The following is a 115,343-nucleotide window of genomic DNA, read 5'->3' as shown; positions in this document are numbered from 1 at the left end:
TCCTGGTTTCTCTTCAATAGCAATTCTAAATGCCTCTCTTACTTGAGAAGCGATATTGTTGCTATTCACAATCTGCTTGGTGTATTTGGTTACAGGTCTCATCATGTCCACTACATCGATGATTTGAAATCTAGCCTGTTTACTTTTTTTGATTGGTTTTTGTCCTGTAATCATCATCATGGGCATTCCTCCAAGATGCGCGTAGGCAGCTGGAGTTACCAGATTTGTAGCTCCAGGGCCTAGAGTGGCCATACAGACGCCGGGTTTGCCGGTCAATCTACCATAGGTAGCTGCCATGAAGCCCGCTCCTTGCTCATGCCTGGTAAGGATAAGTTTGATTTTAGAATTCTTGAGAGATTGAAGGAGGTCTAAGTTTTCCTCGCCTGGTACGGCGAAAATGTATTCCACTCCTTCGTTTTCCAATGCTTTGACAAAAAGATCTGATGCTTTCATCTGTTTGTGGTTTGTTTTAAGGGTTCAGATGGAATGCTCAAAATAATTACTATTCGGATAGAAACTTGTTTTTGATGAGCATTTCATAAAGTATAAATAAGGTAAGATTAAAAACAAGATACACCTATATAACTCCTTTATCCCCGAAATGATTTCGTTGATTTCGATTTTCTCTAAATGCAGAAAGTCCCAAAAGGGACTTTCTGAAATATTTTTAATTTAAAATATTAGAACCTTAATCCCACTGAGAGTTGTACCACTCTATTGGTAACCTCGGCGTCAGGCTTTACATCGGTAAGACCCAGATTATACCTTCCTTGTACGAAAAGTGGCCCTAATAAATGTAGTGTAGCACCACCTGCTAATGCAAAGTCAAAAGTATTTGAATCAGAGACATCCACATTTTGAGACTCACTCATCAAGAAGGATACTTGCGGTCCTAAATCCAAGCTTAGCCTGTTAGGGATCAAGTAGATTCTTGCCAATACAGGGATTGATAGGTAACCCAATTCATTTTTGAAATCTTCCTGTGCTCCTGCAAAAGTTAGATTCGACCCAACTGTCGAATACAGTATTTCTGGTTGAATGGAGAATTTAGAACTTAAACCAAGCTCTACAAATGCACCTGCATGATAGGAAGTAATGCTTTCTTGGTTGAAATCCTCAACATTCCCAGCAAAATTGGCGAAGTTAGCGCCACCTTTGATTCCAAAGTTCAAGCCCTGAGCGAAAGATTCTGTAAAACCTATCAGAGCTATCAAGAGTGTTAGATAAAGTGATTTTTTCATAGTGTACGATGTTTAGTAAAAGAATAAATATGCAACTTTGAGTAAATACGATAAGCATATACTTAAGATCGATAATTTTAATCAATTCAACATTTTTCTTGCCAAAACCGCCTAAAAAAGAAAAGTTTGGCATTTTTAGCCAAACTTTAGTGAAATCTATTTTAATGTTACCTCCTCGTGATTTGATTGAGCGTGAGTTCAGGACTAGAGACCACGTTACTTTTGTTCAATTGCCTATCTTGAATTTGCACATCAATTCTCAAGGTGTCATTTCGGAAAATTGACTCCCAACCAAAGGAAAGCATATTGTAGCGGATACTTCCTTCTACAGCTTGTGTTCTATTGTCTGGGAGAATTCTCGGAAAACGACCATTGAAAGTTGTGAAAAATGGAGGGTCTTCCCATCTGAATTCTTGGAATACACCATTTCGTTTGATAAAGAATTTGACAAAAATATTATTGTGATCAGGGTTTTGTTCTACCCAGACAGTATCTCTAAATACTTGATTGTTGATAGTTGGGTTGATTGCCCAGTCTAGTCGGTTGTAATTAGGTGCACCTGGAGGTCTTTGGCTGTAAGTGATCACACTTCCTCCCGCGTCTCTGATAAAATTAATGGCGTTGAAGGGAGGATTGATATCGGTCGGATTGAGTCCAATATCACCTTCTGCATCTCTGAATCCAATGGTCACCATCAATGAATCTGCACCTGAAGTATTGACAAATTCTAATTTTTCAAAGACTATTTCTGGAACAGATGGAAAGTTGTCCGGTGGAGTGATACATGCCACCGTCATGACTGTAAAAAGTAAGGTGTAAATCAGGTGTTTGATGCTGTCCATGCCTAGGATTTATTGATTAGGATTCTACTCTTGTAAAATTGCTTAATTTTGACAAGACAAATTATAAAACGATGAATTATTTCAAAAGTTTTTCTGAAGATATCCTTTATTCAAGGATAAAAAATTTTGAAAAAATGGCTTTAGAGCTTTTTAAATTCCAAGCGGTGGAAAATAAAATTTATAAAAGGTACTTAGAAGCGAGAAAAATTGATGTTAACCAAATCAATAGAATAGAAAAAATACCATTTTTACCACTTAGATTTTTTAAAGATCATCAAGTTGTAACGGGTGGATCTGCAGTATTTAAAGATTATTATTCAAGTAGTGGCACAAGCGGAGCAATTACTAGCAAACATTATATTTGGTCAAAAGAATTTTATTTAAGACATACGCTGAATCAGTTTGAAAAAGTATATGGGGATATTTCAAATTTCCATATTTTGGCACTTTTGCCTGCTTATATGGAACGTCCAGGAAGTTCTTTAGTCAGCATGGCGGAATATTTTATCCAACAATCCAAGTCAATTTACTCGGGCACATATCTTTACAATCATGATGAATTGATAGAAAGACTTCAGGTTTTAAAAAATGACGATAAAAAAGTGCTCCTTCTTGGGGTCACTTTTGCGCTATTAGACCTTGCTGAAAGTAGTTTTGATTTTCCCAAAATGGATAATTTAATCGTGATGGAAACTGGAGGGATGAAAGGTAGAAGGAAGGAAATGATTCGCGAAGAGGTTCATGAAATTTTAAAAATTGCTTTTCATCAGAAAGAAATTCACTCTGAATATGGTATGACAGAATTGATGTCGCAAGCTTATTCTGTTGGGAATGGTAAATATACTTTGCCTGATACAATGCACGTTATGCTTAGAGATGTCAATGATCCATATACTTGGGCTGAAAGAAGTCAAGGTGGAATAAATATTATTGATTTAGCTAATTTTCACTCTTGTGCTTTTCTAGAAACACAGGATTTGGGGAGATTTGATAAAGCAGGCGAACTAGAAATATTAGGTCGATTTGACAATAGTGATGTCAGAGGATGTAACTTAATGGTCATTTAATTTTGTATTGCTCAAAAAATAAAACATATTTGATTTCTATTAAAAAATAAATCTATGAAAAGGTTAATCGTTGCTATCATGGCGGTGGGAATTTTGGCATTAAGTTCTTGTGCTTCAAGTAGACCATGCCCAGCTTATGCCAAAGCTCTTGACGCAAAAGAAATTAGAGGTTAAAAAATATGCTGACTATTGAAAGTCAGCATATTTTTTTATGTCTTCGAGACAAATCGTTTTTTCTCCCAAAATCACCAATCTTTCCACAACATTTCTCAATTCTCTAATATTTCCAGTCCAGGGATATTCTTTGAGTTTTGAGAGTGCATTTTTATCAATTTCCTTCTTGGCTGTTCCATATTCTTTTGAAATGTCCTCCAAGAATCTATCTACTAATAAAGGAATGTCTTCTTGCCTGTCTTTCAAAGGGGGAACTTGAATTAGGATGACGCTCAACCTGTGATAAAGATCTTCTCTAAATTTCCCCTCTTCAATTTCCTTCTTCAAATCTTTATTTGTAGCAGCCAATACTCTAACATCAACCTTAATATCTTTATCGCCTCCTACACGAGATACTTTATGCTCTTGCAGTGCTCTCAATACTTTCGCTTGTGCAGATAAACTCATATCTCCGATTTCATCTAAAAACAAAGTACCACCGTCTGCTTGCTCAAATTTACCTTGTCTTTGCTTGACAGCAGATGTAAAAGCACCTTTTTCATGACCAAACAATTCACTTTCTATTAATTCAGCTGGTATTGCTGCGCAGTTTACCGCAATGAAAGGTGCTGTTGACCTATTGCTTTTTTGATGCAACCAATGTGCAACAAGTTCCTTTCCTGTACCATTTGGCCCTGTAATCAGGACTCTTGCATCAGTCGGAGCTACTTTTTCAATGGTATCTTTTACTCGCTTGATTGGTTCAGACTCACCCACCATATCTAGCTTTTTAGATAGCTTTTTCTTAAGTGTTTTGGTTTCAGTTACAAGCTCCTTTTTATCCAAAGCATTTCTTACTGTAAGCAAAAGTCTATTGAGGTCAGGTGGTTTTGGAACAAAATCAAAAGCTCCTTTTTTAGTAGCTTCTACGGCTGTCTCAATGGACCCATGGGCAGAAATCATAATGAACTGCGGTTGCTTTTCTAAAGTGGAGGCTTTTTCTAATACTTCCATTCCATCCATTTTAGGCATTTTGATGTCACATAGGACGAGATCAAAATCTTCTTCTTGGATTTTTCTCCATCCTTCTTCTCCGTCCTGAGCTTCGGAGATTTCATATTTTTCGTATTCTAAAATTTCTTTCAAAGTGGCCCGGATGACCTTTTCATCGTCAATAATTAGAATTTTTGCCATATCGTAGATTTAAGATTTGATGTAAAAAGAGTGCAAGCCTATAAGCCGGGTTCTGTGTTCTTTTTGCTTTGCAATAAGAATGCTTGTCATTTATCTAGATCTGCCCTCGCGAACAGACTCAATCAACCTACCCATCCCGCAGAAAGACGAGCAGCCTTTTCCAGAATTGAATCTGGTGCGGGACCTATTTGGTCTTTCAACCCATAAGGTTTGCCCTGCTCCCAATGTCGCCATTGGGACGGTGGGCTCTTACCCCACCATTTCACCCTTACTCCGATCAAGATCGGGGCGGTATATTTTCTGTGGCACTATCTGTAGCCAAGTCGTCACCAACTTGACCCCTTCCCGTTAGGAAGTATGGCGCTCTATGTTGCCCGGACTTTCCTCTCTTTCGTCAGACGAAACAGCGACAAGCCAGCTTGCACTTCGCAAATAAAAGAATTTTATTTCACTCTTTGCTTATTATAATTAGATGTATATGTCCTTTAAAATTGATTACTGCAAAGAAAATTTATTTCCTGTATGCCCATAAGAAGTTTTTTGCTCTACCTAAAGCGATGTTAATTATGTAAAACCTCTTTAATTTATTTAGACTACCACATAGAGTTATAGGAAATCAAACATCAAGAAGAAGTAGTGTTTATTATAAATTTTGATTAAATCTGATTTCATTTTGGGTTCGTATTTTAAAATTCACGTCTAATTGATTTTTTCTATTTCTTGAAAAGACAGATAGGTAAAAAGTATGAAAAATTATTAAAGCTTATTTGGATCAAGTTTAAATAGAGAATACTTTTGCATCATTAATTATACTAAATCTAAATAAGAATAGTCAAAAATTATCTATGAAATTAAAATTAATTGCTTTGACATGCTTGATTGGAATGTTTTTAGGAACAGCAGATTTACAAGCAGCAGTAAATAATGGTGATGAAAAATCTTTGGTAATAACAGGGAAAATAAAATCTTTAGATGGAGAGATAATTCCTTTTGCAAATATTTTGGTCATGGGTACTGTAAAAGGAGCCTATTCAAATCTGGATGGAACTTTTGCAATATACGATCTAGAAGATGGAGAATATACCATAAAAGTTTCGGCTGTAGGTTTTAAAACATTTACAAAAGAGGTGAATGTAAAAGAAGGTCAAATCAATCAATTGGATTTGGTTTTTATGGAAACCGGCGTGGAGATGCCGCAAATAACAGTTATAGCAGACAAGGATCGGGTTTTTAGTAAAGTGCCTGGTTCTGTTACTTATATTGATCAAAGAGAATTGAATACAATTTCTCCAATCAGTGGAAATGAAGTGTTAAGAAGATCTCCTGGTGTACATGTGGTAGATGAAGAAGGTATTGGTATGCGTGTCAATATTGGGATTAGAGGATTAGATCCAGATAGAAGTAGATCAGTTTTGGTTCTTGAAGATGGTGTTCCAGTAGCGCTTGCACCTTATGGAGAGCCTGAAATGTATTATACTCCAGCTATAGATAGAATGGCTGGTGTTGAGATTTTGAAAGGATCAGGTCAGATTCTGTATGGTCCTCAGACCATTGGAGGAGTAGTGAATTATATTTCTCCAAATCCCCCACAAGAGCAAGAAGGCTCTATAAGAATTCAAGGAGGTCAAGGTGGGTATTTTTCTGGTTTGGTTAATTATGGCAATACCTTCGGGAATACAGGTATGCAAGTCAATCTTTTGAAAAAGAGAGCGGATAATGTTGGCCCAACAAGTTTTGATATTACTGATTTCAATACCAAATTTTTATTCAATATCAATGACAAATCTGAGCTAGGTTTGAAATTAGGATTGTACAATGAAGTTTCGAATTCCACATATATTGGTTTGAATCAAGTCATGTATGATCAAGGTGGACAGGATTTTACGAGACTTGCTCCCGATGATCAGCTTGATGTTTCTAGATATTCTATCAGTTTCAGCCATAAATATAGATTTAGTGAAAAGGTGAGATTGAATACCATTGCATATGCTTACACAACAACAAGAAATTGGAATAGACAAGATTTTACAATTAACAGTACAAATACGCCTCCTTCAAATTGGACTGGAGTAGTTTGGGGAGACAGAGATATCCCTGGAGGAGCTATTTTTATGAGGGATGGTACTGGAAATAGAAATAGACAATTTGCAGTTGGAGGGATTGAGCCAAGGTTAGAAGTTGATCATAACTTATTCAATCTGAAAAATGAACTTACTGTTGGAACCAGATTGCTTTGGGAGCAAGCCAATGAACAAAGAGTAAACGGGACAAAAGCGGGTGTAAAAAGTGGGGATCTTGTAGAAGATGAAGTGAGAACAGGGAATGCTTTTTCAGCCTATGCTCAAAATAAATTTTCACTTTCAGAAAAAATTGATTTCAATATTGGTGTCAGATATGAAAACTTCAACTATGAAAGAGATATTAGAAGGAGAAGTTTTGCAGGGATAGGAGTGAGAGATACAGCCTTGGTTGCTGGAAATGTGATCCATGAAATCATCCCTGGAATGGGATTCAATTATAGACCGATTCAGAAGCTTAATTTCTTTGGAGGCATTCACAAAGGATATGCTCCTCCAAGAACGAAAGATGCTATCACTTCCACAGGTGATGTTTTAGATTTAAATGCAGAAGAAAGCTGGAATTATGAATTAGGTTTCAGATCAGAATTGTCTAGTTGGGCATTTATGGAAATGACTGGATTTTTTATGGATTTTAGCAATCAAATTATACCTGTATCAGAATCTGCAGGAGGACTTGGTTTTGGTGTAGTCAATGCAGGTGCTACGAGACACAGAGGGGTGGAATCTGCACTCATTTTTGATTTTAGCAATCTACTTGGATTTTCAAAAACTAAATTAACTTACGATGTGAATGCAACATATGCATTGTCAACATATGCTGCAGATAGATTTGTAGATGATGTCAATATTAATGGAAATAGAACTCCCTATGCGCCAAACTGGTTTGTGAATTCAGCTTTGACTTTGGAAACTGAATCTGGTTTCGGTGCAAGATTATCCATGAATTATGTAGGAGAGCAGTTTGGAGATGAATTAAATACTGTTGTTCCGTCCTTAGATGGTAGAATTGGTAAAATTGATGCTTACACGATATTTGATGCAATGCTGAGTTATGATGTAGAAAGATGGAATTCTAGATTTAATTTAAGTATTAAAAACCTATCAGATGAACGCTATATCGCTACACGAAGGCCTCAAGGCATAAAAGTAGGTATTCCTAGATTTATCACTGCGGGCTATGAGTTTAAATTTTAAGAAAAAAAGTTAAATATTTTTCCAGAGTTTAAAACATTCTTATCACATCCATGTTTCATTGTCAGTAAGGCTTTAAATAGCTTTTCTTCATAGTGCTGGGTTGAGCCGTTCCGAGAAATCGGGACGGTTCTTTTTTTGATCCAATCGTCATATTTTTGTCGTATCTGTCTGTATAAATCAAATTTTATGAAACAGACAATCAAAGTATTTATCACAGGATTATTTCTATTCACGATTACCCTAGGCTGCTCAAAAGAAGATGAAATTCCTGACCCTAACGCAATTTCTGCAACGATCACTGCAAATAATGTTGGAACATCGGCTTATATCTTTACATCAATTGAGGGTAGCGGTGCAACTTCTACTTTAAATATGGATAATGCTGCATTAACGCTCAAAATCGGATCACGCTATCAGATTATAAACTTGGCTGGACTTCCCCATCCATTTACGATCAGAGGAATAGGAAATACGACGCTATTGGCACAAAATGATGTGGTCGGAACTTTCGAAAGTAATTCAGCTGTAAATTTCATAGCAACGGATACTGGCATCACATTTACTTTGACTGCCGAAATGGCCGCCCAAATTGCTCCTTACCAATGTGGTAGGCATGCGGCAATGACTGGAAATATCAGTGCTATTAACTAATAAAAAAAACCGGGTTTGCAGCCCGGTTTTTTTGTTATTGCTTTTTCTAAGTAAATGAACATCTTTGAAAAAGTGTAGGAATAATTATCCAAACCTTTTATCGAGGTAAAGAGAAGCTTTTTTGTAGCTTTGCGATCAAAGAAATTATAAAGCATGATATTAGTTGGCAACGCTGTAATAAGCGATGATATAAAAGAGCAATTTTTTGTTTGTGATTTGGAAAAATGCAAAGGAGCATGCTGCGTAGAAGGAGACGCCGGAGCCCCACTTGAAGATGAGGAGACCCAAATTATTGAAGAAATCTATCCAATAGTTAAAGATTACATTACCCAAGAAGGAAGAGATGCTGTTGAAAGACAAGGAACTTGGGTCATCGATAAAGATGGAGACAAAGGAACACCTACCATTGGAGACAATAGAGAATGTGCCTACGCGCTTTATGATGAAAAAGGAATTTTAAAATGTGGTATTGAACAAGCTTACCTTGATGGTAAGATCGCTTACAAAAAGCCGATTTCCTGTCATCTCTATCCCATTAGAGTAAAAAAGTATGATGATTTCGAAGCATTAAATTATGATCGCTGGGATATTTGCAGTGCGGCTTGCGTTTTGGGTTCTAAACTTGGAGTGCCGATTTACAAATTCCTCAAAGATGCTTTAATCAGAAAATTTGGAGAAGATTGGTACGCTGAATTAGTAGAAGAAATCGAAGGTGGAGAATCAAAAGAAGAGATAAAAATTGGATGAGTAAGTTTAATTTAAAGATATCCAACTATCTTATACATCATAATTCCGATCCATTCTTTGAAAAGTTTTTGCCAAATAAAGATCGAATTTGGATCGGGATACAACAAATTTGAAAGGTCAAATTTATTATCATATCCATAGTAGTCAACTGGATATGTATCAGTAATTAATTCGGCTTTATCAAAACAACCTTTTGATCGGTACATGTGAAATGCAGAGGTAATCAAAAGATGTTTTTGAGTTTCAGAATAGCCCAAGTTATCCAATATTTCTTTTGTGAAAACAGCATTTTGAAATGTGTTTTTAGCCTGATCTTCTAAAATAATATCTCCTTCATCGACGCCAGCAATAAGCATAAAGTCTCTCAAAAGTGCAGCTTCCGTATTGGAATTGGTAGGATTGAGCCCCTGACCACCTGTGATGAGGATTTTCTTGATTTTGCCTAGTTTATAAAGCTGCATTGCATGCGTCGCTCGGTCTGCTCCTTTGTTGAAAAACGTTCTGTCGTTGGTGTTTTTGTCCAAATTGGTCACACCTGTAAGTACTATTCCGATTTCATAAATAGGCAAGGAAGAAATTGCTTTAAAATCAGGTTCCCAAGCGTTCATTACTCTATTGCTGATGAATTTGTTACTGAAGAAAACTAAAAGAATGATACCAGCAATTAAAATGCGATTTCCTTTTTTATTCTTCATTCGAAAAAATCCATAAATGATCAGAATCAAGCAAATGCTCAATGGCATTACTAAAATACTTAAGAATTGGGAGAGGTAGAAAAACATTATTAATCCAAAATTTTCAGAAAGATAAACATGGAATTTAAAAAATTGGAGTGTATTGAAGTGAATTAATTAAGCTACCATCAAATAATAAAAAAAGATTCCCATCAGAAGGCTTAATACAACAAAAATGATGACTGAACATTGATTTCTTTGATCTCTTCGATCAAATCTTTCATTAATCATTTCTGAATAATTTTTAGGATCTCTGGAAGCAGGATTTTCTTTGCCTTGATTATAAGGATTATCAGAAATCTTAGTTCTTCCACTTCGGAGGTTTCTATTATTCTTCGTGGAATTAATCATATCAAATCCTGTCATTCCTGCCATAATTTCTCGGGTTTATCAACCTCAATATACCCAATGTAATTGGGATTCTCAAATTGAACAAATTATCTGTGACAGTTTTAGTGGGAAAATGCTTCTTTCGATTTTTTACTCTCTTGCATAATATGTTTTGATTAAAGAAGATTTTAGAAAATATTCCCGATAAAAAATAGAGTTTGGAAACCTTCGATTAGTTATTTTTGGAACATGCCTATATCTAAACCTAACCTATTGCCTTTTTTGCAGAGTTTATCTTCTCAATTAGATGGGGAGTTGAAATATGATACACTCACAAAGACACTTTATGCCACTGATGCTTCTGTTTACAGGGAGATTCCATTAGCTGTCGCTTTTCCAAAAAATGATACAGACATCAAAAAGTTGATTGCTTTTGCAAAAAAACATCAAACATCATTGATTCCACGTACAGCGGGCACTTCCTTAGCTGGACAGTGCGTAGGGAATGGAATTGTGGTCGATGTTTCCAAGTCTTTTACCAAGATTCTTGAATTTAATAAAGAAGAAAAGTGGGTTAGCGTACAGCCAGGTGTGGTTAGAGACGAGCTCAATAGGTTCTTAAAACCACATGGGTTATTTTTTAGTCCGATTACCTCTACAGCCAATCGAGCCATGATCGGTGGAATGGTTGGCAATAATTCATCTGGGACAACTTCCATTGTGTATGGCACTACAAGAGAAAAAGTGATTTCTCTTAATACCATTTTGAGTGATGGAAATTCCGTTACTTTTGGACAAGTGAGTAAAGCTGAGTTTCAGCAAAAATGTCAATTAGACTCTCTGGAAGGAAAAATATATCAGCAGATTAAGGAAGAACTTTCGAAAAGAGAAACACAGAAAGAGATTAATGATAATTTCCCTAAAAAGTCAATTCATAGACGAAACACAGGTTATGCAGTCGATTATTTACTGGATTCTGAAATATTTTCAGAAAATGGAGACCCATTTAATTTTTGTAAACTACTCGCAGGTTCAGAAGGAACGTTAGCATTTACCACAGAAATAAAAATTTCTTTAGATCCACTTCCTGATCCCATAGAAGTCGTTGTTGCGGCACATTTTAACTCTATCCATGAAAGTATGAAAGCAGCTCAGGTTGCAATGAAGCACCCTGCTACAGCTGTGGAGTTGATGGACAAGATTATTTTGGACTGCACCAAAGAAAGTATAGAGTATAGCAAAAATAGATACTTTGTGGAAGGCGATCCCTTGGCTTTGTTGATGGTGGAGTTTACCGGAAAAACAGAAGAAGAAGCTAGACTTAAAGCAGAAAAGTTAATTTTAGATCTTCAAAAAGCGGCTTTAGGTTACGCTTTTCCTGTGATAGAACCTAGTATGACAAAATCAGCATGGGCTTTGAGAAGTGCAGGTTTGGGTCTTTTGGCCAATATTCCAGGTGATGCAAAAGCAGTGGCATGTATAGAAGATACGGCAGTTGATATCGAGGATTTAGCAAATTATATAGATGAATTTGATAAAATGATGGAGTCTTATGGGCAGCAGCCTGTTCATTATGCACATGCAGGAGCAGGAGAGATTCATTTAAGACCCATTTTGGATTTAAAGAAAAAATCCGATCAAGAAGAGTTTTACAAAATTTCTCTGGATGTCGCCAAGTTAGTAAAAAAGTACAATGGCTCTTTGAGTGGTGAACATGGGGATGGAAGGGTAAGAGCACCATTTATTCCATTGATGGTGGGGGAGGAGAACTACCAGCTTTTTAGACGAATTAAATACACTTGGGATCCAGATAATATTTTCAATCCAGGAAAAATTGTAGATACTGCTCCTATGAATACTTCGCTTCGCTATGAAGCAGATGTAGAAACTCCCATTCTAAAGACATTACTCAATTTCGATCAGACTGGAGGGATTTTGAGATTGGCTGAAAAATGTAATGGTTCGGGAGACTGTCGTAAGCTTCCTGAATCAGGCGGTACAATGTGTCCAAGTTATCAAGCAACACGTAATGAAAAAGATACGACAAGAGGTCGAGCAAATGTGTTAAGAGAATTTCTGACCCTTGACAAAAAAGAAAATGCCTTTGATCATTCAGAAATCAAAGAAGCCCTCGATTTATGTTTATCATGCAAAGGCTGTACAGCAGAGTGTCCTTCTAATGTAGATATGTCATCTATGAAGGCCGAATTTCAGTATCAATACCATAAAACACATGGCACTCCGCTTCGATCAAAGGCTTTTGCTCATATCAATGAACTCAATGAATTAGGATCGAAAGTTTCTGGATTAGCCAATTTCGGTCTTACGAATTCATGGACAAGTGGTCTGATGAAAACTATATTGGGTGTTGCGCCTAAGCGTCAACTTCCGAAAATTTCAAATCAAAGTCTAAGAAATTGGTATAATAAGAATTATGAAAACTTACCAAAGCCAAAAAAAGTAATCAAGTCACTTTATTTATTTATTGATGAATTTACCAATCATAATGATACAGAGATAGGCATAGTAGCGATTAAGCTTTTAAATAAACTAGGTTATGATGTGAAAGTGGTAGATCATGATGAAAGTGGTCGATCGGCATTGTCTAAAGGATTGCTTGAAAAAGCCAGGAAACATGCTGATAGAAATGTCGATGTTTTTCAAAATATTATAGATGGTAATTCACTTTTGGTTGGGATTGAACCTTCAGCAATATTGAGTTTTAGAGATGAGTATCCAAAGTTAGTTTCCGAGGAATTTGTGGAAGGAGCAAAGAAATTGAAATTCCATACCTTATTAATTGACGAATTTATAGGAAGAGAAATAGCTTCTGGAAATATCAAATCAGAATCTTTTACCAAAGAATCCAAAAAAATCAAACTTCATGGACATTGTCATCAAAAAGCAATGTCTTCCCTTTCATGGACGCAAAAATTATTATCCTTACCAGAAAACTACCAAGTGGAGGTAATCCCTTCTGGATGTTGTGGCATGGCAGGTTCTTTTGGCTACGAGTCAGAGCACTATGATTTGAGTATGCAGATAGGAGAGATGGTACTCTTTCCAGCGGTGAGAGAGGCTTCCTTAGAAACACAAATAGTAGCACCCGGAACATCCTGCAGGCACCAAATTGCAGACGGAACTTCAAGAAGAGCAAAGCATCCTGTAGAAGTTCTTTGGGAAGCTTTAATTTGATTTAGCAAAATCTCTAGTCAATTTGGAATTAAGAGTAACTAAAAATAAATTAATTTTTATAGAAATATTCATATAATTATAAAATATATTTCATCCCTGTTTTTTAACCGTTCATCCCTTTGATGAAAAAAAAATTCTTGTATTTTAAATATAAAAAATTGCTTTTTATTACATATTAAATGTATATTGCGAAGGATTTAAGCTAGTAAATCAATTCTTCAGTTTAATTTAGGACAGAGTTGTAGAAGTTGATTTAATAAATAAGCTCTCCAAAGTTCATGTTTTGGAGAGCTTATTTATTTCAGACATCTACTGTCATTCATTTTTTTCTTTAGCTTAATTAAGTTTGTTTTGCTTATCTTAATTTTTGATTATGGCAGATAGACCTTTTATCATTTACAAATCTTCAGCAGGCTCGGGTAAGACATATACGCTTACCATGGAGTATCTTAAACTTGCCCTCAAAAACCCAGAGAATTTCAGGTCAATATTGGCGGTAACTTTTACCAATAAGGCTACGCAAGAAATGAAAGAGCGGATCATCAAAGAACTGAAACGCCTAAAAATCGATGTCAAGCCAAATGAGAAAATGGATAGTGAAATCATGGCTGCGCTTGGTCTCTCTGTTGAAGAGCTTCAACTTCGTGCTTCGCAAACATTGACTGCTATCCTGCATGATTTTTCGCGATTTTCTGTCAATACTATTGATAGTTTTTTTCAAAAAGTAGTGCGTGCATTTGCTAGAGAGATGGATCTCAATGCCAAATTTGAAGTGGAATTAGATCAAGATGCTGTTCTAGAAAAAGTAGTCGATCGTGTAGTGATGCAGGTGATGGATGATGAGTTTCTGCACAAATGGCTCGTAGATTATGCTGTAGAACAGATCCAAAATGGGAAATCTTGGGATATAAGAAAAAACATTAAAGAACTCGGAAGACAGATATTCCAGGAGGATTTCAAGAAATATGCTCCTGAAATCAGAGAGTTTTTGAAGGATAAAAATAACATCACCGAACTTCAAAGTTACATAAAGGAAAGAAAGACTAATATTCTCAAAATTGCCTTAGAACTTAAAAACCAAGCTACTCAAATTCGAATTGCAAATGGTCTAGATTGGACAGATTTTGCAGGTTCTTCGAGATCTTTTGCACTTAAATTTGATCAGTTAGGGGATAGAAAATATCCAATTCCCAGTTTATCTGATTTGCAACAAGACTTAGCATTTGGAGAAGATGGTTGGTTTTCTAAAACGAGTAAAAGCAAAGATGCAATCATCGCATCTTATCATCAAGGTTTAGGTCAGATTCTCGGACAATTCCGACCATTAGAAATCAAGTGGAATACCTTGGAAGTGATAGGGAAAAATATTTATGTTTTTGGAATTTTTAGAAATATGCTCGAGGAGCTTATTACTTTAAAAGATGAAGAAAATATGCTTCTGATCTCTGATGCAAATGAATTTCTCAAAGAGATAACTAAAGAGAATGATGCTCCTTTCATCTATGAAAAGGTAGGTAATCAATATAAAAACTATCTAATTGATGAGTTTCAGGATACATCAGGATTCCAATGGGCAAGTTTCAAACCACTTTTGGAAAATTCACTTGCGCAAGGTCACACCAACTTGCTTGTAGGTGATGTGAAGCAATCGATTTATAGATGGAGAGGTGGAGAAATGAAATTGCTTTTAGAGCGAGTGGAAGAGGAGATGGGTAAAGGTAATGTTCAAAATAACAATTTAGATACAAATTTCAGAAGCCTCCCAAATATTATCAATTTTAACAATTCTATTTTTAAATCACTTTCAAAATCCTTTGAAGAGACTTTAAGCTCAAGCTATGGAGCAGATGATCGGGGAATCATTTCCAAAGCATATCAAGATGTCAAACAGAGAATTTCTGAAAGAAAAGCAACTTCTGAATTTAAAGGGAAAGTTCAAATTTCATTCTTAGAAGAAGATAAAGAACTTGAGGATGACGGGAAATTTGATGCGCTGGCTTTATCCAAATTGCCTCAAATGGTCACGGAACTTCAAGATAAGGGCTACGAATTAAAAGATATAGCATTCTTGGTTAGGAGAAAATCAGAAGGCGAAGCGATTGCGGATACTTTGATGACTTATGGTGCTGAAAATGTAGATACACGATACAGCTTTGATGTGCTCTCTGATGAAAGCATGTTCCTTTTCAAAGCAGCTTCTGTGAAAGCACTTGTTGCGGGTTTGAAATACTTGAATAATCCCGAAGATCAAGTTCAATTCAAAACCATGTGGTATTACCGCTCAGTTTTGGCAAGTAAGGAGGTAAATCATGAACTTTTTGCTTTGGACAAAATTCCAGAGCACATGAAGCAAAAAGTCAATAAGTTTGTCAAAAATGAAATGCTTTTACTTCAATTGCCATTGATAGAAGCTGTAGAGGAATTGATCGAAATTCTTGACTTACAAAGTTTTGGTTTGGAAAGGGCCTATATCTCAGGATTTAAAGAAGCTATTTATGATTTCACTACGAACAATAGGGCGGATCTATCTGGATTTCTAGCCTGGTGGGATGAAAATCAAAGTAAAAGGACGGTCAAGATCCCTGATGGACATAATGCAATGAGGATTTTGACTATTCATAAGTCCAAAGGCCTTCAATTTAAGGTTGTCATCATGCCGTTTTTAAAATGGGATATTTTTGATACTCGAAAATCAAACGTAGTTTGGGCACCTTTTGAGGACAGAGAAAAGCAGTTAGAAGCAATTATTCCTTTAACTATGAATTCTACTCTTGCTAAATCAGATTTTGCGGATATTTATGCTGAGGAGGCTGTAATGGCATATTTGGATAGTCTAAATATGATCTATGTAGCTTTGACTAGGGCAGAAGATGTGTTTTTAGGAATAGCTCCATTTAAGGAAAAAATTACAAGCCAAAATTATCTTCAAGCGCAACTCCAACAAGTTTTGACACAAAGTAAAGATGATGAAGGAGGACTTTGCTTATCGGATTTTTATGATTCTGAAACCAAAGTTTTTGAATTTGGAGATTGGCCGAAGGGAATAGAAAGAGAGATTTTAGAAAAAAAACTGAGCGATTTAAGATGGTCTTATCAGAATTGGACACAGCTCTTGAAAGTAAAAAAGTATGCCGTTGATTTTTCTGCGGAAGGATTGGACCAGCGGAAGACGCAAAACTTTGGTTTGATGGTACATGAAATTCTTGAAATTTCAAAAAGTAAAGAGGATACCAAGCTTAACTTAGCCTCATTTTATTATGAAGGGAGATTGACACTTGAAGAAAAGGATGAAGTTGAAAAACAGCTTGATGTATTATTTTCGAACAGCCTTTTTGCATCTTGGTTTGAGGTAGATGGTGTATTGTTGGCTGAACAAGGAATTCTCCTTCCGGGAGGAAAAATGAAAAGACCTGATCGGATAATTCTCAAACAAGATCATGCTATGGTTGTAGACTTCAAAACTGGAGAACCTTACGAAAAGCATAAAGAGCAAGTGAGTGAGTATATGGATTTGGTTGCTCAACTGACTGGAAAGCCTGCATCGGGTTATTTATGTTATTTAGAAAATGGGGAGATAATCTCTGTTATCAATGATTGATTCTTTTTTCCCAGTCTCTAGGATTTTGACTTGGATGAAAAATACCTTCTATTTTTAATTGAAGTTTTTCTTGATCAATCCAAAAGTGTAAAAGATGCTGGAATGGTTTGACCTTGATCAATCTTATATTGGAGTATCTTATTTGGTAGTGAAAGGGATTTGATTTTATGTTTGAAATCGTTTTTTCAATCGATTTTAAGAATTTTTCTTTTATTTTTTCATTTTTCACAATGTTTAAAAAGTACTCAGTATTTTTATTAATATCTTGAGCTACTGAGGGATTAAATAAAACAGTATAATCTGGTTTCATTTTACTTCCTTAACAAGGTCTTCCCAAGAAACATATTCATCTTTTTTCATGGAAGCTATTCTTTTAAGAACTTCCTCTTTCTGCCATGCAGGAACTTCTTGATCACTATCATTGGTAGGGATTTCCTTTTCTTGAATTTTCTCTATTCCCATATTTTTCACTATATCCATGAAAAAGGAATAAAGATTTTCGGGAATATTAAGTGTTACCTGTTTCATAATTATCTCAATATATTAAAATTTGATCAAAAATAATGTGGATTGGTCGGTTGAAATCTAAATTTTTTTGATGTTTTTTTATTCTAATTTTTTAAAGTATTGGGTAAATCATCAATCTGAATCTTAAGTTTATTGAATTTCAAGTCAAGTAATGTCAATTACTTTTATTCCTTAAGTTTTTAACGTTTTTTTGTTTATTAACATCTCTTCCATGAACAGTTTTTTAAAAAATACAGCGCAAAGCATTTTGTCCAATCATCAGAATCTACAAGATCTCTGCATCATTCTTCCGAACAGACGAGCAGGACTTTTCTTTACGCAGCATCTTGGGACATTAATTAGTGATCCTATATGGCTTCCCGAAATCAAGACGATTGAAGATATATTTTATCAATATGCAGCACAAAGACCTGCTGATGATTTGACTTTAATTTTTGAATTATACAAAGTCTATCAAGGCATTCATCCCGAGCCAGAGCCATTTGATAAATTCTTTTTTTGGGGTGAGATGATCCTGAAAGATTTCAATGATTTGGATCAGTTTATAGCTAATGCCTCAAAGCTGTATCATCACCTCTCTGAAATCAAAGATTTAGAATCTGATCTGAGTTTCTTGAGTGAAAGTCAAATTGATTTGATCAAGCAGTTTTGGAGTTCTTTCCAACATCAAGACAAAAGCCATCAAGAGAAATTTTTGAAATTCTGGAAAATGCTCGGTCCATTGTATGCATCTTTCAGAGCTTCTTTGGAAGTTTCAGGATTGGCATATTCGGGAATGCTGTATCGAAAAGTAGTGGAAAATTTAAACACAATACAAAAACCTGAAAAGCAATTTATTTTTATCGGGTTCAATGCCTTTACTGCCACAGAAGAGAAATTAATCAAATTTTTCATTACAGAATTTGAGGCTAAGATTTATTGGGATATTGATGCTTATTATCTGAATGACAAAAACCAAGAAGCAGGTCTGTTTTTTAGAGAATATCAGAGAGATAAAGTATTTGGACCGACTTTTCCAGAGATTGTTCCAGAATATATCCAAACTAGAAAAGCAAAAATTCAAACCTATGCTACACCCCTAAAAACCAATCAAGCCAATTTGGTTGGATCGATACTAGGAGATATAGAAGATGATAAAGCTTGGGAAGAAACCGTTATCATTCTTCCTGATGAGCAGATGCTATTCCCGATTTTACATACGCTACCTTCCCATATTGACAAGGTCAATGTGACAATGGGTTACCCTGTCAAAAATGCTCCTGTCTATGCTTTTTTGGAGGCAGTATTGGAGATGCAACGCTATGTCAAGGTAGAAGAGGGAAAAGTCTTATTCTACCACAAAGCGGTCAAAGATCTGCTTTCATCCATCTATTTGAAATCTGCCAATCAAGCGCATACGAAGTATCTTTTTATAGAAATGCAGGAAAAAAATCAGATTTATATTTCCCAAGAAGAACTTCATCAAGGAGGGGACTTCTTTAAAATAATCTTTCAGAAACTCAGTTCTGAAAAGCTTTTTGGATATGTCTCTACATTAATGGAAGAATTGGCAAACAGATTGGAGGAAGAACCGCTTCAAAAATCCTATCTCTATCAATGTTTCAAACAGTTGAATAGATTGCAGGCGATATTCGAGCAAGAACAAGCTACAAAGGTTGATATCGAGTTTTTTATCCGACTATTCAGACAGATTTTTAGAGAAGTGAAGTTGCCATTTGAAGGTGAACCACTACAAGGTTTACAAATCATGGGGGTTTTGGAATCTAGGAATTTGGATTTTAAGCGGGTCATTATTTGCAATATGAATGAAGACAGTTTTCCACCTTCAGCGGGCTTAAATTCCATGATTCCCTTCAATATTAGAAGAGCTTTTGGGCTGCCAGTTCAAGAGCAAAATGATGCGATTTATGCCTATACCTTTTACCGTCTGCTACATAGTGCTGAGGAAGTCCACATGATCTATACGACAGCTTCAGACCAGGGAAAAGCGGGTGAAAAGAGTCGCTATATTCAGCAAATGATGGTGGAAATGGGTTTGTCACACGAGGAAGAAGTGATCTATGTTCCTATTGATTTAAAAAATACTGGAGAAATTAATATTGAAAAAGAGCCAGAAATAACACAAATCTTAGAGCGATATGTAGTTCAAGAAAACGGTAAATCGATCACGGCTTTTTCACCTTCAGCGCTGAGCGTTTATTTGGATTGTAGGTTAAAGTTTTATCTGCAGTATATTGCAAATATACAGGAGGAAGATGAAGTCAAAGAGGAAATTGATGCCGCTGTTTTTGGAAATCTTGCCCATTACAGCATGGAATTTCTTTATAAAGGTTTTCAAGAAAGAAGTGGAAGAGATACACTGGAGAAGGATGATTTCAAATCATTGAAAGAAAAGTGGGTTTTTCCAGCCATCGAACTGGGAATTAGAAAATTCTACCATCTTGAAGAAAATGCCGAGACCAAGTTGAGTGGTCAGATGGCTATCGTGAAAGATGTTTTGCAGAAGTATATTTTTAGACTTTTGGAAATTGATGAAGATTCTGCTCCAATTAAAATTCTCTCTATGGAAAAGGCCCATCAAGCCCAATTTAAAATCAATACTGTCCAAGGGCCTCGTTCAATTTCTTTGAGAGGATTGATAGATAGGGTAGATGAACAAAATGGGTCGATCCGATTGATTGATTATAAATCAGGAGCGGATAAAAAGGATTTTCCTAGTACAGCAAGTTTATTTGATAGGGAAGATTCTAAAAGAAATAAAGCTGCCATGCAAACGATGTATTATGGCTTGCTTTTTCAGGCCATGCATCCGGAAAATTCACTTCCACTAAAACCTGCGATTTTCAATTTCAAGGAAATTTTTAAAGACGATTTCAATCCTTACCTACAGGAAAAAGAGTCTCGGAAAGCAGGCGTTGAGGTCAACGATTACAAAGATTATCAACAGGAATATGAAGCAGGTTTGCGAGGTTTGTTAGAAGAACTTTATGATCCTGAAGTTGCATTCAATCAGACCGATGACCTAAAGAAATGTGCTTATTGCCCCTATATTGGGATTTGTGGAAGGTAATGGATTGATCAAATATAATTTTGATTAATCCTTGGCGATCTTTTCATAAGAAGCTAAGACGCCTCTCACCATGGCAGAAGAGAAGCCTTGATGTTCCATTTCATTGAGTCCGACAATGGTACATCCTTTTGGTGTCGTAACCTTGTCAATTGCTTCTTCTGGATGCATGTTTTTTTGGATCATCAATTCTGCGGCTCCTTTGACGGTTTGGTTTACAATCTGGGAAGCTGTCTTTGCATCAAACCCAATCTGAATGCCTCCCTGAATCATCGCTCGCATAAACCTCAAAACATATGCGATTCCGCATGCACCAAGCACAGTAGCTGCTTCCATCAAGGACTCATCAATAGTAATAGAAAAACCAATATGATTGAAAAGTTGCTTCACCAATTCATCTGATTCAAGGATATTATTTCTCCCACATATACAAGTGATAGATTCTTGGATGTCAGCTGCAATGTTAGGCATAGCGCGGTACACCACCATATCTGAAGAAACCACTTCATACATTTCGTCCAAAGTCACTCCAGTTGCCAAGGAGATAATTGTATGTTTTTTGGGGTCTAAAGCAGGTTTGATTTCTTTTAAAATAGCAGCAACATTATAAGGTTTTACTCCAAGGATGATGATGTCAGACTCTTTTGTTGCCAACACATTATCTGAGTGAACACGAACACCTTTATCTTGAAGATATAAGAGATTAGCTGGGTTTCTCTTCGTCAGGTGTAAGTTTTGAGCTGAAAAATCTGCTTGCTCAAGTAATCCATTTGCAATGGATGTTCCCAAGTTGCCGCAGCCAATGATTGCTATTTTAAGTGATGAATTCATGGTTTAAACTAGGTTTGATTCGAAGTTAAGAAATTTGGTGTTTTTGTTGATGATTAATCAAAAAAACGTTTGATTGATCTTAGAATTATAAAATTTATAGTCGAATAATTAGTGATTATATAAGTAATATTTTGAGCTATTGGCTTTGGGTAGTTTTTCATAAAAGAAAAATATAGCAAGTCTATTTGATATTATGTAAAGTTTGTTTTACATTTGGTAAAATAAATTTGACTTGTGATCCCCAACTATTTATTACCTAGCTATTTCAAATCTATTGGATTTTCTATATTTCTTTTCTCGGTCTTTGGTCATTTGATATTTGGCTATTACTATTTCCTGCTGCTGATGAGTTTAGCATTTTTTGGCTTATTCATCATCGCATCAGCAAAAGAAAAAATTGAAGATGAAATGATTCAATCTGTTCGGTTGAAGTCTCTTCAAACTGCCGTGTTTATACAAGTTCTATTCATCTTAGGATTTTCTTTATTTGATGAATGGAGAGCTGAGGGTCTTGTGAATTTGCCCATACCGGCTGTTTTGGTCGGGATTATCTTTATTGGGATTTACCTTTTTGTTTTCTACTATCAACTTTATTTCAAAAACAATGAAGAATAGTCTCAAGGTAGAGCGCGCCAAAAAGGATATGACTCAGCAAGATTTGGCTGATCGGATTGGGGTGAGTAGGCAAACGATCAATTCGATTGAAGCAGGAAAATATGTTCCATCAACGGTACTTGCTTTAAAAATTGCTCAAAACTTTGAAGTATCTGTAGAAGATATCTTTACACTGGAAGAAAATGACTGATTTCAAAAAATAAACAAAAAATAGCATGAAAAAGATAAAAGTAGTATTACTCGGAGTTTTAATGTTGCTTTCGATAGCATCATTTGTAATCAAATATGAAACGCTAAAAACAGAAGGACCAAGACAAGAAGCGGTTATTCTTGAGAAGAATGACAGATTTGAGTTAGAATTGCATAGAGAAAAGTTTCTAACTGCTTTCGAAACAAAAGGCTCTGCTTGGGGTCCACAATTAATTCAAAAATCAGGATCTTTTGAAGAGGTGATGGCTGTTCTATTGGATACTCCATACCTGGAGTTTGAAGAAGGGGATAAACGGAAATATAGATTGGATTTGAAAAGTTCAGTTCCTTTGGATGAAGTGAGAGAAGAAGTAGCTGCTTTAATTTTCAAAGAATTGAAATTGAAATCAACCAAAAGTACCTATGATTTAGAACTTTATGAAATAAGCATCTCAGATGAATCTATCATGAAGACTAAGATAGAAAGCATGGATGCTGGAGTGATGTCTTATTCTGATATCAAAAATGGAAAAGGAAAATATATCGGATTTACTTTGGATCAGTTGGCGAAAACATTAAATGAAAATCTAGAGAATAATATTTTCGTGGCGGCCTCTGAAGATCAATCAAAGAGAATTGGGATTGAAATCTCTAATATAAACAGTCTAGATAAAAATCTATCTGATATGAAGAGTCAAGGGTTTGCTGTCAAAACTGTCACCCAAAGTAAGGAGTTCTTGGTAATTTCTGCTGAATGAATTAAAAAGTGAGTGAAATGCCGTTTGGTATTTCACTCACTAATGAAATTTTTTGAGTTGCTCAGGATCAGCGGTGGTTGAAAAGTCTTTTGTTAATCTCTCAGCATAATTATCTAGCAGTTCTCTCACCTTTGCATGTTTTTTTGATCGGATGATCAAGCCAGCATGATAGTCTAAGGGAACCCTAAAACACACTTCAGCATCATCAAATGATGATAAATCTGGCTTTTCAAACTTGGAAAGTGTCAAAACAATTCCAGCATATTCTTTTCGTTTTTTTGGAAGTTGATATTCCTGTCCACGAGCAAGCGCATTTTCTATTTTCGCCCATTCTGCCCATAAATTAATCCCCGTAGCTCCTTCCACCATTTCAGCTAGATGTGCACCGCCAACTCTACTGGATGTTTCTAAAAAATAGATTTCCCCATCTTCTCTGTTTTTTATGAATTCTGTATGAGTAGCTCCACTTTTCATTCCAAAAGCCTTCATGACTTGTACGTTGGCTTTTTGGATGGCTTTGTCATCATCAGAATTGTACTCGATGTTGGCACTTCTGAAAATTCCTCCTCCTTGGGAAATTTCCATTGGGGTGGCCAAATATTTTGAAACTGTGCAAGAAAGTGTTTTTCCCTCCAGGTTTAATCCATCAGCATGATAAACGTCTCCAGGTTTGAATTGCTCCACAAGGTATCGAATTCTATTTTCACCCAATTCATGGACATGTTTCCAAAGATTTTCCTTGTCATGAACTTTGATGATACCATTTGCTGAGGCTTCGGATCTTGGTTTTAAAACCCAAGGTGCAGCAACTGTATCTGCAAAGTGATTGATTTCTTCGTCATTGAAAAGTGCTGAGAACGCTGGAACAAGAACGCCAGCATCTTTTGCTCTCATTCTCATGGCGAGCTTATCTCTAAAATATCGACCGGTTGTTTGACCCATACCTGGAATTCTTAGGTTTTCCCTGAGAAAGGTTGCTTTCTCCACATCATAATCATCCAAGGCAATGATGGATTCAATTTTGTTAGCTTTCATCAAATCAGCAACCCCGAGGAGCAAATGCTCTAGATTCCAATCCAAATCCTGTCCTGACATATAAAAAACTTCCTCCAAATGCTCGTGTGGCCAAGGTTTTTCTTTGAGTTTTTCAGAAGTAATCAAATAGACTTTGTTTCCTAAAATGTTCAGTTGCTTCATAAAATCTCCACCTTTGAAAAAGTTAGAAATGCAGATAAAAGTTTTGGTATCGGTGTTCATAGGTTATAAGTTTTGCAACAATTTAACAATTAAATGGACACCATAAGCAGTAGCATGTTTGGTTTTTGCAAATTCAGAATCTCCAAAAGCAGTACCAGCGATGTCAAGATGTGCCCAAGAAGGATGGTTTTCTGTAAAAGCTTCCAAAAATTTAGCAGCGGTAATCGCACCTGCTACAGGTTTGCCATTGTAATTTTTGATGTCTGCAATTTCACTATCCATCTCAGATTTGTAACTGTCCCAAAGGGGGAGTGGCCACATTCTTTCACTGATTTGATCTCCTGCATTTTGTAGATTCTCTGAAAGTACTTTGTCATTTGTAAATAAAGCTGCACAATTATAACCAAATGTTCCCACGGCACTTCCTGTCAAGGTAGCAAAGTCAAGAACGTGATCATTTTTGTAGTTTTTGACTAAATAGGAGAGTCCATCTGCGAGGATTAGTCTACCTTCTGCATCTGTATCGATGATTTCTATGGTTTTGCCACTATAGCTTCCGATCACGTCAGAAGGGAGAAATGAAAGGCTATCAACAGCATTTTCCACGCAAGGCACAATCGCAGTCACATCATAAGGCAACTTCAAATCTGCGATAGCTTGCAGAGCTCCCAGAACTGTTGCAGCTCCTCCCATATCGCATTTCATGTGTACCATTCCTGCAGTTTTGATATTCAATCCACCGGTATCAAATGTGACTCCTTTGCCAACTAATCCAAGGTGTTTTTTGGGATTTTCAACTCTGTATTCCGCAATGATAAATTGAGGAGCTCTGTCAATATCACTTCCTTGACTCACTGCCAAAAAAGCTTTCAATCCTATTTTTGCGGCAGCTTCTCTACCTAAGACTTCTAATCCAAAACCATATTTTTCAGATGCTTCCTTTGTCCAATCACTCAAATAGGATGGAGTAGCAGTATTGGGAGGTAAATCAACCAGTTTCATGCACTCCAATTGGGCTTCAGAGATTTTAATAATATCCTCAGAAAGCTTTTCAATAGTCTTTTCATTGGATAGAATTCCTAATTGGATAGAATCCCAGTCCTTTGATGATGTCTCTGATTTTTTAAAATGACTCAATCGATAGGAGCCTAACATCAAACCATTCAATGCAGCTTGTTGCTGTGTTGCAGTAAAATCAGCTGTAAAATATAAATCAATTTCATTCTCAATCAAATCCGCATGTTTTGCAGTGATTCTTCTAAAAGCAGTTAGAATTGAATTGTAGGTTGGTTCAGAACCTACACCTAAAAGAATATAGATTGTATTTGATTTTTCAAGTATAAACAGGCTGTCTTTTTTTCCAGAAAATACATTTTTGGATATCGTTGTTTCTAGAGAGTTAAGTGGCAATACTATACCAGAACTCTTCTCAAAAAATGGGATAATGACTAGCTTTCCAAGTTCAGAAGAAGCTGATTTGATTTTGATTTTCATATTATTGATGTCGAATTGCTAAAATTGAATTTCTTTAAAATTATTAAAGCATGCAGGCTAACTAACAATCTTAACTTGAATTAATAAAATTAGTTGAAATGTTTTGCTCTAATTCTATACTGATATTTTTTGATAATCTACTTATCCTCTTCTTTATTGCTAAAAAACAACCATTCTATTGCTTTTGGGAATTCATCACTCCAATAGCTTTCATTGTGCTTGCCTTCTTCATTGATAGAAAGTTTAATTTTCATTTTTTCTCTGAGAGCTTCATTTTTGAGAAGTTTTTTCTTAAACTTCTTCACATGCTTGATCATGGTTTCACTTTCATCTCCACCAGCATATAAATATATTTTTGTGTCAGCTGGGTCAAATAAATCTAAAAAGGCTAACTTAATTTTCGGTAAGACCCATAATGAAGGGGAGAAAATCATTAATTTCCCATAAACTTCCGGGTACATCATTCCGCTGAAAATACTTACCAATCCCCCCATAGAACTTCCACCGATTCCGGTAAATTCTCGTAGTGGTTTAGTTCTGAAGTTCTTATCGACAAATGGTTTTAAGGTATCTGTGATAAATCTGATGTACTTTTTTCCTTGACCTTTTCCGAGCAAAGTATTACCAACGTTGTATTCAATAATTCGCTCTTTTTCTGCATGTTCGACAGCGATGACAATAATTTTCCCAATACCATAATATGACATGACAGCGAGCTTTTTGTCAATTTGCCAGTTATCGTATGCTGCATTTTCATTGAAAAGATTTTGTGCATCTTGAAGGTAGAGTACAGGGTAGTTTTCGTTGGAAGTTTCGTAGTCGTGGGGGAGGAGAGCCCAGATTTTTCTAGTTTTGTTCAGTTGGGGAATTTCAAACTCCTCTGAGATCAAATGAATTTTTGGTAAATGTTCTTTTTGAAATGGAAGCCAATTTTTCCTCCATCTTGGTACATATTCCTCTCGAAAAACTTTAGATTCTGTAAGGACTCGATTTGGTGTTTTATTCCCATATCGGTCAATCTCTACCTCTGACCAATCACCTTTTGTAAATTTGTATTCTAAAGGAATCGGAAATTTAAAATTTTCGGGAAACTGAAAGCTGTATTTGCCAACTTCCAGTTTTGTCATTTGAAATTGCTTATCTTGAGTAAGCCAATGATTAAAATTGCCTGCGATAAAAACAGGCCTCTCGTCATCTTCATCCGTCTTTAGAATGAAAGTTAAGCCTTTTTTAGTGTTAGCTATCCTGTTTTCCTTGGGCAAAACCATTTTTTTTAAAATAATTTGTCGTGGGTTAAAACCTTACTGGAGATGTTCTGATTTCTGGCTCCGCTATCATGATATAGGATTCTCCTTCTTTGGCATGACAGGCATTACAGCCAGATGTGAGTGCCCTAAAACCCTTAAGAAATTCTTCTTTATCTTCTTTTTTGATGAGTGCTTCAATTGCTGGAATAGATTCTTTCATAAAACTCTCTGCAGACTCAGCTCTTTCAGGTCTTCTTTTTAATCCATCCTCCATTGCTTCAATGATGTGCTCTACTTGATGCTCAGCATATCCCCAATTCTCGTCCATCCCAGACCAATATAGTTCTGAATATCTGTATGAAACCTCCACCATAGTTCTACTAAAACCACCTAATTGATGTGCTACTTCTTCGAACTTTTCTTCGGAAGTCCCTTCTAACCAGCCTTCATGACCAACGGCTGTGCTTTTTTCTTCCGTCTGAGAGTTTGTTTGGCAAGCAAAAAATGTCACTAGTGCAAATAAATATAGAATTGTCTTTTTCATAGTTCTTTTAAATTATTTTTAAGTTGAATGGTATGTACTGCTGCTACACCTGCTGTTTCAGATCTTAGTCTGCTTTTTCCTAAAGAACAAGGTAAGAAATGATTGCCAAAAGCTAACTGAAGTTCCTGTTGAGAAAAGTCTCCTTCAGGCCCTATTAAAATCAGGTATGCATTATCAGGCTTGACTTTATCGAATAAATGACGATCATTTTCTTTGTCAACATAGGCGATGAATCTCTGATAGGTATTGAATTTGCTGTCTTGAACGAGCTCATTCATTGGTCTTACAGGGTTCAGTTTAGGAACACGTGTCTTTAGACTTTGTTTACAAGCAGCAATTATCTTTTTTTCTAGTCTTTCTAGTTTGAGGTGACTTCTTTCTGAATATTTAGATTCCATGAAGGTGATTTCATGAACACCAATTTCTGTCAATTTTTCCACCATCCATTCCATTCTTTCAGAATTTTTAGTTGGAGAAATCGCAAGGTGTATGTAATAGTCATCTTCTGGAAGAAATTCTCTTTCTTCAATTTTAATTTTAGCACTTTTAGGGTTGCTATCGAGGATGACACAATGAAAAAGACATCCTTTTCCATTGGTGAATTTAACACGATCTCCCTGAGTTTTTCTCAGGACTTTAATCAGGTGTTTTGATTCTTCTGAATCGAGTGTGAATTGATCATCACTTGTATGTTCATGGAAAAATAGTTGCATGGGCTTGAAATTTTTAACTGTTAGCTAAAATAAGTAATGCTTTTGATATGAACACATTTGGAAATAAATATCTATTATGATTTTACTCATAAGAACAAAAAAAAGCGTATCCCGAAGAGGATACGCTTTTGTTTATTTTTGATTGTAGCTATTAACCTTTTGAAATTTCAATATTTACAACTTTACCTTTTATCGTGTTGTCTCTCATCACGTTGATTACATGATCAGCATCTTTTTGAGGGACATCCACAAAAGAGAAGTTGTCAAATATATCAATTCCTCCAATGCTTTTTCCTGGTACGCCAGTTTCACCAGCGATAGCTCCAACGATATCATTTGGACGAATTCTATCTTTTGCACCAACATTAATAAAAAGGCGAGCCATTCCTGGTTCTCTTACGCCCTTTTCTCTTGAAGAAGTTCTTTCTCTCCTTGGTGCTCTTTCAGAACGATCGAATCTATCTCCACCTCTTTCAGAACGGTCTCTGCCAGAGAATCTGTCTCCTCTTTCGCTTCTTCCTCTTCCTCCAAAGTCTCTTTCTCCTCTTCTAGAACCTCTATCTCCACGGTCTCTATCTCTTCCTCCACCTAAATCTAGGCCGAAGTTTTGATCTTCCATTTCCTTGACAGTCTCTCCCATTTGCATTTTGATCAAACCTAATGCAACTTGCTCTATTGTCAAACCTTCAGCAAGCATCATTCCGATAGTTTCTTCAAAAAGCTGATTGTCTTCTACTTTGTTGATAGATGCATTTACATCCTTCACCAATGAAGCTTTTTTCAACTCCACCAAATCAGTTACTGAAGGGGGATCCATTTTATGGATTGTAGTCTTGATAAATTTCTCAAGATCTCTCAATCTATAAGTATCTTTTCTTCCAGTTACAAAACTCAAAGCCATACCTGATTTACCAGCTCTACCTGTTCTACCGATTCTGTGAACGTAGTTTTCTTCGTCTAATGGCAAATCATAATTGAATACTGCTTCCACATCATCCACATCTATACCTCTAGCTGCCACATCTGTAGCTACCAATACTGAGCAAGTTCCTTTTCTGAACTTATTCATTACTTTGGTTCTTTGCGCTTGAGAAAGATCACCATGCAAGGCCTCCGCCATAATTCCTTTAGAAATCAAGGACTCGGTTACTTCATCTGTAGATCTTTTTGTATTACAAAATACAACACTCAGCTTAAATTGATTCAGTTCCATCAGTCTAACCATCAACTCAATTCTTAAGCTTGGTCTTACTTCATAATAAGCTTGGGAAATATTCTCTACAGTTAATTCCTTTCTCAATACTTTCACAATCTCAGGATTGTTTTGGTATTTCCTTGTCAAGTCTAGAATTGGTTTTGGCATGGTTGCTGAGAAAAATACCGTTTGCCTCTCTTCTGGCATTGAGCTCAAAATGGTCTCAATATCATCTCTGAATCCCATATCCAACATCTCGTCAGCCTCATCCAAAACAATGATGCTAATTTGACTTAGATTAAGAGTTCTCCTTTGCATGTGGTCCATAATACGACCTGGTGTGCCCACTACAATCTGTACGCCTCTTTTTAAACTTTTGATTTGTCTATCAATAGACTCACCACCATAGATACATGTGCTGCTGATTCCTCTTTTATACTTAGATAGTTTGACGATTTCGCCTTCTACCTGTACAGCAAGTTCTCTTGTAGGGCATAGGATCAAAGCTTGTGGCTTGTTGATCGTTGGATCAACTTGATCGATGATTGGAATACCAAAAGACGCAGTCTTACCAGTTCCGGTTTGAGCTTGTCCGATGACATCTCTGCCATCAAGCAAAAGAGGTATAGATTGTGATTGAATTGTAGAAGGTTGGGTATAGCCCATATCTTCTACAGCCTTTAGGATTTCTGATGAAATCCCAAGGTCAGAGAATGTTAATTCTTGTTCCATGAAATGTTTCCTTACTCTTCTGAACCATGATTTCCTAGAAGCATCCCAAAGTAAGCGACAGTAAGGAAACCCACGGTTAGAAAAATGTTATAATTTTAATTCGGTTGCAAATGTAAAATTAATTATTTGGATTACCAATATATTCCTCAAAGTTTTTAGAATATTCTTAAAGAATTATCTTTTTTACTAAAGAAATATTTTGTTGACTAATCAAATGTATTTTGAAGAAATGCTATTAACAAAAGAAATGTATTGTTCTTGCGCTTCTTCTTTACTTTTTCCTATGTTATTAAGCCAGGCATTATGTTTTGCTGCAGCGATGAAATCAAATCCACCAGGAGTATCCCCCTTGTTATCACCTTCTGTGGCTTGTTTGTATAGGCCATAAAGTTTCAAAAGTTCTTCATTTGATGGCTTACTTGTAAATTTCTTCGTGAGAGCCAAAGCTTCATCTAAATTTGATGCAATCATATTAATTGAAATTTAAAAAAGACCTGAGGTTGAATAATCCTCAGGTCTTTTAATTTATTTTATAGGTTACTATTTCTTAACCTCTTTTATTCATAGAAACATAAGATCTGTCAGTTGCCCCTGTATAGACTTGACGAGGTCTTCCAATTGGTTCATTGTTTTCTCTCATTTCTTTCCATTGAGCAATCCAGCCTGGAAGTCTTCCGATAGCAAACATTACGGTAAACATATCAGTTGGAATTCCTAAGGCTCTGTAAATGATTCCAGAATAAAAATCCACATTTGGGTAGAGATTTCTTTCAATGAAATACTGATCATTCAAAGCAGCTTCTTCAAGTTCTTTTGCAATGCCTAAAATTGGATCATTAACTCCTAACTTAGCCAAAACATCATCAGCAGCTTTCTTGATTATTTTTGCTCTTGGATCGAAGTTTTTGTAAACTCTATGTCCAAAGCCCATTAATCTGAAAGAATCATTTTTATCTTTTGCTTTGTCAATAAATTTTTTAGTGTCGCCACCATCAGTTTTGATTGCTTCTAACATCTCGATTACAGCTTGGTTTGCACCTCCATGAAGTGGGCCCCAAAGTGCATTGATACCAGCAGAGATGGATGCGTAGATGCTTGCTTGAGACGAGCCAACCATTCTTACGGTAGAAGTAGAGCAGTTTTGCTCGTGATCTGCATGAAGAATTAACAATTGATCTAATGCTTTAGCTACAACAGGATCTACATCATATTTCTCAGCTGGTAGCGCAAACATCATTTTTAAGAAATTTGAGCAGTAATCAAGACTGTTGTCAGGATAGTTGACTGGATGACCTACTTTGTTTTTGAAAGCCCAAGCAGCAAATGTTGGGATTTTAGCCAAAAGTCTCACTATACTAAGATTTACGTCTTTTTCATTTCTTGTAGGATCTAATGATTCTGGGTAGAAAGCAGTAAGAGAGCAAATCAGGGATGATAAGACCCCCATTGGATGAGAATTAGATGGGAATCCATCAAGGATTTTTTTGATATCTTCATGAACCAATGTGTGGGTAGTGATTTCTCTTGTGAAAAACTCGTATTCCTTTTGGCTAGGCAAGTCACCATAAATCAATAAATAGGCAACCTCTAAAAATGAAGATTTTTCAGCAAGCTCCTCAATACCATATCCTCTGTATTTCAAAATACCATTTTCACCATCTAGATAAGTAATTGCACTTGAAGTGGAACCTGTATTTTTAAACCCTGGATCTATAGTGATCAAGCCAGTTTGAGCTCTTAATTTTGCAACATCAATAGCTTTTTCATTCTCTGTACCTTCAATTACTGGGAGTTCGTATTCTTTTCCTCCGTATGATAACTTGGCTGTATCTGACATATTTAGTTATTATTATTTATTGTTTTTATATTTCTTGATCATTTAACTCTTTTCAAAGCCTTAAGTTAAGAAAAACGGATGTTATTTACATGAAAATTCGTATCAGTGGTAAAATATCAATAATTCATTTAATATGAATCAAATATGGAAGATTCATTCAAATTGAATTTTATTTAACTTAAAATTCTTAGAGCTGGAAGTAATAGTGAAGTTGAATTTGGAATAAAACAAAATAATATTTTGTTTAATCTTTGCAAAGGTGCTATATTTTTTTAGCAAAAAAAAAGCCCCGAAGGGCAATTTTTTATTTGCAGAAGTGCTCAAAAACTTCAACAAGATGATCACCGATCATCTGAGCATTTCTACCTTCGATGTGATGTCTTTCGATAAAGTGAACTAATTCTCCATCTTTGAACAATGCCATAGCAGGAGAAGATGGAGGGTAGGGCAGCACTGCTTCTCTGATTTTATTGACCGCCGATACGTCATTTCCAGCAAAAACAGTAGCTAGATTTGTTGGCTTTACGCTACTTTTATCTAGTGCATATCTTACGCCTGGTCTAGCAGCGCCTGCTGCACATCCACAAACTGAGTTTACTACGACGAAAGTGGTTCCTTTATGATCTTTAAGATGGTTTGTAACATCTTCATCTGTTCTAAATTCCTGAAAACCTACATCAGTCAATTCTGCACGCATTGGTGCTATTAAATCCTCTGGATACATATTATTAGTTTTTAAATTTTAAAGAAATCCTAATTCAAGTTTTGCTGCATCAGACATCATATCTTGCGAATAAGGTGGGTCAAATGTCAACTCCAATTCAACATGATTGATTCCCTGGATTTGTTGAATTTTATCTTTTATTTCACTTGGGATAAATTCTGCTGATGGACAGTTTGGTGAAGTGAGCGTCATTAATACATATACATTATTGACTGGATAAACGCTTATTTCATAAATCAATCCTAGCTCATATACGTCCACTGGGATTTCAGGATCATACACTTGTTTAATGGCTGTGATTACTTTTTCTTTTAATTCCTGACTAGGAATTTCCACCATGTTATTTGTAGTCTCTGACATAATAATTATGCGTTAAGTTTAGCCTGATAGGCTATTGCGTACATTTTCATTTGTTTAATCATCGCAGCAAGTCCATTTGATCTTTGTGATCCAATGATATTCCCCATTCCGATTTTTCCTATAAAATCTAGGTCTGCTTTGATGATTTCTTCTGGTGATCTGCCTGAAAGCACTCTGATTAACAAACTGATCAAACCCTTAGTAATATCCGTATTAGAATCAGCCAAATAGTTGATTTTGTTATTTTCTTCACTAGCTGTTAACCAAACTTTTGATTGACATCCTTTGATGATATTCTCCTCACTCTTATGAGAATCTGGCATTTCAGGGAGTTTATTACCTAATTCCATAATGTAATAAATGGTCGACTCTCTGTCATCACCAAGAATGCTGAATTCGTTGATTATCTCATTTTGAATGTCTTGAATGCTCATTTATTTTTGATTTTTGCAATTTTAGTGACTGAAGCAACAAGGCTGTCAATTTCTGATTTGGTATTGTAAACAGAGAAGGATGCTCTCACAGTTCCTTCAATTCCGAATCTTTGCATCAAAGGTTGTGTACAATGATGTCCAGTTCTTACCGCAATTCCATTTGCGTCAAGCATCATTCCTACATCAAAAGGATGCATACCATTAATATTAAAAGAAATAACGCTGACTTTATTTTTTGCAGTTCCTACTGGAACAAATCCTTTTATTTTATTCAATTCTTCTGTTGCGTAACTCAATAGCTCATCTTCATGCGTTTTGATTGACTTTTTACCATGTTCGTTGATGAACTCTAGAGCTTTACCAAAAGCAATCACATCACCTATGTTGGGAGTACCTGCTTCAAATTTGAAAGGAAGTTCGTTATATGTTGTCTTTGCAAAAGACACTTCTTTAATCATTTCACCGCCTCCTTGATAGGGTGGCATGCTGTCCAGAATTTCTCTTTTCCCATACATTACCCCAAGACCAGTCGGTCCATAAAGTTTGTGGGCAGAGAAAACAAGAAAATCACAGTCAAGGTCTTGCACATCTACTTCCAAGTGGCTGGTAGATTGTGCGCCATCGAGAAGCACTTTTGCTCCAACAGCATGAGCTTTTTCAATGATTTGTTCTACAGGATTGATTGTACCAAGTGCATTGGAAACATGAACGATACTGACTAGCTTGGTTTTTGAAGAAAGCATTTTGTCAAAAGCATCCATATCCAATTCACCTTCCTCGCTAACTGGTATGATTTTCAGAGTTGCACCATTTTCCTCGCACAGCATCTGCCAAGGAACAATATTGGAATGATGCTCCATCGTAGAAATGATTATCTCATCACCTTCTTTGATATACTTTCTTCCAAATGTAGAAGCGATCAAATTGATTCCTTCTGTTGTACCTTTTGTGAAGATAATTTCCTCGACTTCCTTAGCGTTGATAAATGATTGTAAAACTACCCTTGTATTTTCATAATAACGCGTAGCTCTATCAGCTAAAGTATGCGCTCCTCTATGAATATTAGAATTGTCTGTTTTGTAATAATCGGACAAAGCTTCTATAACAGCCAAGGGCTTTTGTGTCGTCGCAGCATTGTCAAAATAAATCAAAGGTTTGCCATTTACTTCTTGATGAAGTACTGGAAATAAACTTCTGATGTGATCGATATTTAATGACATAGGTAATCTTTAAAAATTGCTACCCAATCTCTCTTCTATAAGTTGGATACAATATGATCTAAATGGTTCGTAAGCAATGTGTTCTAAGACTTCACCAGCTACTGCGTATAACAGTAAGCCTCTAGCTTGCTCTTTTCCTATTCCCCTTGCTTGCAAGTAAAACAAAGCTTCCTCATCGAGCTGACCAGTTGTACAACCATGTGAACATTTTACATCATCTGCCCAGATTTCTAGTTGTGGTTTGGTATTGATTATAGCATTTTCAGAAAGCAGAATATTGTTGTTTTGCTGAAAGGCATTGGTTTTTTGTGCGTCTTGTCTGACAAATATTTTACCATTGAACACACCTCTTGAAGAGTCTGTCAAAATACCTTTATATAATTCATTAGAATCTGAATTTGGCTTTGTATGATCAACATTGGTGTGGTTATCTACATGGGTTTTTCCATTGAGCAGATAAAGGCCATACATGTTTCCTACACAGCCTTTGTCTAATAAATTTAAGGTTAGGTTATTTCTTAACATGTCAGCTTGCAGCTGTAGAGCCACAGAGGTGAAAGTAGCATCTCTGTGAATATCAGTTGCGAAATTAGTTACAGAAATAGCTTTTCTATTTTCATTTTGCAATCTATAGTAATAAGCATGCGAATTTTGAGCAACTTTCACTTCAACTACTGCATTAGAAAAATAGGCTTCTTCATCAGCTGAGATCGTATTTTCGATAAAGGTAACATCACTATTTTCTGCTACTTCAATCAAGATTCTTGGCTGAATTATCTGTCCTTCATTTGCTTGATTGAAAAGTAGAAATGCAATTGGCTTTTCTACTTTTTTACCCTTAGCTGTTTGAATATGAAGTCCGTCTTCAAATCCTATATTATTGAGCGCAGTGAAAGGGTCACTTTCGAAAGTGGCTATGTTTCCCAATAATTCAGATTTTGAATCAGATAATTTTGAAAAGCTATAATTTTTTGAAGAAATAGAAGATAATTGAGTGTCTAATAGACCATTATTGAAAACAATAACATCTCCATCAAAACCCTCGAAAAGGTTGGATTTTACATCCGATGAAGAAATTGAAATGTTTTTTGAAGGAGTAAAAGCTGTGATATTTTGCTCAAGCTTTTTACTGATTTGCGTAAATTTATATTCTTCCTCTTTTAAATGGGGTAACCCATTCTTTTTCAAAAACTCAAGACTTGAGTTTCTCAAGTCTTCAAAGCTTGAATATTGCGGAATATTTGTCAGAAATAAATCTGTTAACTTATTTTTAGTAATAGTTGTCATGTTATGGATTCTTTGAATAGTGAAAGGATATTAAACAGAAGCCGCGTCTGCTTCCTCTTTGATCCAGTCGTATCCTTTTTCTTCCAACTCAAGCGCCAGCTCTTTTGTGCCAGATTTTACAATTCTTCCATTGTAAAGAACATGAACAAAGTCTGGAACGATATAATCCAATAATCTTTGATAATGTGTCACTACAATTGTTGCATTTTCAGACGTTTTTAGCTGATTTACGCCGTTTGAAACAATTCTCAATGCATCTATATCTAAACCAGAATCCGTTTCATCCAAAATAGACAAAGTTGGTTCTAGCATAGCCATTTGAAAGATTTCATTTCTTTTCTTTTCACCACCTGAGAAACCTTCATTCAAAGATCTACTTAATAGTTTTTGATCTATTTCAACTACTTTCATTTTTTCTTTCATAATTGAAAGAAATTTTACCGCATCCAATGGATCTAATCCTCTATATTCTCTAACTTGATTTACAGCGGTTCTTAAAAAATTTGTAGAACTTACACCTGGAATTTCCACCGGGTATTGGAATGCTAAGAAAACACCTTCCCTAGCTCGATCCTCTGGGGAAAGGTCTAAAAGATTTTTTCCTTTGAAAGTTACCTCACCCTGAGTTATTTCATATTCTTCTCTACCAGCCAAAACTGAAGCTAATGTAGATTTTCCTGATCCATTTGGCCCCATGATCGCATGAACTTCTCCAGCATTGATTTTTAGATTAATTCCATTAAGTATTGGAGTCCCCTCTATTGAGGCATGTAAATTTTTTATCGTTAACATTTTGTTTCTATTCAATATAAATTATTCAATTAAGATATTATCCTACTGATCCTTCCAAAGTAAGTGCGAGGAGTTTTTGTGCTTCAACTGCGAATTCCATTGGTAATTGATTCAAAACTTCCTTGGCATATCCATTGACGATTAATGCTACTGCATCTTCTGTAGCTATTCCTCTTTGATTACAGTAAAAAAGCTGATCTTCACCAATTTTTGAAGTAGTTGCTTCGTGTTCTACTTTAGCGGTTGGGTTTTGAATATCTATGTATGGGAAGGTATGTGCACCACATTTATCTCCCATAAGTAAAGAATCACATTGAGAGAAATTTCTCGCATTGGAAGCACGTTTCATTACTTGAACTTGGCCTCTGTAAGAATTTTGAGACTTTCCAGCAGAAATACCTTTAGAAACAATTCTTGATTTGGTGTTTTTTCCAATGTGGATCATCTTAGTACCAGTATCAGCTTGCTGATAATTGTTAGTGACAGCTACTGAATAGAATTCACCAATGGAATGATCTCCTTTCAAAATGCATGAAGGGTATTTCCAAGTAACTGCAGAACCTGTTTCAACTTGTGTCCAAGAGATTTTAGAATAGTCTCCTGCACAAATTCCTCTTTTGGTCACGAAATTATAAATTCCACCTTTTCCATTTTTATCTCCTGGAAACCAGTTCTGAACAGTTGAATATTTGACTTCAGCATTTTTAGCAGCATAAATTTCAACAACTGCAGCATGAAGCTGATTTTCATCCCTTTGTGGGGCAGTACATCCTTCTAGATAAGATGCATAAGAACCTTCTTCTGCTATAATTAAAGTACGTTCAAACTGACCTGTATTTGCAGCGTTGATCCTAAAGTAGGTAGATAATTCCATCGGGCATCTGACGGCTGAAGGGATGTAACAAAATGAACCATCAGAAAATACTGCGGAATTTAATGCAGCATAATAATTATCCGTAATGGGTACGACTGAACCTAAATACTTTTTTACTAGATCAGGATGCTCTTTAACTGCTTCGCTAAATGAACAAAAAATGATTCCTAATTTAGAAAGCGTTTCTTTAAAAGTTGTACCGACAGACACTGAGTCCAAGACTGCATCTACAGCAATACCTTGGAGTTTTTTCTGTTCATTTAATGAAATACCTAATCGTTCGTAAATCTGTAAAAGCTCAGGATCTATTTCATCCAAACTCTTTGGTTTGTTTGATTTTTTGGGAGCAGAATAATATTTCAATGATTGTAAATCAATTTTAGGGTAGGTGACATTGGCCCAAGTGGGCTCTTTCATCTCTAACCAAGTTTTGAAGGCTTTCAATCTCCATTCAAGCAACCACTGTGGCTCTTCTTTTTTTGCAGAAATCCATTTGATTATATCTTCATTCAGACCTGTAGCAGCCTCATCCACTTCCATATCCACGGACCAGCCATGTTCATAATCTTTGGATGTAAGTTCTTCTAGAATTTGATTGTCTTTGCTCATGTTTGTGAGTTATTTAGACTAATTATATTTTGTCATGCGAAGATACAACATTTATCTAAATTACTTTGTTCAATGGGATTCAAATTATCTATCTTTAATAGATAAAAAAAATAATAATGTGCTGATATGTTGTGGTTTATATAAAAAATTAGGCTAGTGTTTTAAGAACTAGCCTAATTTTAAAAGTTATAAAAAATCTATGTTTATTTATAATAAATTTTTATTTAGATTTAATCTAAAGTAATTCTGTTTTACAGAGATTTACTGTTCTTCTCAAAAAACTGAATTGGTCTATTGATGCTTTCTTCTAAAACAATTAAAGTTTCAGTCCGATCAATGCCATCTACTTTTTGAATGTTATCGAGAACAGTTCTTAAATGATTGGTGTCTTTACAAATGATTTTTGCAAAAATACTGTAGTTCCCTGTAGTGTAATATGCATTGATAACTTCTGGAATTTGTTTTAGATTATCAATCACCGTATCGTAAAGAGAGCTTTTTTCAAGATAAATTCCCAAGAATGCAGAAATATCATAGCCAAGTTTTGAAAAATCAATATTTAAAGTTGCACTTTTAACAATTCCCATGTCTTCAAGCTTGCGCATTCGAACGTGTACTGTTCCTGAAGAAACAAATACTTTTTTTGCGATTTCGGTATATGGAGTTTTTGCATCATCATTCAGTAATGAAATGATTTTCAAATCTACATTGTCAATATCTAAAATTTTGTCCATTATTTTGAGGTTATATTAGAGGTATGTTAATAAATCAGCCGTCAAATTATGAAATACTTAAAAAAATGCAAAATATTTTTTTCAATTTGTAAAAGTGATTAAAATGCATTTATTTTGGCATCTAAGAATTAAGAGTAAATTATATTTGGTAGAATACGCTTCATGTCAAATATTAAATTGAATAATATAGTTTTATCTTTTTATTCGATTTTAAATTAAAGTAAACTTTTAATCTCTAAAGTTATATTTGGGTTTATATTCTGATAAAGGGTCTTGCTAATGGCAAGACTTTTTTGTTTTCTATTTAAATTTTAAACTGCAAAAATTTGGGTTTGAAAATATTTATTTTGTATTTTTGAATCATTAAAGAAATCAAAGCAGATGAAAAATCTTAAATTCTTCGTTTCACTCCTCGTTACTTTCATTTTGAGTTATGGACAAGTGACAATTGCCAGTGGGTTACAACTATCTAATGGTGATGAAAATGAAGTAGTTACTGCAAATGCTGTTGATTTCAAAAGTGTTACTTTAAAGAAATTAAATTCAACCGATACATATACTCTTGAAATTAATAAAATAGAAAGTGAAAATGAACCTACAGATTTTGGTTCTCCTTGGGCTTGGCCAGAGTTTACATTAGAAATGGTTGATAGTTATACGCCATTCATTTTTAGAACAAAAAATAGTGCAGCTTTAGATGAAGTTAGGTTAGTGTTAAATGTAAATGACAAAGGTAAACTTGTAGGATATGAATTTCTTACGGAAGCTGATAGGGGTCTTGAGCAAAGAATTGCACACGTTTTAAGAAAACTTCCTAAATGTCTTCCAGTTCCAGGGTATGATACCTATGGAGCAACAGATTTTGAGTTAATAATTAAAAGGTAAATGATAAGAGTGTTTAATAATTAGTCCCTGCTGAGAAATCGGTAGGGATTTTTTTTTGAATGGTTAGGATTGATTTTATCCATACCCTATTTTTAGATTAACCAATCTTATTATTCATGAAACACTTTATACTCTCAATTACATGTTCAATAGCCCTTCTGAATATTGGACATGCACAAAATAATAGCTTTCAATCAGAAAAGTTATGGCCTGAGCAAGATGAAAAGGCCACAAATTATACAGTCAAAGGAGAGAGGCATGGCCAGTCGTTTTTCAAAAAACATCAATTTCCTGAAGTTCAATACGAAGCTGGAGATAATCTGGCTTTTGATATTTACCACACTCCCGATGTCATGTATCATTGGTACAAGAAGTGGGCAGAGCAATATCCTGAAATCACAGAATTATATGAAGTTGCTAAATCTTTTGAAGGTAGACCGATTCTTCAAATGACCATTACTAATAAGAAAACTGGAAAACATACAGACAAGCCAGCAGCTTATTTTGAGGGTGGAAGACATGGTGGAGAAGTTACGAGTAGTGAATCAGTTCTATGGTTGACCCAGCATTTGTTGGAGAATTATGGAAAAGATCCCGCTATCACCAAATTAATAGATACAAAGACGATTTATGTTAGACCTCAGAACAATCCTGATGGCTCAACCATGTATTTATTTACAGAGCAAAGAAATAGAAGTACTGTAAGACCTTATGATGTAGATAGAGATGGGCTGATGGATGAAGATCCAGAAGAAGATCTTAATGGCGATGGCATCATCCATTCGATGCGTAAGAAAGCAGTTACTGAAGAGGAAAAGGAAAAGGCGAATTATATCATTGATCCTAGAGATCCAAAAGGGAGGCTAATGAAACGCGTCTTTGAAGGTCAAGGAGATTGGCTGATGTACAGCGAAGGAATCGATAATGATGGTGATGGAAAGTACAATGAAGATGGGATTGGAGGGTTGGATTTACATCGAAATTATCCCGAAAACTGGAGACCTGATTCTGGCGGAGATATGACAGGAAGAGGGTATACCCAATGGGGTGCAGGAGAATATCCACTGAGTGAGATCGAAACCAGATCTACGGTTCTTTGGCTACTATCTCATCCTAATATTTCAGTTGTAAACTCGCTTGATACAAGAGTGCCTATGCATTTGAGACCCCCATCCACTTCCTCAAGTGAAGAGAGTATGTTTCCTTCGGATTTAGAATTGTATAAAAAATTTGATGCAATGGGAGTCTCTATCACTGGCTACCCTTGGGCAGGAGATGTTTATGAAACTTACAGCACGAGATATAAAGTCAATAGACTAACAGGTGATCCGTTAAAGCCAAATCCACTTTTTGGTCATGGACCTGATTTTGGTTATTTCTATTATGGTGCCATGTGGTATGGTGATGAACTTTGGAATAACGGCGCGATGAAAGATTATGATGGGAATGGAATATATGATGATTATGATGCGCTGAGATGGGATGATGAAGAAAATGGATCAAATGGATTCAAGGAATGGGAGAAGTTTGAGCATCCGCAACTTGGGGAGGTAGAAATTGGTGGATTCCATCCCAAATTCTTTTCTCAAAATGGCCCTGCTTGGCAGTTAGAAGGCTGGATTAAAAAACAATCTTTATTCAATTTGGCTATGGCAATGGAACTTCCCCAGATTGAATTGGAAGATATCAAAGTCAAGACAATAGCTGAAGGACAATACGAGGTGTCGGTTTCTTGGATAAATTCCGGTGGACTTCCCGTTGCGCTTGAGCAAGCCAAACGCGTAAAGATCGTTCAAGAAGATAGGATTATGCTTGATTTTGAAAAAGAACTCACTAAAGGATATGAAAATGCGATAGTTCAGATAACCTCACCCGCTCTTTATGATAAAACAATTTATACAGGTTATACGAATGCTGGCGAAAAGAAATCCGCTTCATTCATTGTGAAAGTTAATCAAAAAGAACCTGTGAAAGCTAAATTGAAATTGCTTTCTACCAGAGGAGGTTACGTAGAAAAAGAAATTACAATTGGGAGTAATTAAAATTTAAAGATGAAAGAATTAACGCTTTAGAAGGATTTATCTACAAATTTTTCCTTTAATATAAAACTAAGCGTTTTTCTATGCATTGTTTATTTACTTGCCTTCACTCAAACAAAATGAATTATGATAATTAGAACAAAATACCTCTTAGGGTTAATTTTCTTCTTTGCAGTTCTAAGCACCCAAGGACAGCAAAAAAGAGCACTAACTCATGCCGACTATGATGGATGGGAGTCCGTCTCTTCAGATAGAATCTCTGCAAATGGTCAGTGGGTTGGGTTTGAAGTCAATCCACAAGACGGAGACGGAAGACTTGAAATTGTAAGCCACAGTAATGCACAAAAAAGATTTGTAATTCCTAGAGCTAATAGGCTATCATTTTCTCATGACAACAATTTTGCTGTAGGTAGAATTGTGGCTGAAAAAGATGCTATTAAATTACTGAAACTTAAAAAGACAAAGGCAGATGATATGCCAAAAGATAGTCTTTTTATTATTAACCTTGCTTCAGGTACGGTTGAAAAACTATCTAGAGTAAAATCTTTTGCCACTCCAGATAAAGTAGGCAATTGGCTGGCAGTTCATTTTGAAAAAGAATTGCCTAAGAAAGCAGTGAAAAAAGAGGAAGGCGATACTACAAAAGTAGCAGCACCTGAGAAGCCAAAGAAAACTGATGGAACAACACTTCTAGTAAGATCATTTGATGGAAAGACTACCTACGAATATGACCGTGTAAAGTCTTATGGGTTTTCTGAAAATGGTGGATATTTATACTATGTAAAGGCGACTGAAGATACTTTGAAAAATGCAGGTATTTTTCTTTTAGATTTGAAATCTGGAATTTCGCAAACTATAGATATTGGAAAGACTGATTATATGTCACCTCAAATCTCAGATTCTAATAAATATTTAGCATTCATTACTACTGAGGATTCTTTAAAAGCTGAAAAACCTTATTATGATCTTTATCTTTATGACATTGCTAAGGCTTCAAATCAGAAAATAGCAGATAAAAATACCGCTGGTATTCTTGCTGGTGGAATGGTAAGTAAATCAGGAAGGATAAATTTCTCAGCTGATGATAGTCAGGTTTATTTTGGTACTACTACAGATTATAAGGAGTATGAATACGAATCGGACACCACGATTTTGGATGAAGAAAGAGTAAAGTTGGATATTTGGGGTTGGCAAGATGCTGAAATTCAGCCGATGCAACTGAGAAATAAAAATCGAGAGGAAAACAGAAGTTATCTTGCTGCATATAATATCAAGGATAAAAAAGTTATACAAATAGGTGATGAGCAAGTTTACAACATCAACTATGATCCAAAATCTAAACTAAAAATTGCTTTAGCTACGGATGATTCTCCATATAGAAGAGAATACAGCTGGAACACACAAATTGGAAGGGATACTTATTTGGTGAATTTGGAAACAGGTTCTAAGACACTAATACAAAAAGCTTTGTCTGGTTATGCCCAGCTATCTCCTGCAGGTAAATATGCATATTGGTATGATAACAGTGATAGTTCATGGGTAGCTTATGATATAGCTGCCAAGACTTTTAAAAATCTAAGTGAAAACCTTGATGTTAATGTCTATAATGAGTTGCACGATTCTCCTTCACTTCCTGGAAGCTATGGTGCTGCGGGTTGGTTGAAAGACGATAAAGGATTCTTAATCTATGATAAATATGATATTTGGAAAATAGATCCTACAGGAAAAGTAGCCCCTCAAAATATTACTTTAGGAGCTGGTAGAGAGCAAAATATTGAATTTAGAAGACAAAGAATCGAGACAGAAGAAAGAGAAGGTATAGATCCTGCATCACCTTTTATTCTGACTGCTTTCCATGAATTCAATAAGAAAAATGGATTTTTCACAGGAGATATCAATGGAAAGAAAGCTCCTTCAGAAATCATTTTTACTGACAATAGATACCTTGGCTTGAATAAGGCTGAAAATGCAGATCTTTTAACGATAAGAAGGTCAACGGTTCAAGAATATGCGAATGTGTATGCTACCGATTTGAAAATGTCTCAGTTGACTCAATTGTCTTTTGCAAACCCGCAACAGGATGAAGTTAACTGGATGACTGTTGAGTTAGTTGATTATCTAGCAAATGACAATACCCCACTTCAAGGGTTATTGTTCAAGCCAGAGAATTTTGATCCGAAAAAGAAATATCCGATGATGGTTTATTTCTACGAGAGAAATTCCGATGGATTACACAATTATAGAGCTCCAGCACCAAGTGCTTCGACGATCAATATTCCATATTTTGTGAGTAATGAATATTTAGTGTTTGTTCCAGATATCAAATATGATTTAGGTCTTCCAGGACCAAGTGCTTACAATTGTATTATTCCTGGTGTTCAATCTATTGTAGCAAAAGGGTTTGTAGATGCGGATAATATGGCCATACAAGGGCAAAGCTGGGGAGGTTATCAAGTAGCTCACTTGATCACAAGAACCAATATGTTTAAAGCTGCTGGAGCAGGTGCGCCAGTAGTAAATATGACATCTGCTTATGGAGGGATTCGATGGGGAACAGGCATGAGCAGAATGTTCCAATATGAACAAACACAAAGTAGAATTGGTGGTACTCTTTGGGAAAAACCAATGTATTACTTACAAAACTCTCCCTTATTTTATATGGATAGAGTTCAAACACCAGTGTTAATCATGCATAATGATGCAGATGGAGCAGTTCCGTGGTATCAAGGTATTGAAATGTTTATGGCTTTAAAACGTTTGAATCAACCAGCTTGGTTGTTGCAATATAATGGAGAAGACCATAACTTGGTACAAAGAAAAAACAGAAAAGACCTTTCTATAAGATTATCTCAATTCTTTGATCACTATCTAAAAGGAGCTCCGGCACCACTTTGGATGACAGAAGGACTTCCTGCAGTAGAAAAAGGAAGAACGTTGAAATATGAATTAGAAGACGAGAATTAATAATTCTGTAAAAAATTAAAAAAGAGGCTGTCTTAAAAGTAAATTTGAATAAATTTAAATTTTAAAAACAGCCTAATTTAGCAATAGAGGCCGATTTTCAACAAATCGGCTTCTTATTTTTTGAACTCTAGTCAAAAAGCATGGTTTATTACTCTATCTGATTTGGTGATGTTTCTCTTATATTTTTGATTTAAATCTTCCCGAAAATGATAATTATGCTGCTTTTGCTGCCTTTCTGGAAAGGTTGTGGGCGATTGCATGAAGACCTGTTTCAATTTCCACCTTTTCCAGTCCCCTGAGCACATACCTCTTCATCCCCTTGTTTTGCTTAAGGTGTCCGAATACAGGTTCGACGTCTGTGGCCCGCTGCTTTCTTTTTTGGATTCCCTCGGGAGAGGTCAGCTTTTGTTTTGCTTCTGATTTATACCGTTCCAATGCCCTGTTGACTTCAATGGTTTTGTTTCCCTTTCCCGGCCTGCAGGAAGCAGCCAAAGGACATCCCACACATTTTGATGCTGTATATCTTGCGTATTCTTGTTTGTATCCTGTCGCTGTTGTCCTGGTTCTGGTACCGTTCCTTTCCATTGGCTGTCCCATCGGGCAGATACACCTGTCCTTTTGGCTGTCGTAATACAGGTTTTCAAGTAGTCTGTATTCCCTGTTTTTCTTGTTTTCTTCTCTGAGTTCCTTATGGAAGTAATTATACTTTACATACGCTGATGTACCGTTCTGCTCGAGGGCAGCATAGTTTTCCTCGCTTCCGTACCCCGCATCGGCAGTCAGCGTTTCGGGATAAGCTCCGTACATCTGCCGGTAGGCATCGATATGCGGGATAAGTGTGGTGGTATCGTTGGGTTTTTGGTGCAGGGTATAGTTGACCACAAAGTGTCCGTGGGTACTGAGCTGGAGGTTATAGCCGGGTTTAAGCTGCCCGTTTTTCATGTGATCTTCCTTCATCCGCATGAAAGTGGCATCTTCATCGGTTTTTGAATAGCTGTTGCGTTCCAGTAAGGTCTTCTCCTTCTGTTCATATTCGGCAAGCTTTCCTGGCCAGTTTTTCTCTGCATACCTGAGCTTCTGTCTCACTTTGGGATCAACTTCTTTGCCCTGTAGTGCCGTGTTGATCTTCTCAACGGTTTCAAGTACTTTTTGGGGACTGGGATTCTCAAACTTCTCTTCGGGCTGTCCGAGTTCTTCCTTTGCCGTATCGGCAGCGTAATCCCAGAGCTCCTGAAGCTGCTTTGCAATCCTCTCCCTGCTCTTCTTGACAGCCTTTCCCCAGACAAAGGTGTACCTGTTGGCGTTGGCCTCTATTTTAGTCCCGTCTGTATAAACGTCTTTTATGTCCAGAAGCCCTTCGTCGTAAAGCATGAGCACTACCTGTGAAAAAATCTCCCGGATCACTTCACGGAGCTTTTCCCCCCGGAAACGATTGATGGTATTATGGTCGGGTCGCTGCATGCCCGAGAGCCACATGAAACCGATATTTTCACGGACAGCTTTCTCAAGCTTACGGGAGGAATAGCAGTTTTCCAGATAACCGTATATTAGTACCTTCAACAGCATACGGGGATGGTAACTGCTCGCTCCCATATTGCTGTACTGCGAAAAGATCGGCTGGATGTTTATCTTGTCTACGACCGTGCTGACTACACGGACGGGATGCTCTGATGGAAGAAGGTCACCCAAATTGTGGGGAAGGAGCATCAACTGGTTGTGATCATAGTCTTTAAAGACTATATTTGAGTCTTGTTTTTGCACACCTCAAAATAACAATTTTGAGTTAAACAAGAAAAAGGCTACCCGAGAAATTTGGTAACCTTTCATTTTTTTTAAAAAGAGACTTATGAGACAGCCTCTTTTTTTTATTAAAATAATCCAGTAATGTTTCCCTCTGCATCAATGTCAATATTCTCGGCAGCTGGTTTGGATGGTAGACCAGGCATTCTCATGATATTACCAGCGATAGGAATGATAAATCCAGCTCCAGCAGCTATGTCAAATTCCCGAATTTTTATAGTAAAACCAATTGGTTTATTTATCAACTTTGGGTCATCCGAAAGTGAGTATTGAGTTTTTGCAATACAAATTGGTAATTTGTCTAGACCAATTTTATTAAAAAGTTTGATTTGTTGCTTGGCCTTCAAGCTGTACTCTACATCTGATGCTCCATAAATTTTTCTAGCTACAGTTTCTATTTTTTGTTCTATTGGCCATTCAAAATTGTAAAGAGGAGTAAAATTGCTTCTTCCAGATTCCGCAACTTCCTGTACTACTTTTGCTAGGCCAATACACCCTTCGCCTCCCTTTTCCCAACCTTCTGAAAGTGCTACTTTTACCCCAAGTTCTTGACACCTTTGCATTACAGCTTTGATTTCTTCCTCAGAGTCAGTTGCAAACTTATTGATCGCAACTACAGGACAAAGCATAAAATGTTTGATATTTTCAATATGTTTCTCAAGATTTTCTAAACCACTTTTTACTGCCTCAACATTTTCTTCTTTAAGCTTTTCAAACGGAATTCCAGCATGACTTTTTAATGCGCGAATTGTTGCCACTATTACTGCCAAATCAGGCTTTAAACTTCCGTATTGACATTTTAGATCCAAAAATTTTTCTCCACCTAAATCTGATGCGAAGCCTGCTTCAGTCACGACATAATCTGCTAATGACAAACCCATTTTTGTAGCTATAATTGAATTGGAACCTTGTGCAATATTTGCAAAAGGCCCACCATGGATGATAGCCGCATTTCCTTCTATCGTTTGTACCAGGTTTGGCATGATCGTGTGTTTGAGTAAAGCAGTCATAGCTCCTTGGGCTTTCAGTTCACGCGCATAGACAGGTTGGTTGTCATAGGTGTAAGCAACGATAATATTACCTAGTTTTTCTTTTAAATCTACCAGGTCATTAGCCAAGCAAAGTGCAGCCATGACTTCTGATGCAGCTGTAATATCAAAACCGGATTCTCTTGGCACGCCTTGGGCATGACCACCAAGACCAATTACAATATCTCTAAGGGCTCTTTCATTCATATCCATTACCCGCTTCCAAACTATTTTTCTCGGGTCTATATTTAAGCTATTGCCTTGATGAATATGATTATCTAGAAGTGCCGCAAGCAAATTGTGTGATTTTTCTACTGCTGCAAAGTCCCCAGTAAAATGGAGGTTGATTGATTCCATAGGAAGTACTTGAGAGTATCCGCCTCCTGCAGCCCCACCTTTCATTCCAAATACTGGCCCCAAAGAGGGTTCTCTCAAGACGGCGGCAGTCTTTACACCAATTTTATTTAGGCCTTCACAAAGCCCGATACTTGCTGTGGTTTTTCCTTCTCCAGCAACTGTTGGTGTGATTGCAGTAACTAAAATAAGCTTTTTACCCTTTATTTTCTCTGAATCAATAAGTCGGAGAGGGAGTTTTGCAATATATTTTCCATATGGTCGTAAATCCTCTTCATTAATTTGAAGTTTTCTAGCGATCTCCATAATTGGTAGCATGGTAGAAGCTCTTGCTATTTCTTGGTCAGATAGAGTCATTTTATTTTTTTTAATGCCTCAATGTAAATATTTTATTAAGATTAAAAAGTGACTTTTGACAGTTCTTAAGTCAATCCTTAATCTAATTTTTCGAGTTGATGGGTTTTTGATGAGATTTCTCTAATGATACTATCAAGCTCAAGTGAAGAGTTTAAGATTTCTTTTCGGACTTCTAACACGGGTATATCAAATTGATCATCTTCTTCAAGCAACATTACCAAACCCATTAACCTTGCTAAAGGAGCCCTAACTTTATGAGATTGCATCCACGCAATTTCCTTCAAAGTCTTATTTTGTTTTTCGATAGTTTTGATGTGTAAAGTGGTCTCTGTTACATCTTTACTAAACACTGCAATTCCAATAATTTTATTGTTTACAAAGACAGGTTGTATCGAGGATTCAAAAAGGAAATTTTCATTTTCAATTTCTATTTCCTCTGTAAATACAATGGACTCTCCATTTAAAGCTTTTTTATATCTAACTTCCCAAAGTTCTTTGAATTTTTCTGGGATCATTTCTAACATAGACATTCCCTCTCCCAGTTTTTTTCCAAAGGCCCGATTAAACTGATCTGCCACTTTTTGATTACAAAATATTACTTTCAAATTGGTATCTAATGACCAGATACTTTCCTTAGAGCTTTCTATAATTGCTTGTAGTGTTGCTTTACTCTCTAAAATTTCATTTTGAATCTGTCGTTCAGCCGTAATGTCTTTAAAGGTTGCTAAGACTCTGTATGGTTTGGTATTTCCGTCTTCAAATTCAGGGATGGTGTCGATTGAGATCCATAAATGTTTGTTTTTTAGAGGGTGAAATACCCCCCATAACTTTGTTTTTGATTGGTTCTCCAGTTCTCAAAGTTATCATTGCAGGGTGTTGATCCCCTGGGAAACTAGTTCCATCTTCGTGAATTGAATGCCACCTAGGGTCGACTGAAGTCCTTCCAATCATTTGATCAAATGTCAAGCCTAGAATTTTTTCAGCAGCCGAATTCGCCCTTATAATCGTGCCATCAGATTTTTGATAGACCACGCCTTGAGCCATATTTTCGAAAAGTTTTTTATAATCTTCTTCACTTTCTTTTATGGACTTTTCTTGTAAATATCTTTCCGTAATATCTTGAAAAGTTCCGTAGATATAAGTGCACTTCCCATTCTCAAATATAGGTTGGCCTTGTGTTCTTACCCATTTCGTATTACCCAAAGCAGTTAAAATCTCAAGTTCCAGATCATATGCTCTATTTTGCTCAACAGCTTCTTTGAAAGCACTAATGATTTTTTCTTTACTTCCTTGTTTATAAAAAGAAATTCCATTTTCTAGAGAAGGAATATAATCCTCGTCGATTTCCATAATCTGACGAGCCATTTGGGACCATATAACTTCATTGGTAACGAAATCAATTTCCCATCCTCCAGTTTTGGATATTTTCCCTGCTATTTCTAAAAGGTTTTTAGTTCTTATGAGTTGATCTTGAATTTGTTTTTCAAGTGAAATATTTCTAATTATTACAATTACTTTATCTGACTCAAAGGGAGAAAATCTAGCCTCAAAATTTTGAAATTTACCTTTTAAGAATAAGTCATATTTCATTGACTTAGATTCATTTTTAGAAATAGTTTCATGAATGGTTTTGATAAATTCTAATCCAAGTTCAGAAGGAAGAATATCTTTGGCATTTTTACCGATGAATTCTTCAGGTTTGAGTAATAGATCGTCAACATTATTAGAAGTAAAATTTAAATAGATTCCATTTTTGTCGACTATAAATAATAAATCAGGTAGCGCAGCTAAAATGGATTCTGTATATAATTTTTGAGCTTCTATCTTTTTGCTTATCTCAATTTTTTCGGTGATGTCCCGTGCAGATGAGTAGATCAAGCTGTCTTCTAAGTAGGACCTCCATTCGAGTGTTTTATAGGTTCCATCGCTACATAAGTATCTGTTGGTGAAATTAAGAATCGGAAGATTTTGTGATAGCGTATCAGCTTTTTCTAAGCTTCTTTTTAAATCCTCTGGATGAATGAAAAACTTTAATCCCCTTCGTTTGATTTCTTTGCTTGAAAAACCTAATGTGTGCTCCCAAGATTGGTTGAGTGAAATTACTTCGAGCTCTTGATTACTTATACAGAAGAGATCAACATTAGCTTCAAAAAATTTTTTAAGTTGCCTTGATTTTTCTTTTAATCGATTGGAAGTGGATTTAAGTTTTTCATTAGAAGAGCTTAATGTTAAGAGATTTTTAACTTGAAGAGCAAGAATTCTCAAAGATTCTATTTGTTGATTTGATAATTTTAATGGTTTAAAATCAAGTACGCAAATAGTACCTAATGCAAATCCTTCTTTTGATAAAATTGGATGACCTGCATAAAATCTTAAATGAGGTTCATTGGCGACAAATGAGTTTTCTCTGAACTGATCATCATTAGTAAGGTCTTCAATTATCAATGGTCTATCTTGATTTTTGATCGTTTGATTACAAAATGACTGATTTCTATCGATAATTTGCTTTTTGATACCGACCGCTGATTTTGTCCATTGAACTTTTTCATCTATAAAATTGATCATAGCCACATTTGTACCACATATTTGAGAGGCCAAAGTAGTAATTTGATCATAATCCAAATTTGCTTTGGTATTAAGAATTTTGTAAGAGTAAAGATTTTGCAGTCTTTTTTCTTCTATTTTCTTATTTACAACGCGATTTTCCACAATCTAAATTGGGTGAAATTTGGACTTTTCTTTCATCTTTATGAAGTGCGTGCGTGGGTGGGGCTTGGTGATTAAACAGCTGAAATATAAGAATTATTAATTTCTGATAATATGATCTTGAGCTTGATGAAAAAAAATATTTTTTTTCATCAAATATGAATGTAAAAATGGTTTTCAAAGCTGTAGTAATGAAAATTAGTTGACCAACTGATAATTAATGGACAAATAGGCAAATATGATTAAACAGTATTAATGAAATTAAATTAGACTAATTGTGAATTTATAATGGTTCTTGTAAATGATTCTAAAAATCAGAATAGAGAAAATTTGAGGAGTAATTTGAATGAATTCTTTGCTTTAAAATAATTTCGTGCTACAAAATCTAATAAAATATTCATTCCTAAATTGAAAAACTTATATTTGAAACTCACAAACCAAATTTAAACCCCATATAATCAACCTCAACCTATGTTATTAGAACCTTTAGATCTCATTGTATTCATTGGCTATTGTTGCCTCATCATTGGAATGGGTCTTTTTGTCTCTCGTGAGAAAAAAGGCCATGTCAAAAATTCTCAAGATTATTTTCTAGCATCCAAAGCCTTACCATGGTGGGCCGTAGGTGCTTCTTTGATTGCATCCAATATTTCTGCAGAGCAGTTTATAGGAATGTCTGGTTCAGGATTTGCCTTAGGACTAGCCATTTCTACATATGAATGGATGGCTGCAATTACACTTTTGGTAGTTGCGATTTTTTTCTTGCCTGTTTATATCAAAAAAGGTATCTACACCATGCCGGGATTCTTACTTGACCGATATGATACTAGAGTAAGAACTACAATGGCTATTTTCTGGCTCGCTTTATATGTATTTGTCAATCTGACATCAGTGCTCTATTTGGGCGCATTGAGTTTGAATACCATTCTTGATGTTCCTATGACCTATGCCATCATAGGTTTGGCTTTATTTGCGATGATTTATTCCATTTACGGTGGTCTTAAAGCAGTAGCTTGGACTGATGTTGTTCAAGTATTTTTCCTAATTGCAGGCGGCTTGGCTACAACGTACATCGCCTTGACGATGGTAGGAAGTGGAAGTGCATGGGATGGTTTGGGCTTGTTGAGACAAGAAGTTCCAGGACATTTTTCTATGATTCTTTCAAAAGGAGAAATGATGATTCCTGATGGTAAGGGTGGCGTCAGAGATGCTTATTTAGATCTACCAGGTATAAGTGTTTTGGTAGGAGGGATGTGGATTACCAATTTGAGTTATTGGGGATTCAACCAATATATAACGCAAAGAGCGCTAGCTGCAAAAAGTTTAGATGAAGCCCAAAAAGGGATGATTTTCGCAGGCTTCTTGAAGCTTTTGATGCCTTTAATTGTTGTAATTCCAGGAATTGCAGCTTTGGTTATTGTAAATAATGGTATCGATACAAGTTTTGTTGAATCTATGAAAGATCCTGTAACAGGAATAATCAAATCTGATAGAGCTTATCCTACTTTATTGCAATTGCTTCCTACGGGGTTGAAAGGTTTGGCTTTTGCTGCCCTGACTGCTGCGATTGTTTCTTCTTTGGCATCAATGGCAAATAGTACATCTACCATCTTCACCATGGATATTTATAAGAAATATTTTGGTAGAGATGCTTCTGAAGCTAAGCAAGTAAGAGTTGGTAGGATCACAGCAGCAGTTGCGTTTATTATCGCTGCGATTGTAGCTCCTGCATTGGGGCAATTGGATCAAGCATTCCAGTTTATTCAGGAATATACTGGTTTCATTAGCCCAGGTGTATTTGCGATTTTCTTCTTTGGTGTCTTCTGGAAAAAAACAACTTCCAATGCAGCACTAACCGGCGCAGCTTTAAGTATTCCACTTTCTATTGTTTTAAAAGTAGTTTGGCCAAATCTACCTTTCCTAGATAGAATGGGTGTGGTTTTCTTGGTGTTAGCTACTTTGATGGTGATCATCAGTTTGGTAGAAGGAAAAGGAAAAGATCATCCAAACAGCATTGATATCAGCGGTGATATTTTCAAAACTAGTTCAGGCTTCAAGATTGGAGCGTTTATCATTACTTTGATTACGGCAGCACTTTATATTGTATTCTGGTAGAATCAAAATTAAATTCATCGAGTATTTCTATGTCAGAAAAAGCTCAACAATTCTAGAAAAAGTGGAGTTGTTGAGCTTTTTTTCTTGTGTGGCAAGGATATTGTTCCTTTTCATATATTAAGAAATCCTTCTGGTCTTACATTTTTAAAGGTGAACTTGCTTTCTGGAAGGGACTTTTTTAATACATTTTCAAGAACACTTAAATCGAACAAAATGGCTATTATAGGAGAGATTATTAAAAAATCAGTAGAGACATTAGATAAAATTTTTTCTAATACCAATCCTCAAGAAGCACAAGAAAAAGTTTTGGAAGAATTGCTTTCAAGGGCAAAAGACACAGCTTTTGGAAAATATTATCAATTTGAGCAAATCCGTAAATCAAAGAATATAAGAGAAGGTTTCGCCAATGAAGTTCCATTTCATGATTATGATCAATTGAAAGAAAAGTGGTGGCAGAAAGTCATCGATGGCGGTCAAGATATTACTTGGCCTGGAAAAGTGAAGTTTTTTGCAGTTTCCAGCGGAACTACAAGCACCAAAAAGCATATTCCAGTTACAGAAGATATGATGCAGTCTATTCGCCGGGGAGGGATGCAGCAGATTAAAGGGATAGCAGATTTTGATCTTCCTGCTGAATTTTTTGAGAAAGAAATTCTAATGTTTGGAAGTAGTACTAACCTCAAAGAAGTAAACGGACACTTTGAGGGAGAAATTAGTGGAATCAGCGCAAGTCAAATTCCTTTTTGGTTTGAGGGGTTTTACAGGCCCGGTAAAGAGATTTCATCAATTGATGATTGGGATCTAAGAGTAGAAGAGCTGGCTAAAGAATCCGTAAATTGGGATATTGGTGCTATTTCGGGAATTCCATCATGGATTGAGCTCATGCTCAAAAAGGTTATTGAGTTTCATGATGTAGAAACTATTCATGATATCTGGCCAAATTTTCAAGTATACACTTCAGGTGGTGTAGCTTTTGAACCATATAGGAAATCATTTGAAAAATTATGTGGAAGAGAAATCGTCATTATTGATACTTATTTAGCTTCTGAAGGTTATATAGCTACGCAAATCAGAAAAGAAACTGACGCTATGGCATTGATGACAAATAATGGTATCTATTTCGAGTTTATTCCCTTCATACCAGAAAACATGGAAGAGGATGGAAGTATCAATCAGAATGCAAAATCAATTAAAATTGAAGATGTAGAAGAAGGTATAGATTATGTTTTGGTGATTAGCACTGTGTCTGGAGCTTGGCGATACATGATTGGGGACACTATTGCTTTTACCAATAAAGAAAAAGCTGAAATTAAGATTACTGGAAGAACAAAGCATTTTCTTAATGTGGTCGGTTCTCAGTTGTCGGTCAATCAAATGAATAAAGTTATGGAAAGGTTAAGTGAGGAGTTTGATTGCCAAATCAAAGAATTTACGGTGTCAGCAGTATTAGAGGAAAATGATTACTCACACAAATGGTATTTAGGTTTAGATGCTAAGAAAAAGCTCGATGAAAAGGAAATTGCAGAGCGCTTGGATAAAATTTTGAAGGAAAATAACAAAAACTATAAAGTTGCTAGGAATAAAGCATTGAAGCGGGTAGAGGTGAAGCTTATTACAGATGAATTATTCAGAAAATGGACCGAGGAAACAAAACAAAAAGGTGGGCAAGTTAAAATCCCAAGGGTCATGAAGGGAAAAGATTTTAAAGATTGGGAAAATTATGTTTCAAAAAATGGATAAGTCAGAATTTTAAAATCTATAAATATTTTTTACTTATCACCAATCATTTAAGCCTTTTGAATGGAAGGGAACTAATAAGATCTTAATTTTCAATTGGAATGTTTTCCATTAAATGCATGATTTCTTCTGGTGGTAGATAGAGTTTGTTGATTTTCTCAATATAGGCATCCGACATTCCTGCTTCATGAAGGATAAACTGTTTTGTTTTCAAAATATATTTACCAAGACCATGATTGACAGCGTAGGTGTCAGCGGATCGCTCTGCTGAGATAATGAAACTTCGCGAGGTTAAATATCCAATTCCAAAAACTAACATCGACCAGTTACTTCTTTGAAGATAGTCCATGACATGTCCGAGTTCATGACCAATCCAACCGACTAAAACATCTTCTGGCAACTCGTGAATAGGAGTGACTTTTCCTTTGAGAGAAAAAAATCTACTGATTTTTATAATGTAAGCTCTTTTTTTTCTGGAGCCCAACATAGTTTTGAACTTCGGTTGCGCTTGCATCACTGATTTTCGGATGTTTTCGCTGAGTTTGAATTCTATACTCACATCTACTAAATCAGGGTAAAAGTCAAGTGCTTTGATAATTACATTTTTTAATTCATTTGGAATACTGTTTTGTATATATTTTTTGTCATTTAACTTCATAATCCATTATATAACAATTTTTAGGTATAGTCAAATTCAATTTGCACCTTATTCTGATATACCGATGAAATTTTTTAAGAGAGCAAAACCTACTAGATAGATTGATTATCTATAAAAATGTTAATCAAGCTCTTCAAGACTTACTTTTCTCAAGGGTTTTTCCCAAGAAAATGTAGCAGAAACTGGATAATGATCTGAATAATCCACTTCTCTGTGAGTTTTGAACCGCTCTATTTGCAATACTTCGTCATAAAAAATATTATCAATCCTTAAAAAAAATAGAACCTTATTATAAGTGAATCCAAAACCTCTACCTGCTGTTTCGAAAGCATTTTTCATGATTTTTCTCAAAGAAAAATAAGTGTAGCTATAGGGTACATCATTGAAATCTCCTACCAATACATTGGCGTATGGGCTATTTTTCATGTGTTCTATCAATACACCTAGCTGGGTCGCACGAATGACTTGACCTCTTTTTAGTTTGCCAAGAGTTTCTCGATAATTTTCCTTGATACCATCCAAATCACTCAAGCCTTCGGAAGGAATACTCATAGATTCTAAATGTGCATTATAGATTCTAATAGTGTCTTTGTCCACTTTGATGTCTGCGAAAATCACTCCATTATTCCTCTTTGTATCGAATACGCGACCTTCATTGATAATTGGGTATCTACTGAAAATTACCATCCCATAAGATCGTTTTCTCGGATTCCCTTCTATAATTTGATAAGAATATTCATATCCAGAATCAGTTGCTAATGCTTTGATAGCATTTCTTGAGGGTGTAGTGAAGTCTTGATAAAATTCCTGAAAGCATTTGATATCAGATGGATTGTCTTGAAGCCATTTTGTGATATTTTGAGTGACTGTTTTGTTATCCCCTCCAGGTTTTGCATAGCGCAAGAGATGTACGTTGTAACTTAAAACGGATAAACCTTTTGGATTATCTTTGATCGGATTGAGCTGAAATGTAACACCCATGAATTTCCACCCTATCACAATAGCCAAGAGCGGAAGGAAGGCTAAGCGTCTTTTTGCCAATAACAATAAAATGAAAATGATACCATTTATTATTAAAAGTAGAGGGATTAGTAGTGTCAAAAGTCCTGCATATGGAAAATATTCTGGAGAAACATACACACTGAAAAACAGTACAAGCGAAATAAAAAAGATGGTACCCGTAAGAAATCGCAGCATGAATTCTAAGTTTTAAAATCGAAATTATACCTTTAACTCCTTCTTTGCAAGTTTTTAATTTTCTTTGGCTAAGTTTAAGCATTGTACACAATTCAAACCATTTTAAATTAAATCTATTATGACAAAACGATTATTTATTTTCACGCTTGCGCTAGCATCCATTATATGGTCTTGTGGTCAATCTACAAACTCTAACGAAGAAGAGGTTTTAGAAGTAAAAGATTTTGGAAGCGATTGGATTCAGCTCTTTAACGGTGAAGATTTGAATGACTGGATTATAAAAATTTCAAAGCACAAGTTGAATGAAAATTTTGGAAATACTTTTCGTGTTGAAGATGGGTTATTGAAAGTTAGGTATGATCAATATGAAAAATTTGACAATCAGTTTGGACATATTTTTTATAAAAATCCTTACTCATATTATTTATTGAAGGTCGAATATAGATTTGTCGGAGAGCAGGCAGGAGGTGGAGAATCTTGGGCGACAAGAAATAGTGGAGCTATGCTTCATTCTCAAGATCCAGCAACCATGTTGGTAGATCAAGATTTTCCTATTTCTATAGAGGGACAAATGCTTGGGGGAGATGGAGAAAATCCAAGACCTACGAGCAATCTTTGTACTCCAGGAACAAATGTAGTTATGGATGATGAATTATTTACTCCTCATTGTGTCACTTCAACTGCCAAAACCTACCACGGGGAAGAATGGGTGATAGCTGAATTTTTAGTTTTAGGAGACTCCGTAGTCCATCATATTATGGAAGGAGAAAAAGTATTGACATATTATAAGCCTCAAATTGGAGGTGGAAATGTTAATCCATTTGATCCTGCAGTAAAAGTTGATGGTCAACTTTTGAAATCAGGATATATCTCTCTCCAAAGTGAAAGTCATCCAATTGATTTTAGGAAAGTAGAGTTGTTTGATTTAGATCCTTATTCAGAAAGTAAAGAAAAACTACAAGAAGTAATCGATATCATCACAAAAGAATAATCTAAATGATGCAGGGTGGGAAATTACTCTGCATCATGTCTTTTTGGAATATCTGGATTGATAAAAGTAAAACCTCTGGCATCATTTCCTTCATAAAAGTCTATTTCCATCCCCATTAGGAACATCACGTGTTTTTTTTCTATCAATACTGGGATATCTTCTAAAATGAATTGCTGATCACCTTCTTTAAGTTTATCAAAGCCAAGTGCATAAGACATTCCTCCACATCCACCACCTTTGACCCCAATCCTCAAAGAATAATCTTTTGGGATATTCTTATTGGTAATGATGTTTTTGATTTCTTCTTGTGCCTTGGAAGTGATGCTAACTGGTATAATCATATTCTGTAAATTCAATTTTATACAATTCGGTTCAAATCGTACTGCAAAATTAGCGCTTCTCTTTGATCATTCATTTTTCCAAAGATTTTATTTGAGCTAGATCTTTCAAGCAAACTTTTGGTAGGAGATATAAAAATTCTAATCAGTGGTTAAATTTCAAACCAATTTTTAACGGTTCATATGATTTTTAAATAAAATAGGTTTTTTATAAGTCACTTTTTTATTAAAAAATTATAAAAAATACAAACAATGGTTTTTTAATAAACCAATTATTACTAGATTAACATCAGAATTGGAAAGTTGGGGTGAAAATTCAACCAACATGTTCTTTTTCCTAACCCAAATAACCTTTTTGAGATCTGTGTTAAAGCTTTTTTTGACACTCTTTGTATTTATAATTCCACTAATAACAATTCATATGAACAAGTCGATCAATAGAAGAAATTGGATTAAATCCTCTCTTTTGGGTTTAGGTGCGCTCACAGTTAGTCCAGCTATGGCATTGAGCAAAAGAGAGGTCTTACACGCTTACCAACCAGAAAGTACCCTCAAAGAATATATACCCAACTTTAATTATGATGAAGCCAGAATTACAGCTCGGCTTTCTGCCAATGAAAATCCATACGGCCCGGCACCAAAAGTAATTCAAGCTATTTCGGAAGCTGTAAGTTCAGGAAACAGATATGGTCATAGAGATGCAGCTACTTTGATGGAAATGATTGCTGAAAAAGAAGGTGTTTCTCCTGAGCATATCATGCTTGGCCCAGGCTCTTCTGATTTATTGGAAAAAACTGCTTTTGATTCCTTCTTTAGCTCCGGGATTGACTTGTTTTCCTTTTGTGGTGGAATACCTTGGAGACGATATTCTTGCTTGGGCTGCATTGTCTGATATTGGCAATAAGGTTTTCGTTTTATTGATTGCTTATATGCTGGCTATGTCATGGTTTTACAAAAGTCACCGATTGACATCTAGGTCAAATACTGAGAAAATTAAGCAGCTCCTTCTTTCTATGGTGAAGGAACCTATTAATTTGGTGATTATCTCCGCAATTTTGCTTCTAAGTTTTGGTGTAAATTTAGAAAGTATGCCCATTTTTCTGAGTGATGCAATATTGATGATGAAAAATATGATGACACCGCTTGTTTTATTGTTTATAGGAATAGCAGTGGTTTTCAAGTGGGCTCAATTGAGAATGATCGCATCTTTATTGACATTTAGAGCGGGATTTGTATTTCTTTTGAGTGGGGTGTTCGTGTTGCTTGTGCCGATGCCAAATGAAGCAGCAATTCTATTGGCTGTAGTTTTTCCTCAAAGCGCAGTAAGTTTTTGGCCTTTTGCACACATGTCTGCCGTCCGATCAATGGAGATAGGAAATAAAGATTTGGAATCGAACCCGACTTTTGATCTCGAACTTGGAATTAATGTGCTTGCGATTTCTATGCCTTTCAGTACATTGCTTATACTTGGTGTATTTACATCTGGATCATATTTTACTAATCCCCATCATATATTGTTATTTGGAGGATTAATGCTATGTGTTTCAGTAATTCCAAAAATATTTCAATACATCAAAGGTACTGATTTTGGAATAGTAGCTTTCCCAGATAAAAAATTAAAGGACAGTCCAACAGACTAAAAATAGTGGTTTACAAGGTTTGATAGCAAATAAGCCTCCGCATTTTGTGGAGGCTTATTTTATTTCTTAATTATATCTACCAAATCCCCAACTCAGGCCTACATGAAAATCAGCTTGTTTGGTGTCCGCTGTCAAACCCGTCAAAATAGAATTGCTTCCCACAAAGAATCCGCCAAATCTTAGACCTAACCCTCCTGCATACCCAGACACCTCTGTTTTTGTCCATGGGGAGTAAACTTCGAATTTTCCTAATACAAGTCGAGGCGTAATTACAAATAAGTTTTGTGCTGTAATGGTTTCGTTTGCAAAATCATCACCAGTTCTGACTTGACCATAAGCACTTAGATAAAGCTTCTTTAAAAGCTTTAATTCTGCATACCCAGAGACTATTGAGGGTAGATTGGTTTTGATTCCATCTGTTTCGGTTGTTTTTGTAAAATACCCGCTAGCTAAGAGTTGTTGTTCTACTTCATCCAAATTATCACTAAGTTGATCTAAGCTAAAAAATTCTCCTTCTGGAATATTCATTGAATAGGTGTTATTCACTTGACCTTCTGCAAATCTCATACTACCAAGATTTCTTACTGAAAGTCCCAAATTCAATTTTGATCGTCCTTCAGCATCTTTTAACAGGTAATTACCACCAAAATCAAATCCTACTCCATTTACTTTTCCAAAATTGAAACCATCTGTACCTAGTCCAAAGCTACTTCCATCGAAATCTGCTTCTGAATACGATAAATTGAGTGTACCAGTTGCTTCTGTTAAACTTACTTCAAATTCATCTTGCACGATCACAGCGCTAAGTCTGTCAAGACCAAAATTTGCATAAGATCCAGGGAATAGAAGTTTGGCAGTAGCTCCAATTGAAAATTTATGTTTTTCTGTATTTATAATTTCACGCCCCAAAAGGAAGCCCATTTCTGCCCATCCTGCTGCATTTACTCTTTGATTATATTCACTGGAAATGGCCGTCATGCTGTTTGAACTTTCAAACGCAATATCTAAAATAGATTGTCCTAAAGTTGGGTCTAAGTCTATAATGTCTGCCCTTAAAAAGGCCTGTGTACTAAATCCAAATGCCCATTTTCCACTTTTTATTCCTATTGAAGGGCCTAAAATTGAGGCGTCAGTCCGCATGTTGACTGGGCCATTTGCACCTTGAAATGCAACATCTATCACATCTTCTCCAAATTCAAGGATATCTCCATAAGAGATTGTATTGTTATTGACCGAACCATTGATAGAGAAAAAGTTGACTTCTACCTTTTTGTCTAAATTGTTAATTTCTGCAGGATTCATTATGCTGCTAATCATACTTTTTCGAGGACTATTTTGGATACCTATAATAGTACCTTGAGCCGTCGCTAATTGTGCTGCTCCAAACAACAACAAAAGTATCAAAAGTTTTTTTTTCATAGAGGATTTTAAGCTTTTGTACGAATTACAATAATGTTAAAAGTAAAATTATGTAAAAAAAAGGAAGACTTATATAAAGCCTTCCTTAATTATTTTCATTTTTAAGAGTGTTTCATACTTGATATACCACTTCTTAAATCTAAATATTGTTCTAATTAAACCTCTTTAACTTCTGCTGCAAGTTTTTGCAGAGAGTCTTTAGCGTCTCCAAAAAGCATTCTTGATTTGGGGTAGAAGAATAACTCATTTTCGATTCCGGCATAACCTGCACTCATTCCTCTTTTGAGAATTATTACATTTTTCGCTTGATCTACTTCCAAAATAGGCATGCCATAAATAGGAGAGGAAGGGTCCTTTTTCGCCGCAGGATTTACAACGTCATTGGCTCCAATCACAACCACGACATCCGTATTTGCCATTCTTGGATTGATTTCTTCCATTTCTTGCATTCTCTCGTATGGAACGTCAGCTTCAGCAAGTAATACATTCATATGACCCGGCATACGTCCTGCAACTGGATGGATGGCATAATTTACATTGACACCTTTGTCTTCCAGCAGTTTTTCGAGTTCGTGGCAAATATGTTGTGCTTGAGCTACTGCCAAACCATAACCTGGTACAATCACCACGTTCTGAGAGTAAGAAAGTAATACTGCTGTATCAGTAATGCTAATTTCTTTGGCTGTTTGATCACCAGCTTCTCCTTTTGCACCACCTGCTTTTGCACCACCAAAGGCTCCAAGTAGTACGTTGGTCAATGAACGGTTCATCGCAGTACACATTAGAATGGTCAGGATAGTTCCGGCAGAACCCACCAAAATACCACCCGTCAGCATGGCCTTATTACCATAAAGGAATCCTCCAAATGCTGCTGCAACACCTGTAAAGGAATTAAGCAAAGAAATCACAACAGGCATATCTGCTCCACCAATTGGCATTACGAATAGGATACCATAAATCAAGGCAATCACTAGAAGAACATAGAAAACGGTAGCATCACCATAACCCAACATCTGATATACTGTCAGTGCAACAATGGTGAATAGCATAACCATATTGATCAACTGATTCATCGGAAGCACTTTGTCTTTGATTTTCCCTTCTAATTTGCCGTAGGCAATCATAGAACCAGAAAAAGATACCGAACCGATGATTAAGCCCAAGAGCATCACCAAAAATTCACCATCAAAAGAACCACTTACGCTAGTTTCGTGATTTTGATACTCTATGATCGCAATCAGGGCAGCACAAGCGCCACCCATTCCGTTGAAAAATGAAACCATCTGAGGCATGGCTGTCATTTTTACTTTTTTGGCCATCATAGTACCAATGATAGTACCTACAATCAAACCCAATGCGATCAAGCCATAGTTGATTGCTTTTGCACTATCGAAAGGCTGATAGATTGTTATCGTAGCAATTACTGCTATCAGCATTCCAAAAGCCGCAATCAAATTACCTTTACGAGCAGTTTCTGGGTGACTGAGCATTTTCAAACCTATCACAAAGGTCAGAGAAGCAATCAAATAAATGATTTCTAGTATATTTAGACTCATGATTTTTTAGGTTTTTTCTTAAACATCTCTAACATTCTATCGGTCACCACAAAGCCTCCGACTACATTCAGTGTGCCCATTACCACAGCCAAAAACCCTACAATCAAGGAGGCATAATTATCAGGTGAAGCATGCAGCATTACAATGATAGCCCCTACTACCACTACTCCATGAATGGCATTGGCTCCAGACATTAAAGGGGTATGAAGGATAGCAGGTACATTAGAAATCACTTCTACTCCTAAAAGTATTGCGAGGATTAGGAAATAAATCATTTCCATATTATCGCCTATAAAATTTAATAGATTTTCCATTTTATTGAGTTAACATTTCTGAAATCCGAGAATTGACAGCCTCACCATTGTGGCAAACACATGTTCCTTTGACAATATCATCTTCGAAATTGAGATTGATCTCCCCATCTTTGATGATTAATTTGAGAAAATTGAGGTAATTTTTACCATACATTTTACTGGCATCTTGTGGTAGTTCTGATGCAATATTTCCTACTCCAATTATTTTCACACCATTAATTTCCACCGTTTGATCAGCTTGAGTCAAAGCGCAATTTCCTCCGGATGATGCCGCAAGATCAATAATTACCGAACCTGGCTTCATCGCTAATACTGTTCTCTCTTCTACTAGAAGTGGTGCTTTTCTACCTGGAATCTGAGCAGTCGTGATGATTACGTCTGACTTGGCAGCATATTCGTGAATGGTGTCTTTTTGCTTTTGAATAAATTCAGCTGACTGCTCTACAGCATATCCACCAGCTCCTTTATCTTCCTTTGCTCCTTCTACATCGACGAATTTTGCACCTAATGAAAGTACTTCTTCCTTAGCCGCTTGTCGTACATCAAATGCAAAAACAGAAGCTCCCAACCTTTTGGCGGTAGCGATGGCTTGAAGACCTGCAACTCCAGCTCCTAAAATCAAGACTTTTGCGGGTGTGATACTTCCTGCAGCAGTCATAAACATTGGAAAAAATCTAGGAAGTGAACTTGCTGCCAAAAGTACAGATTTGTATCCTGTTACTGTGGCCATTGAGGAAAGTACATCCATACTTTGAGCTCTTGTAGTTCTTGGGACAAGCTCCATACTGAAGGCTGTTCGTTTTTCCTTTAGTAGAAATTTTGTCAGTTCAGGATTAAACAATGCTCCCATTTGACCTAAAAGAATAGCTTCAGGTTTCATTTTTGAAATTTCTTCTTGTGAAATTGGCTGAATGCTACAGATCATATCTGCTTCAGCTAGAACTTCCATTCTACTTTTGATAGTTGCACCCACAGCTTTGTAGGATTCATTATTAGCAAATGCTAATAAACCGGCATCTGTCTCAATAATAACTTGTGCGTTCCAAGAAAGCAATGTTTTGACAGCCTCAGGAAGCAATGCCACTCTAGACTCCTCCTTTGGTTCTTTTAAAATTCCTATGGTCATGAAAATAGTGTAAAGCGATGAATAAGAGTTTTATTTAATCTGAAACTTTGCGTTTCATTCCTTAAAGCTATTAAAAAGAATAGGAATAGAAAGGGAATTTTATACAAAAAGAGCGTAAAAAGGTCTTTTTTTGATGGATTAAATGGAAGATTTATAATCCTAAAAAATTATGTTTTGTACAAATGACTTTTGTCTAGAAATGAACTGATTGATATCAGGATATGAAGTGCTAATTTGTGTAAGTGTTAAAAAAATATCTGAAATAAAATCATTTGGATTCGAAAAGACCTATGGTTCCACCAACCCAATCTTTGTCTTTATTGAATTTTACCCCAATCATCTCGCCCCTACTCAGACGAACCAAGTTGGACATCAAAGTAGGTTCTTGATCTTTTTCAGGCCAAACCAATAAGATTCTAACCTCAGCTTTTACCATTCCGTCAGGAGCTTGAAGTATAGGCGAGTAGTTAACTTTTTTTTGTAAGATGTATAAGTCTCGCTCTTTAATCGCCTCTAAATCTGATTTTTTGACATGGAAAATCACTCCGCTCCCTGAAAATGAAAAAAGAGGCTTCAATACATAATTTTCCAAATCATCAGGAATCTCTTTAAGTTCACTTAGAAGAGTAGAGTCTATGAAATATGGCCCGTGCAAGTAAGGGAGTATATATTTACTGATTCTAAAAAACCAGTTAGGATGACCTGCCCACTCCACATCTAATTCTTCCCTAAAATCAAATTCTAATTTTAGATCTTTTCTCAAATTCAATTCATCAAAAATAACCCGATTGTAGATTCTATGAATTTGGATTTCATTCCCTTGGTCATTTTTGTAGAAGAGTTTTTTTTCTCTCTTGATTATTTCTGTGACACAGACTATTGGGATTTTTAAATCCCTTCTACAATAATAAAAATCAATTTTAGTATTTTGTTTTTCTGGTTCAATTTCTAATAAAACGACATTTTTTTCATCATGACCATTTAGGATTGATTCCTTAAGTTTGGCTAAAAAACTTGCTTTATCCAATCCTTCAAAATATGGACTGAATTCTTTTAAAAATGGGTAATGATTTAAAAATTTATCAAATAGATTTTGCTGAAAATTGAATACAGAGGGGAAACCTTGTACCTCAATGAGCTTGGGGATAATTTGGCCATTTTCTTCACAGATTCCAAAGTCGATGGCAAGAAATTGGGTATGTAAATCTTCATTTGGTACTTCTGTGTTGAGATCCAAAGCTCTTTGCGTGAGTGTTTTGAAATCAGGTCTTTTGATAAAGTCAATAACTTGCTTTGTTCCTTCAAGTAATTGACTTTTTAACTCATTGGAGATAAAAAAAGGTGTTTCTGCAATGCGGAAAGTAGGCAAGTAGTCAAAATCATTTGCAATATCTTGAATAAAATCGCCATGTTTCTCTTGACTAAATTGGCTATTGAAGTGCTTTCTGTAGTGCTCAATCATGATATACTTAATGGAAAATTAAAGCCTGTTCTTTTATCTGTTTTATCGCATTTTTTAAGAAATTTGGAATAAGCGTTTCATTAGTTTTATAGATTTTATCTTCATCTACCAAATGCTCTAGCATAGTCCTGTACTTCGCTTTTCCTTTTTGGGCGATTATTTTTTGTTTGACATCTTCCTTTCTCAAGTGATTCATAAAACTCACTGGGTCAGCTTCTGGATGAAATTGTGTCCCTACGATTTCGTTGGAAAAACGAATCCCCATCAAAGCTCTTTCATATTCTAAATGTGATCGGATTTTTTCTAAGGCAATTACTTTTGCTCCCATTTCTTTAAACCGCTTCATCCTTGGTTGGACTACTTGAAAGTCTCTAGAATCTACCGCCCAAAATGGGTTTTCAAGGTTTTCGAATAATGGATCTTCAAATCCCAAATCTGTTTTGTGAATGGACATCACTCCAAAAGAGTTTGATTTCCTTTTTGTAATCGCCGCTAGGCCAAAGGTGTGAACAGCCAATTGGAAGGAATGACAAATTAGCAATAAGTATTTTTTCTTGCTGTTGACTTTATTCCATTCCATCAAATCCATTAGAAACCGGGCATATTTTATTTCCCAGTCTCCATTTCCTTCTAAAGGATTTCCTGGACCTCCAGATGAAACATATAGATCGAAATCTTCAATTTTTGGAATTTGTGAGTGTACTCGAACATCAAAAATCTGAAAAGTCAATTCCTCCTCAAACCTCCCAACAATTTCTTTAATGCAGCGCATCCCTTGATTGGGCTCCCCATTATTCATATCCAAAATCGCCACATTAATCATAGTCACGCTTTTTTAAATTTCTCAAAGATAGGAGGGTTTCATTTAGGATTTTATATTCCTTTTGTAAATTGATCTGTAATTAAATCTACAACTTTATTTAGATCCTGAGTGTCTTCCCAAACTTTCAACTGCTTATCTGCTCCTGTTCCTTCAGCCAAGATTTGATGAACATAATTGATTTCTTCTCTACTTCCCAATTCATCCACTACATCATCTACAAAATCCAAGAGCTCGACCATCAAATCTTTGTACTCGACTTCCTTCTTTTCACCAAAATCAATCATTTTTCCTTCAATTCCATATCGTGCAGCTCTGAACTTATTTTCTCTGATCAAAGCGATTCTGTAGATATTGAAACTTGTGTTCATTAGATTCATTTTGTAAAGCTTGGCGACTACAGCTTGTATTAAAGCAACTATACAAATTGTTTCTTGTACAGTAAGGCACATATCACAAATTCTAAATTCTATCGTGCTGAAAAATGGATGCATTCTCAAATCCCACCAGATTTTTTTTGGATTGTCAATACAGTTGGTTTTTACTAAAGTATCAAGATAGTTATCATAAGACTGAACAGAATCAAAATACTCTGGCAAACCTGTTCTAGGGAATTTCGCAAAAACTTTGGCTCTGTATGCCTTGAAACCAGTGTTTCTTCCTTCCCAAAATGGAGAATTTGCTGATAGTGCATAGATATGTGGCAAGAAGTAACAAGCCTGATTCATTATCTTCAAGGCAATATCTCGATTTTCGATTCCCACGTGAACATGAAGACCAAAAATTAAGTTGGATCGTGCAGTGTCTTGAAGTTCATTGATGATGTGATGGTATCTTGGATCATCCGTGATGGCTTGCTCTTGCCATTTGGAGAAAGGATGTGTTCCTGCAGCTCCAACGATCAATTCTTGTTTCGCAGCAAGCTCTACGATCTTGTGACGCAAGAAAGCTACTTCCTTTTTGGCATCCGCTACATTATTACAAATGTTGGTTCCTACTTCCACCACCGATTGGTGCATTTCAGATTTGACTTGCTCTTTGAGGAAAATCTTTGCTCCATCCACGATTTTGGACATGTGAGAGCGCAAATCTCTGGTGTCAGGATCGATAATCTGGTACTCTTCTTCTACTCCTAAAGTAAAAATTGGTAATTTTTTCATCTTTAAAAACGTTTTGCTGAACTCACGGCATTTTTCATAAATGTGCCCCATGTAAGATTTATTTTCCCAGGTTTTTGGCTCTTTGCATAGGCAATTGCCATTTTAGCAGCTTCTTCAACTACCCAATCAAAATTCTCCTGACCAACAGAATTGATATCTGCATCTGGAGCTGGGTTGCCAAAATCAATCGCATACGGAATACCATCTCTCACTGCAAATTCTACAGTATTGAAATCGTAGCCTAATCCCTTACACAGGGTTAGCGTATATTCTTTTACTTTTGCAAGCAACTTTTTAGAGACTGGCGGCCCATCGATGACGTAGCGAAGATGATGCGGATTACGAGGTTCATATTGCATGATGCGAACGGCTTTTCCTCCCAAACAGTAAACTCTAAAATACTCTGTAAAAACAATTTCTTCCTGAAGCATCATGACGAGTTGCCCAGTTTCTTGGTGTTTTTGGAAAAATTCTTCTTTACTTTCCAATCTATATACATTTTTCCATCCTCCGCCTGCATACGGCTTCATGTAAGCAGGAAATTTCACATAATCGAAGATCGCCTGCCAATCCATTGGCATAGCCAAATTTCTAAATGACTTCGCAGTGGTATCCGTAGGATGCTCGGCAGAAGGTAAGATTACTGTGTTGGGTAGGGGGACGCCCAAGGTATCTGCCAAGGCATTGTTGAAAAACTTGTCATCAGCAGACCACCAAAATGGATTATTGATAACAGCAGTACCTGTCAAGGCTGCATTTTTCAAATAGGCTCTGTAGAAGGGAACATCTTGAGATATCCGGTCAATAATTACAGCATATTCTGTAAGTTGGTTTTGTATTACTTTATCAATGCTTACTGCCTCTGCTACTATGCCTTTTTCATTTTTTTCGTTTACTCTTTCGATAAATGCATGGGGAAAAGTATCTTCCATACCAAAAAGGATTCCTATTTTTTTCATAAGATGATATACTTTAGTTAAATTTTATTCTTGATAAATAATGTGGAAACATTTCTTTCCATAATGGCCAATCATGATTTTTATCTTTTCTTACATCAAGCCAATGTCTTATGCCTTTTTGTTCCAAAATATCACTGAGCTTGATGTTCGCATCAAAACAAATATCCCAATTCGAGGTGCCTAAGACAATATCCATGTTCCAAAGTTCTGGATCATTGAGCCCATTCAAAAACTCTAAGGGTGAATGATAGAATATGTCATCGTACTCGTATCCATGCATAAAGCTGCGAATGTCAAAAGCTCCAGACATGGAGAACATATGGCTTATATATCCAGGATGACGAAAGGCATAATTTGCAGCGTGATAACCTCCAAAGCTACAACCCGCCATAGCAACTTTTCCTACTGCTGTGTTATGGCGAATTCTTTCGACAACTTCATGATTGATCATTTTATCATAGGCAACATGGTTTTGAATCCTATCATGGGAATGAATGCCTTTGTTATAAAAACTGTTTTTATCATTGCTCTCAGGGCAGAAAATTTGAATCAAGCCTTGTTCTAAATACCATCTTGATTTTTCAATCAAACCCATGTCTTTATTTTCGTGGAATGAACCCATGGAAGTAGGAAATAAAACAACTGGATAACCCGCATGGCCAAAAACTAACATTTCCACTTGCCGATTTAGATTTGGAGAATGCCATTTAAAATATTCTTCTTTCATATGCTTTGAATCAATATTGTCTAAAATAAGAGTAATTGATCAAAGACAAAAAAAATAGATGTTATTAAAAATTAAAACGATAAAATATTTTATTTAATTTGGTATTTATTAGATTTTAATTGGTTTTATAATCAGAATAGAAAAGAATAGTAAACATCAATTCTAGTTCTAAAATGATAAATCCTATTCTTCTTCCTTAAACCACTCTGCATACATCGGGTAGTTTTTGGCGGTTCTTTCGATGACTTCTAGCATTTCAGGACCAGTAGTCTTGACTTTTTTGGCGGGCATTCCAGCGTAGATGCTGTTAGCTTCCACGATTGTGCCTGCTAGAACAACTGCCCCTGCTGCTATCACTGCCCCTGAATGTACCTCGGCATCATCCATCACTATTGCTCCCATACCGATCAGAACATTGTCATGAATGGTACAGCCATGTACAATTGCGTTGTGGGCGATAGAAACTTTATTGCCTATGTAGGTTCCAGCTTTTTGATATGTACAGTGAATGACTGCGCCATCTTGAATATTGGTATCGTCCCCGATTCTGATTTCATGCACATCTCCACGGACGACGGCATTGAACCATACCGTGCAGTTTTTACCCATGATGACATCTCCAACCACAGTTGCATTATCTGCCAACCAGCAGTTTTCGCCCATTTGGGGACTTTTTCCTTTGATAGTTTTAATTAGGGGCATTTTTAAGTGTATTAATTATTAATTTATCAGTGATTAAAGACTATGACTTTAAAATTTTAATTAACTCATCTGGGTCTTGTCGATTATCCCAAAATGCAGTGATGATGATTGATTCTTCGACAATTTGATAGTAACTGCTAAAGTTTTCCATTGCAGATTCTCTGCTGTCCTTATGATTAGTCAATTTCCCCGCTTCTGGGTTCTCTGATATAAAAGTCACTTTATTTTTGATCTTCTTGATCAACTTTTTTGAATAGGTGTTAGATTTATTTCTATTCACCCAATACTTAAGAATTTCACGTCTTTGGCGAACTGCTGTTTTGGTCCAAATTATTAACTTTCTAGCCATTTTAAATCTGATTCATCCAAATCTTCTTGAGAAATTAGTCGGTTCTTTTTGATATCTTCCTCGCTCATATTTAGCATCGCAATTTGGGCATCTGAAAGTTGAATTTTTTCACCTTCTTTTTTGCTATTATTTATGATTTCAAATATAGCTTTTAGATATTCCTTGTTTGAAATAGTTAATAGCTGGTCTATTATGCTATTTCTGATTTCTTCTGCACTATTCATATCATTGTTATTTATTCAAATATTAAAATCATATCGATAGCATTCAAATTTTTATTTCGTCTCTTTTCTATTTTTTACTTAATCAAAGAGAAATGGTCTTATTACACTCAAAGTTACTTTATTTTGAAGATTTCATTCATGTTCTAGCGGTCTTAAATACCGCCCAAGACTTTTAAATTTAAAAATATCGAGCATTTTTTTATGCTTTAGCAACATTCTGAGTCCACTGATTTACAAAAACCCTTCACCTGCATAATTTTTTTTACGTACTTATGAACTTTTTTAGCCAACATTGGTTTTCGTGTATATACATTTAAAATCAGAAACTAAAATTCAACAATTAATTATGAAATTATTACAACAAACAGGTTTGTTTATCGCTGCAGCAATGATCGCGGTATCTTGTGGGTCTCCAAGCGAAACAGTAGAAACTACTGATGCTCAAGAAGTAGGTGAAGCTACAGGTTCTACGCTAACTATCGATGCATCTACAAGTAAAGTAGATTGGAGAGGTTACAAGCCAGCTGGTCAGCATTACGGTTTTATTCCAGTTACGTCAGGTGAATTGGTAGTAGAAGGAGAAGCCATTACTGGTGGTAAATTTGTCTTTGATATCACAGGATTGAAAATTCAGGATATTGAAGAATCGGATGAAAACTATGGTAAACTTTGGGGTCACCTTCAGTCAGCGGACTTCTTCGATGCTGCAAATCATCCTCAAGCAACTTTCGAAGTAACTTCTATTGAAACCTACAGCACAGGTGATCAAATCGAAGATAATGACGAATTTGTAACTGACAACACGCCGAAGAAAGATTCTGAATTGATTTCAGGAACTCCAACGCATTGGATCTCTGGTAACTTGACAATGAGAGGTAATACAAAAAATATTAAATTCCCTGCAATAGTATCTATTAATAATGGTGTTGTTTCTGCTCAAGCAGGTTTCAACATCGATAGAACAAACTGGGGCTTGATGTACGGTGACGAAAGTACAGCGGTAGATAAAGCAAAAGACCAGTTTATCTACAACACAGTAAGTGTAAACTTTGATATCAAAGCAAACTAAACCAATTATATAGATTGATTAGAAGAGGAAATCGAAAGGTTTCCTCTTTTTTTGTGTTTAAAAGTTAATTTTGTAGCATGATTCAGACTTTTCCAATTTCAGAAAATTCCAAGAGCAGTTGGTTGCAAAAACTTCTGTATTGGGCAGATACAAACTATCCTTATTTTGCTTTTTTTGATGATCATCAAGTAGAATATCCTCAAGAAGGTTTTCAAAAATCATTTTATGCTGCAAAAAAATCAATTCCCTTAGAGCGAGCTTTTGAATTATATAGAAAAGATGAATTAGTGGGGATTTTAAGTTATGACTATAAAAATAAAATAGAAAAGTTATCCAGTCAGAATCAGACAATAATCACCTTACCGGAATCTGTTTTTTTTATTCCTGAACTTAAGATCCAATTTGAAGTTAATAAAATAAGTATTGAAAGTAGTAATCCAGAAAAAGTTTTTGAAGAAGTAACTCAAGTTGAAATTTATCAAAAACCGAATCCCTTTGTAGAAATACAGCCACAGACTTCAAAAGATGAATATGAAAAGGCGGTTCATGCCATCCAAAAGCACATTGTGGAAGGCGATATTTATGAAATGAATTATTGTATGTCATTTTCTTTCGACATAATGCAGTGGAATCCAATTTTTGGATATCTAGATTTGATAAAAAAATCACCAATGCCCTTTACCACACTTTTCAAAGCTGAAGAGAAATATCTCATATGCGCTTCTCCGGAGCGCTTTTTGAAAAAAGAAGGAAAGAAAATGATCGCTCAACCCATCAAAGGAACAATCAAAAGGGGAGCTGATGCTCAACAAGATGAATTATTGAAAGCGAAATTATTTGAAAGTGAGAAAGAGCGTGCGGAGAATTTGATGATTGTGGACCTGATGCGGAATGACCTTTCAAAAATCTCCGAAACAGGCTCTGTGAAAGTCGATGAACTCTTCGGAGTTTATGCATTTCCCAAAGTTTTTCAAATGATATCTACTGTCAGTTCGACTTGCCGAGAAGATTTGGGTTTGAAAGATCTTTTTCATGCTACTTTTCCTATGGGTAGCATGACTGGAGCTCCAAAAATCAAATGTATGCAGCTGATAGAATACTATGAAAGCTTTCAAAGAGCTTGGTTTTCTGGTACAGTTGGCCATATCTCTGAGAATGGAGATTTGGATTTTAATGTCATCATTAGAAGTATTCTTTTCGATAAAACAGCACAAAAGGGTTTTTTTGCAGTAGGTAGTGCGATAACTTTTGATGCAGATGCCTCCTATGAGTATGAAGAATGCTTACTTAAGGCGTCCGCAATCATAGAAATGTTATCTGGTAAAAGTGTTGAAGGTTAGCAGATGGAGAATATCAGGAAAATCATACACGTCGATATGGATGCATTCTATGCTTCTGTTGAGCAGTTAGATAATCCTGATTTGATTGGAAAACCTGTCGCAGTAGGTGGGAATAGAGAAAGGGGAGTAGTAGCCGCGGCATCTTATGAGGCAAGAAAATTTGGTGTGCGCTCAGCTATGTCTGGTAAAATGGCAGCCTTGAAGTGTCCTCATTTAATTTTTGTACGACCTAGGTTTGAAAGATACAAAGAGATCTCTCTCCAAATCCGTGAAATTTTTTTCGAATACACAGACTTGGTTGAGCCTTTGTCTTTGGACGAAGCATTTTTGGATGTCACCGAAAATAAATTCGAAAACCCATCAGCCACCTTGTTAGCTAAAGAAATTAGAGCGAAAATCAAGTCGCAAACAGGCTTGAATGCTTCAGCTGGCATTTCTTATAATAAATTCCTAGCCAAAATCGCTTCAGATATCAATAAGCCTAATGGTCAAGCTGTCATTTTACCAAAAGAGGCAGAGGCTTTTTTAGAGAAATTGCCTATTGAAAAGTTTTTTGGAATCGGGAAAGTGACGGCTGAGAAAATGAAGAAATTCGGTATTCACCAAGGCAAAGACCTTAAAGAATACAGCCTGCAGTTCCTTACTAAGAAATTTGGTAAATCTGGGCTTCATTTTTACAATATCGTCCGGGGTATTCACATGAGCGAAGTTCAACCCAATAGAGAAAGAAAATCTATCAGTGCTGAAAATACATTTGAAAAAGACCTACCAACACAAGTAGAATGGGAAGAAGCTTTGAAAGGTGTTTTTGAAGAACTGATGAGGCGCATCGAGAAAACAAGGATTAAGGGAAGAACAATCACCCTGAAAATCAAATACAAGGACTTTACCCTTCAAACGCGCAGTAAGAGCTTCGATCAATATCCTGATAAAGAGAAAATATGGGAAACAGTCTTAGAACTTCTTAATCAAGAAAGACTCACAGATGCTGTTAGATTATTTGGTATTGGGATTTCAAATTTGAACTTGCTAGAAGAAAAAATTCATTTTGGAAAACAGTTGTGGTTTGATTTTGAAGATTTTTGATGAACCCATGTCAATTTACGAAGTACGTTGTACAAAGTACCAAGTATGATGTGCTGAATCAGAAGAATTAATAGATTTGTCATAATATAAGAAAGTTGAATTTGTTTTAGTTAGATTTTACAACAAACCAAATCGGCTTGAATTTAAAAATCAAAAAATCAAATCACTCCAAAATTTGAATCAAATTCATAATCTCTTTCTACTTTACAGATTCTTGTTTTGAATTGCTTGTACCATTTTTCACGCCCCATTTTTTGAGCGAGGAGATGTTCTGAATTCATTTTCCATTTCTTGATGGATTCCAAGCTATCCCAATAACTCACGGTAATACCCATCCCATCTCTTACAGATTCGTGCCCGAGATAACCATCTTGATTGATGACAAGAGATTCCATTAATTCGGCCATTTCACTGTAGCCTTCCGAATCGTTGTTCAGTAGGTTTGTGAAAATAACGGCGTAATAGGGAGGATCAGGTGTGGAGGCTATTTTCATCAGCTATTTGGGATGGATTCAAAAAGACCTTCTACATTTTTGATATTTTTACTCTCTTTTCCAATAATTCTCTTGGTTCTGAGGTATCGATTGAGTTCGTATTCGTCATAATCAGGACTCGCAGGATCAAAACTGCTGATGCGAACTCTTCCTCTTGAATGGATAAACGAATTGCTCCCAATCCACATTCCTACGTGCACTACACGCTCTTTTGAATCAGCGGTGGCTTTACTTCCAAAAAATAACAAGTCGCCTACTTCAAGATTTTCCCAATTCCTATTTACATCGATTTCTTCTCCTTCGTGAACTTGCTGAGAAGCATCGCGGGGAATGATTTCTCCATTAAGAAAAAAGATTGTCTTTGTAAAACCGCTACAATCAACTCCTTTGACAGAAGTTCCGCCCCAAAGGTAGGGCACACCCATCATAGATTTGGCCGTCTGAATTAATTTATCTGGACTTGTCTCTCTAGAAGCAAGCCATTCTTCATAGGGCATCATTTGATCTTTTCTGACAAACCCTGATCTGCCGTCAGGAAGTAATATTTCCAGATGGTTTTGAAATTCATTTTGTGCTATTAAGATATTTCCTGCAACGAGATCACTTACAATTTCTGTTTCACTTTCGGAAGCAAAGACATGTCCGAAAAGTGGTATGAAAACCGCTTTTTCTTTTTGATACCAAGCATTAATTTCTTGTTCTGTCATCAAAGTGATTCCTGCGGCATCGATCCATGATATGTATCCCTCAGGAGTTTGAATTAGATACCAAGTATCCTGTTTTTTCAAAACTTGCAGCGGTGTTCCCATGGTTGCTTGAGTGGCTAATTCTGCAGAGTGTTTGGGTTCACTTCGGATATTTCCAACTGAAATGGTGACAATGGCATATTCTTTTCCCTCAAGTTCCCCATCAGGAAAGAGTTTGATTTGGTTTTGATATTCTACTCCAGCACTATCAAGTGAAGTTAAAAAGGAGTTAAGTGGCATCTTTAAATTCGTTTCACCTGTCAGGTTTTTACCATCCCATTGAATATCCCATAGTGCTACTCTTTTATCAGGTGCGTATTGAATTTTGAATTTTTCAATTACTTGATTTACATCCGTTTTCTTTTCTTGACTACAAGAAACTAAATAAAAAGAAATTGAAAATATTAGAAGAGTGGATTTCAAGATTGATTTCATGACTGAGGTTATTTTTAATACAAAAGAAGAAAAAAAAATGCGGGCTTGTCAATCAAGTCCGCATTTTTTAAAAAAGAATTAGAGAATTATTTCTCTAAACCTGGAGATCTTTCTAAGAACTCTTGATATAATTTGATATGTCGATTGCTCATAGGTACTCTGTAGCCATCAATAAATACATGAATAATTTGAGTTCTGGTCTCAAATGGATCACCAGAAGAAACAAATAAAGTAGCATCTTTTCCGGCCTCAATAGAACCTCTTCTATCAGCGATCCCAAATACTTCTGCTGCATTGATGGTTACAGCTTTAAGAGCTTCTTCTTTTCCCATTCCATAAGCTGCTGCAAAACCTGCATTGAAAGGTAGGTTTCTAGTGTTCTCAGCATCGTTTGATCTGATTACAACTTTCACTCCAGCTTTGGCCATTACTCCAGGATTGGTATATGCGGCATCATATCGGTCTGACTGTCTAGTTGGTATAGAGAGCATTGGTCCAGTAATTACGGGAAGTCCAGATTCTGCAATCTTTTCTGCCACTCTCCAACCTTCAGCAACGCCTGTTAAGATGGCTTTGACCCCTTTTTCTTCAATCCATTTTAGAGCAACTAAAATATCTGATGCTGCATTTACTTCAACTAAAAGTGGAAGTTCTCCAGTTACAGCTTTCGCTAATTGATCCATCTCAGGATAGTAATCCAAATCAGCATTAGCAGCTTTCAGTGCTTGATACTTCACTGCTCGATCCCAAATATCGTTAAGGTTTTTCTGTGCTCTTTCAGCATCCTTTTTTACTTCTTCCTCACTTCTTCTGTCCCATGTACTTCTTCTAGCAGAAGTAGGGAAATTCATGATGATTCCTTTAAAACCTGCATACATCTGATCAGGAGTATATCCATTTAAATTAATCAATGCCGCTGTTCCAGGAAAAATCCCTCCAGAAGGATTTGCTAAAGTTGTAGTGACACCACTCACTCTAGTAACAGGAATTGCTTCTGAATTTGGATTTATCGCAACCAAAGCTTGCATGTTTGGAGTGACATTCCCTATTTCAGAAAAATCCTGAGTTTCAGGAACTGAATTTACTTCAACTAATCCTAGTCTACCTCCTCCATCAAACAATCCTGGATAAATAAACTGTCCAGTACAATCGATGACTTCGGCATCTCCAGCAGCAATATTTTTCCCAACAGCTTCTATTTTACCATTCACGATGAGCACGCTACCATTTTCGATATTTCCTTTTGTTACAGTGACTACAGTTGCATTTTTTAACAAAAACTTACCGTTTCTAGGTTTGATAAATTCACCATCGAATTGTTGAGCTTGTAATAGCGTTGGTAGGAAAACCAAAGCCATTATGTATATTATTAAATTGAATTTCTTCATGATATTTTAAATTTTGAATTGTACAGGGATAGGATTAGTGAGAGTGTTCAAACAAATTTCTACCAAAATTGGTAAAGAAGAAATCTACACCATGCATACAATTGTGGTCATGCTCTTTTAAGAATATTGGCTCAACTGTCTCGCTTGCGCTAACTCTTAATCTCATATCATTCTGATCTTCTTCCAAATCGAAGTATTTCACTCCGTCAACAAAGGTCATTTGAGGAATGGCATAAACAGAAAGAGGATGATCATTGAAAATCACTAAATCTCCTTGCTTACCTTCTTCAATTGATCCAACTTTATCAGCTATACCCAGTTGTTTAGCCGGATTGATAGTAATCAATGCCAATGCTTGATCGTCAGTCAATTGCCCATATCGTTGAGTTTTACCTGCTTCGTGATATAAGTGACGGATCAATTCTCCTGAATCTGAGTTAATTGATGTGATTACTCCATTCTCTGTTAGGATAGCTGCATTATAAGCTGTAGAATAATACACTTCAAACTTGTAAGCCCACCAATCTGCGAATACAGATGCACCCATCGTGTATTCTGCCAATTCAGGAGCGACTTTAAATCCTTCGTTTACGTGAGAAAAAACGATATTCGTAATGCCAAAATCTCTACAAGTGTTGATTAAGGCATATATTTCATCTGCTCTATAAGAGTGACAATGAATGATGACTTTACCATCAAGGATATCTACGAGAGTTTGTAATCTAGCATCATATTTAGGTGGAATTGGTGTTGCTCCTTTTTGTTTAGAAGCTGTTTCATAAGTTTCCCAAGCCTTTTTGTATTGTAATGCTTCATTGAAACCATTTCTGATAACGGCTTCCACACCCATTCTTGTTCTTGGTTGAATATTTTTTCCTCTACCATGAACACGTGTTGGGTTTTCACCAAGAGCAAACTTTATGGTTCTTGGAGCTTCTTTCATAAATAAATCTTCAGGATTGAATGTGCCGTATCTGTGCTTTAAGGTGATATTTTGACCTCCAATAGCATTTGCTGATCCGTGCATGGCGTGAGAGATAGTCACGCCACCAGCCAAAGCTCTGTAAAGTCCAATATCATAAGGATCTACGACGTCAGCCATCTGAACTTCTGATGTGATTGGGGCAGTTGCTTCATTTACGGCATCAAGCGCCACATGCGAATGGGCATCGATGATTCCAGGCATCACATATTTTCCTTTAGCATCGATCGTTGTTATATTGTTTGCAGAAAGACCTTTTCCTATTTTTTTGATTATTCCATTTTCTACCAATACATCAGTATCTTCTAGAGTACCTTGAGTAATGGTGATAACTGTTGCATTTTTGATAAGTACAGAGCCCTTTGGGGTTTGACCCATAGAAGGCATCCAAACCATCACCAAAAATGCGGCTATGATATAATTAAGCTTTTTCATTTTTATTTTGGTTTAGAGATTGGATTGATTTGGTTTTTTTGTCGCAGTCAATGGAAAACTCCCAAATTCAGCTAATGACATTCTTCCTGTAAATTGGTCATCAGTCAAATCTCCGTTTACAGAAACTGAAATTTCCATTCCACCTGCCGATACATCAAAAGTGAAACTCATTTTTCCATCTTTTACTGAAATGTTCTTCATTGTTGCTTGGGCTTTTCCATTTCCTGCAGGATCATCATAAGTGATAGTACCTTCATATCCATTCGTAGAATTATCAATCATCATCATACCACCTGAGCTTCCTGCCGGGGTATCAGATATATATTCCCAAGTTCCTGACACTCCACTTGTACCGTTTCCATTTTTATTTCCATTGGCAGCTTTTTTAGGCTTGATCTCGTAGTCAAAAACATAACCATCAGCCACAACATGCTTGATTTGAGCATCTTCGGTAAAAATAGGAGCAGTAGTAATTACCATATTGGCAAGTTTACCTTTTTCTAAAGTTCCTGCGAATTTTTGAATGCCGAGGTTTTGAGCGTTATTTATTGTCAATGCTGCTAATGCTGCATCTTCACTTAAGCCATTGTCAATCATGATTTTGAGGTTTTTCATCAAATCACCACTTTTTGAGCCAGAAGTGGTAAATCCAAATTTAACACCCGCTTCTTCTAGCATTCCTGCTTGTTTCAATGCTGTTTCGTAAGCTTCTTTTACTCTATCTGTTCGATTTTGAGCTTCTTCATTAAGATCTTCTGATTTATTTTTGGTTTTATCTTCAGGTAATGTTAATGAGAGTAATACAGTTGCATTTGCGGCTTTGATTTCTGAAAGTACCTTGTCTACTTCAGTGACACCTAATAGCATCAGGTTAAAGCCTAATTCTTTTTGAAGTCTCAATGCCCTTCTGATTTCTAAATCATTTGATACTTCAAATATCACAGGGATTTTTTTGTCTAACACCGGGTACATTGCTTCAAGTGTTTTATTAATCTCAGGTCTGTTTAACCCAACATTTGAAGCAAAAATATTTTGATGCTTTGCAGAAAGTTCAGCGTTCTTATAGACATCTCTAAATTTAGCCATAACTCCAAGAGGGGTGCCTGGATACATTCCTCTGGAACCACGGAATCTTGCACTTAAGGCTGTTTGCTGCGCAAGAATATTTGTTGATGAAGAACTGCCAAAAACCACTATTGCAGATTTCCCAGCGATCATTCCTCCATCAGGAATCATGTGCGCAATGGTGAAGCCTACTTTTCTCCAGTCGCTAATGGCGTTATTATTCATATCAACTTGATCAATAACATTTCTCCAAGGAGTAATTCCAGCTAGTTCATCTGAAGGATTTGAGGAGTCAAAGTTAGAAGGTCTTTCAGGTTCAGAAGGTCTTGTAACTCCAGCTGAGCTTCCTCCATCTATAAATCCAGGATATATAAACAATGAATCTCCATTGATCACATCTGTACCTGCTGGAAGACTTACATTTGTCCCTACTGCCTGAATTAGACCGTCTTTAAAAAGGATAGTAGCACCAGTTATAGTTTTGCCAGGCGCCGTGGTTATTGTAGCGTTTTTGATTGCATAAGTGCTGGTCACTCGCTTGGTTCCACTTGGGTCACTTTGTGCCTTTACAGAAATGAAAGCAAGGAAAAACACCGCCACGATTAAGCTACCTTGTAACTTGATTTTTGTGTAGATATTCATTCTATAGATTGATGTTTTGTTGAATTTTATTAATCTGTAAGCTAGCAAAAGATTTTTTTACGAAAAATTTTTATTTTTTTTATAGTCTATTTTTGTTAGGAACGGCAAAATCCATAAGTCATAAATCAAAAAGGTATGTTTATAATTTTAATAAGAAAAATTGCATTATTTATGACAATCATTTGTGATTTTTTTATACCAAAAACCTCGTATATTTCGATGTTTCCAAATAAAAATAGCTATGAAAAACATTCTAATTATTGAAGACGATAAGTTAATTTCTTCCCTTGTTCACTTTAGATTGAAGAAGGAAGGATACAACATTACGATGGTGGAAGATGGATTAGCTGGAATTGAAGCCATTGAAAAAGATTCCCCAGATCTTATCATTACTGATGTATTAATTCCTCACAGAAGTGGGATAGAAATTATATATCATTCAAAGAAATTTAATCCAAAGATTCCAATTATTGTTTTGAGTTCGCTCGGTGAGGAAGAAGCGACTGTCTTGGAAGCGTTTTCAAAAGGGGCATCTGATTTTATTCCGAAACCGTTTAAACCGAATGAACTTGCTTTTAGAGTCAAAAAGTGGTTAAAAAATTCTTATAATTAAATAATTGTGCTATTATTGAATCGGAGAGTATGTTAAAAATACTCTCCGATACATAATTAAATATTTTTCAATAAATACATTAAAGTTGATGTCACTTGTTAATACTAAATTTCTTTTTGCATTTAATGATTTTTGGATTTTTGAATCAGTGATAGATTATGTTTTAATCTCTTTTTTTTTTCTTCTTCTTTTTGTTATAGTTTATCTCCTGAGACTTAAACGAAAAAGGTTAATTAGAGAAGATCAAGAAAAGTTAGCACAATACAAAATTTATGGTTTTTTCTCATCAATACTTTTTGAAGGAGACGTTGATGACAATGCACTCAATAGGAAAGTTGATAAATTGAAAAAAAAGATTCCATTTCATAAAACTTGGTGTAAAGAACTCCTTATCGAAAATATTATTGACTTGGATAAGAATTTTAAAGGCGATCAAAAAGATGTTTTAATCAAGATTTATTTAAAATTAGGACTTTATACTTATATGAATGGTTTACTTATGACTGGTAAATGGTACTACGTAAGCAAGGCACTATATTATTGGAGAGAGCTAGGTCATTCCCCTAGTTCAAAAGCCATATACCCTCTTGTAAAGCATCAAAATATGCAAATTAGGACAGCTGCTTTACTAGCTTATATTTCTTTATCTGATAAAGACCCTCTCAAAATTCTTGAAGATTATGCAGATTTTATAAGTCCCATCGATGAAATTAAGCTGCTTGATATAATTCAAAGGAAGAAGATCAAAAAACCATTGCAGTTAGGAGAATGGCTAGACTTTAATATCCCGAGTCATGTGGGGTTTGTATTAAAACTGGTTGCTCACTATAATGCGTTAGAGTTTACACCCAAGGTGATCGACCTTCTTGATTCTCCACATGAATATATAAGGTTGAGTGCGATTGATACAATAGGAAAACTTTTGCTATCAGATAGTGAGAGTAAACTGATTGAAATTTATTTCCGAGAGAGTGAAATTGTACAAGCAAAAATAATTGATGTACTTGGTTTGATTGGATCCGAAGATGCCGCTACATTCCTAATGCAATTAATAAGGAATCCGTATCGATCTGAAATATTATTATCTATAATGCGTGCTTTAAGGGACATTGGTGCCGCATTTTTTGAGAATTCATTTGAAGATGAACCTAAATTAAAGGCGTTAAAATCTCACGTACTTGACCCAAATATATAAATGTTAGATTATTTTAAAATATTCTTGGAGTACTATGAAGGATTTATCTTAATCTTCTCCACCTCATATTTGTTTTTATATCTTATTTTAGCTGTTTTAGCATTTTTGGCTATTAAAGATTATAATAATAATAAGTATTTTTTGAAGGATGATATTTTTGTAAAGTCTAATCATGTTATTGGTGTTTCTATAGTGGCTCCAGCATTTAACGAGGGACTAACTATAGTAGATAATGTTAGATCATTAATGAATCTTAATTATCCAAAGTTCGAAGTAGTAATAGTTAATGATGGAAGCACAGATGATACACTCCAGAAATTAGTTGATGAATTTGAGTTGGTCAAGGTTGATTTTTTTTATGAAGCAAAAATCGAAACCAAGCATGTTAGAGGTCATTATAAATCATCAAATCCACTTTATTCAAGGTTATTAGTTGTAGATAAAGAAAATGGAAAAAGTAAAGCAGACGCCTCTAATGCAGGGATAAATTCTGCTCAGTATCCTTTATTCCTATGTACTGATGTCGATTGTATTTTGAGGAATGATACCATTATGAAATTGGCTAAACCATTTATGGGTTCGGATAAGAAGGTAATCGCAACAGGAGGGGCATTGAGACCATCGAATTCTTGTATAGTGCAAGATGGATTTTTGGTTGATGTTCAATTTCCCTCGAATTGGTGGGCTAGTTTTCAAGAACTTGAATACATAAGAGCTTTTTTATTTGGTAGAATGGCTTGGGGGCATATAAATTCCTTACTCTTAGTTTCAGGTGGTTTGGGAATGTTTGATAGAGAGATCGTTATAAAAGTAGGCGGGTACTGGCATAAATCCTTAGGAGAGGATATGGATCTTATAACACGAATGAGAAAATATATGCATGAAATCGACGAGGATTTTAAGATTCTTTACATTCCTGAAACGCTATGTTGGACAGAAGTACCATCTACGAAGGATGTTCTCTTACGTCAAAGGGTAAGATGGGGCAGAGGATTAATACAAACACTTGCTATCCATAAAGAGATATTCTTTAATCCAAAGTATGGGGAAACGGCATTTATTGCCATGCCCTACTTCTTTTTCTTTGAATTCTTAGTACCTATTTTGGAGGTTTTTGGACTAATCACAATCATAGTAAGCATAATATTTTTAGATCTATATTTATTAGGTGTTTTAAAGTTGATGGGCGTGATATATATATTTTATCTAGTCATTACAATTGTCTCCGTTTTATTGGATGAATGGTTTAACAAATATTATAGATCTAGAAAAGACCTGCTTAAACTCATTCTCAAAGGTATTATTGAACCTTTTGTATATCACCCTTTTTGTGTTTATGCAGCATTGAAGGGGTATTGGCATTATTTTTTAAATAAAGAACAAAAGTGGGGTAATATGCAAAGAACAGGTTTTCTTACAAAGAAGAAATAGTCATGAAAAAAATAGTTTTCTCAATTTTATTTTCCACAATTCTTATTATTGTCGTGCAAGCACAACAAGTGGATTCTGATAGTTTGCTAATCCAAGCGTATAAGGAATTTAATGAAAATAAAAATACTGAATATGCAAAAAAGCTTGCTTGGAAAGGTGTTTCCATTGCTCCAAATTATTTGGATTTTCATGTTCTTTTGGGCAGAGTTCATCAAAGAGAGTCAAATTTAGACAGTGCCTCTTACTTCTTTAATTATGTATTAGAGAGAAATAAGGAATACAAAGAGGTTTTTTTATATCTGATACCAATTGAACTTTCATTGAAAAAGTTTGATGCTGCACAACAGACAATCAACGAAGCAAGAATCAATCAAATCGATGAACAAAAGTTACTCAGATTTGAGTATGAGATTTTATTAGAAAAAGGTGATCAAAGAGATGAATATGATTTTCTTAATCAGGTTTTAAAGAATTATCCTGATCAATCGGAGTTTCGTCAACGCTTTAATCTTTTAGAGTCTAGATTTAACTCTGATAGGATTGGGGTTAATTATAGTTTGACCGGTTTCAATAGAGAGGGTGTTGGACCTTGGCATTTACTTGGCTTACAATATATCAGAGAAAGAGAATGGGGGAGTCTAATAGGTAGAGTAAATTATGCAGATAGATTGAGTGCTGGACAATCAATTAACAATGGTGTTCAATATGAATTAGAGTCGTATATTTTCACAGGTAAAAATTCATATTCTTACTTAGGGGCAGCTTATAGTTCAGATTTTGTATTTCCAAATTGGAGATTGGGTTATTCTTACTACAAAAATTTTGTTAATGGTTGGGAAGGAGAACTTGGTATAAGGTATACTTTGGTGACACCCCCAGAAGGGAACCGAGAATTTAAGTCTGGAATAATTGGAATTGGGAAATATATAGGGCCTGCATGGATTAATCTTCGAACATTTATTCAAAATGAAGAGGATAACTTTTACCCAGCTTTTACTCTTACTACAAGATATTTCTTTGGGGGGAGATTTGATTATGTTACATTTATAGGTGGATATGGGACATCACCTGATGAAAGAACGACTCTTGGTCAGTTTGACAATAGAGTTGCGCTTGATTCTTACAGGGTTGGAGTAGGATTTTACAAAACCTTTTCTGACAAAATCCTATTTGGTATCCAATTTATGTACAATTATCAAGAATACTTTCCTGGGTTAACCCAAAGTGAATACGAAGGATTCTTGAATCTGCAATATAGATTTTAGAAAATTATGACTAATACTTCGGTATATAAAATAGTATTGATTGAAGACGACGAGCTAATCCTTAAAATGACTGAATATAAACTTAAACAAGAAGGATATAAAGTTTATATTGCTAAAGATGGAGATAGTGGAATCAAAGCAATAAGACAATATAAGCCAGATCTTGTACTGACGGACATTATGTTGCCATACAAATCAGGCCTCGAAGTTACTCACTTAGCCAAAAAGGAATTTCCAAATATGCCTATTTTAATCTTATCTTCGCTTGGTGATGAAGAGAATGCTGTGGATAAAGCTTTTAGTTTAGGTGCTGATGACTTTATTTCTAAGCCATTTAATCCATCAGAACTGGTCTTAAGAATAAAACGCTTTTTAACTTAAATAGAATGTCAAGAAATAAACTCTTCAAAGAGCTTTTTACGAATATTGGTACTACAGGTGCGATTACTTTTAGTTCAAAACCCCTGGTAGATAAAATGTTATCTTTTGCAGATTTCAAAGGCGCAAAATTATTAGTTGAATTGGGTGGCGGTGATGGAAGTATTACCAAAGGAATTGTTGAGAGAATGGATAGCGATGCCAAGTTATTGGTGTTTGAAATCTCCAGGAATTTTTGCGACAACTTAGAAAAGATGTTTCCTCAAGAAAATGTGATTATCATCTGTGATTCTGCTGAGAATATTGACAAATATCTTGATCAAGTTAAAGCAGATTTTATTCTTTCATCTTTACCATTTAGTTTGATTCCTAAGCCAATTAGGGCACAAATTTATCGGAAAAGTAAAGATTCGGTAACGGAAGAGGGTAAATTTATTCAGATTTGCTATTCATATCTGTTGAAATATCAATTTGCGGATTATTTTTCTGAGATAAAGACAAGCTTTACGCTTAAGAATTTCCCCCCAGCATTTATTATGATCTGTAATTGACAATTTGAATAGGTATCAAAATATATCCATTTTAGAAGTAGCTTTTTTGGAAATGGCAAGACTAAAGAAGGGGCATGATTTTAACCCCTCAGAAGTTCTTCAATGGATTTTTCCTGAAGCATGGGAATATTTCATTCCGGATGTTTTGATAGAAATTGAACGATTGCATCTAGAGGGAAAAATTGTAGTAAAGCAAAATGGGCTTTCTCCTAATTTCCCTCTGAAAAGCATAGAAGAAATTATAATTTCTTTAAAAGTCTAAACTACCTCTACGTTTTTTTGGTTAGAAAGAAAATTGTATATCATAAAAAATCTTTTTCTAATCACAATCCTATTTGTATTTTCCCTAAATCAAGCACATTCACAACAAAAGAATAGATCTATGAAAGAAATCCCACAAACTCAAGCTATTGCTCCAGAAGGCATGGAATTGGCGACATTAGGTTCTGGATGCTTTTGGTGCATAGAAGCGATCTATCAAGACTTGAAAGGAGTAGAAGGGGTAAAGTCTGGGTATAGTGGAGGTCATATAGATAATCCAAGTTACAGACAAGTGACCTCAGGTACGACTGGACATGCTGAAGTGATTCAGTTTAGTTTTGACCCAAATATCATTTCTTTTGAAGAGATTCTTGAGATTTTCTGGTCTACACATGACCCAACTACCTTAAATAGACAGGGAGCAGATGTGGGCCCTCAATACAGATCTGCCGTATTCTTTCACAATGAAAAGCAGAAGGAAGTTGCAGAATTTTATAAAGAGAAATTGGATGCGTCAGGAGCTTTTGATAAGAAAATAGTAACTGAAATCACACCATTTGCTAATTTCTATGTGGCTGAAGATTATCATCAAAATTACTTTAATGATAATGGAATGCAGCTTTATTGTCAAATTGTGATTAGACCTAAAGTCGAGAAATTCAGAAAAGTTTTTGCTGATAAATTAAATAATTGATTTTCAGTAATACGTATATTTCAAATTGTGATTACTTTTATGCATCGTAAAATTTAACCCTTAAGATAATGAAAAGTAAGTTCTTATTAATTTTGATGCTTCCAATTTTTTTTGCCTGTAACAATTCTACTAAAGTAGAGTCTGAACCTATAGAAGGATCGGTTACAGCTCAAGTTCCTGGAAATTATGGAGCTGTAGTGGAAGAAGTGGAAGTGCTGTCAATCTCTCAAATGTATGATGAGTTAGCATCTAAAGGTGAATTTGAAGGAAAAGTAATAGGTCAAATCAAAGAAGTTTGTTCCAAAAAGGGCTGCTGGATGACCTTAGACCTTCCTAATGGTGAAACAATGAGAGTGACTTTCAAAGATTACGGATTCTTTGTTCCTTTGACTTCTCAAGGCTATCCAGTTATCATTGAAGGGATAGCTACAAAATCAGAAACTGATGTAGCGACATTGAAACATTATGCTGAGGATGCTGGCAAATCTAAAGAAGAAATAGATGCCATTACCGCTCCTAAATTAGAATATGCTTTTGAAGCGGTTGGAGTTATTATTAAGGAAAATGCATAAATTCTTATTTTCCTCAGTAGTCTTTCTGCTTTTTTCTTGCGGAAATGATCAAGTTCAGGTCAAAGAAAATGAGGCTATAAAATACCCTAATCAAGATGCTCCTTTAGCATTATTGATGAGAGAAATGTTTCTTGACATGGAAGAAATTAGAATTTCTGTTGAAGAAGGCAAGGCTATTAGCACTTATATCGAAAAACATAAAAAACTGCTGACTGCAAAGCCCACAGATATTGGAGTCAAAACAGAAACTTTCCAAACAATGGGGATAGCTTATTTGGCTAGCTTAAAGCAACTTGAGACTAGCAATGAAGAATTACTCTCTGAAAATTACAAATCTCTAGTGAATTCTTGTTTGGCTTGTCACAACAATTTCTGCCCTGGACCTGTTAAAAGAATTAATTTATTGAAGTTAGATTGATTATGGCAATTGCATTGGACAACCTTCGTGTAGGAAGAGTTTATGAATTTAGAAATATGGGTGAGGAAAGAAAACTGGAAATAATAGCTAGACTATCCGGATCAAATTTTAAAGTTAAAGACTTAGATACCACAGAAATATATACCATGGAGGAGCTTCTCCGTTGGGGAATAGGAAAAGACTATGAACTTGATGAATGCATAGATCAAGGGAATGGTTTGGTTCCGAAAAGATTTTGAAATAAAAATGGCTCTGATCAAAACAGAGCCATTTTTTTTAGTGAAATGTTTTAAATCCAGGTTCATAAATTATTCTAACAAATGAACTCATACTTCTATCCTGCCCGCTTATGGGAATTCCAGTAACGATTCCCACCATAAGATTTTCTGCTAATCCAACTCTCATTTGAGGACGTAAAACACCAATGAATTCATTATGATGAAATTCCTTATTGAATTCTAAACCTATAAAATTTCGAGTTCCAGGAATCATATAGTGAAAATTACTATGTAATTCGTAAGCCAACTCTCTTCTTTGATTAAACTCTTTCACGATTCTTGGACCTGTATAGATCAAAGTGTGATAATTGCTTCCCCATCTTTTGGCAGCTATGAGAAATGGGTTATAAATATTTCCTTTGAATAAATCTGCACCTCCTAATCTATTAAGATCTACAAATTCAAATTCATGAATATATCCTAGTGCTAGGGTGGTTTTTATCTTTTCGGAAACAAGAAATGACCATTGAGTAGCTAACTTTAACGACTCAATGCGATTTGATGGTCGCTCTAAATTTGGTGATAGCTCTCCTCTAGTTGAGAACAAGGTGATGGGAAGCTCTATTTCAAATCCCAATCGATCTATTGGAGCCCATTCGTACTCGACTAAAATTTCATATTCATCAAAACCACTTTTGTCGGTCATTCCTGCACCTAGATTCCATTCTTTTTCTCCTTTCCGAGCTCCAAGATCACGTATTAAATCAATGTATAAAGGTTCTGCATGAAGTATTTTTGTTCTTTGCTTTGACTTCACCTCTTCAAACTCTGCTAAAAAGATGCTATCAAGTTGTAATTTTTCATTTTTAGTACTGTCACTTTCAACTACTTGTGAATACACAGTGAAACTTCCTGTTATGCAAAGGCATAACAAGCTATATTTTATAATATGTTGTAACATTAAATTTTTAGTATTTGAAATGATGAAATAGTATTTTCAATCAGAAAAGGTTCTGATTGATGAAATTCAACCTATTTGGAACTGGATGAATTTTAAATAAAATATTTCATGAAAAGTTCCGGTGGAGGAGTGGAGACTTTTTTTATACCGGTAGTTAGTGTAAAGTCATTAAAAACTTCCCATTTGTTTGATTTTAAAGTGAAAAAACTAACGAGTTTAACTTCTGTCTTAGTAAATACTAATTTGATATCTGGGATTTTTCTTTTTTCATTTGGGACTTCAGTATCAGGTATGATTTGATTATCCATTTCAAAAATAAATTCAACGACAATTTCAGCTAATGTATCAATAGGGTCAATAAGATTTTGCTCGACTGAATTTAGATGAAGTGGATGATAAAAGTTAGCAGTAAGGTTGATAAAATTTATTATCAACACCAAAGTGATGAGATTAATAATTTTACTTTTCCTAAACACTTTAATCATGCTACAAATATACTTTTTTTAATAAATAAATAGAATTTAAGTCTTCGTTTGAGTGGTGAAAGTAGCTAAAATTACATCCAAATCGGCTATTTTTAGTATCTTTGAGCAAAGATTAAAAGAGATGAAAAACAAGAGTTTGGGAGCAGCAATGCTTAAAGGTTGCTGTCCAAGGTGCAGAGAAGGAAAGCTATTTCCAACTTCAATGTTGAGTTATAGAAAGTTGTCTGATGTTCATTCTAACTGCCCTGTATGTAATGCCACTTTAGTTCCGGAACCAGATTTTTTTTATGGAGCGATGTATATTAGCTATGCCTTTTCAGTTGCTTTGGTCGTTAACGTCCTAATTATTCTCAATTACCTTTTTGATGATCCTGATGTGTGGGTATATGTTGCTACAGTCCTAATGGCTAACTTACTTCTACTTCCAGCATTTTTACGATATTCAAAAGTTCTTTACTTATATGGACTAGGGAAATTATCTTATAATCCCAATTGGGATCAAAAATAGATACTTCTACCTGATTTGACCATTTCCTTCGATGATCCATTTGTAACTGGTCAATTCTCGTAGAGACATTGGTCCTCTAGCATGAAGCTTCTGTGTGCTGATACCAATTTCAGCACCCATTCCGAATTGATTTCCATCTGTAAACGCTGTTGAAGCGTTTGAATAAACTGCTGCTGCATCTACTAGGTTCAAAAACTTTTCTGTACTTTGAGAATCCTCTGAAATAATTGCTTCACTGTGTTTAGAACTGTATAGATCGATATGCTCAAGAGCTTCATCAAGACTTGCTACTGTTTTAATGGCCATTTTTAAGGATAAAAATTCCGTTCCAAAATGACTTTCATTAGCTGCCTGAATTAAAGGATGTTGATCTAAAGCTTTATAAGATTTTTCATCAGCAAATATTCGCACCTCGTTATTTAATAGATTTTTGACTAATTCATTGATATCGGATAAGCGTTTTTCATGAATGATCAAACAGTCCAAGCTATTACAGACACTCGGTCTTCTTGTTTTTGAATTGAATAATATTAATTTTCCTTTTTCTAAATCACCTGATTTATCAAAATAGATATGGACTATTCCTGCTCCTGTTTCGATCACAGGAACTTTTGAATTTGATCGTACATATTCTATGAGTTTTTGACTGCCTCTTGGGATGATAAGGTCTACAAATCCAACAGCTTGTAGGAGCGAAAAAGTGGCACTGCGATCAGAAGGAAGTAATAAGAATGCGTTTTCAGGAATATCATTTGACAGAAGCGCTTGATGGATCAATTTCATGATGGCTTGATTTGAATATTCAGCATCAGTACTTCCTTTCAAAATCAATCCATTTCCAGACTTCAAAGCAATACAAAATACATCAAATGTTACATTTGGACGAGCTTCATATATGATTCCAATGACACCAAGGGGAACTGCTACCTTTTTTAAATGTAAATCGTTTTCTAGAATTTTTTCTTCGAGAATTCTACCCAAAGGATTCTCCAAACTTTTTACTTGTTTAATCTCTTCAATGATTCCCTGAATTCTTTCTTTTGTGAGTTTTAGCCGATCATATTTTGGATCGTTTACGTGTAATTTAGCCAAGTCTTTTTGATTGGCTTCAATAATAGTATCAATATGCTCTAAGGTCAATTCTACCAAAGAATCTAAGGTTCCTTTGATTTGTTGTTCGCTGAGCTGGTTTAACTTTTTGGCTGATTTTTGAACAGTGTAAAATTGTTTTTGAAGATCAGTCATGATGAATTAAATAAAGGTAGTCGTAATGGATGATTGGCTTTTGGTTTTTCAGTCCTATTTTTTCTTTTGCTACGATTGAATTGTATTCAGCACGACCCAGTCCAATCAAATTTCCTGAATTGTCTTTTATGCAAAGGATGTCACCTTTTTTAAATTCTCCAGATATCATTATAATTCCAACTGGAAGAAGGCTGGCTATTTTTTGATTAAATAGCGTTGTTTTCGCACCTTCATTGATGATGATTTCTGCAACAAAATATCGCTCACCATGTGCGAGCCATTTTTTGGTACTTTGTTTTGACCTGTTTGGTTCAAAAAAGGTGTACTCTCCCTTTTTTAAAAAAATATCTTCTAGGATATTTGTTTTTTTGCCATTTGCAATGAAAACCTGAATACCTAAATCTGCTGATTTTTTAGCCATGTTGAGCTTTGTCAACATTCCGCCTCTGCCAAATGAGGATTTTGAGGCAGAAATGAAAGATGATAAATCATTTGTTTCTCGCCCAACATACTTGATCAGTTTAGAGCCTTTTTCTTCTGGTACTCCTGTGTAGATTCCATTTACGTTGGTGAGTAGGACGAGGGAGTCGGCGTTGACCATAGCGGCTGTTAAACTAGCTAATTCATCATTGTCGGTAAACATCAATTCCGTGATGGCGACTGAATCATTTTCGTTTATAATTGGTAGGATATCTTGTGAAACTAGACCTTGAATACAGTTTTTCATATTGAGAAAATGCTTCCGATCCCTAAAATCTTCTTTAGTCACCAAGATTTGTGAAACTTGAATTCCATGCTCTTTAAACAACATTTTATAAGTTTGAATAAGCTCAATTTGTCCAGTTGATGACCAAATTTGCTTTTTTAGAATTGGATTTAACTTTTCAGGAAGCTGAATTTCTTTTTTTCCAAATGCAACAGCACCGGAACTGACTAAAATAACTTTGATTTGTTGTTGACGAAGAAAAGTAATTTGGAAAACGAGATGCTGAATTCTAGATAAATCTGGATTTCCATCCTCTTGAGTTAGTACATTAGAGCCTATCTTTATTACACAATATTGCAATGAATTCATGTTTGTTTTGAAATATCATTACAAAATTAGCTTTATTATTAAAGAGTGCTAATGAAATAGGTTTTTAATTGAGGATAATGCTAAAACCACTTTTTTCTTTTGAAATATATTGCCATTACGATAGAAACTATTATAAAAAATATCCAACTAGTGAAATAGCCATATTTCCAACCTAGCTCTGGCATGTATTCGAAATTCATTCCATATACGCCTGCTATAAAAGTTAAAGGGATAAAAATTGTTGCAATTATAGTTAACGTTTTCATGACCTCGTTTTGCTTCAAGCTGATATTTGTCATAAAGATTTCAACCAAAGTTGTGATTGATTCCCTCTGCATTTCAAGGTTTTCTATAATTTCTACTGTGTTTTCGTAAAGATCATTGACAAATGGTGTTGTCTTTTTTGTTACAAATGAGCTATCTGATTTTCTCCAAGCAGATACCAATTCCCGAGTAGGCCAGATGTTTTTTTTGATTTCTTGGAGTGTTTTTCTTTGTCTATAAATATCGACTAATTCGATTTTCTTATCTTGACTAATGATCTCGTCTTCAAGCTTTTCAATTTGATCACTGATCAATTCTAAAATGATATAATATTGATCTATGATTGTATCGAGTAGGGTATATACAAAGTAATCAGAGGCTAATTTTCGCATTTTACCATTTGGATTTTCTAGCCTGATTCGAATTGGATCAAAAATATCATATTCATTTTCCTGAAAGGTAATGATTAGGTGCTTATTGAATGCTATGCTGACCTGTTCGACTTCCAAGTGATCGATATCACTTCTAGTGTAGAGCATTTTGCTCACAATCAAAATAAAATTATCAAAGTCCTCTAGTTTTGGTCTTTGTTGAAGATTGTCTATGTCATCAAACGCTACTGGGTGAATATCAAAATGCTGACATATCTCTTGAAAAATAGTATTATCATTCTTTTTATAAATATTGAGCCAACATTTTTTTTCGGGGTGAATTTTTTCCTCTAATTCAGCAATGGTTTTGAGATGATATTTCTCAAAATGATTCTCTCCGAAAACATATAATTCTAAACTTCTATCAGAATATGATGTTGGTTCCAGGCTCATGTTAAAGAAGATTTTTGAATTTTTCTGGAGTCAATGGCTTTTCAATAAATCCTTCCACACATGTAAATTGCTTAGCTTTTTGTCGATCTTGAAAATCTATGGAACTCGAAAGCATAATTATTCTATCATTTCGGCCATTAAATTTCTTTAGATAAGCATTCAAAAAATCCCATCCATTCATAACGGGCATATTGATATCCAAAAGAATTAGAGTATTTTCTGATTCAGTGAGGCTTTGAATCCGAGCTAGGGCTTTTTCTGCTTCCAAAAACTCTTCAACTTGATCTGCAATATCCAATTTGGATATCAATCGCTTGTTGATCAAGTTATTGATTGGGTCATCATCAATTAAAATAATTGAGTAATATGAATGCATTAAGTCTAACGGTAAGAAAAGTTATTTTTTGATTTTAATACGCGGACTAAATTACAATTATAATCTTACGATAAAAATAGAATGTTTGTATTTTCCCTTCAATTATTTAAGTAATTGTTAGAGAAGGGCAATTTTATAAATGAAAAAAGGGAAACCATTATGATTTCCCTTTCTATTATTTGTTTAGGCTTGAATTACATCATTCCGCCCATTCCGCCGCCGCCCATTGGAGGCATGCTAGAACCTTCTTCTTTCACATCAGCGATCACACATTCTGTAGTCAAAAGTAAAGCTGCAATAGATGCTGCATTTTCTAAAGCTAAGCGTGTTACTTTTGTTGGGTCGATCACTCCAGCTTCAAACAGATCTTCGTAGATATCTGTTCTTGCATTGTAGCCGTAGTTACCTGTGTTTTCTTTGATTCTATTGATTACAACAGATCCTTCTCCACCAGCATTTTCTACGATCGTTCTCAATGGAGATTCGATTGCCATTCTGATGATATTGATACCGGTATCTTGATCTTCATTATCTCCTTTTAGAGAATCTAAAGCTGATACTGCTCTTACTAAAGCAACACCACCACCTACTACAATACCTTCTTGAACAGCTGCTCTTGTTGCGTGTAGAGCATCATCAACTCTATCTTTCTTTTCCTTCATTTCTACCTCAGTGGCTGCACCAATGTAAAGAATTGCAACACCACCAGAAAGTTTCGCTAATCTTTCTTGTAGTTTTTCTTTATCATAGTCTGAAGTTGTCTTCTCAATTTGAGATTTGATTTCTGCGATTCTAGCTTGAATTGCAGCAGGATCACCAGCACCATTTACGATGGTAGTATTATCCTTATCAATGTTGATTTTCTCAGCAGTTCCTAAGTAATCAATGGTTGCATTTTCTAATTTGTAACCTCTTTCTTCAGAGATAACAGTTCCTCCTGTTAGGATAGCGATGTCTTCCAACATTGCTTTTCTTCTATCACCGAATCCAGGAGCTTTTACAGCTGCAACTTTCAAAGCACCTCTTATTTTGTTGACTACCAAAGTTGCTAAAGCTTCACCATCTACATCCTCAGCGATGATCAACAAAGGCTTGCCTGTCTGAGCCACTGGCTCCAATACAGGAAGCAATTCTTTCATAGAAGAGATTTTCTTGTCATAAATCAAGATGTAAGGTCTCTCCAATTCTGCTTCCATTTTCTCAGTGTTGGTAGTGAAGTATGGAGAAAGGTAACCTCTGTCAAACTGCATACCTTCTACAGTTCTTACTTCAGTTTCCGTGCCTTTTGCTTCTTCAACAGTGATCACACCATCTTTACCAACTTTTTCCATTGCATCAGCAATCATTTTACCGATTTCCTCGTCATTGTTGGCAGAAACAGTAGCTACTTGCTGAATTTCTTTACTAGTTGAAATAGCTTTTGAGCTATCTCTTAAAGAAGCAACTACCGCTGTGACAGCCTTATCAATCCCTCTTTTCAAATCCATAGGGTTAGCACCTGCTGCTACGTTTTTGATACCTACATTGAAAATCGCCTGAGTCAAAACAGTAGCAGTAGTAGTTCCATCACCAGCATCATCTGCAGTTTTAGAAGCAACTTCTTTTACGAGTTGAGCACCCATATTTTCAATTGGTTCTTCTAATTCGATTTCTTTTGCAACAGACACACCATCTTTGGTGATCGTTGGAGCACCGAATTTTTTGTCTATGATCACATTTCTACCTTTAGGACCAAGTGTGACCTTTACCGCATTTGCAAGAGCATCCACACCTTTTTTCAGTCTGTCTCTTGCGTCGATGTTGAAAAATAATTCTTTTGACATTTTTTAATTCTTTAAGTTTTTGATTGTATTGAATTAGATGATTATTAATCTGATTTGTTATAGATTCTTTTTGGCTAACATAGCTTGATGAAAAAATCTAAAACAAAAATAGATTATAGGATTGCAAAGATGTCTGCTTCTCTCATGATAAGAAAATCTTTTCCTTCCACGGAAAGTTCTGTGCCAGCATACTTGCCATACAATACAGTATCACCCACTTTTACAGTCAAGGGTTCATCTTTTTTGCCACCACCTACGGCTACAACTGTACCTTTTTGAGGCTTTTCTTTAGCAGTATCTGGGATGTAAAGACCAGAAGCGGTTTTTTCTTCTGCTGCAGCAGGTTCTACCAGAACTCTATCTGCAAGAGGTTTGATGTTCACGTTTGACATAGTTATAATTTTTATTAAAGTTAGTTCTAAAATTTACTGTAACTCCCTGTTTCACTTTTTATGCCAAATGAGATAGATGTATTTTTCCTGACATAAAGTCGGGATTCTTTTTTGTCCGGCTGTCAGGGAAGTATTTTTTTAAAATTTGGCTGTCAATTTTTCGGAATACATTTTTATTGATGTCAGTTTTTTTTCTTAAATTTTCTACAAATCTGTAGTCTATGAAAAATTTGTCAGAAAACTGGATCACGGAAGGTTGGATTGATTTCGAATACAAAAAGTACCTTCTTCTCGCTTATCTTAAAGAAGTCGGAGAGAATTTCAAGCAAGTCAAATTATACCCTCCACTCGCAGACTTAATTCATCATTATAGTAAATTGAAATCTTTCGAAGAGGACAGAGAAAAATTGAAAGCTGCTTTCCCAAAACTCTTAGAAGGTCCAGATTTAAAAACGATGAAACTTGAATATAAGCCTATCTTCATACCTGATGAAACGATGAAGCAGCTGGAGGAAATCGTACAGTATGCTTTGCCTCTATTGAAAAATCATATCGAAGAGGGAAAGGATATTTATGATTTTCTTGAAAGTGAAATGCTGATTGAACCTATTGGGATTTCTCCTTTATATCAAAATGAAGGCTATGTGATGCTTTCTCAAGAAAAGTCTAAAGAGGTGTTTATTTATAAATACAAAGTTAGTCTTTTTCAAAATAGCAAAGATCGATTTAAAAGCGTGATGCTTCAATTCATAAAAAATGTTCATTTGTCTATTTCAAATACTTTTGAGCAGATCAAAATGAGTTTGGTCAAAGAGTTTAGAGAACTTCCAAATCCTGCTACATATCGAATTCATTCCAACTGTGAAATTCCACTTCAAGAAAGTTTGATTCCTATTAGTAAAAGGCTTCTATTGAAAAATGTAGAATAAAAAAAGCCCTACTTTTCAGCAGGGCTTTTGATATAATTTGATTCGGTTTAGTTTTCTTCAGTTGTTTCTTCTTCTGTAGGGTTTCCTTCTTCGGTTGTGGTCTCCTCTGAAGGAGTAGAAGGTAATAAACTTTCTCCTTCTCCACTGTTATCGAATTGAGGCATTACAACTTGTTGTTTTGCACTTTCGATATTTGGAGAACTGAAAGAATCAACACTGGAAGAAGTATAAAAAGCAGAAGAACCTAATGAAAGCACAAGTATAGCAAGTGCTAAAATCCATGTTGATTTTTCAAGGATATTTCCAGTTTTAGTTACTCCCATAATTTGAGATGCACCACCACCAAAAGCAGAACCTACTCCACCTTTAGAATTCTGTGAAAGTATCACCAAAACCAATAATACTGCTAATACGATTATAATGCTGATAAGTACGGTAAACATATTTTTAACTTTTTTCTTCTAATTCTTTTATCAAGTCCGCAAAGTAAGTGCTTTTATTTGGAAATTTCACCATTAATTTTTGATAAATTTCTTTGGCTTTTTTATTTTTCCCTTGTTTAGAAAGTAGTTTTGCGTAGGATTCAGAAAGTAAATTTGGGTTAAGTTGTGTGCTGTTTTCGGAAAGGTCGCTTTGCTTTTGAAAGTTTTCTATTTCTTTAATAGTAGCTAATTTAATTTCTTTTTTACTAAAGGATTTGATGATATCAATTTGTTCTTTTTTCTTTTCATCTACGATCTCTTTCTTTTCTTTTTTCTTAATCGTCTCTATTAAGTCATCCGAACCTGGTCGTTTTTTTCTCGGTTTTTTTACTTCCTTCTTTTTCTCTTGGCTTTCCTTTTCTCCAGAATTTGAGTTTGTAGTGAGGTTTTCACCAAGTTTTTTCAATAAACCTGCCCTCTGGGTTGGATTTTGCTCTGGTATGGGTTTAGGAATTAGTTCACTTTCAGTATCCTCCTCTTCTATATCTGGGGATTGCTCAGTAGTTTGATCAATTCTAAGAGATTGATTTTCTTGAAATAATTCAGATATGCTATTTGGATCTTCAATCAATCTTTTGAGCCATGATCTATTTGGACTATTGATTGCGGACCAAGCTAAAAATTCGCTACCAGCATCTTTATTTTTTTTGTTTTCATATTTCGCAAGCAAAACATTTGGAATTTGAAAATACGGGAAGTTTTCATGCAGCTTAAAAAGCTGATTTACTTGCTCTCTATTCAGGTTGTCGCCCTGATTGACTATTTTCAAAAATTGTTCTGCGTTCACGTTTTTAATAATTCTGATGTCCGAATATAAGCATTTTTACCAATTGGCAACTGTTGCGGTAAAAACATCCTGAATGATGTTTTCAAAAATCTCTTCAATTAAAACACTCTCAACTTGTAAAACCGAGGTGGTTCGCGGATCATAATCTCTAAAGAATGAAAAACTTCTCTTCAAGTTCTCTTCTTCTACTGCCATATTTATATATTCTACTTCAACCACAATGGTCAAGCGCATCTGTCCTGCTCGATCAGGTGAATTGGGATCGGTACTCGTGACAGTGGCTTGTGGGGTTAAGTTATACCTCGTTATTGAACCTGACAATTGAATATCTCCATTGCTTCTTACCAGTTCTAGTTGCGTATTTCTTTGGTAAAAATCTTTTAAAGACTCAGTAAACTGCTGCTCCATATTGGCAGGGCCGCCTCCAGAATCGTTAAAGAAATTTTCTACGGAAAAAGTTTTGGTAAGATCATAATTGATATTGGTACCAGTGAAACTATAGCTGACACTGCATCCTGATATGCCAAGCATAAAAAGAATCACCATCAAAAAGACATTTTCTCGTATTTTAATCGATGTCATACTGTTTGATTTTTCTATATAACGTCCTTTCTGAGATTCCAAGATCATCTGCGGCATATTTTCTTTTATTATTATGCTTTCTCAATGCTTTGATAATCATTTCTTTTTCTTTTTTCTCTAACGACAGCGAATTATCATCTTCCTCATGAATGATGTCTTCTATAGATTCATTTTCATAATCATCTTCGTAATCTCCCAAATTATCATCCTTGCTTTTATTTTTTGAGTCAATTACCAAAGGTATGTTTACAGCAGGCACATTAGATTTTGATTCATCAAATGAAACAGGCGATTCTAAATCTTCAAAAAGATTTTGATGTTTATTAATTATTGTGGAATTAAGTCCACCAGATTGGTAGCTTTCTAAAACAAGTTTTTTCAGTTCATGCATGTCCTTTTTCATATCAAAAAGGACTTTGTAAAGAATATCTCTTTCTGAAAAGTCAGTGCTGCTTTCATTTCCAGAACCCGAACCAGTATATGCTGCGGGGAGTCTAGTTTGTTCTGTTGGTAAATATCTACCTAGTGTAGCGGCATCGATTTCTCTCTCTTGCTCTAATAATGATATTTGTTCTGCCAGATTTTTTAATTGTCTAATATTTCCAGGAAATGGGAATTTCATCAACAGTGTTTTAGCATCTTCATCCAAAGACACCGGTTTAACCTTGTATTTTTCCGAAAAATCAGTCGTGAATTTCCTGAATAACAAAACGATATCTTCACCACGCTCTCGAAGTGGTGGTACAAAAATCGGAACAGTATTTAGGCGATAGTATAGATCTTCTCTGAATTTTCCTTTTTCAACGGCCTTTATCAAATTCACGTTTGTGGCGGCGATCACTCTTACATTCGTTTTTTGAACTTTGGATGAACCTACTTTTATAAATTCACCATTTTCCAAAACTCGTAGTAATCTGGCTTGTGTCCCCAATGGCATTTCCCCAATCTCGTCTAAAAATATAGAACCTCCATCAGTTACTTCAAAATAACCTTTTCTTGCTTCATGTGCGCCTGTAAAAGATCCTTTTTCGTGACCAAAAAGTTCTGAATCAATTGTTCCTTCTGGGATGGCGCCACAATTAATAGCGATAAACTTCCCATGCTTTCGAACACTTAGAGAGTGAATGATTTTTGAGAAGGATTCTTTACCACTTCCACTCTCTCCAGTGATCAAGACTGTCATATCGGTAGGAGAAGCTTGCATCGCCACTTGAATGGCGTGATTAAGTAATGGACTATTTCCTATGATACCAAATCTTTGCTTGACACTTTGGATTTCTGATGCTGTGATCATATTGATAGTTTTAATCAGGAAATTACTTCCCCAAATAATGTAGCAGGAGTACAGTCAGTAATTTTCACAAGAGCATAATCTCCTTTTTTTAGATTTCCCTTATTTACAATTACCATTTTATTGGCTGAGTTTCTTCCTCTTAATTGCTCTTCAGATCTTTTAGATGCACCTTCAATCAAGATTTCTTGGATTTTCCCTACATCAAGTTTATTTCTTTCTTCAGAAAGTTGACTTTGTTTTTGAATGATGTCATTCAGTCTTCTCTTTTTTACCTCCAATGGTATATCATCCACATATTTTTTCGCAGCTAAAGTTCCTGGCCTTTCAGAATAGTAGAACATGTAGGAGAAATCATATTTTACAATGTCCATCAAAGTCAAAGTATCTTGGTGCTCTTCTTCTGTTTCTGAGCAAAAACCTGTAATCATATCTGAAGAGATTCCACATTCTTCTCCCAAGATTTCTCTGATTTTTGAAACACGCTCTAGATACCATGCTCTGTCATAGGTTCTATTCATCATCTCCAGGACTCTGGAATTACCACTCTGAACAGGAAGGTGAATGTAATTACAGATATTGTCATACTTTTTCATGGTATGCAAAACCTCATCTGTAATGTCTTTGGGATGGGAAGTGGAAAATCTTACTCGAAGTTTTGGGCTAACTTGGGCAACCATTTCCAAAAGATGAGCAAAATTAATTATCGTGCTGACATCATCTTTTTTGTTTAATCTTGCTTTGTTGTTTTCTTCAGGAGACCACTTGTAGCTATCTACATTTTGTCCCAAGAGTGTCACTTCTTTGAAGCCTTTATCGAATAATTCCTGAGCTTCTCGGACGACAGAGTGGGGGTCTCTACTTCTTTCTCGCCCTCTGGTGAAAGGGACAACACAAAACGAACACATATTGTCACATCCACGCATGATAGATATGAATGCACTTACTCCATTTGAATTCAATCTCACAGGTGAGATATCAGCATAGGTCTCTTCTCTAGATAGAAAAGTATTGACACCTTTATTGCCATCCTCTGCTTCTGACACCAAGTTCGGAAGATCTCGGTAGGCATCTGGACCAACGACCACATCAACCAATTTCTCTTCCTCAAGGAGTTTTTCTTTCAAGCGCTCAGCCATACAGCCCAATACTCCGATGGTCAATTCAGGTTTATTTTTCTTTATATTATTAAATTGAGAAAGCCTCTTCCTTACTGTAAGTTCAGCTTTTTCTCTTATAGAGCAAGTGTTTAAGAAAATCACATCTGCTTGTTGGAAATCTGATGTTGTATCAAAACCATTGTCCTTCATAATGGAAGCGACGATTTCTGAATCAGAAAAATTCATCTGACATCCATAAGATTCAATATACAATTTTTTGGCTTTACCCGTATTTTCATCTTCAGTTGTCTTATAATCACAGGCTTGTGCTTCTTCTGCTGAGATGATATCTATGTCTTTAATAATGTTTTCCATGTAATTTCAATTTCAATCTGCGAAATTAAGGAAATACCGACAAAATGACAGGTCTTTTGAGTGTTTTATTTAAAAGAATTTAAATTATTATGGCTTTATTTTTGCCCTATAAATTCACGATAATGTTACATTTGAAACTTATATCACTCCAAACAGAGTCTTTATTATCAAAAAGCTTTTGAAGAAATTTTTAAAAATATCAGGAATTGTACTCTCTGTCATTTTCCTAGTTCTAATAGTTCTGATATTATTCGTCAGAAGTCCTTATGGACAGCAGATAATCGTAAATAAAGCTACAGCATACCTTTCCGATAAAACAAGTACTCAAGTCGAAATTGACCACCTATTTATAACTTTTGCAGGCAATTTTTCACTTCAAGGATTATACATTGAGGATTTAAAAAAAGACACCTTGTTATACTCCAAAGATCTTGAATTGGGGTTTGGGTTAATTAATTTTATTCGAACAGGAGATATTCATATCTCTAAACTTGAATGGGACGGCTTGAAAGCAAATATCAGTAGGCAAGAAAATTCTGAGGAATTCAATTATGATTTTTTAATAAATGCTTTCGTTTCTGAACCTACTGAACCTGATCTACAAAACGAAGAGATTCCTGAATCTGACTCCGAACCATTAAAAATTTCATTAGATCCAATTTCATTTAGAAATTTTGATTTGTCTTATCAAGATGAAAAAATGGGTATGGATGCAAAATTAAAACTGGGAGAATTTGATCTGAATATTGCTTCAATGAACTTGGAGGATTTGGCCTTTGATATTAAAAATGTGGCGCTGAAAAATAGTAAGGTCAGTTATCGACAAACAAAGCCATTTGAAGAAACTGAGGATTCTGATCCCGATTCGGAAATATCAACTTTGCTTTCTTTAGAGAATTTTTTAATCCAAAACGTATCATTGACTTATGACAATGAAGTAGATTCCCAATTTTCAGATGTTCATATTGGAGAACTGAATCTTCAAATGCCTGAATTTGATTTAGCTGATCAAAAAGTACTTGTCAAATCATTGACTTTGGAAAAATCTCAAATTTTATATCATGATTTTTCTGTACCTCAAGTTGTAAATCAAGAAGAAGAGCAAGTTGAAAATATTTCGTTTTCTTGGCCTGAATGGAAAGTTGATGTGGGAAGTATTGAGTTAGCTGAAAATAGGTTAGAATTCAAAACACGGGATACTGATATTCAACAAGGTTTTTTTAATCCGGAAGCTATGATTTTTGAGAATTTGACTGCGAGTCTGGATAATATTTATCTCAAAAATGAAAAAGCTGGATTCAACCTCAATCAATTCGAATTTCAAGAATCGGGAGGATTTGAGTTGAAGACTTTTTCAACAGGTGTGAAGGTAGAGAACGAATTCATTGCTCTTGCTAATTTAGAAATTGAAACGAATAGAAGTAGGCTTTTGGCAGATGTAAATCTTGGTTTTGATTCAATGCAAGCATTGATGGAAAATCCAGATAAAAGCAATTTCGAGTTAACAATAAATGAATTTTTGGGAGACATTCGTGATGCATACTTTTTTGAACCAAGTTTGAGCCAAGACGAAATGATTAGAAACCTCGCTTCTGCTCCATTGAGGTTGAAAATGCGAGCCAATGGAAACGTCAATTCCCTTGTAATTCCCAATATCGATTTGAAATGGGATCAATCTTCTTTAGCAGGTTCAGGAAGGTTATATAATGTTATTGACATGGAATTGCTTGCCTTTGACTTTCCTAAAATCAACCTCAATACGGATAAAAAAACGATCTTAAAATTTGTCGATGAACAAAATCTTGGAGGAATAAACCTGCCTGAAGACATCTCTCTTCAAGCAAAAGCAAAAGGTAAACTCGATGATTTAACAGCTGACCTTGCACTCGACACAGAGATGGGCAAAATCAAGTTTGATGGTGCATTCAAAAACAATGGGGAAATTACGTATTTGGCTAACATAGAAGTAATTGAACTACAAATAGGTAATTTACTTGGAAACTCAGGCCTGGATACTTTGACTTTTGATATTCAAAGTAATGGAAGAGGAACTTCAATAGATAACCTAACAGCAGAATTGTCATCTAATTTTGAAAGATTGAAGATTTATGGCAATGATTATTCTGGGCTAGTTTTAGAAGGGCAATTAGACAATGGTGTAGGTGATGTTCATCTTGCTTTGGAAGATGAATATTTGGATTTTGATTTATTGACCAAACTTGACTTAGATTCAATTAATTCTAAAATTGATTTGAATTTAGATTTGAAAGGTGCTGATTTTTTCAATTTAGGATTCTTTCCTCAAGATCTTCGAGGGAAATTTTTGTTTACTGCAACTTTTGAAGGGAATCCAAGCAGTTTTGATTTACAGACTAATCTGAAAGATGCCATTATGGTGTTTGAAGATAGAAACTATCCAGTTGGAAGTTTAGATTTAAAGGCTCGGGTTCGAGAAGATTCCACCAGTTTAGATATCAAAAGTCTACTTGTCAACGGAAATCTAAGGTCAAATACTTCGCCACAACTCTTGAGTGATGCGCTGTATCAGCATCTAGTCAATTATTTAGACGAGGATCAAGACTCCACTTCAATTGCTCAAGGAGAAGTGATGATGAATTTGAATTTGACTCTAAATCAAGCTCCAATTTTGAATCAGGTTTTTCTACAAGGATTGGAAAAACTCGATACAGCCAGAATCGAAGTAGATTTTGATCAAAACATAAGTAAGCTAGATGCTGATATAGATTTTCCTTATTTGAAATATTCAGGAATTGAAATTGATAGCTTGGGTGTACGAGTAAGTTCAGATCAGAAAGACTTAGATCTTGCCTTTGGTTTTTTACGATTAGAATCAGGGCCATTGGCTATGGATAGGACTTATTTTACGGGTGAATTAGAGAATAGAAGACTTTATTTTGATTTTAATTCCTTTGATGGGAATGAACAAATGGTTCATGTAGCCTCAGATATAGGAATGAAAGGAGATACATTAAGTATTCATTTTTCGCCAGATGATCTGTTATTAAATAAAAGAGAATGGAATATTCCTGAAAGTAATGAGATTCTAATTGCCGAAAATTACATTCACTTCGAAGAATTTAGATTCAATAGAAACAATCAGGAATTATTGATCCGAGATGATTTGGATGATGTGGCTGAGGAACATTTAGCGATGCAATTCAAAGATTTCAGATTAGAAACTTTCACCACATTATTCAACCCTGACGAATTGCTGGCAGGAGGTACGCTCAATGGAAGATTAGTTGTTGAAAATCCTTTTGGAGCGATTGGACTCTTGGCAAACCTAAAAATCAATGAACTCAAAGCTTTGGATGTGCCATTGGGAAATCTCTCTTTAGATGCAGTGTCTGAGAATTTAGGGAATTATAAATTGAAACTTGCTCTGAAAGATGGTGGCGTAGATCTCGACATGGGCGGTAGTTTTGTTGCTGATGAAGCTGGTGGGGAATTTGATCTGGATTTAGATTTGAATAAAATTGAGATGCAACTTTTAGCAGCCTTGTCAGGATCTGAATTGAGAGATGCTTCAGGGTTTCTTTCTGGTAAGGTCAATGCATCAGGCTTTACAACAGAGCCAATTTACAATGGAGAAATTGCCTTCAATAATGCATCTTTTACTGTCGCTCAATTGAACTCAAAATACCTTTTGCCAGAGGAGAAAATTAGTATTGATAATGATGGGATTTATTTAAATAATTTCACATTCCAGGATACTGAAGGCCAAAAATTTATTATCGATGGGTCAGTTTTGACAGAAAGCTACATCAATCCGAGTTTTGATCTGACACTAAAGGCGAATAGTTTTAGAGCAGTCAATTCTACCCGTGATGACAATGAATTGTTTTTTGGAAGTGCAATTCTAGATGCAGATGTCACTGTCAAGGGTGACTTAAATTTACCAAGGATCAATGCTAGTGTCACCGTAAAAGAAGGGACAGATTTTACTGTTCTTATTCCAGAAACACAATTAGATATTGTTGAAAGAGAAGGAGTTGTTGTTTTTGTAAATAGACAAGATCCTTACGACATTTTGACCAGACAAGGGGAAGAAACTCCTAATGCATTTTCAGGATATGATATTCGATCCATTCTTAAAATTGATCCTGCTGCAATTTTTAAAGTTATTGTAGATGAAAGATCTGGAGATAACCTTCAAGTATCTGGGAATGCGGATTTGAATATGGAAATCAATCCTAACGGTAGAGTTACTTTAAGTGGAAACTATGAAATCAGCAAAGGGCATTATGAAATGTCTTTGTATAATTTGGTCAGCAGAAGGTTTGAAATCGCATCAGGAAGCCGGATAACTTGGAACGGTGACCCTATGGATGCTGATTTGAATATTTCAGCAATTTATACAGTTAGGACTGCTTCATCTGAACTGATGGCTTCTCAGCTTTCAAGTTCCAATACCGAAAACAGAACACAATATTTACAGGAGTTGCCATTCTCAGTTTATTTGAATGTTGATGGGGAATTACTGAAACCAGCAATTTCCTTCAGATTAGATATGCCGGAGGATCAAAGAGGAGCTTTGGGTGGCAATGTTTACAGCAGAGTTTTGCAAGTGAATGAACAAGAAGACGAACTCAATAAGCAGGTGTTTTCGCTGTTGGTCTTGAATAGATTTTTCCCTTCAACAGGAAGTGATGGCTCAGGTGGTGGCACTTCTGCGATTGCAAGGAATAGTGTGAGTCAAGTACTCTCGGGGCAGCTTAATGCGCTTTCAAGCAGTGTGTTTGGGAATTCTGGATTGGAGCTAGATTTTGATTTGGATAGTTTTACGGATTATCAAGGTGGAAGTGCCCAAGATCGAACCCAACTCAATGTAAGTGCAAGAAAACGCTTATTCGATGATAGATTAGTCGTACAGGTAGGAAGTCAAGTTGATATTGAAGGAAGTTCCCAAAACCCAGATCAAACGAATGCCATTTTAGGAAATGTGAGTTTGGAATACATACTTACTGAGAATGGTCGCTATAGATTGAGAGCTTTCAGAAAAAACCAATTTGAAAGTATTATTGATGGTCAATTGATCATTACTGGTATTGGAGTCATTTTCAATAGGGAATTTAATCAGTTCACAGAGCTTTGGAAGGGAATAGATTTGAACAAAAAAGAGGAAAACCCAATAGATAAGTTACAACAGAGAAATGGCGAAAAGGAATCTGAGGAAGAAAAAAAGTCTTCAGAAGGAATGTCAGAAGGAAAGTCAGAAGGAGTAAAAGAGGAGGAAAATGAAGATTAAATCCGTTTACATATTGAGTTTTGGTTTTTTACTAGCTTTTAGTGAGGCTTGTAGTGTGAAGAAATTCATACCTGAAGACGAGCGATTATATATAGGGGCGGAATTGAGTTTAAAATCAGAAGAATCTTTGAAAGATTTTAAAGAAGTCAAAACTGAGCTGGAAGGATTGGTGAGGCCAGAACCAAACACCAAGATTTTGGGAATGTATTTTGGACTTTGGGCACATTATAAAGGAAGTAAAGAAAAGCCTGGCTTTATCAATAGGTTTTTGAAAAAGAAGTTAGGAGAAGAACCTGTTTATTTTAGCAAAGTAGACCCAGGTAAGACGGAAGAGTTAATAATCAATAGATTAGAAAACAAAGGGTTTTTTTATTCTTCGGCAACTTCAGAAGTGAATCGAGGCGAAAAGTTTGCTTCTATTAATTATCAAGTAAATGTAACCAAACCCTATACACTTAGAAACTTCAAGATTGATCGGGATTCCTTAGAAATAGACAAGGAGATAAAGACCTTAATGGAGGAAACTGAATTGAAAGAAGGAAATCGATTTGACCTTTCTTTATTGAAAAACGAAAGAGAAAGACTCGACGAGGCATTAAAAGATCTTGGATATTATAACTTCAATGCGAATTATCTCATTTTTGAAGCAGATACAAATGTTAGTGATAAAAGAGAGTTTGACTTATTTTTAAGATTAAAATCAAACACTCCAAGCAATGGTGTAATTCCTTATGTGGTGAATAACATTAGAATTTTCCCTAATTACTCTGTGATGGACGAGGAAGGAAAAATCGATACAGTTACCATAGATGGGAAGGACTTTATTCAAGGGGTGGAAGTTTTTAAGCCTGAGCTTTTGGAGCAATATGTTTTATTGGAAAAAGGTGCTCTATATTCCCCCAAAAAATCAAGATTGACAAGTAATAGATTGAGCTCAATAGGCAACTACAGGTTTGTCAATTTGCGATATGATGAATTGGAGGATAGTGTTACTAAAGGGAATTTAGATGCCAATATCTACCTGTCTCCGCTGAACAAGCGATCAATTAGAGTCGAGCTCCAAGGTGTATCAAAATCAAACAATTTTGCTGGGCCAGCATTGAATGTTATTTACAGAAATAGGAATTTGTTTCATGGAGGTGAGACACTCAATCTTACAGCCAAATTTGCTTACGAAAACCAACTTGCAGGCGGACAGCTTTCAGGTTTGAATTCAATCGAATTAGGTTTGAAAGCCGATTTGATTTTCCCTAGAGTAGTTTTTTTCATTCCTATAAAAGAGCGGTTTAGCTATTCAGTTCCGAAAACGAAAATGAGTTTGGGAACAGAATATCAGAGTAGGGGTGGACTATATCGTCTAAATACCTTTTCAGCAAACTATGGCTATTATTGGAATGCCAATAGATTTGTCTATCACGAAATCAATCCAATCAGTTTAAACTTGGTCAATCTCACTAGAACTTCACCTGAATTCGAGCAGATTTTGGATAACAATCCTTTTCTAAGAAGAAGTTTTGAGCAACAGTTTATTGCTGGGATCAATTATACATTTAATTATAACAAGTTGTCCGACAGGTTTCGAACGCATGGAATCTTCTTTGGCGCAGGGCTTGATTTGGCAGGCAACGGATTCAATCTAGCTAACACATTTTTGGGAACAGAACAGGGAACTTTCTTGGGATTGAATTATGCACAATATGCGAGAGGGGATTTGGATTTGAGATATTATTGGAGACCAAATCAGAAACATACGATAGCTACGAGAATTTTTGGTGGATTGGGTTTGCCTTATGGAAATTCAGAATCTTTACCATTTGTAAAGCAGTTTTTTGCGGGAGGACCGAATAGTGTCCGTGCATTTAGAATTAGAGGTCTGGGACCAGGTACATATAGGCCAGAGCAAGTGAGTTTGGGATCTTTTTTCGATCAAGCGGGAGATGTTCGACTTGAAGGAAACATTGAGTATAGGTTTCCACTAGTTTCAGTGTTAAAAGGAGCGTTGTTTGTAGATGCAGGAAATGTATGGTTGGTAAATGAAAATGAAGCTCTTCCTGGCGGCAAATTTACCTCAAACTGGTGGAATGAAATGGCTGTTGGAGCAGGGTTTGGTGCCAGAATAGACATTGAATTCTTTGTGATTAGATTTGATTTAGCAACACCTCTTCGAGTTCCCTACCTTCCCGAAAACGAGCGATGGGGAAATACTTTTGATATCAAAAGCAGAACATGGAGAAGAGAAAATCTCATTTTCAACTTTGCAATTGGCTATCCTTTTTAGATACTTTCTTCTGGTCTGAATCGGATAGATTTGGAATAAGGAAAAGCATGGAGCAACTCACCGGCTTTGATTTGACTTTGAATTGACACCCAATAATCCGGATTGAATAACTCTTTGTGATAATCTAGAAAGTGCTGTTTGACATCTGCTCTTCCAATCATAAAACTTTTGAAGTCTTCGGGAAATACATCATTTTTAGCAATATCATACCAAGGGCTTGAAGCGTAGATTTGTTCGTAAGTTTCAGCTTTTGGTTTCCATCTGAAATTCATATCAGTCAAAAATTCTATTTCATCATAATCATAAAAAATCACCCTTTTTTGTCTCGTCACTCCAAAGTTTTTGATCATCATATCTCCAGGGAAAATATTAGCTTGTGCCAATTGAATGATACAATTTCCATAATCTTCTACCGCTTGCTTAGCATCTTCATGGGAACATTCATCCAAATAAAGGTTTAAAGGAATCATCTTCCTTTCGGTATATAGATGTTTGATAATCAATTCTTTTTCTGTAGTTAACAAAAGTGAATTAGAGGTGTTTTTTAACTCTTGTAACATTGCGGGATGAATTCTTTCCAATGGTAATCGGAAAAATTCAAATTCATGTGTATCTGCCATTCTTCCAACACGGTCGTGTAAAGAGACCAATTTGTATTTCTCTCGGACTTCTTGGCGAGTCATATTTTTAGGTGGCTCAAAATGATCTTTGATCATCTTAAACACAATGTTGTAACTAGGCAATGTGAACACCGTCATCACCATTCCCAAGATACCTTCGGCCACTACAAATTGATCCTTACTCTGATTGAGGTGGTTGAGAAAGTCCCGATAGAATTCGGTCTTTCCATGCTTGTTAAATCCTATGGCATTATAGAGTTCATGTATTTGCTTGTGACTGATGACAGCATTGAGGAAAGAAACCATTTGCGAAGGAATCTCAGCTTCTACCATGAAATATGATCTGCTAAAGCTAAACATATGAGCCATCACTTTGGGGTCGAAAATCATGGTGTCTATGAAAATTCCTTTTGGCCCATTCAAGATAGGGATGATAAACGGCATCCATTTTTCTCCCACATAAGTCCGACCAATAAGGTAAGCAGCTTTGTTGCGATAAAAGACTTTTTTTAATACTTGTGTAACAGTGGAATCATCTACTTTATATCTGCTCAGAATGACCTTTTTTATTGTATTTTCTAGAAATATTATGTCTTCTTCTTGATTCATATATTTTACCCCAAAATCAAAATCCGCTAATAGCCTTTTGATGATTTTTTGAAGTCCCCATGCTGAAGGATAGGTATGATATAGGTTTTCTGTTGAGTGAATGTCACATGAATCATATCCTTCATGTACAAACATCAGTTTTTCATCAATAGCAAGGTTAGGTTTTGTTTTTCGGATTACGGAATTGAAAAATGTCTCAGCTAATTCTTTATCTTTTCTTTTAGAAATTTGATCTGAGTATTGTTGTTTGGACTTGTGCCAAAACTCTAAATCGGAGACCTTTGTTTGAAGTTGTTCTTCAAGTGCATTTCTACATTGCTGAACAAAATCTTTATACAATCTCAGCCTATTTCTATGATTTTCGTGCATCAATTTCCAATTTCTTTGAGCAAAATACACAGCGGCTAGTTGGGTAAGCTTATTGAATTCATCAATATAATTTTCAAAGCCTAGAGTAATAGTTTGAACTGTATAGTCAATGGCTTTTGAATGCCTCATTTTTTGATGTAATTAGTTGATATTTGAATTAAAATTAAATTTAACTAAAGTTCTGCATTAGAATCCAATGAAGGCATAATTCTATATGAATATACGGAATTCTGCCAGTAGCCAAATTATATACTGACAGTTGGTGACAATCGATTGGTAATCAAGCTAAAGAGAGGTTACTTGGTCAAAACAAAGGTTCTGACCATGAATATTTTGAAGTTTGAAGAGCGCTTTCCAGATGAAGAATCCTGTATTAGCTTTTTCAAAGCTAAACGAGAGCAGGAAGGCGTGGTTTGCAAAAAGTGCGAGGAAAAAGAGCACTATTGGCTTCACAGTAAAAGTATGTTTCAATGCAAAAGTTGTGGATTCCGTACCAGTTTGAAAAGTGGAACTGTGATGGAAAATAGCAATCTGTCACTTCGTAAGTGGTTGATGGCCATGACCTTCTTTAGTGCCACTAAGCAGGGGTTTACCGCTCTTGAACTCCAGCGACAAATGGGGTTTACTCGCTACCAAACCGTCTTTGATTTATGCCATAAGATTCGTGTCATAATGGGTAAGCGGGATGATCAATATAAGCTCGAAGACATGGTAGAATATGATGAAGCTTACATCACCAAGTCAACCTCAGCCCAGAAAAAGAAGAATCTCAATCGGGGCCGAGGAACTCAGCAGAAGTCCACAGTGGCTGTGATGGCTGAATCAACCATTCTTGAGGATCCTAAGACAAAGAAGTTAACCAAAAGCTGCCGCTACTTCAAGATGAAGAAGATTGAGGACTTAAAGGCTAAAACGGCAGAGAAACTGATTAAAGACTTCATCAATAAAGATGCTGTTCTTCAAACCGATGATAGTACCACTTACGCTAAATTTGAGGACTTCGTGGATGTCCATGTCACCGAATTATCTTCAACAAAAGAGGGTAGATTCAACCTTAAATGGGCTCATACAGCAATCAGTAACCTCAAAAGTGATCTTAGAAAGTATAAAATGATATCAGAAAGAAGGCTTCAGAACTACATCGACGAGTTTTGCTACAAACTAAACCGAAGATACTTTGGAGAAAGACTCTTTGACCGACTTATTATTGCTTCTATCCAACCCTACTGGCAAAGTAGCGGATAATCATATAATTCTATTTGGGTTTTATTTTTTTAACACTTCTATATAGAAATAGAATTGAGGGTCAAAAATCTTTTTTTATAAACCGAATAAAATTTTCGCAATCGATTGTTTGGACAATAAAAAAACATTTTCTACCTTTCCCGCATGTTATTCATACAATGAATATCTACAATAGGTTTAATAGGTTTGAGAGATAGAAAAGGTTCGGGCAATGTTCGAACCTTTTTTTAATTTAAGAGATTTTCTGTTTCTTTAGCCTTCATTTAAAACCTTCTTCATCACATGGGTTCCAACAATATTTTCAAGTTATTTCTTCTTGTTTTTATACTTGTTTATTTTGGAGCATGTACCTCCGAAAAATCAAGCGAGGAAAATATTTCCGAAACCAATTCGATCTCAGCTGCTGAAGAGGAAAAGCAACTTTTAGAAATCGGAATTCAGCAACTCTCATCTTGGTCATCTCATTGGAAAAGTAACGCACCTGATTTTAATTTACAAGGTTTTGTTTATTCAAGAACAGACTCTTTAGAACAAATTCAAAGACCTGAGGAAATTCATATTGGTAGTGAAAGTCCATTTTTTCCATTTTTGAAAAAACACCCTGAAGGTGATGGAGTAGTTGACATTTATAGCTACAAGGTGGTTTTTCCAGAGACTGGAGAGCCTTATTTCAATCCTGATGCAGAAGTTACTTACTATAAATCCGATGGTATGCGAGAACGCTTGTTGTTTATGGGACCATCAGGAGTTTTTGAAGATGCTGTATGGTTATCTTCAGAGGCTTTGTTGGTAGTAGGCCATTTTGAAAGCGAAAATGGAGTTTCTCCAAAAGTGTGGATCATCTATCCAAAAAGCGGGGTTGTAAGCCAGTATGATAACCCACTTCACACCAAATCGTATATCAGAGAGAGTTTTTTAATAAAGAGATTTAGCAGCTTGGAGACAACAGATGGAGTTTGACGAAATCATAAAAAAATTAGAAAAAATACTCAGTTTACCGCTTCCGGGGAAATTAGGGCAGGTCATTATGGCTCCAAAGCCTATTGATGAAGCTCGTTTTGCTGAGTTGAAACCACTTAATCCCAGAAAGGGGGCAGTTCTTATGCTTTTTTATCCAGATGAGAGTGGAACACTTGTTCCTTTTATCAAAAGACCAGATTATGACGGTACTCACGGAGGACAGATTGCTTTTCCAGGAGGGAAATGGGAAGCCTCGGATAAAGATTTGAGTCAAACAGCCCTGAGAGAGACTGAAGAAGAAATTGGTTTAGATCAGAGTAAGATTAATTTATTAGGTAAACTTTCAGATTTATTTATTCCTCCAAGCAACTTTTTGGTGTCTCCTTTTATAGGTTTTGTAGAAGAAAAACCAACTTTTATTCCTGACCCTTTTGAAGTAGAGCGGATTATTTCCTGTCCTATCGAAAAGTTAATGGATAAGAATATCAGAAAGGAAGGAGAAATTTTGGTGAGAAAAAAGCATAAATTACGAGCTCCTTATTTTGATATTGAGGAACAAATGGTTTGGGGTGCTACTGCTATGATGTTAGGAGAATTTATGTACCTATGGGAAAATAACTAGTGTTGTTTTTTTGTGGAATTGGGTCATTTGGTGTATTTATGTAATTCATTAACCCAAATATAATGGAAGAGCAAGCTCCTTTACTGACCAATGATGCTGTAGTTTTTGGCATTTTAATGTTAATTCTAGCCTTGGTTTTCGCTACATCCAATAGTAAAAACCCTTCTTGGCAAAAGTTCTATCGTGTAGTCCCCTCTATTTTACTTTGCTATTTTATCCCAGCAGTTTTGAATTCCTTCGGATTGATTTCCGGTGAGTTTTCAAATTTGTATTTTATGGCATCCAGATATTTGCTTCCAGCTTCTTTGGTACTTTTGACATTGAGTATTGACTTCAAAGGAATCATTAAGCTTGGGCCAAAAGCTTTAATAATGTTTTTAGCAGGGTCTCTAGGGATCATTTTGGGCGGCCCTATGGCTTTGTTTGTTATTTCATGGGTTTATCCAGAGATTCTTGGTGGAGTAGGTCCAGATGAAGTCTGGAGAGGTCTTTCCACTATTGCAGGGAGCTGGATTGGTGGTGGTGCGAATCAAACTGCTATGTTAGAGATTTTTGGTGCTAGTCCTTCCTTATTTTCACAAATGATTGCAGTAGATGTATTGGTGGCTAACGTTTGGATGGCTGTTTTACTTTATTGGGCAGCAAAACCTGGAGTAATAGATAAGTTATTTAAAGCAGATAGTTCAGCAATACACGAACTACAAGACAAAGTAGAGAAATACAGAGAAGGTATTTTGAAAATTCCATCAACTTCTGATACGATGAGAATTTTAGGAGTTGGGTTTGGAGTAACTGCATTAGCTCATTTTATAGCAGATAATATTGCGCCGTTCATTGGAGAAAATTATCCTCAGCTAAGTCAATATTCATTGGATTCAACTTTCTTTTGGATTGTAGTAATTGCAACTACAGGTGGTTTGATACTATCATTTACACGAGCACGGGAGATGGAGGGGGCAGGAGCTTCTCGATTAGGATCAGTAATGCTCTATGTACTTGTGGCAACTATTGGCATGCAGATGGATTTGATGGCTATTTTTGATAATCCAATTTTATTTTTGATCGGAATTATCTGGATGTTCTTCCATGTGATCATCATGCTTATTGTTGCTTATTTCATTAAAGCACCATTCTTCTTTGTAGCTGTTGGTTCTCAAGCAAATGTTGGCGGCGCTGCTTCCGCACCTATTGTAGCTTCAGCATTTAATCCAGCACTTGCTCCAGTTGGGGTATTGATGGCAGTTTTGGGCTATGCTGTAGGGACTTACGGGGCATTACTATGCGGTTACTTACTTCAATGGATTCACAATTTGTAAAATTGTGAATCCATTATTGCCTTTAAGTAATACTTAAGTGAAAAAACACTAAGCTTCCTTTTTTACTATTTTCACTGCTGTGCCACTGGCTGTCACCATCAGCATTCCTTCCCTGATAGTTTCATAATCGAGGTCAACGCCTACGATAGCATTGCCTCCAAAAGCTCTAGCTTGCATTTCCATCTCTGCCATAGCAGTTGCTTTTGCTTCTCTCAAGACTTTTTCATAAGCAGAAGAGCGACCACCGACAATATCGGTAATGCTGGCGAAAAAATCCTTGAAAATATTGGCTCCGATTATCGTTTCTCCAGAAACTATTCCCAAATAAGCTGTGATTTCATATCCTTCTAAGGAGTTTGTTGTAGATACAATCATTGTCTATTACTGTTAGTGTTGATAAAGAAACTAAAGTACAAATTAGAAAGAGTTTACAGACATTTTTAGCGAATAATTTGTTGTAAATGTCTAACCTGATAGCTTGGACTGTGAATTTTTCGGGATAGGTATTTTGTATTGCGTATATTTGATATTTAGCATAAAATCATCGAAACCAGAAAAAAATGAATACTGACATAAAACTAGCCGTATTGATTGATGCCGATAATGTACCATCAGGTCAAGTCAAAGAAATGATGGAGGAAAT

The 115,343-nt window shown here is 35.6% G+C and carries 105 protein-coding genes and 1 other RNA gene (2 of these 106 running past the window's edge); 41 read left to right on the top strand and 65 right to left on the bottom strand.

Going from position 1 to position 115,343, the window contains the following annotated elements:
• From BELBA_RS17220 to BELBA_RS17210, 3 genes are all read right to left on the bottom strand, one after another.
• Nucleotides 1-453, bottom strand: partial view of an acetolactate synthase large subunit gene (locus BELBA_RS17220; protein WP_014773954.1) — the 5' portion only. The gene continues 1,188 nt to the left of window position 1, outside the view; only the first 453 of its 1,641 coding nucleotides appear in the window; it begins with the start codon at nt 451-453; its stop codon lies off the left edge, out of view.
• A gap of 227 nt (nt 454-680) precedes the next feature.
• Nucleotides 681-1,241: a porin family protein gene (locus tag BELBA_RS17215; protein ID WP_014773953.1), complete on the bottom strand. Its 561-nt coding sequence runs from the start codon at nt 1,239-1,241 to the stop codon at nt 681-683.
• A gap of 167 nt (nt 1,242-1,408) precedes the next feature.
• Nucleotides 1,409-2,083, bottom strand: coding sequence for a hypothetical protein (locus BELBA_RS17210; RefSeq protein WP_014773952.1), 675 nt, complete (start codon nt 2,081-2,083; stop codon nt 1,409-1,411).
• 71 nt (nt 2,084-2,154) lie between these two features.
• On the opposite strand from BELBA_RS17210, the gene BELBA_RS17205 reads away from it, so the two are divergent.
• The gene (locus tag BELBA_RS17205) at nt 2,155-3,150 is read left to right on the top strand and encodes a LuxE/PaaK family acyltransferase (protein WP_014773951.1); all 996 of its coding nucleotides are present in this window, start codon (nt 2,155-2,157) and stop codon (nt 3,148-3,150) included.
• 186 nt (nt 3,151-3,336) lie between these two features.
• Here the strand turns inward: BELBA_RS17205 and BELBA_RS17200 are convergent, their stop codons facing one another.
• The gene (locus BELBA_RS17200) at nt 3,337-4,497 is read right to left on the bottom strand and encodes a sigma-54-dependent transcriptional regulator (RefSeq protein ID WP_014773949.1); all 1,161 of its coding nucleotides are present in this window, start codon (nt 4,495-4,497) and stop codon (nt 3,337-3,339) included.
• 25 nt (nt 4,498-4,522) lie between these two features.
• Nucleotides 4,523-4,923: RNase P RNA component class A (rnpB, locus tag BELBA_RS19195), an RNA gene on the bottom strand.
• A 419-nt stretch (nt 4,924-5,342) separates the two neighbouring features.
• Here rnpB and BELBA_RS17195 point away from each other — a divergent pair.
• From BELBA_RS17195 to BELBA_RS17185, 3 genes are all read left to right on the top strand, one after another.
• Complete coding sequence (locus BELBA_RS17195) at nt 5,343-7,772, top strand: TonB-dependent receptor (RefSeq protein WP_014773948.1); 2,430 nt, start codon at nt 5,343-5,345, stop codon at nt 7,770-7,772.
• Nucleotides 7,773-7,958: 186 nt separating this feature from the next.
• Entirely contained in the window at nt 7,959-8,423 is a 465-nt protein-coding gene (locus BELBA_RS17190) for a hypothetical protein (protein WP_014773947.1), read from the top strand.
• A gap of 153 nt (nt 8,424-8,576) precedes the next feature.
• Entirely contained in the window at nt 8,577-9,170 is a 594-nt protein-coding gene (locus BELBA_RS17185; protein ID WP_014773946.1) for a DUF3109 family protein, read from the top strand.
• An 11-nt stretch (nt 9,171-9,181) separates the two neighbouring features.
• On the opposite strand, the gene BELBA_RS17180 is transcribed toward BELBA_RS17185, so the two are convergent.
• On the bottom strand, nt 9,182-9,952 hold the full coding sequence (locus BELBA_RS17180) for a YdcF family protein (RefSeq protein ID WP_041779429.1): 771 nt from the start codon (nt 9,950-9,952) through the stop codon (nt 9,182-9,184).
• A gap of 69 nt (nt 9,953-10,021) precedes the next feature.
• Nucleotides 10,022-10,279 (bottom strand): hypothetical protein, encoded by a 258-nt coding sequence (locus tag BELBA_RS17175; RefSeq protein ID WP_014773944.1) that lies wholly within the window; start codon nt 10,277-10,279, stop codon nt 10,022-10,024.
• Between the two features lie 204 nt (nt 10,280-10,483).
• On the opposite strand from BELBA_RS17175, the gene BELBA_RS17170 reads away from it, so the two are divergent.
• Nucleotides 10,484-13,429, top strand: coding sequence for an FAD-binding and (Fe-S)-binding domain-containing protein (locus BELBA_RS17170; protein WP_014773943.1), 2,946 nt, complete (start codon nt 10,484-10,486; stop codon nt 13,427-13,429).
• Between the two features lie 373 nt (nt 13,430-13,802).
• Entirely contained in the window at nt 13,803-17,027 is a 3,225-nt protein-coding gene (locus BELBA_RS17165; RefSeq protein WP_014773942.1) for a UvrD-helicase domain-containing protein, read from the top strand.
• Here the strand turns inward: BELBA_RS17165 and BELBA_RS17160 are convergent.
• Nucleotides 17,017-17,337 (bottom strand): type II toxin-antitoxin system RelE/ParE family toxin, encoded by a 321-nt coding sequence (locus BELBA_RS17160; protein ID WP_014773941.1) that lies wholly within the window; start codon nt 17,335-17,337, stop codon nt 17,017-17,019. The genes BELBA_RS17165 and BELBA_RS17160 overlap by 11 nt on opposite strands.
• A complete protein-coding gene (locus tag BELBA_RS17155) occupies nt 17,334-17,555 on the bottom strand; it encodes an addiction module protein (RefSeq protein ID WP_014773940.1) in 222 nt (73 codons plus the stop codon). The genes BELBA_RS17160 and BELBA_RS17155 overlap by 4 nt, the downstream gene beginning before the upstream one ends.
• A gap of 211 nt (nt 17,556-17,766) precedes the next feature.
• Here BELBA_RS17155 and BELBA_RS17150 point away from each other — a divergent pair, with 211 nt between their 5' ends.
• Nucleotides 17,767-20,625: a PD-(D/E)XK nuclease family protein gene (locus tag BELBA_RS17150; RefSeq protein ID WP_014773939.1), complete on the top strand. Its 2,859-nt coding sequence runs from the start codon at nt 17,767-17,769 to the stop codon at nt 20,623-20,625.
• Nucleotides 20,626-20,649: 24 nt separating this feature from the next.
• On the opposite strand, the gene proC is transcribed toward BELBA_RS17150, so the two are convergent.
• Nucleotides 20,650-21,453, bottom strand: a complete 804-nt coding sequence (gene proC, locus BELBA_RS17145) for a pyrroline-5-carboxylate reductase (RefSeq protein ID WP_014773938.1) — start codon at nt 21,451-21,453, stop codon at nt 20,650-20,652.
• Between the two features lie 234 nt (nt 21,454-21,687).
• Here proC and BELBA_RS17140 point away from each other — a divergent pair, with 234 nt between their 5' ends.
• The 3 genes from BELBA_RS17140 to BELBA_RS17130 are packed head-to-tail and all read left to right on the top strand — an operon-like array spanning nt 21,688 to nt 23,015.
• Nucleotides 21,688-22,068 carry a hypothetical protein gene (locus BELBA_RS17140; protein WP_014773937.1) on the top strand — a complete coding sequence of 127 codons (381 nt, stop codon included), beginning with the start codon at nt 21,688-21,690 and terminating at the stop codon, nt 22,066-22,068.
• Complete coding sequence (locus BELBA_RS17135; protein ID WP_014773936.1) at nt 22,058-22,258, top strand: helix-turn-helix transcriptional regulator; 201 nt, start codon at nt 22,058-22,060, stop codon at nt 22,256-22,258. Before BELBA_RS17140 ends, BELBA_RS17135 begins: the two co-directional genes overlap by 11 nt.
• Nucleotides 22,259-22,283: 25 nt before the next feature.
• The gene (locus tag BELBA_RS17130; protein WP_014773935.1) at nt 22,284-23,015 is read left to right on the top strand and encodes a hypothetical protein; all 732 of its coding nucleotides are present in this window, start codon (nt 22,284-22,286) and stop codon (nt 23,013-23,015) included.
• 39 nt (nt 23,016-23,054) lie between these two features.
• Here the strand turns inward: BELBA_RS17130 and BELBA_RS17125 are convergent, their stop codons facing one another.
• The 16 genes from BELBA_RS17125 to BELBA_RS17050 form a co-directional block, all read right to left on the bottom strand.
• Nucleotides 23,055-24,272 (bottom strand): ATP-grasp domain-containing protein, encoded by a 1,218-nt coding sequence (locus tag BELBA_RS17125; protein ID WP_014773934.1) that lies wholly within the window; start codon nt 24,270-24,272, stop codon nt 23,055-23,057.
• A 3-nt stretch (nt 24,273-24,275) separates the two neighbouring features.
• Entirely contained in the window at nt 24,276-25,706 is a 1,431-nt protein-coding gene (locus tag BELBA_RS17120) for a leucyl aminopeptidase family protein (RefSeq protein WP_014773933.1), read from the bottom strand.
• Between the two features lie 137 nt (nt 25,707-25,843).
• Entirely contained in the window at nt 25,844-26,974 is a 1,131-nt protein-coding gene (locus BELBA_RS17115; RefSeq protein WP_014773932.1) for an alpha/beta hydrolase, read from the bottom strand.
• A 25-nt stretch (nt 26,975-26,999) separates the two neighbouring features.
• Entirely contained in the window at nt 27,000-27,497 is a 498-nt protein-coding gene (locus BELBA_RS17110; protein WP_014773931.1) for a hypothetical protein, read from the bottom strand.
• A complete protein-coding gene (locus BELBA_RS17105) occupies nt 27,494-28,210 on the bottom strand; it encodes a 16S rRNA (uracil(1498)-N(3))-methyltransferase (protein WP_014773930.1) in 717 nt (238 codons plus the stop codon). The genes BELBA_RS17110 and BELBA_RS17105 overlap by 4 nt, the downstream gene beginning before the upstream one ends.
• 151 nt (nt 28,211-28,361) lie before the next feature.
• Nucleotides 28,362-30,137 carry a DEAD/DEAH box helicase gene (locus tag BELBA_RS17100; protein ID WP_014773929.1) on the bottom strand — a complete coding sequence of 592 codons (1,776 nt, stop codon included), beginning with the start codon at nt 30,135-30,137 and terminating at the stop codon, nt 28,362-28,364.
• 210 nt (nt 30,138-30,347) lie between these two features.
• Nucleotides 30,348-30,608 carry an acyl-CoA-binding protein gene (locus tag BELBA_RS17095; RefSeq protein WP_014773928.1) on the bottom strand — a complete coding sequence of 87 codons (261 nt, stop codon included), beginning with the start codon at nt 30,606-30,608 and terminating at the stop codon, nt 30,348-30,350.
• A 76-nt stretch (nt 30,609-30,684) separates the two neighbouring features.
• Nucleotides 30,685-31,974, bottom strand: coding sequence for a citrate synthase (locus BELBA_RS17090; RefSeq protein WP_014773927.1), 1,290 nt, complete (start codon nt 31,972-31,974; stop codon nt 30,685-30,687).
• A gap of 304 nt (nt 31,975-32,278) precedes the next feature.
• Nucleotides 32,279-32,698, bottom strand: coding sequence for a BrxA/BrxB family bacilliredoxin (locus BELBA_RS17085; RefSeq protein WP_014773926.1), 420 nt, complete (start codon nt 32,696-32,698; stop codon nt 32,279-32,281).
• An 18-nt stretch (nt 32,699-32,716) separates the two neighbouring features.
• Nucleotides 32,717-33,058: a DUF59 domain-containing protein gene (locus BELBA_RS17080; RefSeq protein ID WP_014773925.1), complete on the bottom strand. Its 342-nt coding sequence runs from the start codon at nt 33,056-33,058 to the stop codon at nt 32,717-32,719.
• A gap of 5 nt (nt 33,059-33,063) precedes the next feature.
• Nucleotides 33,064-33,492 carry a SufE family protein gene (locus BELBA_RS17075; RefSeq protein ID WP_014773924.1) on the bottom strand — a complete coding sequence of 143 codons (429 nt, stop codon included), beginning with the start codon at nt 33,490-33,492 and terminating at the stop codon, nt 33,064-33,066.
• Nucleotides 33,489-34,712 (bottom strand): cysteine desulfurase, encoded by a 1,224-nt coding sequence (locus BELBA_RS17070; RefSeq protein ID WP_014773923.1) that lies wholly within the window; start codon nt 34,710-34,712, stop codon nt 33,489-33,491. Before BELBA_RS17070 ends, BELBA_RS17075 begins: the two co-directional genes overlap by 4 nt.
• Nucleotides 34,713-34,721: 9 nt before the next feature.
• Complete coding sequence (sufD, locus tag BELBA_RS17065) at nt 34,722-35,999, bottom strand: Fe-S cluster assembly protein SufD (RefSeq protein ID WP_014773922.1); 1,278 nt, start codon at nt 35,997-35,999, stop codon at nt 34,722-34,724.
• A 30-nt stretch (nt 36,000-36,029) separates the two neighbouring features.
• The gene (gene sufC, locus BELBA_RS17060; protein ID WP_014773921.1) at nt 36,030-36,791 is read right to left on the bottom strand and encodes a Fe-S cluster assembly ATPase SufC; all 762 of its coding nucleotides are present in this window, start codon (nt 36,789-36,791) and stop codon (nt 36,030-36,032) included.
• A gap of 37 nt (nt 36,792-36,828) precedes the next feature.
• Nucleotides 36,829-38,274, bottom strand: a complete 1,446-nt coding sequence (gene sufB / locus BELBA_RS17055; RefSeq protein ID WP_014773920.1) for a Fe-S cluster assembly protein SufB — start codon at nt 38,272-38,274, stop codon at nt 36,829-36,831.
• 251 nt (nt 38,275-38,525) lie between these two features.
• Complete coding sequence (locus BELBA_RS17050) at nt 38,526-39,008, bottom strand: Lrp/AsnC ligand binding domain-containing protein (protein WP_014773919.1); 483 nt, start codon at nt 39,006-39,008, stop codon at nt 38,526-38,528.
• A gap of 381 nt (nt 39,009-39,389) precedes the next feature.
• Here BELBA_RS17050 and BELBA_RS17045 point away from each other — a divergent pair, with 381 nt between their 5' ends.
• From BELBA_RS17045 to BELBA_RS17035, 3 genes are all read left to right on the top strand, one after another.
• The gene (locus BELBA_RS17045) at nt 39,390-39,893 is read left to right on the top strand and encodes a hypothetical protein (protein WP_014773918.1); all 504 of its coding nucleotides are present in this window, start codon (nt 39,390-39,392) and stop codon (nt 39,891-39,893) included.
• Between the two features lie 116 nt (nt 39,894-40,009).
• Entirely contained in the window at nt 40,010-41,935 is a 1,926-nt protein-coding gene (locus BELBA_RS17040) for a M14 family metallopeptidase (protein ID WP_014773917.1), read from the top strand.
• A gap of 123 nt (nt 41,936-42,058) precedes the next feature.
• Nucleotides 42,059-44,896 (top strand): S9 family peptidase, encoded by a 2,838-nt coding sequence (locus BELBA_RS17035; RefSeq protein WP_014773916.1) that lies wholly within the window; start codon nt 42,059-42,061, stop codon nt 44,894-44,896.
• Nucleotides 44,897-45,109: 213 nt separating this feature from the next.
• Here BELBA_RS17035 and BELBA_RS17030 read toward each other — a convergent pair whose 3' ends face one another.
• From BELBA_RS17030 to BELBA_RS17015, 4 genes are all read right to left on the bottom strand, one after another.
• Nucleotides 45,110-46,657: an IS1182 family transposase gene (locus tag BELBA_RS17030; protein ID WP_014771983.1), complete on the bottom strand. Its 1,548-nt coding sequence runs from the start codon at nt 46,655-46,657 to the stop codon at nt 45,110-45,112.
• 107 nt (nt 46,658-46,764) lie between these two features.
• Complete coding sequence (locus tag BELBA_RS17025; protein ID WP_014773915.1) at nt 46,765-48,435, bottom strand: formate--tetrahydrofolate ligase; 1,671 nt, start codon at nt 48,433-48,435, stop codon at nt 46,765-46,767.
• 77 nt (nt 48,436-48,512) lie between these two features.
• Complete coding sequence (locus BELBA_RS20250) at nt 48,513-49,115, bottom strand: PAS domain-containing sensor histidine kinase (protein ID WP_280956350.1); 603 nt, start codon at nt 49,113-49,115, stop codon at nt 48,513-48,515.
• An 82-nt stretch (nt 49,116-49,197) separates the two neighbouring features.
• The gene (locus BELBA_RS17015) at nt 49,198-51,144 is read right to left on the bottom strand and encodes a PAS domain S-box protein (protein ID WP_041779427.1); all 1,947 of its coding nucleotides are present in this window, start codon (nt 51,142-51,144) and stop codon (nt 49,198-49,200) included.
• Between the two features lie 468 nt (nt 51,145-51,612).
• On the opposite strand from BELBA_RS17015, the gene BELBA_RS17010 reads away from it, so the two are divergent.
• Both BELBA_RS17010 and BELBA_RS17005 read left to right on the top strand, forming a co-directional pair.
• Entirely contained in the window at nt 51,613-53,256 is a 1,644-nt protein-coding gene (locus BELBA_RS17010; protein WP_014773913.1) for a sodium/sugar symporter, read from the top strand.
• A 213-nt stretch (nt 53,257-53,469) separates the two neighbouring features.
• Complete coding sequence (locus BELBA_RS17005; RefSeq protein WP_014773912.1) at nt 53,470-54,996, top strand: GH3 family acyl-acid amido synthetase; 1,527 nt, start codon at nt 53,470-53,472, stop codon at nt 54,994-54,996.
• A gap of 82 nt (nt 54,997-55,078) precedes the next feature.
• Here BELBA_RS17005 and BELBA_RS17000 read toward each other — a convergent pair whose 3' ends face one another.
• Nucleotides 55,079-55,651 carry a hypothetical protein gene (locus BELBA_RS17000; RefSeq protein ID WP_014773911.1) on the bottom strand — a complete coding sequence of 191 codons (573 nt, stop codon included), beginning with the start codon at nt 55,649-55,651 and terminating at the stop codon, nt 55,079-55,081.
• Nucleotides 55,652-55,771: 120 nt separating this feature from the next.
• A complete protein-coding gene (locus BELBA_RS16995; RefSeq protein ID WP_014773910.1) occupies nt 55,772-56,848 on the bottom strand; it encodes an endonuclease/exonuclease/phosphatase family protein in 1,077 nt (358 codons plus the stop codon).
• Between the two features lie 118 nt (nt 56,849-56,966).
• On the opposite strand from BELBA_RS16995, the gene BELBA_RS16990 reads away from it, so the two are divergent.
• Nucleotides 56,967-57,839 carry a 3-keto-disaccharide hydrolase gene (locus BELBA_RS16990; protein WP_014773909.1) on the top strand — a complete coding sequence of 291 codons (873 nt, stop codon included), beginning with the start codon at nt 56,967-56,969 and terminating at the stop codon, nt 57,837-57,839.
• 23 nt (nt 57,840-57,862) lie between these two features.
• Here BELBA_RS16990 and BELBA_RS16985 read toward each other — a convergent pair whose 3' ends face one another.
• Nucleotides 57,863-58,180, bottom strand: coding sequence for a HesB/IscA family protein (locus BELBA_RS16985; protein WP_014773908.1), 318 nt, complete (start codon nt 58,178-58,180; stop codon nt 57,863-57,865).
• Between the two features lie 418 nt (nt 58,181-58,598).
• Between BELBA_RS16985 and BELBA_RS16980 the strand changes: the two genes are divergently transcribed.
• Nucleotides 58,599-59,069, top strand: a complete 471-nt coding sequence (locus tag BELBA_RS16980) for a hypothetical protein (RefSeq protein ID WP_157466118.1) — start codon at nt 58,599-58,601, stop codon at nt 59,067-59,069.
• A complete protein-coding gene (locus BELBA_RS16975) occupies nt 59,020-59,817 on the top strand; it encodes an AEC family transporter (protein WP_211208399.1) in 798 nt (265 codons plus the stop codon). Before BELBA_RS16980 ends, BELBA_RS16975 begins: the two co-directional genes overlap by 50 nt.
• A gap of 66 nt (nt 59,818-59,883) precedes the next feature.
• Here BELBA_RS16975 and BELBA_RS16970 read toward each other — a convergent pair whose 3' ends face one another.
• The 12 genes from BELBA_RS16970 to BELBA_RS16915 form a co-directional block, all read right to left on the bottom strand.
• On the bottom strand, nt 59,884-61,236 hold the full coding sequence (locus BELBA_RS16970) for a hypothetical protein (RefSeq protein ID WP_014773906.1): 1,353 nt from the start codon (nt 61,234-61,236) through the stop codon (nt 59,884-59,886).
• A 155-nt stretch (nt 61,237-61,391) separates the two neighbouring features.
• On the bottom strand, nt 61,392-62,792 hold the full coding sequence (locus BELBA_RS16965) for an NAD(P)(+) transhydrogenase (Re/Si-specific) subunit beta (protein ID WP_014773905.1): 1,401 nt from the start codon (nt 62,790-62,792) through the stop codon (nt 61,392-61,394).
• Nucleotides 62,789-63,106 (bottom strand): NAD(P) transhydrogenase subunit alpha part 2, encoded by a 318-nt coding sequence (locus BELBA_RS16960; protein WP_014773904.1) that lies wholly within the window; start codon nt 63,104-63,106, stop codon nt 62,789-62,791. The genes BELBA_RS16965 and BELBA_RS16960 overlap by 4 nt, the downstream gene beginning before the upstream one ends.
• Before the next feature lies 1 nt (nt 63,107).
• A complete protein-coding gene (locus BELBA_RS16955) occupies nt 63,108-64,232 on the bottom strand; it encodes a Re/Si-specific NAD(P)(+) transhydrogenase subunit alpha (protein WP_014773903.1) in 1,125 nt (374 codons plus the stop codon).
• A gap of 268 nt (nt 64,233-64,500) precedes the next feature.
• Nucleotides 64,501-65,694 (bottom strand): hypothetical protein, encoded by a 1,194-nt coding sequence (locus BELBA_RS16950; RefSeq protein ID WP_014773902.1) that lies wholly within the window; start codon nt 65,692-65,694, stop codon nt 64,501-64,503.
• Between the two features lie 7 nt (nt 65,695-65,701).
• On the bottom strand, nt 65,702-66,517 hold the full coding sequence (locus BELBA_RS16945) for a type 1 glutamine amidotransferase (protein WP_014773901.1): 816 nt from the start codon (nt 66,515-66,517) through the stop codon (nt 65,702-65,704).
• Nucleotides 66,518-66,567: 50 nt separating this feature from the next.
• A complete protein-coding gene (locus tag BELBA_RS16940) occupies nt 66,568-67,674 on the bottom strand; it encodes a carboxylate-amine ligase (RefSeq protein WP_014773900.1) in 1,107 nt (368 codons plus the stop codon).
• A gap of 2 nt (nt 67,675-67,676) precedes the next feature.
• Nucleotides 67,677-68,633 carry an ATP-grasp domain-containing protein gene (locus BELBA_RS16935; RefSeq protein WP_014773899.1) on the bottom strand — a complete coding sequence of 319 codons (957 nt, stop codon included), beginning with the start codon at nt 68,631-68,633 and terminating at the stop codon, nt 67,677-67,679.
• Between the two features lie 13 nt (nt 68,634-68,646).
• Nucleotides 68,647-69,360: an esterase family protein gene (locus tag BELBA_RS16930; RefSeq protein WP_014773898.1), complete on the bottom strand. Its 714-nt coding sequence runs from the start codon at nt 69,358-69,360 to the stop codon at nt 68,647-68,649.
• 183 nt (nt 69,361-69,543) lie between these two features.
• Entirely contained in the window at nt 69,544-70,062 is a 519-nt protein-coding gene (locus tag BELBA_RS16925; protein ID WP_014773897.1) for a gamma carbonic anhydrase family protein, read from the bottom strand.
• Nucleotides 70,063-70,102: 40 nt separating this feature from the next.
• Complete coding sequence (locus BELBA_RS16920) at nt 70,103-70,411, bottom strand: type II toxin-antitoxin system RelE/ParE family toxin (protein WP_014773896.1); 309 nt, start codon at nt 70,409-70,411, stop codon at nt 70,103-70,105.
• Nucleotides 70,396-70,635 carry a hypothetical protein gene (locus BELBA_RS16915; RefSeq protein WP_014773895.1) on the bottom strand — a complete coding sequence of 80 codons (240 nt, stop codon included), beginning with the start codon at nt 70,633-70,635 and terminating at the stop codon, nt 70,396-70,398. Before BELBA_RS16915 ends, BELBA_RS16920 begins: the two co-directional genes overlap by 16 nt.
• 346 nt (nt 70,636-70,981) lie before the next feature.
• Here BELBA_RS16915 and BELBA_RS16910 point away from each other — a divergent pair, with 346 nt between their 5' ends.
• The 3 genes from BELBA_RS16910 to dinB all read left to right on the top strand — a co-directional run bounded on the left by BELBA_RS16910 (nt 70,982) and on the right by dinB (nt 74,130).
• Nucleotides 70,982-71,704, top strand: a complete 723-nt coding sequence (locus BELBA_RS16910) for a YceI family protein (protein ID WP_014773894.1) — start codon at nt 70,982-70,984, stop codon at nt 71,702-71,704.
• 77 nt (nt 71,705-71,781) lie between these two features.
• A complete protein-coding gene (locus tag BELBA_RS16905) occupies nt 71,782-73,044 on the top strand; it encodes a chorismate-binding protein (RefSeq protein WP_014773893.1) in 1,263 nt (420 codons plus the stop codon).
• A gap of 3 nt (nt 73,045-73,047) precedes the next feature.
• On the top strand, nt 73,048-74,130 hold the full coding sequence (gene dinB / locus BELBA_RS16900) for a DNA polymerase IV (protein ID WP_014773892.1): 1,083 nt from the start codon (nt 73,048-73,050) through the stop codon (nt 74,128-74,130).
• Between the two features lie 158 nt (nt 74,131-74,288).
• Here dinB and BELBA_RS16895 read toward each other — a convergent pair whose 3' ends face one another.
• The 5 genes from BELBA_RS16895 to BELBA_RS16875 all read right to left on the bottom strand — a co-directional run bounded on the left by BELBA_RS16895 (nt 74,289) and on the right by BELBA_RS16875 (nt 80,317).
• Nucleotides 74,289-74,624: an antibiotic biosynthesis monooxygenase family protein gene (locus BELBA_RS16895; protein WP_014773891.1), complete on the bottom strand. Its 336-nt coding sequence runs from the start codon at nt 74,622-74,624 to the stop codon at nt 74,289-74,291.
• Nucleotides 74,624-75,805 (bottom strand): C40 family peptidase, encoded by a 1,182-nt coding sequence (locus BELBA_RS16890; RefSeq protein WP_014773890.1) that lies wholly within the window; start codon nt 75,803-75,805, stop codon nt 74,624-74,626. The genes BELBA_RS16895 and BELBA_RS16890 overlap by 1 nt, the downstream gene beginning before the upstream one ends.
• Before the next feature lie 86 nt (nt 75,806-75,891).
• Nucleotides 75,892-77,193 (bottom strand): amidohydrolase family protein, encoded by a 1,302-nt coding sequence (locus BELBA_RS16885; protein WP_041779425.1) that lies wholly within the window; start codon nt 77,191-77,193, stop codon nt 75,892-75,894.
• Between the two features lie 34 nt (nt 77,194-77,227).
• Nucleotides 77,228-78,610 carry an amidohydrolase family protein gene (locus BELBA_RS16880; RefSeq protein ID WP_014773888.1) on the bottom strand — a complete coding sequence of 461 codons (1,383 nt, stop codon included), beginning with the start codon at nt 78,608-78,610 and terminating at the stop codon, nt 77,228-77,230.
• 12 nt (nt 78,611-78,622) lie between these two features.
• Entirely contained in the window at nt 78,623-80,317 is a 1,695-nt protein-coding gene (locus BELBA_RS16875) for an amidohydrolase family protein (RefSeq protein WP_041779424.1), read from the bottom strand.
• Between the two features lie 241 nt (nt 80,318-80,558).
• Between BELBA_RS16875 and BELBA_RS16870 the strand changes: the two genes are divergently transcribed.
• The 11 genes from BELBA_RS16870 to BELBA_RS16820 all read left to right on the top strand — a co-directional run bounded on the left by BELBA_RS16870 (nt 80,559) and on the right by BELBA_RS16820 (nt 87,934).
• Nucleotides 80,559-80,930 (top strand): response regulator transcription factor, encoded by a 372-nt coding sequence (locus BELBA_RS16870; protein ID WP_014773886.1) that lies wholly within the window; start codon nt 80,559-80,561, stop codon nt 80,928-80,930.
• An 88-nt stretch (nt 80,931-81,018) separates the two neighbouring features.
• Nucleotides 81,019-82,125 carry a HEAT repeat domain-containing protein gene (locus tag BELBA_RS16865; protein WP_014773885.1) on the top strand — a complete coding sequence of 369 codons (1,107 nt, stop codon included), beginning with the start codon at nt 81,019-81,021 and terminating at the stop codon, nt 82,123-82,125.
• Nucleotides 82,126-83,556, top strand: a complete 1,431-nt coding sequence (locus BELBA_RS16860; protein WP_014773884.1) for a glycosyltransferase family 2 protein — start codon at nt 82,126-82,128, stop codon at nt 83,554-83,556.
• 2 nt (nt 83,557-83,558) lie between these two features.
• On the top strand, nt 83,559-84,821 hold the full coding sequence (locus BELBA_RS16855; protein WP_014773883.1) for a YaiO family outer membrane beta-barrel protein: 1,263 nt from the start codon (nt 83,559-83,561) through the stop codon (nt 84,819-84,821).
• A 6-nt stretch (nt 84,822-84,827) separates the two neighbouring features.
• On the top strand, nt 84,828-85,202 hold the full coding sequence (locus BELBA_RS16850) for a response regulator transcription factor (protein ID WP_014773882.1): 375 nt from the start codon (nt 84,828-84,830) through the stop codon (nt 85,200-85,202).
• Between the two features lie 5 nt (nt 85,203-85,207).
• Nucleotides 85,208-85,750 (top strand): class I SAM-dependent methyltransferase, encoded by a 543-nt coding sequence (locus BELBA_RS16845; RefSeq protein WP_014773881.1) that lies wholly within the window; start codon nt 85,208-85,210, stop codon nt 85,748-85,750.
• A gap of 4 nt (nt 85,751-85,754) precedes the next feature.
• Entirely contained in the window at nt 85,755-86,012 is a 258-nt protein-coding gene (locus BELBA_RS16840; protein ID WP_014773880.1) for a hypothetical protein, read from the top strand.
• 120 nt (nt 86,013-86,132) lie between these two features.
• Nucleotides 86,133-86,705, top strand: coding sequence for a peptide-methionine (S)-S-oxide reductase MsrA (gene msrA / locus BELBA_RS16835; RefSeq protein ID WP_014773879.1), 573 nt, complete (start codon nt 86,133-86,135; stop codon nt 86,703-86,705).
• Between the two features lie 68 nt (nt 86,706-86,773).
• Entirely contained in the window at nt 86,774-87,277 is a 504-nt protein-coding gene (locus BELBA_RS16830) for a DUF4920 domain-containing protein (protein ID WP_014773878.1), read from the top strand.
• On the top strand, nt 87,270-87,695 hold the full coding sequence (locus tag BELBA_RS16825) for a hypothetical protein (RefSeq protein WP_157466116.1): 426 nt from the start codon (nt 87,270-87,272) through the stop codon (nt 87,693-87,695). The genes BELBA_RS16830 and BELBA_RS16825 overlap by 8 nt, the downstream gene beginning before the upstream one ends.
• Nucleotides 87,696-87,697: 2 nt before the next feature.
• A complete protein-coding gene (locus tag BELBA_RS16820; RefSeq protein ID WP_014773876.1) occupies nt 87,698-87,934 on the top strand; it encodes a hypothetical protein in 237 nt (78 codons plus the stop codon).
• 37 nt (nt 87,935-87,971) lie between these two features.
• Here BELBA_RS16820 and BELBA_RS16815 read toward each other — a convergent pair whose 3' ends face one another.
• Both BELBA_RS16815 and BELBA_RS19165 read right to left on the bottom strand, forming a co-directional pair.
• Nucleotides 87,972-88,874 carry an HAEPLYID family protein gene (locus BELBA_RS16815; protein ID WP_014773875.1) on the bottom strand — a complete coding sequence of 301 codons (903 nt, stop codon included), beginning with the start codon at nt 88,872-88,874 and terminating at the stop codon, nt 87,972-87,974.
• A 92-nt stretch (nt 88,875-88,966) separates the two neighbouring features.
• Nucleotides 88,967-89,359 carry a hypothetical protein gene (locus BELBA_RS19165; RefSeq protein ID WP_014773874.1) on the bottom strand — a complete coding sequence of 131 codons (393 nt, stop codon included), beginning with the start codon at nt 89,357-89,359 and terminating at the stop codon, nt 88,967-88,969.
• Between the two features lie 121 nt (nt 89,360-89,480).
• Between BELBA_RS19165 and BELBA_RS16805 the strand changes: the two genes are divergently transcribed.
• A complete protein-coding gene (locus tag BELBA_RS16805; RefSeq protein WP_041779737.1) occupies nt 89,481-89,867 on the top strand; it encodes a DUF983 domain-containing protein in 387 nt (128 codons plus the stop codon).
• A 6-nt stretch (nt 89,868-89,873) separates the two neighbouring features.
• On the opposite strand, the gene BELBA_RS16800 is transcribed toward BELBA_RS16805, so the two are convergent.
• The 6 genes from BELBA_RS16800 to BELBA_RS16775 form a co-directional block, all read right to left on the bottom strand.
• Nucleotides 89,874-91,112, bottom strand: a complete 1,239-nt coding sequence (locus tag BELBA_RS16800; protein WP_014773872.1) for a glutamate-5-semialdehyde dehydrogenase — start codon at nt 91,110-91,112, stop codon at nt 89,874-89,876.
• Nucleotides 91,105-92,187, bottom strand: coding sequence for a glutamate 5-kinase (gene proB, locus BELBA_RS16795; RefSeq protein ID WP_014773871.1), 1,083 nt, complete (start codon nt 92,185-92,187; stop codon nt 91,105-91,107). The genes BELBA_RS16800 and proB overlap by 8 nt, the downstream gene beginning before the upstream one ends.
• Nucleotides 92,188-92,267: 80 nt before the next feature.
• On the bottom strand, nt 92,268-93,275 hold the full coding sequence (gene corA, locus BELBA_RS16790; protein WP_014773870.1) for a magnesium/cobalt transporter CorA: 1,008 nt from the start codon (nt 93,273-93,275) through the stop codon (nt 92,268-92,270).
• A 1-nt stretch (nt 93,276) separates the two neighbouring features.
• Nucleotides 93,277-93,651: a response regulator gene (locus BELBA_RS16785; RefSeq protein WP_014773869.1), complete on the bottom strand. Its 375-nt coding sequence runs from the start codon at nt 93,649-93,651 to the stop codon at nt 93,277-93,279.
• 194 nt (nt 93,652-93,845) lie between these two features.
• The gene (gene groL / locus BELBA_RS16780; RefSeq protein WP_014773868.1) at nt 93,846-95,474 is read right to left on the bottom strand and encodes a chaperonin GroEL; all 1,629 of its coding nucleotides are present in this window, start codon (nt 95,472-95,474) and stop codon (nt 93,846-93,848) included.
• A gap of 113 nt (nt 95,475-95,587) precedes the next feature.
• A complete protein-coding gene (locus BELBA_RS16775) occupies nt 95,588-95,866 on the bottom strand; it encodes a co-chaperone GroES (RefSeq protein ID WP_014773867.1) in 279 nt (92 codons plus the stop codon).
• A gap of 221 nt (nt 95,867-96,087) precedes the next feature.
• Between BELBA_RS16775 and BELBA_RS16770 the strand changes: the two genes are divergently transcribed.
• Nucleotides 96,088-96,795: a hypothetical protein gene (locus BELBA_RS16770; protein WP_014773866.1), complete on the top strand. Its 708-nt coding sequence runs from the start codon at nt 96,088-96,090 to the stop codon at nt 96,793-96,795.
• A 47-nt stretch (nt 96,796-96,842) separates the two neighbouring features.
• Here BELBA_RS16770 and secG read toward each other — a convergent pair whose 3' ends face one another.
• From secG to miaB, 5 genes are read right to left on the bottom strand one after another with little or no spacing between them, the layout of a single operon-like run.
• The gene (gene secG, locus BELBA_RS16765; protein WP_014773865.1) at nt 96,843-97,238 is read right to left on the bottom strand and encodes a preprotein translocase subunit SecG; all 396 of its coding nucleotides are present in this window, start codon (nt 97,236-97,238) and stop codon (nt 96,843-96,845) included.
• 4 nt (nt 97,239-97,242) lie between these two features.
• Entirely contained in the window at nt 97,243-98,064 is an 822-nt protein-coding gene (locus BELBA_RS16760) for a hypothetical protein (protein WP_014773864.1), read from the bottom strand.
• A 36-nt stretch (nt 98,065-98,100) separates the two neighbouring features.
• The gene (locus BELBA_RS16755; RefSeq protein WP_041779735.1) at nt 98,101-98,646 is read right to left on the bottom strand and encodes an LptE family protein; all 546 of its coding nucleotides are present in this window, start codon (nt 98,644-98,646) and stop codon (nt 98,101-98,103) included.
• Nucleotides 98,633-99,940 (bottom strand): sigma-54 interaction domain-containing protein, encoded by a 1,308-nt coding sequence (locus BELBA_RS16750; RefSeq protein WP_014773862.1) that lies wholly within the window; start codon nt 99,938-99,940, stop codon nt 98,633-98,635. The genes BELBA_RS16755 and BELBA_RS16750 overlap by 14 nt, the downstream gene beginning before the upstream one ends.
• Before the next feature lie 14 nt (nt 99,941-99,954).
• Nucleotides 99,955-101,412 carry a tRNA (N6-isopentenyl adenosine(37)-C2)-methylthiotransferase MiaB gene (gene miaB / locus BELBA_RS16745; RefSeq protein ID WP_014773861.1) on the bottom strand — a complete coding sequence of 486 codons (1,458 nt, stop codon included), beginning with the start codon at nt 101,410-101,412 and terminating at the stop codon, nt 99,955-99,957.
• A 178-nt stretch (nt 101,413-101,590) separates the two neighbouring features.
• Between miaB and BELBA_RS16740 the strand changes: the two genes are divergently transcribed.
• Both BELBA_RS16740 and tamL read left to right on the top strand, forming a co-directional pair.
• Nucleotides 101,591-106,681 carry a translocation/assembly module TamB domain-containing protein gene (locus BELBA_RS16740; RefSeq protein ID WP_014773860.1) on the top strand — a complete coding sequence of 1,697 codons (5,091 nt, stop codon included), beginning with the start codon at nt 101,591-101,593 and terminating at the stop codon, nt 106,679-106,681.
• On the top strand, nt 106,671-108,959 hold the full coding sequence (gene tamL, locus BELBA_RS16735; RefSeq protein WP_014773859.1) for a translocation and assembly module lipoprotein TamL: 2,289 nt from the start codon (nt 106,671-106,673) through the stop codon (nt 108,957-108,959). Before BELBA_RS16740 ends, tamL begins: the two co-directional genes overlap by 11 nt.
• Here the strand turns inward: tamL and aceK are convergent.
• Nucleotides 108,956-110,686: a bifunctional isocitrate dehydrogenase kinase/phosphatase gene (gene aceK, locus BELBA_RS16730; protein WP_014773858.1), complete on the bottom strand. Its 1,731-nt coding sequence runs from the start codon at nt 110,684-110,686 to the stop codon at nt 108,956-108,958. The genes tamL and aceK overlap by 4 nt on opposite strands.
• Before the next feature lie 195 nt (nt 110,687-110,881).
• On the opposite strand from aceK, the gene BELBA_RS16725 reads away from it, so the two are divergent.
• The 4 genes from BELBA_RS16725 to BELBA_RS16710 all read left to right on the top strand — a co-directional run bounded on the left by BELBA_RS16725 (nt 110,882) and on the right by BELBA_RS16710 (nt 114,700).
• Entirely contained in the window at nt 110,882-111,802 is a 921-nt protein-coding gene (locus tag BELBA_RS16725; RefSeq protein WP_014771118.1) for an IS1595 family transposase, read from the top strand.
• 282 nt (nt 111,803-112,084) lie between these two features.
• Entirely contained in the window at nt 112,085-112,762 is a 678-nt protein-coding gene (locus BELBA_RS16720; RefSeq protein WP_014773857.1) for a hypothetical protein, read from the top strand.
• On the top strand, nt 112,752-113,384 hold the full coding sequence (locus BELBA_RS16715; protein ID WP_014773856.1) for an NUDIX hydrolase: 633 nt from the start codon (nt 112,752-112,754) through the stop codon (nt 113,382-113,384). The genes BELBA_RS16720 and BELBA_RS16715 overlap by 11 nt, the downstream gene beginning before the upstream one ends.
• A gap of 62 nt (nt 113,385-113,446) precedes the next feature.
• The gene (locus BELBA_RS16710) at nt 113,447-114,700 is read left to right on the top strand and encodes a DUF819 family protein (RefSeq protein ID WP_014773855.1); all 1,254 of its coding nucleotides are present in this window, start codon (nt 113,447-113,449) and stop codon (nt 114,698-114,700) included.
• Between the two features lie 48 nt (nt 114,701-114,748).
• On the opposite strand, the gene BELBA_RS16705 is transcribed toward BELBA_RS16710, so the two are convergent.
• Nucleotides 114,749-115,075, bottom strand: a complete 327-nt coding sequence (locus tag BELBA_RS16705) for a YbjQ family protein (protein WP_014773854.1) — start codon at nt 115,073-115,075, stop codon at nt 114,749-114,751.
• Nucleotides 115,076-115,260: 185 nt separating this feature from the next.
• Between BELBA_RS16705 and BELBA_RS16700 the strand changes: the two genes are divergently transcribed.
• On the top strand, nt 115,261-115,343 hold the 5' end (the start) of the coding sequence (locus BELBA_RS16700) for an NYN domain-containing protein (protein ID WP_014773853.1). The gene runs 658 nt beyond the window's last position; 83 of the gene's 741 nt are visible here — the first part of the coding sequence; the start codon lies at nt 115,261-115,263; its stop codon lies beyond the right edge, outside the window.

It is taken from the genome of Belliella baltica DSM 15883, assembly GCF_000265405.1.
Lineage (GTDB): Bacteria > Bacteroidota > Bacteroidia > Cytophagales > Cyclobacteriaceae > Belliella > Belliella baltica.
Note: the sequence above shows the minus strand (reverse complement) of the source record. Positions and strands in the feature narration are given on the sequence as shown.

Bases quoted from the DNA above. Each gene is read 5' to 3' on its own strand.
- BELBA_RS17005 (WP_014773912.1), top strand. From the start codon at position 53,470: ATGGCTATTATAGGAGAGATTATTAAAAAATCAGTAGAGACATTAGAT.
- proB (WP_014773871.1), bottom strand. From the start codon at position 92,187: ATGAATTCATTGCAATATTGTGTAATAAAGATAGGCTCTAATGTACTA.
- BELBA_RS19165 (WP_014773874.1), bottom strand. From the start codon at position 89,359: ATGATTAAAGTGTTTAGGAAAAGTAAAATTATTAATCTCATCACTTTG.
- BELBA_RS17090 (WP_014773927.1), bottom strand. From the start codon at position 31,974: ATGTCAGATACAGCCAAGTTATCATACGGAGGAAAAGAATACGAACTC.
- BELBA_RS16965 (WP_014773905.1), bottom strand. From the start codon at position 62,792: ATGAGTCTAAATATACTAGAAATCATTTATTTGATTGCTTCTCTGACC.
- BELBA_RS17165 (WP_014773942.1), top strand. From the start codon at position 13,803: ATGGCAGATAGACCTTTTATCATTTACAAATCTTCAGCAGGCTCGGGT.
- BELBA_RS17000 (WP_014773911.1), bottom strand. From the start codon at position 55,651: ATGAAGTTAAATGACAAAAAATATATACAAAACAGTATTCCAAATGAA.
- BELBA_RS16800 (WP_014773872.1), bottom strand. From the start codon at position 91,112: ATGACTGATCTTCAAAAACAATTTTACACTGTTCAAAAATCAGCCAAA.
- proC (WP_014773938.1), bottom strand. From the start codon at position 21,453: ATGAATTCATCACTTAAAATAGCAATCATTGGCTGCGGCAACTTGGGA.
- BELBA_RS16915 (WP_014773895.1), bottom strand. From the start codon at position 70,635: ATGAATAGTGCAGAAGAAATCAGAAATAGCATAATAGACCAGCTATTA.
- BELBA_RS17215 (WP_014773953.1), bottom strand. From the start codon at position 1,241: ATGAAAAAATCACTTTATCTAACACTCTTGATAGCTCTGATAGGTTTT.
- BELBA_RS16955 (WP_014773903.1), bottom strand. From the start codon at position 64,232: ATGACCATAGGAATTTTAAAAGAACCAAAGGAGGAGTCTAGAGTGGCA.
- BELBA_RS16980 (WP_157466118.1), top strand. From the start codon at position 58,599: ATGAACAAGTCGATCAATAGAAGAAATTGGATTAAATCCTCTCTTTTG.
- BELBA_RS16750 (WP_014773862.1), bottom strand. From the start codon at position 99,940: ATGATCACAGCATCAGAAATCCAAAGTGTCAAGCAAAGATTTGGTATC.
- BELBA_RS16775 (WP_014773867.1), bottom strand. From the start codon at position 95,866: ATGTCAAACGTGAACATCAAACCTCTTGCAGATAGAGTTCTGGTAGAA.
- BELBA_RS17100 (WP_014773929.1), bottom strand. From the start codon at position 30,137: ATGGAACAAGAATTAACATTCTCTGACCTTGGGATTTCATCAGAAATC.
- BELBA_RS17040 (WP_014773917.1), top strand. From the start codon at position 40,010: ATGAAACACTTTATACTCTCAATTACATGTTCAATAGCCCTTCTGAAT.
- BELBA_RS16875 (WP_041779424.1), bottom strand. From the start codon at position 80,317: ATGAATATCTACACAAAAATCAAGTTACAAGGTAGCTTAATCGTGGCG.
- BELBA_RS17110 (WP_014773931.1), bottom strand. From the start codon at position 27,497: ATGAAAAAGACAATTCTATATTTATTTGCACTAGTGACATTTTTTGCT.
- BELBA_RS16855 (WP_014773883.1), top strand. From the start codon at position 83,559: ATGAAAAAAATAGTTTTCTCAATTTTATTTTCCACAATTCTTATTATT.
- BELBA_RS17010 (WP_014773913.1), top strand. From the start codon at position 51,613: ATGTTATTAGAACCTTTAGATCTCATTGTATTCATTGGCTATTGTTGC.
- BELBA_RS16945 (WP_014773901.1), bottom strand. From the start codon at position 66,517: ATGATTAATGTGGCGATTTTGGATATGAATAATGGGGAGCCCAATCAA.
- BELBA_RS16825 (WP_157466116.1), top strand. From the start codon at position 87,270: ATGCATAAATTCTTATTTTCCTCAGTAGTCTTTCTGCTTTTTTCTTGC.
- BELBA_RS16895 (WP_014773891.1), bottom strand. From the start codon at position 74,624: ATGAAAATAGCCTCCACACCTGATCCTCCCTATTACGCCGTTATTTTC.
- BELBA_RS16950 (WP_014773902.1), bottom strand. From the start codon at position 65,694: ATGATTGAGCACTACAGAAAGCACTTCAATAGCCAATTTAGTCAAGAG.
- BELBA_RS16715 (WP_014773856.1), top strand. From the start codon at position 112,752: ATGGAGTTTGACGAAATCATAAAAAAATTAGAAAAAATACTCAGTTTA.
- BELBA_RS17155 (WP_014773940.1), bottom strand. From the start codon at position 17,555: ATGAAACAGGTAACACTTAATATTCCCGAAAATCTTTATTCCTTTTTC.
- BELBA_RS16885 (WP_041779425.1), bottom strand. From the start codon at position 77,193: ATGAAGAAATTCAATTTAATAATATACATAATGGCTTTGGTTTTCCTA.
- BELBA_RS17130 (WP_014773935.1), top strand. From the start codon at position 22,284: ATGAAAAAGATAAAAGTAGTATTACTCGGAGTTTTAATGTTGCTTTCG.
- BELBA_RS17085 (WP_014773926.1), bottom strand. From the start codon at position 32,698: ATGTATCCAGAGGATTTAATAGCACCAATGCGTGCAGAATTGACTGAT.
- BELBA_RS17200 (WP_014773949.1), bottom strand. From the start codon at position 4,497: ATGGCAAAAATTCTAATTATTGACGATGAAAAGGTCATCCGGGCCACT.
- BELBA_RS16850 (WP_014773882.1), top strand. From the start codon at position 84,828: ATGACTAATACTTCGGTATATAAAATAGTATTGATTGAAGACGACGAG.
- groL (WP_014773868.1), bottom strand. From the start codon at position 95,474: ATGTCAAAAGAATTATTTTTCAACATCGACGCAAGAGACAGACTGAAA.
- BELBA_RS16865 (WP_014773885.1), top strand. From the start codon at position 81,019: ATGTCACTTGTTAATACTAAATTTCTTTTTGCATTTAATGATTTTTGG.
- BELBA_RS17170 (WP_014773943.1), top strand. From the start codon at position 10,484: ATGCCTATATCTAAACCTAACCTATTGCCTTTTTTGCAGAGTTTATCT.
- BELBA_RS16910 (WP_014773894.1), top strand. From the start codon at position 70,982: ATGAAATTATTACAACAAACAGGTTTGTTTATCGCTGCAGCAATGATC.
- BELBA_RS16890 (WP_014773890.1), bottom strand. From the start codon at position 75,805: ATGAAATCAATCTTGAAATCCACTCTTCTAATATTTTCAATTTCTTTT.
- sufC (WP_014773921.1), bottom strand. From the start codon at position 36,791: ATGTTAACGATAAAAAATTTACATGCCTCAATAGAGGGGACTCCAATA.
- BELBA_RS17075 (WP_014773924.1), bottom strand. From the start codon at position 33,492: ATGAGCATTCAAGACATTCAAAATGAGATAATCAACGAATTCAGCATT.
- aceK (WP_014773858.1), bottom strand. From the start codon at position 110,686: ATGAGGCATTCAAAAGCCATTGACTATACAGTTCAAACTATTACTCTA.
- BELBA_RS17125 (WP_014773934.1), bottom strand. From the start codon at position 24,272: ATGAACACCGATACCAAAACTTTTATCTGCATTTCTAACTTTTTCAAA.
- BELBA_RS17195 (WP_014773948.1), top strand. From the start codon at position 5,343: ATGAAATTAAAATTAATTGCTTTGACATGCTTGATTGGAATGTTTTTA.
- BELBA_RS16705 (WP_014773854.1), bottom strand. From the start codon at position 115,075: ATGATTGTATCTACAACAAACTCCTTAGAAGGATATGAAATCACAGCT.
- BELBA_RS17185 (WP_014773946.1), top strand. From the start codon at position 8,577: ATGATATTAGTTGGCAACGCTGTAATAAGCGATGATATAAAAGAGCAA.
- BELBA_RS17105 (WP_014773930.1), bottom strand. From the start codon at position 28,210: ATGCAACTATTTTTCCATGAACATACAAGTGATGATCAATTCACACTC.
- sufB (WP_014773920.1), bottom strand. From the start codon at position 38,274: ATGAGCAAAGACAATCAAATTCTAGAAGAACTTACATCCAAAGATTAT.
- BELBA_RS16710 (WP_014773855.1), top strand. From the start codon at position 113,447: ATGGAAGAGCAAGCTCCTTTACTGACCAATGATGCTGTAGTTTTTGGC.
- BELBA_RS17180 (WP_041779429.1), bottom strand. From the start codon at position 9,952: ATGTTTTTCTACCTCTCCCAATTCTTAAGTATTTTAGTAATGCCATTG.
- BELBA_RS17120 (WP_014773933.1), bottom strand. From the start codon at position 25,706: ATGAAAATCAAAATCAAATCAGCTTCTTCTGAACTTGGAAAGCTAGTC.
- BELBA_RS16940 (WP_014773900.1), bottom strand. From the start codon at position 67,674: ATGAAAAAATTACCAATTTTTACTTTAGGAGTAGAAGAAGAGTACCAG.
- BELBA_RS17175 (WP_014773944.1), bottom strand. From the start codon at position 10,279: ATGGCAGGAATGACAGGATTTGATATGATTAATTCCACGAAGAATAAT.
- BELBA_RS16985 (WP_014773908.1), bottom strand. From the start codon at position 58,180: ATGATTATACCAGTTAGCATCACTTCCAAGGCACAAGAAGAAATCAAA.
- BELBA_RS16815 (WP_014773875.1), bottom strand. From the start codon at position 88,874: ATGTTACAACATATTATAAAATATAGCTTGTTATGCCTTTGCATAACA.
- BELBA_RS17115 (WP_014773932.1), bottom strand. From the start codon at position 26,974: ATGGTTTTGCCCAAGGAAAACAGGATAGCTAACACTAAAAAAGGCTTA.
- BELBA_RS16905 (WP_014773893.1), top strand. From the start codon at position 71,782: ATGATTCAGACTTTTCCAATTTCAGAAAATTCCAAGAGCAGTTGGTTG.
- BELBA_RS16830 (WP_014773878.1), top strand. From the start codon at position 86,774: ATGAAAAGTAAGTTCTTATTAATTTTGATGCTTCCAATTTTTTTTGCC.
- BELBA_RS17070 (WP_014773923.1), bottom strand. From the start codon at position 34,712: ATGTCATTAAATATCGATCACATCAGAAGTTTATTTCCAGTACTTCAT.
- sufD (WP_014773922.1), bottom strand. From the start codon at position 35,999: ATGACAACTATTACTAAAAATAAGTTAACAGATTTATTTCTGACAAAT.
- BELBA_RS16935 (WP_014773899.1), bottom strand. From the start codon at position 68,633: ATGAAAAAAATAGGAATCCTTTTTGGTATGGAAGATACTTTTCCCCAT.
- msrA (WP_014773879.1), top strand. From the start codon at position 86,133: ATGAAAGAAATCCCACAAACTCAAGCTATTGCTCCAGAAGGCATGGAA.
- BELBA_RS16845 (WP_014773881.1), top strand. From the start codon at position 85,208: ATGTCAAGAAATAAACTCTTCAAAGAGCTTTTTACGAATATTGGTACT.
- BELBA_RS17045 (WP_014773918.1), top strand. From the start codon at position 39,390: ATGAAAAATCTTAAATTCTTCGTTTCACTCCTCGTTACTTTCATTTTG.
- BELBA_RS17080 (WP_014773925.1), bottom strand. From the start codon at position 33,058: ATGTCAGAGACTACAAATAACATGGTGGAAATTCCTAGTCAGGAATTA.
- BELBA_RS16990 (WP_014773909.1), top strand. From the start codon at position 56,967: ATGACAAAACGATTATTTATTTTCACGCTTGCGCTAGCATCCATTATA.
- tamL (WP_014773859.1), top strand. From the start codon at position 106,671: ATGAAGATTAAATCCGTTTACATATTGAGTTTTGGTTTTTTACTAGCT.
- BELBA_RS16930 (WP_014773898.1), bottom strand. From the start codon at position 69,360: ATGAAAGAAGAATATTTTAAATGGCATTCTCCAAATCTAAATCGGCAA.
- BELBA_RS17025 (WP_014773915.1), bottom strand. From the start codon at position 48,435: ATGACTCTATCTGACCAAGAAATAGCAAGAGCTTCTACCATGCTACCA.
- BELBA_RS16870 (WP_014773886.1), top strand. From the start codon at position 80,559: ATGAAAAACATTCTAATTATTGAAGACGATAAGTTAATTTCTTCCCTT.
- BELBA_RS16920 (WP_014773896.1), bottom strand. From the start codon at position 70,411: ATGGCTAGAAAGTTAATAATTTGGACCAAAACAGCAGTTCGCCAAAGA.
- secG (WP_014773865.1), bottom strand. From the start codon at position 97,238: ATGTTTACCGTACTTATCAGCATTATAATCGTATTAGCAGTATTATTG.
- BELBA_RS16725 (WP_014771118.1), top strand. From the start codon at position 110,882: ATGAATATTTTGAAGTTTGAAGAGCGCTTTCCAGATGAAGAATCCTGT.
- BELBA_RS17050 (WP_014773919.1), bottom strand. From the start codon at position 39,008: ATGGACAAAATTTTAGATATTGACAATGTAGATTTGAAAATCATTTCA.
- BELBA_RS16720 (WP_014773857.1), top strand. From the start codon at position 112,085: ATGGGTTCCAACAATATTTTCAAGTTATTTCTTCTTGTTTTTATACTT.
- BELBA_RS16880 (WP_014773888.1), bottom strand. From the start codon at position 78,610: ATGAAAAAGCTTAATTATATCATAGCCGCATTTTTGGTGATGGTTTGG.
- BELBA_RS17095 (WP_014773928.1), bottom strand. From the start codon at position 30,608: ATGATTGCATCAAATTTAGATGAAGCTTTGGCTCTCACGAAGAAATTT.
- BELBA_RS16755 (WP_041779735.1), bottom strand. From the start codon at position 98,646: ATGACATCGATTAAAATACGAGAAAATGTCTTTTTGATGGTGATTCTT.
- BELBA_RS17210 (WP_014773952.1), bottom strand. From the start codon at position 2,083: ATGGACAGCATCAAACACCTGATTTACACCTTACTTTTTACAGTCATG.
- miaB (WP_014773861.1), bottom strand. From the start codon at position 101,412: ATGGAAAACATTATTAAAGACATAGATATCATCTCAGCAGAAGAAGCA.
- BELBA_RS17135 (WP_014773936.1), top strand. From the start codon at position 22,058: ATGAAGAATAGTCTCAAGGTAGAGCGCGCCAAAAAGGATATGACTCAG.
- BELBA_RS16995 (WP_014773910.1), bottom strand. From the start codon at position 56,848: ATGCTGCGATTTCTTACGGGTACCATCTTTTTTATTTCGCTTGTACTG.
- BELBA_RS16960 (WP_014773904.1), bottom strand. From the start codon at position 63,106: ATGGAAAATCTATTAAATTTTATAGGCGATAATATGGAAATGATTTAT.
- BELBA_RS17190 (WP_014773947.1), top strand. From the start codon at position 7,959: ATGAAACAGACAATCAAAGTATTTATCACAGGATTATTTCTATTCACG.
- BELBA_RS17035 (WP_014773916.1), top strand. From the start codon at position 42,059: ATGATAATTAGAACAAAATACCTCTTAGGGTTAATTTTCTTCTTTGCA.
- BELBA_RS16770 (WP_014773866.1), top strand. From the start codon at position 96,088: ATGAAAAATTTGTCAGAAAACTGGATCACGGAAGGTTGGATTGATTTC.
- BELBA_RS17205 (WP_014773951.1), top strand. From the start codon at position 2,155: ATGAATTATTTCAAAAGTTTTTCTGAAGATATCCTTTATTCAAGGATA.
- BELBA_RS16860 (WP_014773884.1), top strand. From the start codon at position 82,126: ATGTTAGATTATTTTAAAATATTCTTGGAGTACTATGAAGGATTTATC.
- BELBA_RS16785 (WP_014773869.1), bottom strand. From the start codon at position 93,651: ATGCATTCATATTACTCAATTATTTTAATTGATGATGACCCAATCAAT.
- BELBA_RS16925 (WP_014773897.1), bottom strand. From the start codon at position 70,062: ATGCCCCTAATTAAAACTATCAAAGGAAAAAGTCCCCAAATGGGCGAA.
- dinB (WP_014773892.1), top strand. From the start codon at position 73,048: ATGGAGAATATCAGGAAAATCATACACGTCGATATGGATGCATTCTAT.
- BELBA_RS17160 (WP_014773941.1), bottom strand. From the start codon at position 17,337: ATGAAACCAGATTATACTGTTTTATTTAATCCCTCAGTAGCTCAAGAT.
- BELBA_RS16820 (WP_014773876.1), top strand. From the start codon at position 87,698: ATGGCAATTGCATTGGACAACCTTCGTGTAGGAAGAGTTTATGAATTT.
- BELBA_RS16805 (WP_041779737.1), top strand. From the start codon at position 89,481: ATGAAAAACAAGAGTTTGGGAGCAGCAATGCTTAAAGGTTGCTGTCCA.
- BELBA_RS16970 (WP_014773906.1), bottom strand. From the start codon at position 61,236: ATGAAAAAAAAACTTTTGATACTTTTGTTGTTGTTTGGAGCAGCACAA.
- BELBA_RS17150 (WP_014773939.1), top strand. From the start codon at position 17,767: ATGAACAGTTTTTTAAAAAATACAGCGCAAAGCATTTTGTCCAATCAT.
- corA (WP_014773870.1), bottom strand. From the start codon at position 93,275: ATGAGCCTGGAACCAACATCATATTCTGATAGAAGTTTAGAATTATAT.